Genomic DNA, 108,469 nt, shown 5'->3' on the forward strand with positions numbered 1-108,469 from the left:
CACCGCGTTCTGCTTCTTCAGCTCGGCGGCGATTTCACGGCGATAGAAGGCCTCTTCCTCGGCGGTCAGCGGCTTGGGCTGTTTGGCATCGAGGTGGGCCTGAACCAGAAGGCGTTCGGAAATCTGCGTCATATCATCGAACCTGCGGCGCTCTTGAGCGAGCTGCGAGTATACCCCCCTGGTTGCCCATCGCCACAGGCGGTACGGCATCGGCCAGAGGGCTTTTCCGAGAGCAAAAAAAAGCCAGTCTCACGACTGGCTTTTGCGATCTGGTGGGTCGTGTAGGATTCGAACCTACGACCAATTGGTTAAAAGCCAACTGCTCTACCAACTGAGCTAACGACCCAACGCGAGGCGCATGATACTGATTTAATTCAGGAAATCAACACTTCGCGAAAACTTTTTCAGAAGTAGCGCGTTACATCCGGCACACCGGCGGCGGCGAAACCAGCTGCACGCAGGCGGCAGCTGTCACACTTGCCACAGGCGCGGCCATCATCATCGGCCTGGTAGCAGGAGACCGTGAGCGCATAATCCACCCCCAGGCGCATACCAGCCTGGATGATCTCACCCTTGCTCAGCTGCTGCAGCGGCGCGCGAATGACAAAGCCCTGCCCCTCCACACCCGCCTTGGTCGCCAGGTTGGCCATACGCTCGAAGGCGTCGACGAACTCGGGGCGGCAATCCGGGTAGCCCGAGTAATCCACTGCGTTGACGCCAATGAAGATCTCGCGCGCCCCGAGCACCTCGGCCCAGCCCAACGCGAGCGCCAGAAACACAGTATTGCGCGCCGGCACATAGGTCGCAGGAATGCCCTCGGTCGGGGACTCCGGCACGGCGATGCTGCTGTCGGTCAACGCCGAGCCACCGATGCCATTGAGGTTCAGGCCGATCACCTTGTGCTCGACTACACCCAACTGCCGCGCCACACGCTCGGCTGCCTGCAACTCGGCGCGATGACGCTGCCCGTAATCGAAACTCATGCTGTAGCAGCTGTAGCCCTCGGCCTTGGCCATGACCACCACGGTGGCCGAGTCCAGGCCGCCGGAAAGGAGGATGACTGCTTTCTTGTCGTTCATGTTCAGTGTCCCGGCTCATCGTTCCAGAGAATCTTGTGCAGCTGCAACTGCAGGCGTACTGGCAGGTTATCGGTCACGATCCAGTCGGCCAGCGCACGCGCATCGACCTGTTTGTGACTGGGCGAGAACAGTACTTCGCCGGCTCGGCTGGACAGGTCGTACTCGATCAGCTTGGATACCGCCCAGTCGTAGTCCTCGCGTGAGCAGATGACGAACTTGACCTGATCGTTGCATGTCAGCCACTGGATGTTCTCGTAGCGGTTGCGCTGCACTTCGGCAGAGCCAGGCGTCTTCAGATCCAGCACCTTGCTGACCCGGGGATCGACCGCAGAGACATCGAGCGCGCCACTGGTTTCCAGCGATACCTCGTAGCCGGCGTCGCACAGGCGCGTGAGCAAGGCAATGCAGTTGGGCTGAGCCAGCGGCTCACCACCGGTGACGCAGACGTAACGCGGGCAATAAGCAGCCACTTGATCGAGGATACTGTCCAACGTGACGATCTCGCCGCCACTGAAGGCATAGGCGGTGTCACAGTACTGACAGCGCAGGGGACAGCCGGTAAGGCGCACGAATACCGTTGGCAAGCCAGCGGTACGCGTCTCCCCCTGCAACGAGTAGAAAATCTCGGTGATGCGCAGGGTTTCTTGCATGGTAGCCACGAGCGTGATGACGAAACAGGCCATCCGCCTCCGTTGCGTGGAAAGACAGGAACGCCGGCAGCGGCCGACATTCGACAAGGCACGGCGACAAGGACATCAGCCGAGCTGAAACCCTGCCACCTGGGCCGCCGCGCATTCTAATGGATCACGCGAGGCCAGATAAGAAAAACCCGCGACGGGCGCGGGTTTTTCGTCAACTTTCGACTTACAGCCGCTGCAGATCACGCTGGGCCAGTTGAGCGGCCGAGCTACCCGGGTACTGCGCGATGACTTGCTGAAGGATGCCACGGGCCTTGTCGTTGTGACCCAGGCGACGTTCGACGTCGGCCAGTTTGAACAGTGAATCCGGCACCTTGGCGTGGCTCGGATAGGCCTGGCTGACCTTGGCGAAGGCCTGGCCGGCTGCTTGCAGGTCGCCCTTGGCCAGATTCACTTCGCCCAACCAATACTGCGCGTTGCCTGCGTACTGGCTGTTGGGATAGCGATTGAGAAAGGCAGCAAATGCCTGCGAGGCCTTGTCGAAATCCTTGGCCTTGATCAGGTCGAAGGCGGCGTCGTAATAGAGTTTTTCCTTGGCCGGATCACCCGGCTCCGCGCTGGCCTGCTGCTGCGCTGCAGGGGGCGTCGGGGTGCCATTGGCGTTTACCGCGCCATCGGCTGAATTCTGTGCAGGAGCTCCACCGGCAGCAACACCGGAAGAAATGCGTTGATCCAGATCCTGGTAACGCTCCAGGCCTTCCTGCTTGAGGCGCTGGATTTCATTTTGCTGCTCCTCGACCATGCCACGCAGTTGCGCAATTTCCTGCTGCATCTGCTCGAGCTGGTTGAACAGCATACCCTGCGCAGAAGCGGGTGCTTGCGCACCCGCTCCGGCAGAGGCACCGGCCGTACCATAACCCGCCGGTGGATAGCTGCTGCCCTGTTGCATGGAGCTGCTTTCCAGTACGGGAACCTCCGCCATTGCCGCGAGCGGCAAGGCGAGTGTCAGAAGGGTCAGGATACGGCGGCAATCTCGCATGGCAGCTTACTTACGCAGCTCTACACGACGGTTCTGAGCCCAGGACTGCTCGTCGTTGCCAGTGGCAACCGGACGCTCTTCGCCGTAGGAAACCAGCTCCAGCTGAGCCGGGGAAACGCCTTGCAGAACCAGGTAACGCTGAACGGCCTTGGCACGACGCTCGCCCAGAGCCATGTTGTACTCGCGGGTACCGCGCTCGTCAGCGTGGCCTTCCAGAACGACGCGAGCGCCGTTGCCTTTCAGGTCCTTGGCGTGTACGTCCAGAGCGCGCATGGCTTCGGCCTTCAGGTCGGAGCTGTCGTACTCGAAGTAGAAGGTGGTGATAGCGCGCAGAGCAGCTTCTTCGCTCAGGCTGCTATCAACAGCGCCAGTGTTGGCACCGTAACCAGCATTCGGGTCAACAGCACCTTCACCAGCAGCGTCGCCGCCTTTGGAGGAGCAACCTACGGCAACGGCGAGAGCCAGGGACAGTGCAGCGAACTTACCGAATTTCAGCATTTCCATCATGTAACTCCTAATGAACCCCAGTTGTGTTAAGCAATAAAGGTGTAACGCCGCATCAGTTCAGGTAAGGGGACCAAGAAGGCTCTCGAACTTCGCCTTGAGCGGTAGGAAGAGGGAGCCTCACACGTCCATTGGTGGACGCTAACATCAAGACTCCCCGGCCCTGCTGGCGGGTGGCGTAGATTAGCATGGCGCCATTGGGCGCAACAGTGGGCGACTCATCCAAACTTGTGTCTGAAAGAATACGCAAACGGTTGGTTTCCAGGTCCTGCGCAGCCACCTTGAACACGGTAAAACCATCCTGACGATGGATCATCACCAGGGTCTTTTCATCCGCCGACAATTTCGGGTTGGCGTTGTAGTTACCGACGAAGGTCACTCGCTCCACTGCCCCGCTATTGATGTTGGTCTTGTAGATCTGCGGCTTACCCGCACGATCCGAGGTGAAGTAAAGGGTCTGACCATCCTTGCCCCAGAAGGGTTCGGTATCGATCGCGTAATGGTTGGTGACGCGGCGCATCTGCCGGCTGCCCATATCCATCACATAGATTTCCGGATTGCCGTCCTTGGACAGCACGAAGGCCAGGCGGTTGCCATCCGGCGACCAGGCCGGAGCGCCGTTGAGGCCTTCGAAGTTGGTGATCTGCTCGCGGCGACCGGTATCGATGTGCTGCACGAAGATGCGTGGGCGACGTTGCTCGAACGACACGTAGGTGATGCGACGGCCATCCGGCGCGAACGACGGCGACAAGATCGGCTCGCGCGATTGCAGCAGGGTCACCGCACGGGCACCGTCGTAGTCGGAACGCTGCAGGGTGTAACGGGTATTGTTGGTCCCCATGCGCTCGGCAGTGACATAGAGCAGGCGCGTGGAGAATGCCCCCTTGACGCCGGTGAGCTTCTCGAACGACTGGTCGGCGATATGGTGAGCCATGTCACGCAGCTGATCGGTGCCACCGCCGACATTGCCGGTCATGACCTGCTGCTCGGTGTTGACGTTGAACAGTGCGTACTGCACCTGCAGACGACCGCCGTTGGGCACGATGTTGCCCACCAGCACGTACTGGGCACCGAGCGCTTTCCAGTCACGGTAGATGACTTCGCTGGCCTGGGTCGGCAGGCTGATCATGTTTTGCCGCGGGATCGGCTCGAAGTAGCCGGAGTTGCGCAGATCGTTGCCAATGATCTGCGACATGTCTTCAGGCAGTACCGAACCGCCTTGCCAGCCAAAGGGCACGACGGCGATGGGCGTGGCACGGTCAGCGCCTTGGGAAATCACCAGCGGGTCGGCCGCCTGGACGCTACCGACCAGCATGACCAGCCCCAGCAGGGCGATACGAATCAGGGTATTCACAGAGCTCAATCCTCCGGTTTGAAAATGACGCGACGCTGCCTGTACATACGGTCGAAGGTAGCGCGATCCAATTGTTGCATCTCGGGAATACGCCCGACGTTACGTACAGCTGCAACGGCCGAGTTGTCGAACGGCGCATCGCCACTGGAGCGCGACACGCTGGCGTTGGTCACGGTGCCGTCGGGCAGCATCTGAATCAGCAGCTCGACGCTCATGCCACGGCGCGCCGACATCGGTCGCTGCCAGTTTTCGGTAATCAGCTTGATGATCAGGTCATCAAGGTTGCCGGCCACCTGGTCGCCATGCGTCTCGGCCAGGGCCTGCTGGTTCTGCACGTTGTCAGACAGCAGCTCAGCCAGCGCTGCTGCCTTCTGATCCTCGGCGGCCTTGCGCCGTGCATCTTCGGCCTTGCGCTTGGCGTCCTCGGCGGCTTTCTTCTTCGCAGCCTCGGCGGCTGCCGCTTTTTTCTTCGCCTCTTCTGCAGCGGCCTTTTTCTTGGCCTCTTCAGCGGCTTTCTTCTTCGCTTCGTCCTCGGCACGCTTCTTGGCGATATCCGCCTGACGTTTCTGTTCGGCGGCCTTCTCGGCCTCGGCTTTCTTCGCCGCTTCGGCCTTTCGAGCCTCTTCAGCCTGCTTTTGTTCCTCGGCTTTCTTGGCTGCAGCTACCTTCTGCTCTTCAGCCTTCTTCTGCTCCAGGCGTTCGGTCTCGAATTGCGGTGCCGAGGTTTTCTGCGCCTCGCCCGCAACCTTTTGCGTGGTCTGCGTGGTGGCCTGGCTCTGCGATTGCAACTGATACAGCGTAGCCTGCACCACCGGGCGCGCCGGCGGCAGTTCGGGTGTGAAGGCGAAGCTGACGAACAGCATGGCGAACATCAGGACATGCAGACCCACCGCCCAAACCACGGGCCAGAAGTAGCTTTCCGATTGCGGACGCTCGGTTTGCTGCATCAGGGAGCCTCGGTAATCAGTCCGACGTTGCCCACGTCGGCCTGCTGCAGACCGCCCATGGCCGACATCACGGTGCCGTAATCGACCGTGCGATCACCACGCACGAACACCTGCACCTGCTTACCCTGACGACGGTTCTCGGCAATGATCGCCGACACGGCCTGCGTCATCTGCTCAAGGGTCGAGGCGCGCTCCTGCTCGGTGTCGACGTCGACCTCGCTGCCCATGTTCCAGTAGTAGGTCTTGTCGGCCTTGATGGAGATGGTCAACACCTGGGCATCGTTGTCCTGCGGCAGCGCTTCACTGCTGACCTTGGGCAGATCGACCTTGACACCCTGATTGAGCATCGGCGCGGTGACCATGAAGATGACCAGCAGCACCAACATCACGTCGATGTAGGGCACCACGTTCATCTCGGCAACCGGTTTGCGTCTGTTGCGAATTCTCGCCATGGTTAAAACCTGTCCTCTTCGCTCGCCTTAGTCTTCCGAGGTGTGCACTTTGCGGTGCAGGATGGCCTGGAACTCGTCGGCGAAGGTGTAGTAACGACCGATCAGCATCTCGCTGCGGGCAGAGAAGCGGTTGTAGGCGATAACCGCCGGAATCGCCGCGAACAGGCCGATGGCGGTAGCGATCAGCGCTTCGGCGATACCCGGCGCCACGGTTGCAAGCGTGGCTTGCTGCACCTGAGCCAGACCGCGGAAGGAGTTCATGATGCCCCATACGGTACCGAACAGGCCGATGTACGGACTGGTCGAACCAACGGTGGCGAGAAATGGCAGCGCGGTTTCCAGTTTCTCTTCCTCACGGGAGATGGCCACGCGCATGGCACGCGCCACACCGTCCATCACCGCGTCCGGGTCAACGCCCTGCTGTTGACGCAGGCGGGAGAACTCCTTGAAGCCGGCACGAAAGATCTGTTCCAGACCGGAATCCGGATCGGGGTTGCTACCCGCCTGGCGATACAGTTTGGACAGATCGATACCGGACCAGAAGCGATCCTCGAAGTTGTCCAGGGCACGCTTGGCGGCGCGAATCGAATTACTGCGCTGGAAGATCATCACCCAGGAAATGACCGAAGCGGCCACCAGGGTCAGCATCACCAGCTGAACCACGAAGCTGGCGTTACTGATCAGACTCCACATCGACATATGGTCAACGGCGTTAGCTTCCACGCTTACTCTCCTGCTGCAATTAAGCCCGGCGCCTGCGTCCCGGCGAACGCATGTCGCAGGGTCTCGGGAATGGCCCGGGGTTTCAAGTTGTCGGCGCGCACACAGGCCACCAGAAACTGCCCTTCGCAGAGCAGCACATCATCCGCAGCCCGCCTGACCTGTTGACGAAAACGCAGGCTGGCACGGTTCAATTCGATCACATCGGCGCTGATCACCAGTTCGTCATCCAGGCGCGCCGGCGCGTGATAACGCGCCTCGGCAGAATGCACGACGAACAACAGGCCCTCACCAGCAAGCGTCGACTGGGCATAACCCAGCTCACGCAGACGCTCGGTGCGAGCCCGCTCCATGAATTTGAGGTAGTTGACGTAGTAGACGATGCCGCCCGCGTCGGTGTCCTCGTAGTAGACCCGGCAACGGTGGCTGAACGGCTGCACTTCGTTTGGCGCGCGCATACTCTAGTCTCCGGCTTGCTGCTTGCCAATCCGGCCCGGTAACAATTTTTTCGTCATTCGTCACCTGCCGAGAAAAGATCGCCACCGGCCTGCTCGCCAGCGCGTTTGGGAATGTTCAACCCGAAGTGCAGGTAGGCGTGACGAGTGACCACACGCCCGCGCGGGGTGCGCATCATATACCCCTGCTGAATCAGATAAGGTTCGAGCACGTCCTCGATGGTATGACGCTCCTCGCCGATGGCCGCTGCCAGGCTATCGAGCCCGACCGGACCGCCATCGAACTTCTCGATCATGGCCAGCAGCAGGCGACGATCGGAATGGTCGAAACCACGCTCGTCGACATCCAGTAGATTCAGGGCCTGATCGGCAGTGGCCTGGGAGATCTGCCCGTTACCGCGCACTTCGGCAAAATCGCGCACACGGCGCAACAGTCGGTTGGCGATACGCGGGGTGCCACGGGCACGACGGGCAATCTCGAAGGCGCCCTTGGCCTCGATGGGCAGGCCGAGAATGCCAGCCGAGCGCGAGACGATGGTGGCCAGGTCGTCGATGCCGTAGAACTCCAAGCGCTGGACGATGCCGAAACGGTCACGCAGCGGGTTGGTCAGCATGCCGGCACGGGTGGTGGCGCCGACCAGGGTGAAAGGCGGCAGATCCAGCTTGATCGAACGCGCGGCTGGACCTTCGCCGATCATGATGTCGAGCTGGAAGTCTTCCATCGCGGGATACAGCACCTCTTCGACCACCGGCGAAAGACGGTGAATCTCGTCGATGAACAGCACATCGCCGCTTTCCAGATTGGTCAGCAACGCGGCCAGATCACCCGGCCGCTCGAGCACCGGACCGGAGGTGCTCTTGATTGAGCTGCCCATTTCCTGGGCGATGATATTGGCCAGGGTAGTCTTGCCCAGGCCTGGCGGACCGAAGATCAGCGTATGGTCGAGCGCCTCCGCCCTGCCCCGTGCAGCCTGGATGAACAGCGCCATCTGCTCACGCACCACTGGCTGACCAATGTAGTCAGCCAGGCGCAGCGGACGAATGGCTCGGTCCTGCTGCTCTTCGCGCTCACGCGGGCTGGAGGTTATCAGGCGATCGGCTTCGATCATCGAGGGGTTCCACTAAGAGTCCATTGAATTGCAATACAGGATGGAAAACCGCGCAGCATTTCCCCCCCAGAAAGCTGGTGGATGAAAAAGGCGTCATCCACCCTACGCCATGCCGCGCAGCGCGCGTCGGATCAAATCTTCACTGCTCAGACCATCCTCCTTGACCACGGCAACTGCTCGACTGGCCTCCTGCGGCTTGTAGCCAAGGGATATCAGGGCACTGACGGCGTCATTCTCCGCGCTTGAGACTGCCTGAGCCAGTTGAGGTTCAACCATCAATGGCGCAATGGACGGTATCGACTCCCAGGCCTTGAAGCGATCCTTGAGCTCGACCAGCAGACGCTCGGCGGTTTTCTTGCCGACACCCGGGACCTTGACCAGGGCCGCCGTGTCCTGAGACTGCACGCAGCGCACCAACTCGTCGACCTCAAGACCCGACATCAGCGCCAGCGCCAGCTTGGGGCCAACGCCATTGAGGCGAATCAACTCGCGAAACAGCTCACGCTCACGCTTTTCGAAGAAGCCATACAGCAGGTGTGCATCTTCACGCACCACCAGGTGAGCGTGCAGGGTGACCGGCTCGCCCACCGCAGGCAGACGATAAAGGGTCGTCATCGGCACTTCCAGCTCATAACCGACGCCATTCACATCCAGAAGCAAATGCGGCGGCTGCTTCTCCGCCAGGGTGCCGCGCAAACGTCCGATCACCACTGCTTTCCTTTAATACGATTACAAACGAAGACGGCCGCCACGCCGCTTGGCGCCGGCGAGCCCATGGGGAATGAGACTCTGTCGGTGATGGGCATGGCACAGGGCGATGCCCAATGCGTCGGAAGCGTCGATCTGCGGTTTCTGCACCAGCTTGAGCAGATGCATGACCATCATCTGCACCTGCTGCTTGTCCGCCGCCCCGGTACCGACCACAGCCTGCTTGACCTGGGTCGCGGTGTACTCGCTGACCTCCAGCCCTGCCTCCACCGCCGCGACGATAGCGGCGCCACGCGCCTGCCCAAGTTTGAGCGCCGAGTCGGCATTGCGCGCCATGAACACCTGCTCGATGCCCATGGTCACCGGCCCATGGGTACGAATAACCTCGCTGACGCCGCGAAAGACGATCTGCAGCCGCTCGGCCAATGGCCCGTTGCCGGTACGAATGCAGCCCGAGGCCACGTACTCGCAACCACGCCCGGTATCGCGCACCACGCCATAGCCGGTAATACGCGAACCCGGGTCGATGCCTAGAATCAGGGTCATATCAGCAACTGTCTATTTATCCAGTTAGCGAGTATACGGGGGTCCTAATGCGCCGTCACTCGTGACGCACCGGTGGAACCCGAGAAAACCGTAGGGCGGCCGTAGGGTGGACTTAGGGTGGACTTAGGGTGGGCTTAGGGTGGGCTTCAGCCCACCAGGGTTGTTTGCCATGGTGGGCTAAAGCCGATCGCCGCCCGTCCCACCCTACGTCCGGGCGACAAGCTGCTTCAGCCGAGCTGCTCCATGATCTCGTCGGAGACTTCGGCGTTGTGGTAGACGTTCTGCACGTCATCCAGGTCTTCGAGCATGTCGATCAGCTTGAACACCTTCTGCGCAGTTTCCAGGTCGGCAATCGGCGCACTGATCGAGGGGATCATGGCGATTTCCGCTTCCTCGGCTTTGAAACCAGCGGCGCTAAGTGCTTCGTTGACGGCATGGAACTCGGTGAAGCTGGTCGACACCAGGCCCGAACCGTCCTCGCCCATTTCCACATCGTCGGCACCGGCCTCCAGAGCCGCTTCCATCAGGGCATCTTCATCGACACCCGGCGCAAAGCTGATCTGCCCCTTGCGGTCGAACATGTAGGCGACCGAGCCGTCGGTGCCGAGGTTGCCACCGCATTTGGTGAAGGCATGGCGTACTTCGGCGGCGGTGCGATTGCGGTTATCGGTCATCACCTCGACGATGATCGCCACGCCGCTCGGTGCATAACCTTCGTAGCTGAACTCGACAACATTGTCGGCTTCGTTGTTGCCGGCACCACGGGCAATGGCGCGGTCGATCACGTCACGCGACATGTTGTTGGTCAGCGCCTTGTCCACCGCCAGACGCAGACGCGGGTTGTCCGCCGGGATCGGACCGCCGTGCTTGGCGGCGACCGTCAGTTCACGAATCAGCTTGGTGAAGATCTTGCCGCGCTTGGCGTCCTGACGCCCCTTGCGGTGCTTGATGTTGGCCCATTTGGAATGACCAGCCATAACTCACTCCATCTATAAGGTTTCACAATTGCCGGGGCGTAAGCACTTGAGTCTCTCCACCCCATAACGAAGAAGCCTGGGATCACCAGGCTTCTTTTGCAGGCTTATTCGGCCTTGGCTTGCTCGCGCAGGCGGATGTGCAGCTCGCGCAGCGACTTGTTGTCGACGACGCCCGGCGCCTGAGTCATGACGCAGGCTGCGCTCTGGGTTTTCGGGAAGGCGATCACTTCGCGGATCGAGCTGGCACCGGTCATCAACATCACCAGGCGATCCAGGCCGAAGGCCAGGCCGCCATGGGGCGGTGCACCGTACTTGAGCGCATCGAGCAGGAAGCCGAACTTCTCCTGCTGCTCTTCTTCGCTGATGCCGAGCACACGGAACACGGTCTGCTGCATGGCCTTGTCATGAATACGGATGGAGCCGCCACCCAGTTCGGTACCGTTGAGCACCATGTCGTAGGCGCGCGACAGCGCGGCAGACGGGTTGGCCTCCAGTTCCTCGGGGCTGCAGCTCGGCGAGGTGAACGGGTGGTGCATGGCGGTCAGGCTGCCGTCGTCGTTTTCCTCGAACATCGGGAAATCAACGACCCACAGCGGCGCCCACTCGCAGGTCAGCAGGTTGAGGTCATGACCCAGCTTGATGCGCAGCGCGCCCAGGGCCTCGCTGACGATCTTGGCCTTGTCGGCACCGAAGAACACGATATCGCCATCGACAGCGCCCACGCGGTCGAGGATGACATTGATGTTGTCCAGCGGGATGTTCTTGACGATCGGCGACTGCAAACCGTCAACGCCGGCAGCGCGCTCGTTGACCTTGATATAGGCCAGACCCTTGGCACCATAGATGCCGACGAACTTGGTGTAGTCGTCGATCTGCTTGCGCGGCATGCTCGCCCCGCCCGGTACGCGCAGCGCGGTGACGCGGCATTTCGGGTCGTTGGCTGGACCGGCGAACACCTTGAACTCGACGTCCTTGAGCTGATCTTCAACATCAACCAGTTCCAGCGGGATACGCAGGTCCGGCTTGTCCGAACCGAAGCGACGCATGGCTTCAGCCAGAGTCATGTGCGGCAACTCGCCGAACTCGACATCCAGCACTTCCTTGAACAGGTTGCGCACCATGGTCTCGGTGATGTCCATGATGTCTTTTTCATCGAGGAAGCTGGTCTCGATGTCGATCTGGGTAAATTCCGGCTGACGATCAGCGCGCAGGTCTTCATCGCGGAAGCACTTGGCGATCTGGTAGTAGCGGTCGAAGCCGGCGACCATCAGCAGTTGCTTGAACAGCTGCGGCGACTGCGGCAGGGCGAAGAAGCTGCCGGCGTGGGTACGACTCGGCACCAGATAGTCGCGCGCACCTTCCGGGGTGGCGCGAGTCAGAATCGGTGTTTCCACGTCGAGGAAGCCGTTGTCGTCGAGGTAGCGACGGATGCTCGAGGTGATGCGCGAGCGCAGCTTGAGCTTCTCGGCCATTTCCGGGCGACGCAGGTCGATGAAGCGATAACGCAGGCGGGTTTCTTCGCCAACGTCGGTGTATTCATTGAGCGGGAACGGCGGGGTTTCCGCTTCGTTGAGCACTTCCAGCTCATAGCCCAGCACCTCGATGGCGCCGGACGCCATGTTCGGGTTGACCGCGCCCGCTGGACGCAGACGCACCTTGCCGGTGATCTTGACCACGTATTCGCTGCGCACGCGGTCAGCCTTGGCGAAGGTATCGGCACGATCAGGATCGAACACCACCTGGGCCAGACCTTCACGATCACGGATATCGAGGAAGATCACCCCGCCATGGTCACGGCGACGATGTACCCAGCCGCAAAGGGTGATTTCCTGGCCATCCAGGCTCTCGTTCAACTGGCCGCAATAGTGGCTGCGCATCATGATCGTGCTTCGCTTCTCTAAGGTCTTGGATAGGTCGGGCAGCCCCCAGCGCCCTGGGCAGGAGCTACACCACAGCGAACGTCCAACCGTACGCCGCGCTTCGATAAAGAGCGGGATTATATAGCGTAAATCGTCATGACGCAGCCGCTCGGCAGATGGCTTCTATAATGAAGGGCGCCTCCTGTCTGGAGAACGACCATGGCCCGACCCCATCGCAGCGACCTGCCCAGCGATCTGCTGGAAGACTTTCGCCTTGACGCCGCCGAGCAGTTTCCCCGCTGCGAGCAACTGCTGATCGAACTGGAGCGAGCGCCAAAGAGCACGGAACGGCTGCGCGAGCTGTTTCGCCTGATCCATACGCTCAAGGGCAACCTTGGTTACGTCGAGCTCAACGAGCTGATGCCACTGCCACAAGCCATGGAAGACGTACTCGATGCCCTGCGCTCGGGCCGCCTGATCTTCGACAGCCTGCTCGGTGACATATTGCTGCTCAGCCTCGACCATCTGCGGACATTGGTTGCTCAGGCCCTGGGCGGCGCCGAAGCCACCCCGGACAGCACGCAGGTCAGCCGACTCTGCGGCGCGCTTCAGGCGCTGGCCATGACGCCGAATGAGCGACAGAGCGAGGTACGCCTCGAACTGCTGCAGCAGATGGACCCCAGCACTCGCCTGCAATTCACCGAAGAAGTGGAACCCAGCAAAAGCGCAGCACTGCTTGCACGCCACGCAATCGTGATCCAGCCCGACCTGCAGTTCTTTTGCGCACTGACCGAGGCCGCCGAACAGCGCTCCCCCTACTGGCGAGGCCGCAACCTGCGCCTGCTGGAACTGGCACTGAGCATCAACGCAGCGGGCGGATACGCTGAGCAGCCAGAGCAACTGGCGGCCGCAGTCTGCTTGCATGATCTGGGCATGGCCTTCCTGCCACTGGAGCTCCTGCACAAGCAAAGCCATTTCAGCCGCGAAGAACGACGCATGATGCAAGGCCACCCACGCCTGGCCAGCGACCTGCTCAAACGCATGCCTGACTGGTCAGCGGCCATGGAGATCATCCTCCAGCATCAGGAACACGCTGACGGCTCTGGCTACCCCAAAGGCCTGCGCGAAAAGGAGATTGCCCCAGGCGCACTGATCTTGCATATCGTCGACACCTTTGACGCACGGACCCATGAACGTGCTCACCAGACTTTGAGCAAGCGTCCATTGCTACGCGCCATACTGGAAATCAACAACCTTGCTGGCCAGCAATTCAGCGCCCATTGGGTGGAGGTGTTCAATCGCACTCTGCAGCAGAAGCCTAGACTGGCGCACGGCTGAACGAGCATTGCGCCACGCACAGGATTGACGCCGCCAGAGCAGGATTTATTGAACCGTCAGCTATCAATAGCCTCTAAACATCGCTCTCATTGATATAAGCCAAGATCATCTCGACGCCCTGCGTGTTAGGCTCTCACCAACACTGCGGGATAGACACCCTGGGCTCACCTGAAAGGAGAAAAACCATGGAAATCAATATCGGAATCGCCGAACAGGATCGCGCCGCCATCGCCGAAGGCCTCTCGCGCCTTCTGGCCGACACCTACACCCTGTACCTGAAGACCCATAATTTCCATTGGAACGTCACCGGTCCGATGTTCAACACCCTGCACCTGATGTTCGAAGGTCAGTACACCGAACTGGCCCTGGCGGTTGACGCAATCGCCGAACGGATCCGTGCACTGGGCTTCCCGGCGCCAGGCACCTACGCCGCCTACGCCCGCCTGTCCTCGATCAAGGAAGAGGAAGGCGTACCCAGCGCCGACGATATGATCAAGCAACTGGTGCAAGGCCAAGAGGCCGTCGTACGCACTGCGCGCGGCATTTTCCCGCTGCTGGACAAGGTCAGCGACGAGCCGACTGCCGACCTGCTTACCCAACGCATGCAGGTACACGAGAAAACCGCCTGGATGCTGCGCAGCCTGCTCGCTGCTTGAGATACTCAGAGGCCCGGTGATCCGGGCCTTTTCATTAGGCAGGCAGCCTTGCCCTGATCTATGCTCTGGCCATTCGCCATTGAGTTTCCGACACCCATGAGTCAACCAGCCAAACCGCCCAGCATCATCGATCTGTATCCGGAAGAAACCCGCGAGGCGGCCGAACTCCTGAAGCAGGCCGTACCGCTGATGATGCGCCACGACATACCGCCAAATCCGGTGCACTACGCGCTGTGGTACACCTACAGCAGAGGCGGCGAACCCGAGCTCAACCGCCGCCTGGACAAGGTGGTCGAAGACTTCGACGTGTTCCCGCCGGAAACCGCCAGCCGGCTGTTTCGCGACTACATCATCCGCGGCGAGCTGGAGGAAGCGCGCGCTGGCCAGCAGCAGGTAATCGAGCTGGTCGATGATATCGAAGGCGACGTCTCACGCAGCGTGATCGGTGGCCTGCACTACCAGCAGAGCCTGAGCCAAGGCCTCAGCGCACTGCGGGAACCCATCACCGACGATCTACCCAGCGTGCTCAGCGAGCTGCAGGAAAGCACCCAGCTGATGCAGGATCAGCAGGAAAAATTCCTCTATCGCCTACGCGCCGCTCAGCAAGAGATCACTCACCTGCGCAGCCAACTGGAACGCGCACATCTGGCAGCAACACTCGACAGCCTGACCCGCGTATTCAATCGCCATGCCTTTACCCGCCTGCTGGAGCGCGCCCTGAACGAGTCACAGCAGGGCCTGGCGCTGGTGATTCTGGATATCGACCATTTCAAGCAGTTCAACGATCAATACGGCCACCCACTGGGTGACCGCGTACTGCAACACGTCGGACAACTATTACGCGACCTGCTGCCACCAGAGGCCTTTGCTGCGCGCTACGGCGGCGAAGAGTTCTGCGTGGTACTGCGCAACTGCGCCAACCTCAACGAAGTTCTCGATTTCGCCGAACAACTGCGCCACAAGATCCAGTCACTGAGGATCAAGGTAAGGCGAACGGACCAGATTCTGGACAGCATCACCGCGTCCTTCGGCTGCGCCATGGCCGAAGAAGGCGACACATTCGAATCCTTGCTCACTCGGGCCGATGACGCGCTTTATCAGGCCAAACGCGCCGGCCGCAATCAGGTCCACCCGATTACCAGCGAAACGATGCTAAGCGCTTGATTTGAGAAGCCCCCGCCTTTGCTGTTAAATAGCCTTGCACGCCGCATTACCGTTCTGCGGCGTCGCTACCCTTGTATACCGGCGCGCGTCGTTGCCGTTCGACTGGCAGCCCTTGAAGCGCGCTCTCTCCGCAACACCTTGAGTCATCATTCAATCAGTGAGTTCATCGAAGATGTTGAAGATTGCCCATCTCGTGACAGGGTTTGCCGCCCTGCTGCTGTCTGCCGTACCCGGTTTTTCCACTTCGTTCCTGACCACCCCGGATGCCATTTATCTGGCCCTCATCGGCCTGCTCAACCTGCTTGCAGCAGCGCAACAACAGAACGCCCACACCGCGCGTCAGCAACTGCAGGGGCTGTCATCGGCTCTATTGATACTGGCTGCCGTGGTACAGAGCTTGATCCTGCTTGCCCCGCTGCCAAGCATCGGTAGCCAACCCGCCATCTGGCTGCCGCTTCTGGCCTTGGTAATCGCCGTGGCACTGAGCCTTACAGCGCAACTGAACACGCAGCCGCGCAACACAGACCAACGTGTGTCCGCACCAAAAGCCAGTATCAGCACCAGCGTGACGCCAGATGATCGCGAGACCGGCACCGTCAAATGGTTCAACACATCCAAGGGATTCGGCTTCATTTCCCGCGACTCGGGTGACGATATCTTCGTGCACTTCCGTGCCATTCGCGGCGAAGGTCACCGCGTACTGATCGAAGGCCAACGCGTGGAGTTCTCGGTCATGCAGCGTGACAAAGGCCTGCAGGCGGAAGACGTGATCGCAGCAGCCCCTTCGCGGCGCTGAGCAGCACGCAAAGAAAAGCCCGGGAAACCGGGCTTTTTCATATCAGTAATGAGGTGGCGGCGCTTCATCTTCGGCAATACCCGCCTGACCACTCAACTCCTCCTGGCGTCGCGCCAGAACCGTCAATTGCAGCTGCATCCGCTCGATGCGCCTGCTCTGCTCGACCAGCTCATCGCTGAGCGCCTGAATGGTGTCATCCTGAAAAGCCAGGCGGCTCTCCAGTTCCATGATCCGCGACTCGAGACTCATGCTGGCTCTCCGGCAAACTGAAAATCCTCGGTCAGCACCAAGCGCAGCTTATCGATGATCTGTCCCACCTTCTGCCCGGCATAAGGCTGCGCAGGATGGCGCCCCCACACCGGCGCGGGCCAAGCGACATCGTCACGTCGACGCACGATCACATGCATATGCAACTGACCGACCACATTGCCGAGCGTAGCCACGTTCATCTTGTCGGCGGCAAAAGTGTCCTTGAGGATCTCCGCCAGCAGCGTGGTTTCCTGCCACAGCCGACGCTGATCGTCAGCGTCGAGCTGGAACAGCTCACTGACCTCCTCACGTCGCGGCACGAGGATGAACCAGGGGTAATTGGAGTCATTCATCAGCAGCAAACGACACAGGGGAAAATCCCCGACCAACAGGCAATCCTGCTGCAGACGCGAATCCAGAGCGAACATGACGGTCGTCCTCCTTTTAAACGGATCGATCAAGCGTAGCCCCAGCGAGGGCCAACCTATGGCGCGCAGCATACGCTGGCTCAGTCGAGACTTCATCCGGCGACCACGCACCAACGCAAGGCAGCCCGAATGCACGCGCACCGCAGGTGTGCACCATTTTGTTTCTTCCCGTAATAAACACTGCCAAGCGTTACCGGGGCAGCAATATGAACGCAGGCGATAACGCCTGCCGCTGTCCGGACGCGAAGAACTGGCATCGCTCAGGCAAACCCGCGCCAGACGCGGGATCAGCGTCGCTGATCGACACACTGCATGCCAGAAAATCAAGGTTTTAGCGGGACATCCAGGTTTTGAGCACGACTTTTGCTATCTGTGAAAGCAATGCTCGGCTAGCCGTGCAGTCGATCAATAACAGCGGCCCCAGACACCTCAGAGCCGCGAAAGCGTTGGCATAACGAAACGCAAGGGCAGAGCTACAGATTTGCGACATTCCTCCTAATGCGATGCGACACCAGCATGAACGAAGTCGTAATGAATAGACTGCAACTATCGCCAATATTGGCTGCGTGCTATAAGTTACCGCCGACACAAAAAGAAAGAGCCGCCCATATAACAAAACAGTGGGCAGCGCAACTCTTCTAAACCAAAGGAGCAATCACGATGCAAGTGATGAAGTGGAGCGTAATCGCCCTGGCAGTAGCCGCGGGCACCAGCCAAATGGCAGTGGCTTCCAGCCAGTCCGAGTCCAACGGCTTTATCGAAGACAGCAGCTTCAACATCTTCAATCGCGTTCTGTACATGAACCGCGATTTCCGTAACGGCCCGAACGGCGCGAGCACCTCTGCCAATCCGGCTGGCTACCGTGAAGAAACCGGCCTGGGCATCCGCCTGCTGTACGAATCCGGCTTCACCCAAGGCACCGTAGGCGTAGGCGTCGACGCTCACTCCCTGAGCAGCATCAAACTGGACAGCGGTCGCGGCCGCTATGGCAACGGCCTGTTCTCCCAGACCGATGACGGTCGTGGTGACGACACTCAGACCGAAGTTGGCGGTGCCATCAAGTTCCGTATCTCCGACACAGTTCTGAAGTACGGCAGCCAGTTCACGGCCAGCCCAGTGTTCTCCACCGACGATAGCCGCATCCTGCCAGAAGTCACCACCGGTACTTACCTGGTAAGTAACGAAATCGAAGGTCTGGAACTGAGCGCTGGTCGCTTCACTGCCATGAGCAGCCAGACTGGCACCAGCCGCGATGACATCAACGGCAAGGGTGAAGCTGGCCTGAAGTATGCCAACATTGTGGGCGCTTCCTACTCCTTCACCGACGACCTGAGCGCAGCTTTCCATGCCTCCGATGTAGAGGACTATTGGAAGAAGTACTACGGCAACGTCAACTACAACCTGCCGCTGGCCGAAGAACAGGCTCTGAACTTCGACGTCAACATTTACAAAACCGACTACGACAAGAGCTACACCAACACCACCAGCGACCAAGACAACACCATCTGGAGCCTGGCAGCTGCCTACTCCATGGGCGCTCATACCTTCACCCTGGCACACCAGCGCTCTTCTGGTGACCGTGGCTATGATTACGGCGTTGACGGCGGTGGTACCGTTTGGCTGGCGAACTCGGTTCAATTCTCCGACTTCAACCAGAAAGACGAAAAATCCTGGCAAGCCCGTTACGACATCAACATGGCTGAGTTCGGCGTTCCTGGCCTGAGCTTCATGACCCGCTACATCCGCGGTACCGATATGGATGTGGGTACTGGCAGCAGCGAGCAAGAGCGTGAGATCGACGTCGAAGCCAAGTACGTGATCCAGGACGGCGCTGCCAAGGATCTGTCCTTCCGCATTCGCCAAGCCTTCTACCGCAACTCGTTTGAAGGCGACCTCAACGACTTCCGCCTGATCGTCGAATACCCGCTGAGCGTTCTGTAACTTCAGCGCTACTCGATAGCGGAATAAAAGAAACCCGGCCTTGGCCGGGTTTCTTTATTTCGGGTTCAGTGTTTCAAAGGGGCAGCGCATAAGTCCCTGTTACATGTGCGACCAACTCATTCTCATTCCCAGCCGAATACAACGAAACTTCACAAACTGCCTGGCGCCGGCTCAAGCGAAGTATTCGTGCATCGGCCAACAAGTCCACCGGTTTGGGTTTGACCAGGAAGTTGATGTTGAGATTGGACGTCACTGCCATTTCCACCCGGCCGAGACGCCCCAGTACCACCGCGTACATCGCCGCATCCCCCAGCGCCATGATGGTCGGGCCAGATAGCGTGCCACCCGGACGCACCAATTTGGCGTGAAAAGGCACGCGCGCCAGCACACCCTTTTCATCGAGGCGGTCGATCCGCAGATCGATATCGTCCGCCATCGGCAGCCCTGCTCGAATCAGGGTCTGAACCTCAAGTGCAGTCAATCCCACTCTTCACTCCTCCCGGCAAGCGCAGTAGCGCTTTCGCACCTGCGCCCGTCCTGTACGCCACTGTATAGGCACCGTACAATGCCGGCCTATTCCAAGCCCTAGCAACCGACAGAACGGCCAAACATGCGTACCAGTCAGTTCCTGCTCTCGACCCTGAAAGAAACCCCTTCCGATGCCGTGGTGATCAGCCACCAGCTGATGCTGCGTGCCGGCATGATCCGCAAGCTGGCCTCCGGCCTGTATACCTGGCTGCCGATGGGCCTGCGTGTGCTGCGCAAGGTCGAGACCGTGGTGCGCGAGGAAATGAACGCAGCCGGCGCGCTGGAAGTGCTGATGCCGGCCATTCAGCCTGCCGAGCTGTGGCAGGAGTCAGGTCGCTGGGTGCAGTACGGCCCCGAACTGCTGCGCGTGAAGGATCGTCATGATCGCGAGTTCTGCGTCGGCCCGACCCACGAAGAAGTGATCACTGACCTGGCCCGCAACGAGCTGAACAGCTACAAGCAGCTGCCGATCAACATGTACCAGATCCAGACCAAGTTCCGTGACGAGATCCGTCCGCGCTTCGGTCTGATGCGTGGCCGCGAGTTCATCATGAAGGACGCTTACTCCTTCCATGCGGATCAGGCTTCCCTGCAGGAAACCTATGACCGCATGCACCAGGCGTACTGCAACGTATTCAGCCGCCTGGGCTTGAACTTCCGCCCGGTACAGGCCGATACCGGCTCCATCGGCGGCACCGGCTCGCATGAGTTCCACGTACTGGCCGACTCCGGTGAAGACGATATCGCCTTCAGCAATGTCTCCGACTACGCCGCCAATATCGAGAAGGCCGAAGCCATCCCGCGCGAGAAAGAGCGCCTTGCAGCGACCGAAGCGATGCGCCTGGTCGACACCCCCGACACCAAGACCATCGACGCCCTGGTTCAGGGTTTTGGCCTGGCCATCGAGAAGACCATCAAGACCCTGGTGGTGCACGCCGCCGAGGAAGGCAAGCTGATCGCCCTGATCGTGCGCGGCGACCACGAACTGAATGAAATCAAGGCCGCCAACCTGGAGCTGGTTGCCAGCCCGCTGCAGATGGCCAATGAAACCGAGATTCGCGCCGCCATCGGCGCCGGCCCTGGCTCGCTGGGCCCGGTCAATCTGCCGATACCCTGCATCATCGACCGCAGCGTTGCCCTGATGAGCGATTTCGCTGCCGGTGCCAACATCGAAGACAAGCACTACTTCGGCGTCAACTGGGAGCGCGACTTGCCGCTGCCAGAGGTTGCCGACCTGCGCAATGTCGTCGCCGGCGACCCCAGCCCGGATGGCCAGGGCACCCTGGAAATCAAGCGCGGCATCGAAGTCGGTCACATCTTCCAGCTCGGCACCAAGTACAGCGAGTCGATGAACTGCCAGGTACTCGGCGAGAACGGCAAGCCGGTCACCCTGACCATGGGCTGCTACGGCATTGGCGTTTCCCGCGTGGTGGCTGCTGCCATCGAACAGAACTTCGACGAACGCGGCATCCGCTGGAACGACGCCCTGGCACCGTTCCAGATCGCCCTGGTACCGCTGCGCTACGAAACCGAGCAGGTGCGCGAGGCCACCGACAAGCTGTATGCCGAGCTGACCGCCGCTGGCTACGAAGTGCTGCTGGATGACCGCGACAAGAAAACCAGCCCCGGCATCAAGTTCGCCGACATGGAGCTGATCGGCATTCCGCACCGCGTGGTCGTCAGTGACCGTGGCCTGGCCGAGGGTAACCTCGAGTACAAGAGCCGCGCCGAAACCGATGCGCAAGCCGTGCCGCTGGCCGATATCCTGCCCTTCCTGCAAGCCCGTATCAGCCGCTGATCGCGCCCTACCGAGACATCATGCACACGAGCAACAACCTTCGCCTGACCGGCGCCGCCTTGTGCGGCGCCCTCTTGATCAGCGGCTGCGCCAATCAGCTGCCGCAACGCAGCGAGCATGAGGAGCGTATCGAACGCAAATTGCTGGATCACCAGCTGCAGATCGATGCCGGCGAACCCAAGGTGCTGGAGCTACCGCAGCGCCGCGTGCGCGTGCATGACCAGAAGAGTTACGAAGTCACAGCCTTCGAGGTGACCCGTCGCTACGACCGCTACACACCCTATCAGCCCTGGCGCGAGCTTTATGAAGTACCGATGGGCGCGGTAGCGGTGGTTGCGGGCGTGGGCGCCAACATACTCAACGTCGTGCTGCTCGGCAGCCTGCCGGAAACCGCTACCCGTGGCTGGATCAGCTACGGTATGGCCGGCCTGAACCCCTTCATGAACGTCGAGTCGAACGGCCGCGCCGAGCAGAACCTGGCGAACATCGAGGAGCTGCAGCGGGACCGTCGTATGGAGTACACCAACCTGCCCTGGTCCGAGCGCCCGGTACAGGTCAAGGCGGGCGATCAGCAATTCGAACTGCTCACGGACAGCAGCGGGGTGCTGCGCCTCAACCTGCTCGACAGCCCGTTCAGCGAACAGGACATCGCGCGCCTGAACATGCTGCAACTGAGCGTCGAAGATCGCCTGGGCGACGATGTCGCGCGTGCGGAAACGACCCTTATGGTCAGCCACACCCTGCGCGGCAAGCTGCGTGAAGCGCATGACCTGATCTTCGATGACCTCGAAGGCGGCGATGTTGACCAGTGGGTACATCGGGTCAAACGCCTCTCCGATCTTGGCCTGGAAGAAGAGGCCAGCGAGCTGGAGCAAAGCCTGATCGAGCTGACCCGCAACGACCCTGAGTTGCAGGATGCCTTCCTCAAGGCACTGCTCAAGGATGCCGGGCGCCTGGCTGCCGACCCTGCCAACTGAGCGCCCTACTCCGGTTCTTAAAGATGTCGCAGGGCAGTCCAGCCCCTGCACACCCACCCCTTCAGCCGGGGCATCTGCTTGTCGTGGCTTGAGGGCGGAGGACTCCAGCCTTCCGGTGGCTCGGTGCGCGCGGCGCACCCTACCGGGTGGCGTTGCTCTCTAAACCATCTGCAACCTCTGCTTGCGGCGCGGCGGCGGGAAAGCCGTGTCGAGCAAGGCCAGGTCATCCGCACTCAAGGTAATGGAAGCCGCCGCAGCGTTATCGCGCAAATGTGCGCTGCCCACGGCCTTGGGAATGGCGATCACGCCCTCCTGCCTGAGCACCCAGGCCAGTGCGACCTGAGCCGGCGTAACGCCGTTCCGCTGGGCCACCTCAAGCACTGCGGGTTGGTGAAGCAGCGTGCCGGCCTGGCCTAGCGGACAGTAGGCCATCAGCGGCATACCGGCGCGCTGCTGCCAGGGCAGCAAGTCATACTCGATACCGCGCGCCTCCAGGTTGTACAACACCTGATTGGTTCGACAAGCAGGCTGATCCAACTCCAGCAGATCGTCCAGATCGAAGTTGGAGACGCCCCAGGCACCGATCTTGCCCTGCTCGCGCAGCCGCTCGAAGCCTTCGACGGTCTCCTCCAGCGGGTAGCGCCCGCGCCAGTGCAGCAGGTAGAGATCGATTCGCTCGCATCCCAGTCGCGCCAGGCTGCGCTCACAGGCCACCTGAACGCCATCCCGACTGGCGTTGTGCGGATACACCTTGCTGATCAGAAACACCTCTTCTCGGCGCCCGGCGATAGCCTCGCCCACCACCAGTTCCGCACCACCCTCGCCGTACATCTCGGCGGTATCGATCAGACTCAGGCCCAGATCCAGCCCCTCACGCAGCGCCGCAACCTCACGCGAGCGCTGGCGCTCATCTTCGCCCATGCGCCAGGTTCCCTGGCCCATCACCGGTACCTGCACGCCAGCCAGTTCAATTCTGCGCATCGATTTCTCCCAAGTGGGTTCTGACCAGGTCGTACCCTTCGCCACGCCATTGCAGCAAGCACAGCCCGTGGCCGAAAGGGTCACTCAGCGTGACCAGCCGCCCCCAGTCATATTCGTTGGTTTCGCCTTCAGCTCGGGCACCTGCGGCAAGTGCCCGAGCAAGCGCTGCGTCTAGGTCGTCGACCACGACATCCAGGTGCAGTGGCATCCAGTGACGGCGGTAATCACGTTGCACGCCTGCCTCGGGGCAGGGTCGAGTGGCCGCGGCCTTGTGCAGCAGATAGAGCGGTACAGCCGCGCCAAGCAGCTCGACGACCGTACCGTCGAACAGCACACGCCCGACACTGAACCCGAGCGCTTGCTGGTAGAAAGCAACCGCCGCCGGCAGATCGGGAACGTCGAGATTGAGCAGCAGCCGCATGATCAGAGCGCCTTGAGCAACAGCAGCAGGGACACCGGCTGAACGCTCTCGGGATGCAACGGCTCCTGCAGCCACTCCAGGCGCCAGCCGGTTTCACCGATCAGCGTCAGCCAGGATTGCAGGGTACGGAAGAACCAGGGCATCGGCGCCTGGAAACCCTCACCGAAACCGACGAAATCCTCGACCCGCCAACCGTCCTGATAAGGCTCGCCATGGCTGGCCCGCCAGGGATGCAACGTCTGGATCAGCAAACTACCCCCCGGCGCCAGCAAATCGTGCAGGCTGCGCAGGATAGGCTGCAGCGGCTCCTCGAGCAGTGCGAAGTTACAAACCAGCACCTCGAAACGCCCGAGCTGCTCGGCATGCTCTTGCAGCTCGGCATAACCACAGACGCGATACTGGCTACGCCCGTCGCATGCCGCGCGAGCCGCCTCGATCAGCGGCGCCGAGGCATCCACCCCCACCGGCTCGATACCATGCTCGGCCAGGCCACGGCACAGCCAGCCCTCGCCACAGCCAACATCCAGCACCCGCCTGGGTTGCAGCGCCAGGACAGCCTGAATGATCGCGGCATCGGTAACCAGGCGCCGGCTTTCGATGCGTTGCTCACGCACCGCAGCGGCCCAGGCATCGGCATTGGCCTGCCAGCTTTGCTGAAGCTGTTCTCGGTGGTCGCGCTGCATGCTGATTCCCTGCATTTGTGCGTTGCCGCGAGTCTAGCGCCAACGGGCCGCCCCGACACGCTTTGCGTCAAAGCCGCCGGTCAGCCCCGTTCACAGCGGCTAAGCTGATAACTAAGTAGACGAGGCGCCAGGGGTAAAGCCCGGCGAGTGACAGTCTCGTGTTTCCGTGGAGCAGATAGGCCAAGCCGGTGGATTATGGGCGCGTTATGGCAATCGGATCCTCAACACCGCGAACTTGCGTCGAACGTCTTGCCGGCGGTCGATGACAAGCCGGTCCCGCGACCACGCCGCTGGCGTCTGGTGCTTTACCTGCTACTGGCATCGGTGTTGGCCACTGCAGCCGCTGTGCTGTTTTTCGAGCTGCGCAGCGCGCACTTCCAGGCCCGTGAATTGAGCCGCTATGCCGCTACTCTCACCTACCGCGTTGAGCCTGGGCCCAGCCCGGATATTCTCTACCCTGCTGATGGCCCCTTCGACAAACGTCAGGGTTATGCCTACCTGCCACTGATGCTGGAGCGCCTGCAGCAACGCGACTTCCTGATCAGCGAACAGGCGCGCTTCTCTCCGGCACTGATGGCCTACAGCCGTCGCGGCCTGTTTCCGCCCTTCGCCGAGAAAAGCCAAACCGGCCTCAGCATCAGCGATTGCCGTGGTACGCCCTTCTACGAGTTCCGATATCCACAACAGGGTTATGCCGATTTCGCCAGCATTGCGCCGCTGGTAGTGAGCAGCCTGCTGTTCATCGAGAACCGTCATCTGCTCGATAGCGATCAGCCACTCGCCAACCCGGCGGTGGACTGGCCACGGTTCGCCATGGCCGCGCTGTCGCAGATCGGCAAGGTGCTCGATGTGCAGGACCAGTCCGCCGGCGGCAGCACCCTGGCGACCCAGCTGGAGAAGTACCGGCACTCTCCCGACGGCCTGACGCTGTCGGCGAAAGAAAAACTGCGGCAGATGATCTCCGCCAGCGTGCGTGCCTACCAACAGGGACCAGAGACCCTCGAAGCACGTCAGACCATCGTGCGCGATTACCTCAACAGCGTACCGCTGTCCGCAGCGCCGGGGCATGGCGAGGTTCATGGCCTGGCCGATGGCCTGCGTATCTGGTATGGCGCGGATTTCGAGCGCAGCAATGCGCTGCTCGACCCTGGCCGCACGCCCGACGCCAGCATGGCTGAACGTGGCCTGGCCCTGCGCCAGGTGCTGTCGCTGATGATTGCCCAGCGTCGTCCTTCCTACTACCTGGCGCAAGGACGCAAGGAGATGGAAACGCTGACGGAGAGTCATATCCGCCTGCTGGCAGCCGGCGGCCTGATCGACCCCGTACTGCGTGACGCGGCGCTGACGCAGAAGCTGCAATACCGCGACTGGCAACTGGAGCCCAATCTACGGCCGGTGGAAAGCGACAAGGGCATCAGCGTAGCCCGCTCACGCCTGTCCAACCTGCTGGGCATGCCCCTGTACGACCTGGACCGCCTCGATCTGGCCGCACGCAGCACCCTGCAACGCGACCTTCAGCAGGAGGCCAGCCTATACCTGCAGCGCCTGGCCGACCCCGAGTTCGCTGGCAAGATCGGCCTGTTCGGCGAGCGCCTGCTGTCCCCGGAAAAGACCGCCGAGGTGCGCTACAGCTTCACCCTGTTCGAGCGCACGGCAACTGGCAGTCGGGTGCGCGTGCAGACCGACAGCACCGATCAACCGTTCGACATCAACGAAGGCAGCAAGCTGGAGCTGGGCTCCACCGCCAAGCTAAGGGTGCTGGCGACCTATCTCGAAATCATCGCCGAGCTGCATCAGCGCCATGCCGACAAGAGCCCGGCCGAGCTGCGCAACGTCGAGATCGCCGCGCAGGACTACCTGAGCCACTGGGCCGTCGCCTATCTGCAGGCCAACCCCGGCGGCGATCTGGCCAGCATGCTGGAGGCCGCACTGGAACGACGCTATTCGGCCAGCCCGCATGAACGCTTCTTCACCGGTGGCGGCCTGCACACCTTCGGCAACTTCCGCCGCGAGGACAACGGCCGCAACCCGACCCTGCGTGAATCCCTGCGCGAGTCGATCAATCTGCCGTTCGTCCGCCTGATGCGCGATCTGGTGCGTTACAGCACCTACCAGAACAGCGCCGAACTGCTCAAGGACGACAAGGACCCACGCCGCCAGGAATACCTGCAACGTTTCGCCGATCAGGAGGGGCGTACGTTCCTGCTGCGTTTCTGGCGCAAATACCAGGGCCAGCCGCAGCAGCAGCGCCTGGAGACCTTCATCAGCGGCCTGCGCCAGACTTCAGTGCGCCTGGGTGCCGTACACCGTTACCTGCTGCCGCAGGCCGATGAAGCCAGCTTCGCCGCTTTCCTGCGGGCGCAGCTGCCACAGGAAAAACTCACCGATCAACGCATCGCGCGTCTGTACAAGGACTACGGCCCTGGCGCCTACAGCCTACCGGATCAGGGCTATATCGCTCGCGTGCATCCACTGGAACTGTGGCTGCTGGGCTATCTGATCGATAACCCACAGGCCACCTTCAGCGACGCCGTGGCAGCCAGCGTCGATGAGCGCCAGGAAGTCTATGGCTGGCTACTGCGAACCCGGCACAAGAGTGCCCGCGACAGCCGCATCCGCATCATGCTGGAGGTGGAGGCCTTCTCCGACATTCACCGACGCTGGAAGATCCTCGGCTATCCCTTCCAGCACCTGGTGCCCTCCCTGGCTACCGCCCTGGGCAGTTCCGGCGATCGGCCGGCGGCACTGGCAGAACTGATGGGCATCATCCAGAACGACGGCATTCGCCAACCGGTACTGCGCATCGACGAACTGCACTTCGCCGCCGATACGCCTTACGAGACGCGGGTCGAGCGCAACACCCACGGCGCCAGGCGGGTGATGCCCTCGGCAGTTGCCGCCGCGTTGCGCAATGCACTTTCCCAGGTGGTCGAAGGCGGCACCGCAAGGCGTTTGCAGGGCACCTTCCAGTTGCAGGACGGGCGTGATCTGACCCTGGGCGGCAAGACCGGCACCGGCGACAACCGCATCGAAAGCGTCGGTGCCGGCGGGCGGGTGATCAGCTCGCGGGCGATGAACCGCACGGCCACCTTTGTGTTCTTCCTCGGCCCGCGTCACTACGGCACCCTGACCGCCTTCGTACCGGGACGCGAGGCGGAGCGTTTCACCTTCACCTCGGCACTACCGGTACAAGTGCTCAAGGGCATGGCGCCGATCCTCGCACCCTATCTCGAACCAGGTAGCGCCACGCTCTGCAACACCCCGCTGAGTGCAACGCAGATCAGCCGGCGGTAATACCTCGTAACCACAGCGACCAGCGGCTGGCGAAACCCGGCACCGGATATGCAGTCCATGGCAGCATCATCCGTTGCCGTTCATGAGTATCGCCGATGTCCTCATCCTGGTTCGCCCTGCTGCGCCGCCGTCGCCTGAGCCTGATTGTGATGGCCTGCCTGCTGGTATTGCTGCCGATTGGCTGCGCCAAACTGGAGCAGACCGAGCGCGAGCTGGTGTTTCGCATCGAACCCGGCACCGCCCGCTGGTTCAGTGGTCTGCCCGCTGGCCTCGAGGAGGTGCAACTGCAGTCCGCGAACCTGACGGCCGATGAAAGCCTGCACGCCTGGTGGTGGCCAGCGGCGCGCAAGGATGCCCCGGCACTGCTTTACCTGCACGGCTCACGCTGGAACCTGACCGGCCAGCTGTTTCGCATCGAACAGCTGCATGCCATGGGCTTCTCGGTACTGGCAGTGGACTACCGCGGCTTCGGCCAAAGCCGTGGCGCCCTGCCTTCCGAGCGTAGCGTCTACCAGGACGCCCTGATCGCCTGGCAGCACCTGGCACGCCTGCAGCCAGAGGCGGACAAGCGCTTCATCTACGGTCATTCACTGGGTGGCGCCGTGGCGGTCAACCTGGCGCACGAACTGGCTGGCGAAGATGAGGCTGCTCAGGCCGCCGGCCTGATCGTCGAGTCCAGCTTCACCAACCTGGGTGATGTGGCGGCAGCGGTAACCAATACCTCGCTGCCGGTACGCTGGCTGCTGTCGCAGGAGTTCGATTCACTGGGCAAGATCGGTGATGTCGGTATCCCGGTACTGATCGCCCACGGGCGCGACGACCGCTACGTGCCGTCGCGCTTCAGCGAGGCGCTGTTCGCCGCCGCCAACGAACCCAAGCAGCTGCTACTGATCGACGGCGCCAACCACAACAACGGCCTGCGCATGGCCGGCAACAGCTATCGTCAGGCTTTGCGGGCGCTGGGACTCGAATTCAACTGATGGCCTGAGCGACCTCAGGACTTGAATTGCTGCAGATACAGTTCCTCGACCTTGGTCCGCGCCCAGGGCGTCTTGCGTAGAAAGGTCAGGCTCGATTTGATGCTTGGCTCGTGCTTGAAACAGCGGACATCGACCTGACGGGCCAACCCCTCCCAGCCAATGCGCTCCACCAGAGCGGTGAGAATCGCCTGCAGGGTCAGGCCGTGGAGCGGGTCGTTGCTGGTCATGAAAGCATCCGTCGGAAAAGAGTGGGCATATCTTAGGTTCTTCGCATAGTTTGGGGAACGTCCGGGTTGACACCGGACTGGCAATTACGTGTCAGCTGTCGATGACCTGGCACTCTCCGTTAGCGTGTCGTCTGATCTGATGGGTTTCGCCCCTTACGGGCGACTCACTTTCTTTGCTTGTGCAAAGAAAGTAAGCAAAGAAACACACCCCTACATACGGCCCCGGCTACGCCGGGGTTCCCTCGCTCCATCACCACTCCAGGGGCTCGCTGCGAAGGGCCATCCCTGGCCCATCGCAGCTCTCGCGACATCCATGTCGCTCAACCCCTTACGTGGCGATTCCACTCGGCCTCCTGAAGGGGACTTGGGCGTCGTCTGTGAGATCGCGCTTCAAGAGCAAAAGCCAAACGCTACCGACTTTGATCTTCCAGAGATTTCGCAAGCTCGCGGCCCGGTCCCCTTCAGGAGGCCGAGTGGAGGTGTTGCGTAGGGGAGCGCGCCGCATGGATGCGGCGAGATACCGATGGCGGCCCCACTTAAAGGGCCAGGGATGGCCCTTGCAAGCCGGCCCCCGGAGCGGCGCCGGAGCGAGGAAACGCAGCGAAGCGAAGTAACAGCCGCAGGCTGGCCCGCAGGGTGAGCGCAGCGAATCAAGGTGTGGCGCCCGTAAGGGGCGAAACCCATCAGATCAGACGACACGCTAACGGAGAGTGCCAGGTCATCGACAGCTGACACGTAATTGCCAGTCCGGTGTCAAGCGTACCCGCCCCGCGAAAATGCGAAGAACCATATCTTAGGGCTCCAGGAACGAAAAAGGCGATGACTGCCGAGCAGTCATCGCCTTTGGTCAAGCCAGCACGGTTACGCCGACTTGTATTCGCTCTCGGCCTTGTCGAAGCGGCTCAGCATCGACTGGCTCGGAGCCTGACCGATACGGCTGAAGATGACGATGGCCAGGGTCGCGAGGATGAAGCCCGGGATGATCTCGTACAGACCCAGACCGATCCAGTTTTTCCACACGATCACGGTGGCGGCACCGACCAGCATGCCAGCCAGGGCGCCATTGCGGGTCATGCCCTTCCACAGCAGAGACAGAATGACCACCGGACCGAACGCAGCGCCGAAACCGGCCCAGGCGTAAGACACCAGGCCCAGGACGCGGTTGTCCGGGTTGGCCGCCAGGGCGATGGCGATCAACGCGACCAGCAGCACCATGGCGCGGCCGACCCAGACCAACTCGGTCTGCGAAGCGTCTTTACGCAGGAAGGCCTTGTAGAAGTCTTCGGTCAGCGCACTGGAGCACACCAGCAGTTGGCAGCTCAGGGTGCTCATCACCGCAGCCAGGATGGCGGACAGCAGGATACCGGCGATCCAGGGGTTGAACAGCAGCTTGGCCAACTCGATGAACACGCGCTCCGGGTTCTCGGCGACCGGGCCAGCCACTTCCGGGTGCGCCGCGAAGTAGGCGATACCGAAGAAACCTACGGCAACGGCACCCGCCAGGGTCAGGATCATCCAGGTCATGGAGATACGGCGGGCAGCCGGGATCGACTTGACCGAATCGGCCGCCATGAAGCGCGCCAGAATGTGCGGCTGGCCGAAATAGCCCAGGCCCCAGGCCATCAGCGAGATCACACCAACGAAGGTAGCGCCCTTGAGCATATCGAAGTTGGTGGCGTCGACCGCCTCGATGGCCACCATGGCCGGATCAAAACCACCGGTGGCGATCATCACCACGATAGGGGTGAGGATGAGGGCGAAGATCATCAGCGTGGCTTGCACGGTGTCGGTCCAGCTGACCGCCAGGAAGCCACCGATGAAGGTGTAGGCGATGGTCGCCGCGGCGCCGGCCCACAGCGCAGTCTCGTAGGACATGCCGAAGGTGCTTTCGAACAGGCGAGCACCGGCCACTACACCGGACGCGCAGTAGATGGTGAAGAACACCAGGATCACCAGCGCCGAGAAGATGCGCAGGATGCGGCTGTTGTCTTCGAAGCGATTGGTGAAGTAGTCAGGCAGGGTCAGGGCGTTGCCGTTGTGCTCGGTCTGCACGCGCAGACGACCGGCGACGAACAGCCAGTTCAGGTAGGCGCCGATGACCAGGCCAATGGCGATCCAGCTTTCGGAAATGCCGGCGACGAAGATCGCGCCCGGCAAGCCCATGAGCAGCCAGCCGCTCATGTCGGAGGCGCCGGCGGACAACGCGGTAACGAAGCTACCGAGGCTGCGGCCACCCAGGATGTAGTCGGAAAGGTTCTTGGTACGCAGATAGGCGATCAGGCCGATCAGCACCATGGCTGCGATGTACACCACGAAGGTGACGAGCATTGGAGTACTAGCTGTCATTTTGGGGGGCTCCCCTCTCGTTTGTTGTTCTCGGGCACCGTGCCCTGATTGGCAAAGTGCACCCGCTTTTGCGGATGCGGGGCTCCGGTCTCTCTTCCTCGTCACACCGATATCGAGTGGGCACGATCGAGGCAGATACCGGTGCAGTGAAACCTCCACCACCTCGTCACTGCATCGGCAAGTGCCTGGGCACTTTCCCTGACCTCCCTGGCTTGCGCCTGCGGCCACCGAATCGCGTTACCACCACAGTTCGACTGCAAGAACCTCTCTTATCGGTCTAGCCCAGCAATGCTGGTCTGACCAATAGACGCAGACAAAAACGGTCGTAACGAAAGTGAAGGGCGGAATTTAGTGGCAGAAGCGAGCGGGCTTCTTGCTGAAAGCTCTGGAGTTTTTACAGAAATCTCCGACTCGGGGAACTTCCGGCAAACAGCTGTTTCGGCCCTCCGCCGATAACCTGATCGCTCGATCAGCCGTTGTCGGGCTGGCGAAAAGGCAGATAGCTTCGCGCCTCTTGCGCGTAAACCCGCACGCCAGAGCGCTCCTGCTCGAGAAAATCGACAACGGCAGCATGCAGTCCCGGGTGACGAAGATAGTGCCAAGAGCGGGTGAGAACCGGCTCGAAGCCCCGGATCAGTTTGTGCTCGCCCTGCGCCCCGGCATCGAAGCGCTGCAGACCTTCGGCGATGGCCAGCTCCATGCCCTGATAGAAGCAGGTTTCGAAATGCAGCCGGTCGAATTCGGCCAGACAACCCCAATAGCGGCCATAGAAGGTCTCGCCATCGACCAGACTGAAGGCCATGGCCAGCGCGCGGCCATGCTGCGTGGCGAACACCACCCGAATCATCTCGGGCATACGTTCGGCCAGCAGGCTGAAAAAGTCCCGCGTCAGATAGGGCGCCTGGCCACGCACGTGGTAGGTATTGGCGTAGCAGTGGTAGACGAAGTCCCAGTCAGCCTCGCTCAACTCGCGGCCCAGACGCCTGTCGAACTCGATGCCCTGCCCCGCCACCTGCTCACGTTCCTTGCGCATCTGCTTGCGTTTGCGCGAGCTGAGCGCATCGAGAAAGTCCTGGAAATCCCGGTAACCCCGATTGTGCCAATGGAACTGGCAACCCAAGCGCTCCAGCCAACCCGGTCGTTGCGCCATCACGGCATCACAGGCCGGGCTGGTGAAATTGATGTGCAGGCTCGACAACGCTTCCTGGCTCAATCCGGCTGTCAGCGCGTCAAGCAACTCCCCGGCCGCATGGGTATCACCCAGCAAGCGCGCCCCGCTCACCGGAGAGAACGGCACGGCGCCCAGCAGTTTGGGGTAGTAGCCGATACCGGCGCGCCGGCAAGCATCGGCCCAGGCATGGTCGAACACGTATTCGCCGTAGGAGTGCTGCTTCAGATAAGCCGGCAATGCTGCCTGCACCTTGCCGTGCTCATCGCACCAAAGCCGGTGCGAGGGCTGCCAGCCACTGCGGCCACCGACGCTGCCGCTGTCCTCCAGCGCACTGAGAAAGGCATGACGCAGAAAGGGTTGTGGCTGCGCCAGCAGGGCGTCCCAGACGTCCGCAGGCAAAGCATGAAGCGAGTCGATGATGGTGACGGGCATGAACTGAATCCCAGAAGCCAGACTGCAATATATCTCTAACAAGGCGCCAGCAAGATGACTGCCGGTTTATCAACCCCAACCTTACCGGAAGTCATCATGCGTAAATCACTGCTTGCCCTCGGCGTTGCCCTCAGCGTCGTTGCTCCCAGCGCCCTCGCAGCGCCTGGTATCGTTCATCCCTTCCATGCCGCGCAGGCAAAAGACGCACCGAATGAAGTGCACATGGCAGTCGAGATTCCCGCCGGCAGCATCACAAAATACGAGATCAACGAGGAGGGCCTGGTTTTCGTCGACCGTTTCCAGTCGATGCCGGTTGCCTATCCAGCCAACTATGGCTCGCTGCCACGCACCCTGGGTGGCGACGGTGATCCGCTCGATGCGCTGGTACTCACCCGCGAAGCGCTGCATCCAGGCGTGCTGATCAAGTTCCGCCCGGTCGCGGTGCTGAGAATGATCGATGGTGGGGAGGCGGACGAGAAGATCATCGGTGTCCCCAGCAGTGATGTCGATCCGACTTACGACAAGATCCTCGATGTCGATGACCTGCCGCTGATTGAACGCCAGCGCATCGAAGCTTTCTTTCGCGTCTACAAGCAGTTGCCGGAAGGTCGCAAGAAAGTCGAACTCAATGGCTACGGCAATGCAGCCGAGGCACGACAGCTTATCGAAGAAGCACTGGAGCGTTTCCAGAAGCAAAACTGATCGCAGTGGTCAGAGAGCCCCGGCAGGTCTGGGGCTTTTTTGTTCAGTTGAAATGTATGGCGAATGAAATGGCGATGTTTTCGGTTACATGGCGCCAAGCTGGAAACAATAAAAAACCCCGCACAAGGCGGGGTTCAAAGGAGCAATCAGGTATTACTTAGAACGCATACTGAGCACGGAAGACCATGCCGTCACCGTCGTCGTCGCCATTGGCGTTGGTGGAGTTGTCGACCTTGGCCTTGACGTAGACACCGCTGATCTTGACGGCGTCGTTGACGTACCAGTTGACACCCAGATTGTGGACCTTGGCTTCGATGTCACTGATAGCTGCACGAGCACCGTTATCATCGTCTACCGACAGGTGGTCATAGCGGTAGAAAAGTTCCCAGGCGCCAATCTGCTTGTTGCTGGGCTTGATGCTGTCGAACTTGCCGAGCTTGTAGCCACGGGCTTCACCGGTAAGGGTGTACGCCACCTGAGCGTAGTAGCCATCACCTTCGATATCGTCGAAGGCAGCGCTGTCAGCTTCCATTTCACGCTTGATGTATTCGCCTTGAATCGAGAACGGGCCCATGGCGAATGCGGCTTCAACACCGAGGGCGCTATCGTTGTCGTAGGAGCCTGCCGGCGAAACGTTGGTACCACCCAGAACCAGACGGTTGCCGTTGGTACCCGCATCGTTACCACCGCTGGTGCTCACGCCACGCATGCCCATACGGCTGCGAATACGGGCGTCGAACGCGGTGTCGGAGAGGTCACGCTGGGCGTAGTTGACACCGAAGTGCAGAACGTTGCCGGCTTCGTGCATCGGAGCGAAAACACCGCGCAGGTTGAATTGCTTGGTGCTTTCACCATCGACGTCGTTCTGGTCTTTGGCACTCAGACCAAAGGAACCGTACAGCGAATCACCTGCACTGCCAGAAACCTGGATACCCAGACCATTCTGATGGGCGTTGGCCCAGTCAACCAGATCGTAAGCAGCGGTACGTTCCTGAGCGGTGACCCACTTGGAGCTCGTGGCTTTTTCAAGACCGAATTCAGGGTCGAAACGACCTACCTTGATGGAGACCGGAGCGAAACCGTTGTAGGCGATGGAAGCTTCGTCGAAGTAACCATCTTCAGAGCTGCCGGCGTTGTGAGAGAAATCGTAGCTGAAGGTGTAAGCCCAGTCCTTGTAGACATAGCCCGACAGCTCGAGGAAAGCGCGGCGGAAGTAGGCAGCATCGGCGTTGTCACCGTTCACGGTATAGATGCCGTCGAAGGTGCTGTAGTCTGCTTGCAGACGGCCGCCAATCTTGAAACCGAACTGCTTGTCGGTGGTACCGACTTCCAGACCGCCTTTGGTCTTGATCACGATATCGGCGCCGTCAGTGGTGACAGTACCGGCGAAAGCCTGGGCGGAAACGGCCAGAGCCAGGGCGCTGGCTACGAAACCGGCGAAGTGCTTACGGATCATCGAGAAATTCCCCTGTTGGACTTTTAGTGTTGAAAACACCCGAGCTATTGGCTCGTTCGTGCTGGGGGAATCTTGGCGAGGGGTTATTTCAGCTCAGTTGCTGATATATAAAGATTTGATGACAGCGGAACTTTTTACTTCCGATGTTTATAAGCAGATCAGGAGGCATGCAGCCGCGGTCCCAGCAGGATGATGGTGGCGCCTGCCAGGCACAGCGCAGCGCCCAACCAGTCGCTGAGCATCGGCCGGGTCTTTTCGATCAGCGCCAGCCACACCAGCGAAGCGACGATATACACACCGCCATAGGCGGCATAGGCGCGACCGGCGAACGAGGCTTCGACGCGGGTCAGAATCAGGCTGAACAGCGCCAGGCTGAGCAACCCAGGCAGCACCCACCAGGCACTGCGATCGAGCCGCAGCCACATCCAGAAGGCGTAGCAACCGGCGATCTCGAACAAGGCCGCCAGCAGGAACCACAGATAGTTGATCATTCTCGTCCCCTAACCGCGCAAGGCACCCTCGCGCTCCCAGGCGCAGCGCACGCGTAAACCACCCTCCTGCGGGCTGTGAAAGCCGCTATCGGACTCCCAGCGGAAGGTGTGCATGCCATTGAGCTCGGTTTCCAGGTGCACAACCGCGCTGGCCCAATACAGGCGCTTGAGCAGCCCCTCGAAGGCTTCGATCCACAGGTTCCACTCGTACTCGATCGCGCCATAGCTGGCACCGAAGTGGATCACCTGGGTCTGGTAGAGCCCGGCACCGGGCAGGTCGCAGAAAGAGAACATCTCGCGGCCGAGAAACGGCCAGAGCTCACCGGCCGGTAACTCGGCCAGCACGCCATGGTTGGTTTCACGGCGCAGGCGACGCAACTCGGGATCATCCGAGGGCCAGTCGCGGATGCAGCCATAGACGATGGATTCGGACTCCACACCGGCACTCCTGAAAAAGCAGAACGCCTTCTAACACAGCACGTCTGGGCAAGAAAGGAACTGCTGCCAATTCTTCAGCGAGCCTGGCGTCGGCTACGGCCCAACAGCCAGGCCACCAGCGTCATCACCAGTGCCAGCGCGGTGAGCACCGCGAATGGCAGACGGTAGCTGCCGGACAGATCACGTGCCAGCCCGGTGAGAATGGGCGTCAGGCAGCCCAGGCTGTAACCGGTGAACAGCATCATCGCCGTCCAGCGGCTGACCGCCAGTGGCGAGCCGGCTTCGTACAGCGGCAGCACCAGCGACAGGGCGAAGGAGCCGCCCAGCGAAAAGCCCAGAATCACCGCCCACAATTCGGGAACGAAGCGCGGCGTGAAGGTGACCATCGCCAGGCAACCGCAGGTGACCGCCCCGCACGCCAGCAGCAGTGGATAGCGCGCATTGTAGCGCTGCGCCAGCCAGGGCAGCAGAAACGAGCTGGGCAGCCCCATGAGCATGGCCAGACTGAGCAGCGAGTTACTGCGCAGCATGCTCAGCCCAGCTTCGTGATAGCGCGCTACCGCCCAGGTCGCGATGGCATAGAACAAGCCCGCCTGAATGGCGAAGAAGCAGCTGATCAGCCAGGCGCGTGGCTGCCGCCAGGGCAAACCACCGCCCTCCTGCTCGTCAACGGCGCTGGCCTGATTGGGTAACCACAGCCAAAGCATCACCCCGAACAACGCAGGCGCGGCCCACACCGCCAGCCCCAGGTGCCAGGCATCGCCAAACAGCGCCGTAGCCGGAGCCGTGAGCACCGCACCGCCAGCACCGCCGATGGCCATGCCCAGTGAGTACCAGCCCACCACACGGCCCATCTGGCTGGCGAAGTGACGCTTGATGAAGCCCGACAACAAAGGCCCGGCAACCGCGATGGCGGCTCCCAAAGCGATGGCACTGCCGATCAGCACCACGCTCTGGTGCGCAGCCAGACGCGCCAGCAGCGCCAGGCCAATAAGCCCAAGGCAAAGCACGATGGTGCGTTCAAGGCCCCAGCGTATCGCCAGGCGCGGCGCCAAGGGCGCGAGCAGGCCCATGCACAGCACCGGCAAGGCCGTGGTCAGGCTGATGAAACTGCGGCTCAGCGACAGCTCCGCAGCGATGCGCTCGATCAGCGGCGCGAGGGAAGTGATGCCGGGGCGCAAATTGATCGCCGCCAGCACCAGGGCCACCAGCAACAGGGCCCGAGGGACAGGTTTCACGAGTTATCCGAGGTCATTACGGCAGGCAGGCCGGGGCGGCCACCCTACCCCTGCAGGCCATGCCAGGCAAGCCTGCAGGTGCAAATAGCTGACCTTGTGGTCAGCTGGCGGGTTTGGCCTTGCCACGCATTTTCTCGGCCATGCTGGCCATCTCGTCGTACAGCGCCTGCGGGTTCTTCTGCTTCAGCGCCCAGGCCATACGACCCATTTCGTGCGGCAGAATCATGAAACTGCCCTTGGCCATCTCATCGTGGATGTAATTGGCGATATCAGACGCGCTGATCGGTGAGCTTTCCAGCAACTTGCCAACCTGCGCCTTCATCGCCGGGGTCGGGCCACGGAAGGAATCCAGCAGATTGGTCTGGAAGAACGACGGGCAGACCACATGCACGCCAACCTCCAGTTGACGCAGCTCTACCAGCAGACTTTCCGACAGCGCCACCACGCCGGCCTTGGCAACGTTGTAGTTGCTCATGCCCGGCCCCTGCATCAGCGCGGCCATGGAGGCGATGTTGACGATCTTGCCCTTGCTCTTTTCCAGCAGCGGCAAAAATGCCTTGCAGCCTTTGACCACGCCCATCAGGTTGATCGAGATCTGCCAGTCCCAGTCCTCCAGCGACAACTCGCTGAAGAAGCCACCGGAAGCGACACCGGCGTTGTTGACGATGATGTCGATGCCATCGAACTGCTCTTCGCAGGCTTGCGCCAGAGCGGTCAGCTGGCTGTAGTCACGCACGTCGCAGCGACGAGTGAAGCCGTCGCCACCGGCCTCGCGTACCAACTTCAAGGTTTCGGTCAGGCCGGCCTCGTTGACGTCGGCCAGCGCCAGTCGCCAACCCTCGCGCGCCCAACGCAGGGCAATTTCGCGTCCCAGGCCGGAGCCCGCGCCAGTGATCATCATGCGGTTTTGCATAGCAGCCCTGCCTTCAATGTCTGGTTGCAATGGCTGCCAGTGTAGCGAAGGCAATAAAGCTCCCGCGCCTTCATCAGACTTATGAATAGGCAGGGCAAATCGGGATCAAGCCTTATTGCGCCAGCGCCAGATCAGCCAGACGTAAACGATCAGGTTGACCAGCACCACGATCGCGCCCAGCCAGAGCTGAATCTGTGGCGTGAGCCCAGCCGGATAGATCAGCGGTATCAGGTAGTGCTCGATGAAGCCGCCCTCATAGCCCGCCTGCCCGGCCATTCGGCGCATCTGGTTTTCCCAGGGCGTCAGCGGGCAACCCAGATGCAAGCACTCCACCACGATGCCCCAGACCACTGCAGGCAGGTGCAGCCAGAACAACCGCGGCCAACGCAGCAGTAGCAAGCCACCCAGCAGCACGAACAGGATGAAGCCCAGGTGCACCAGAACCAGGGCGTCAGCAGCCATGCGCCACAGCATCGCAGCTCAGTCCACCACGAACAGGCGTGCGCCGGATGCTGTCGAGGAACGATGGGCCTCGGCCCCATCCGCCACCTGATAACTCATACCGGGCTTGAGCACGAATACCCGGCCATCCTCGAGCTCGGTGGTCAGCTCCCCTTCCAGGCACAACAACACATGCCCTTTCTGACACCAGTGGTCGGCCAGATAGCCCGGCGAATACTCGACCATACGCACACGCAGCGCACCGAACTGACACGTGCGCCAACGTGCCACACCACGTTCACCCGGATGTTCGGTCGCCGGTATCGCAGCCCAGTCCGTCACGCCAAAGGGAATATCACTGATCTGCATCGCCCGACTCCATCGAAATAGAGCGCCACCTTAACGCAGTCACCCTGGGGCGAAAAAAATAGAAAGAAACTCTCAGTTAAAAATGATCAATTGAGAAAAGCTATCAAAACCATGCAAAGGCCACATTTCCCGGCACTGACGAACAGGACTAGCCTCTCCCTCATGACGAAATGATTCTCAACGAGGTGCATCATGCTCAAGACACTGACCTTCACCATCATGCACTTCTGCATCGCCTTCGCCGTCACCTACGCACTGACCGGCAGCGTGGCGGCCAGTAGCCTGGTGGCAGCTATCGAGCCGCTGTGCAACTCGGTGGGCTTCTACTTCCACGAGAAGGTCTGGCAACGTTTCGAGCGCCGTCGCCAGACGTCGGCAGAGCGTCCCAAACATGCCTGGCTGCACCATCACGCCTGACTGAAAAAGTCTGCAATCGGCCAGGCGTGAGCAACGCCTACTCAAATTACTCAAGTTTCCCTGCGATAAGGCAGGATGGTCTGGCACTTTGCCCAGTTTGTTGCTGTCATAAGCCAGCTGTTCAATCCAGACGTTCTCTTATTCACAGGGACTTAGCACATGCCCAGCATTGCCCGACTCGCCGCCTTGCTCGGTGGCCTGGCCTTCTGTGTCTCAGCGATGGCCGCCGATGTGGATGCGCAAAGCTACGGCTATCCACTGGCCAACCCGTTCGAGGCGACCATCGCCACCACGCCGCCCGAGCTACGCCCGGAGCTCCCTGCCGACGGCGACATCAGGCAACGCGACTACTCGGTACGCCTGCGCCCGGACCGCGAATTCGAGCTGCTGGACAACTTCTGGCCGGTGACCAAGCTGCACTACCGCCTGGCCCAGCAGAAAGGCCGTGCACCGCTGATCTTCATCATCGCCGGCACCGGCGCGCACTACGCCAGCGGCACCACCGAGTACCTGAAGAAGCTGTTCTACGGCGCCGGCTTCCACGTCGTGCAGCTGTCATCGCCGACCAGCTATGACTTCATGGCCGCCGCCTCGCGTTCGGCCACGCCGGGCTACAGTCCGGACGATGCCGACGACCTGTACCGCGTGATGCAGGCCGTACGCGCCCAGCACCCGAAGCTGGAGGTCAGCGAATTCCTGCTGACCGGTTACAGCCTCGGCGCGCTGCATGCCGCCTTCGTCAGCCAGCTCGACGAAACCCGCCGCGCCTTCGATTTCAAACGCGTGCTGCTGCTCAACCCGCCGGTCAACCTCTACACCTCCATCACCAACCTGGACAAGCTGGTGCAGACCAAGGTCCAGGGCATCGACAACAGCACCAACTTCTATGACCTGGTACTGGGCAAGCTGACCCGCTACTTCAATGACAAGGGCTATCTGGATATCAACGACGCCATGCTCTATGACTTCCAGCAGTCAAAAGAGCGGCTCTCGGACGAACAGATGGCCATGCTGATCGGCACCTCGTTCCGCTTCTCGTCTGCCGACATCGTGTTCACCTCGGACCTGCTCAACCGTCGTGGCCTGATTACCCCGCGCGACTACCGCATCACCGAGAGCACTAGCCTCACGCCGTTCTTCCAGATGGCTCTGCGCTGCGACTTCGATTGCTATATCGCCGAGCAACTGATGCCCATGTGGCGTGCTCGATACGATGGCGGCAGCCTCAACCAGTTGATCGACAAGAGCAGCCTGTATGCGCTGGAGGACTACCTCAGAGGCAGCGACAAGGTCTCGGTGATGCACAATGCCGACGACCTGATCCTCGGCCAAGGCGACATCGGCTTCCTGCGCCGCACCTTTGGCGACCGACTGACCCTTTACCCGCGCGGCGGGCACTGCGGCAACCTCAACTATCGCGTCAACGCCGACGCCATGCTGGAGTTCTTCCGTGGTTAAACACAGCACGCTTATCATCGCCCTGCTGCTGGCCAGCGGGCAGACACTGGCCGAGGGCCAGGTCGACGCCGACGGTTTCACCAACCCGCTGCAGAATCTGCAGTTCAATCCGGGGCTGGATCAACAGGAATTCGAGCGCGCCTCCAGCGACGCCCTGCAGGTCTATGACCCGCTGGAGTCGTGGAACCGCCGCGTCTACCACTTCAACTACCGCTTCGATCAGTGGGTGTTCCTGCCCGTGGTTGACGGCTATCGCTACGTCACGCCGGACCTGGTGCAAACCGGCGTACACAACTTCTTCAACAACCTCGGCGAAATTCCCACCTTGGCCAACAGCGTGCTGCAGCTCAAGGGCCAACGCGCGATGAACAGCACCGCGCGGTTGCTGTTCAATACCATCCTGGGTGTCGGCGGTATCTGGGACCCGGCGACGAAAATGGGCCTGCCACGATCGAGCGAAGACTTCGGCCAGACCCTCGGCTACTACGGTGTACCCGCTGGACCTTACCTGATGCTGCCGCTGCTCGGGCCGTCGAACCTGCGCGACACCGGTGGGCTGGTGGCAGACTACGGCCTGGAGAATGCGGTCAATTACCTTGATGTGGCCGACGCCAGTCGCAGCAATCCCGGCATCACCGCACTGCGCATCGTCGACACCCGCGCCAATACCGGCTTCCGCTATGGCCAACTCAACTCGCCGTTCGAGTACGAGAAGATCCGCTACTTCTATCACGAGTCGCGCAAGCTGAAGATTGCCGACTGACCCTCGCCAATGCATCGAACTTATCGATGCATTGGCGGTGAATTTTCCACCCAAAGATCGATTCAATGCGACTAGCATGGCGTCATTCCTACCCTTCAAGGAGCCCGCCATGACCTCGCAACGCCGCGTCATCAGTATCCAGCCTGGCCAACCCGCCTCAGACGGCGCCGGTGTGCGCCTCAACCGCGTGATCGGTGGGCCTGGCCTGGAGCGTTTCGACCCGTTCCTGATGCTTGACGAGTTTTCCACCGACAATCCCGACGACTACATCGCCGGCTTCCCGCCGCATCCGCATCGCGGCTTCGAAACCATCACCTACATGCTCGAAGGGCGCATGCGCCACGAAGATCACCTGGGCAACGTCGGCCTGCTCGGCAGCGGCGGCGTGCAATGGATGACGGCTGCGCGCGGCATCATCCATAGCGAGATGCCCGAGCAGGAGTCCGGCGCCATGCGTGGCTTCCAGCTGTGGCTCAACCTGCCGGCCAAGGACAAGCTGGGTGAAGCGGGCTATCGCGACATTCCGGCCACCGACATCCCGCGCATCAACACGGCGTCCGGCACCGAGGTGGTGGTGATCGCGGGTGAATTCGATGACGGCGAGATTCGTCAGGCCGGCGCCGTGCAGCGTCCACACACCCAGCCTCAGCTGTTCGACCTGCACCTGCCGGCCGGCAGCCAGGTTTCACCGCGCCTGGCCGATGGTCAGCGGGTCATGCTGTACGTTTACCAAGGCCTGCTCGAGCTGCCCAAGGCCAGTGCACAACCGGTCAGCGCCGGGCGCCTGGTGCGGCTATCCGACGAAGGCGAGCTGCACCTGGCCAGCACCCATGGTGCGCGGGTATTGCTGATCGCCGGCACACCACTGAACGAACCCATCGTGCAGTACGGACCGTTCGTGATGAACAGCCGCGAGGAAATAGAGCAGGCCATGCGTGATTTTCGTGACGGTGTGCTGGCCTGAAACACAAGAGCCGACAAGCCGTAGGATGCGCCGCGCGCACCGCCCTGCCAGCAGGGAAGCCACCCGATGCGCGCAGCGCACCCTGGCAACTATCGAACGATGCGGCTCAGGCAGGCTGCGCCAATTCGACCAACCCGAGAAAACGGCAGAGTTCGGCCTTGCGCGTCATCGCATCCTGATAGCCCAACTCGATCAGTTCACTGCAGTAACCGGGCTCGAACAGCAGATAGCTGAGCACGCCTGCGCCGCCGGCCTTGGTCGCCCCTGGGCCACGCAGAAACAGGCGCAGCGCCTTGGGCAGCTCACGCTGATGACGGGCGGCGATCTGATCCAGCGGCTGGCTCGGGGCAATCACCAGCACGTCCACCGGGTTCAAACCCAAGCCACGCGGACGCCGCTCCGGCGGCACCAGTGCGCTCATCTGGTTGAGCCGTTCGAGCAGCTCGATATCGGTTTCCAGGTTGTCGATGAAGGTGCTGTTGAGCATGTGTCCGCCGATCTGCGCCAGGCTCGGCGGTCGGGTACTCATCACGCGCGGCAGCTCGGCATTGGGTTCGAGCTGGGCATTGCCGCTGACACCGATCACCAGCACGCGGCTGGCGCCCAGATGCAGCGCCGGGCTGATCGGCGCCGCCTGACGCACCGCACCGTCACCGAAATATTCGCGATTGATCTTCACTGGCGGAAAAATCAGCGGGATCGATGCGCTGGCCAGCAAATGGTCCAGCTGCAGGCGTGTCGGCACACCGACGCGACGATGGCGGAACCAGGGATCGATAGCGGAGCGGCCCTGATAGAAGGTCACCGCCTGACCACTTTCGTAGCCGAAGGCCGTCACTGCTACCGCTCGCAGCTGGCGATGGCGCACGGCTGCGGCGATGCCGGAGAAGTCGAGTTCGCGCTCCAGCAACTCGCGCAACGGCGAACTGTCGAGCAAGGCCACCGGTACATCGCGGCCCAGGCCGAGCACGCTATGGCCAATGAAGCGCGCGGCCTGACGCAGCACGCCAGGCCAGTCGCTGCGGTACACCATATGGGTGTGAAAGCCCTGCCAGACCGAGGTCAGGCGCCGCACCGCCTCGCCGAACTGCAGCGCGCCACAGGCCAGGCTGACGGCATTGATCGCCCCAGCCGAGGTGCCGACTATCACTGGAAAGGGATTGTGCGAGGCGTCCGGCAATAGATCGGCGATGGCTGCCAACACCCCGACCTGATAGGCCGCCCGCGCTCCACCGCCGGAGAGAATCAGCCCGGTGACGGGCTCATGGGGGTGGGCAGCTGCTGTCATCGGCCAATCCTGATTTTCTGTTGAGTATAGGTGCGCTACTTTTGCGTACCGTACAGCTTCGCTTCGCCCTCGGGGCGCGTCTTGAAACGCCGGTGCGCCCACAGGTATTGCTCGGGGCAGGCACTGACTACCTGCTCGATCCACTGGTTGATGCGCAGGCAATCGGCCTCTTCGCTTTCACCGGGGAAGCCTTCGAGCGGAGGATGGATTACCAGACGATAACCACTACCGTCAGCCAGGCGCTGCTGGGTGAAAGGCACCACGCGTGCCTTGCCCAGGCGTGCGAACTTGCTGGTGGCAGTCACCGTCGCCGCCTGAATGCCGAACAGCGGTACGAAGATGCTCTGCTTGCGGCCGTAGTCCTGATCCGGCGCGTACCAGATGGCGCGGCCGGCACGCAGCACCTTGAGCATGGCGCGAATGTCCTCGCGCTCGATGGCGCTGGCATCGAGGTTGTGGCGCTCACGGCCACGACGCTGGATGAAGTCGAACAATGGGTTATCGTGCTCGCGGTACATGCCGTCGATAGTGTGCAGTTGACCGAGCAACGCCGCGCCGATCTCCAGGGTGGTGAAGTGCACCGCCATCAGGATCACGCCCTGCCCCTCGGCTTGCGCCTGCTGCAGATGTTCGAGACCTTCCACGTGCGCCAGCCGCGCCAGGCGCGCCTTGGGCCACCACCAGCTCATGGCCATCTCGAAGAAGGCGATACCCGTGGAGGCGAAGTTGTCCTTGAGCAGGCGCTCGCGCTCGGCAGCGCTTTTGCCAGGGAAGCAAAGTTCCAGATTGCGCGCGGCGATCTGCCGGCGCGAGCTTGCCGTGTGGTACATCAGCCAGCCCAGCGCCCGCCCCAGTTTCAGCTGTGCGCCATACGGCAGCTGCACCACCAGCCACAGCAACCCAAAGCCCAGCCACAGCGGCCAGAAGCGCGGATGAAGAAAACAGGCGCGAAAGCGGGGGCGATCCATGAGACGTTTCCGATCACTTGCAAAGCCGCACATTCTAACGCAGTTTTCCCAGCCAGCTCGCTGACAGCACTGCCAGCAGAGCAGATCGCGACGGCGAATCGACAGCCAGGCGTTCATCCCGCCCCTGCCTAGCTGACGTGCGCAGCTTGCGGCATGCGGCCTATGTCGCTATAAGTCCGGGCATCTTTCGACTCGCCAGAAGGCCCATCGCACCACCATGAGCCAAGCCGACCTCCTCGCCCAAGACCCCGTATTCCAGCTCAAGGGCAGCATGCTCGCCATCACCGTGATGGAACTGGCGCACAACGACCTCGAACGCCTCGACGCGCAACTCACGGAAAAAGTCGCCCAAGCCCCGGCCTTCTTCAGCAACACGCCGCTGGTGCTGGCCCTGGACAAACTGCCGGAAGGCGAAGGTGAGCTGGATCTGGCCGAGCTGATGGCCGTTTGCCGCCGCCATGGCCTGCGCACCCTGGCCATCCGTGCCTCACGCGAAAGCGACGTCGCCGCTGCCGAAGCCATGGATCTGCCGGTGCTGCCGCCTTCCGGTGCACGTGAACGCCTCCTCGATCCAGCGCCAAGGAAAATCGAAGAGAAACCGGCCGAACCCGAGCACAAACCCAGTCGCATCATCACCAGCCCGGTGCGCGGCGGCCAGCAGATCTATGCCCAGGGTGGCGATCTGATCGTGCTGGCACCGGTCAGCGCCGGGGCGGAACTTCTCGCCGATGGCAACATCCATGTTTACGCGCCCATGCGTGGCCGCGCCCTGGCGGGCATCAAGGGCAACACCAAGGCACGGATTTTCTGTCAGCAAATGGGCGCCGAAATGTTGTCGATCGCCGGCCATTACAAGGTTGCCGAAGACCTGCGCCGCGACCCGCTGTGGGGCGATGCAGTGCACGTCAGCCTGTCGGGTGACGTGTTGAACATCACCCGCCTTTAACGGATACTGCGGCCACTTTTTACGGACACAAAAAAGGCATCTGGAAGCCTCGAATGGCTGACGGATTCCCGCGTTTTATTCATTTTTTGGGGTGAATCACCTTGGCCAAGATCCTCGTAGTCACTTCCGGCAAAGGTGGCGTCGGTAAAACCACCACCAGCGCTGCCATCGGTACCGGCCTCGCCCTGCGCGGGCACAAGACCGTCATCGTCGACTTCGACGTCGGCCTGCGTAACCTCGACCTGATCATGGGCTGCGAACGCCGCGTGGTGTACGACTTCGTCAACGTCGTCAACGGCGAAGCCACCCTGACCCAGGCCCTGATCAAGGACAAGCGTCTCGAGAACCTCTATGTGCTGGCCGCCAGCCAGACCCGTGACAAGGACGCGCTGACCCAGGAAGGCGTCGAGAAGGTCATCAGCGAGCTGTCGCAGAATTTCGAATACGTGGTCTGCGACTCGCCAGCCGGTATCGAGAAAGGCGCACACCTGGCGATGTATTTCGCCGACGAAGCCATCGTCGTGACCAACCCGGAAGTGTCCTCGGTACGTGACTCCGACCGCATGCTCGGCCTGCTGGCCAGCAAGTCGCGCCGCGCCGAGAAAGGCGAAGAGCCGATCAAGGAACACCTGCTGCTCACCCGTTACAACCCCGAGCGCGTCACCAAGGGCGAGATGCTCGGCGTCGAAGACGTCGAGGAAATCCTCGCCATCCGCCTGCTCGGCGTGATCCCCGAATCCCAGGCCGTGCTCAAGGCATCCAACCAGGGTATCCCGGTCATCCTCGATGACCAGAGCGATGCCGGCCAGGCCTACAGCGACGCAGTCGATCGCCTGCTTGGCAAGGAAGTCGCGCACCGCTTCCTGGATGTGAAGAAGCAGGGCTTCCTGCAGCGCCTGTTTGGAGGTCGAGAATGAATATTTTTGACTTCTTGCGTTCGCGCAAGAAGGAAACCACCGCATCCATCGCCAAAGAGCGCCTGCAGATCATCGTTGCCCACGAACGTGGTCAGCGCAGCCAGCCGGACTACCTGCCTGCCCTGCAGCAGGAGCTGGTGGAAGTGATCCGCAAGTACGTCAACATCGAATCGGATCAGGTCCAGGTCGCACTGGAAAACCAGGGCAGTTGCTCGATCCTGGAGTTGAACATTACCCTGCCGGACCGTTAATCGAGACCGGTTGTGCTCACGGCGGCTTCGGCCGCCGTGTTCGTTTGTAGCAACGCACACCTGTAGGAGCGGATTCATCCGCGAAGCTTCTACAGGCCAACAGCATCGCGGATAAATCCGCTCCTACACCAGCCCACACACCATGCCGCTAAGCCAGATCGAAATTCTCCACCAGGACGCCGCCCTGCTGGTGATCAACAAGCCCACCCTGCTGCTGTCGGTGCCCGGCCGCGCCGATGACAACAAGGATTGCCTGGTCACCCGCCTGCAGGAAAACGGCTACCCGGAAGCGCGCATCGTGCATCGGCTGGACTGGGAAACCTCCGGCATCATCGTCCTGGCCCGTGACGCCGACAGCCACCGCGAGCTGTCGCGCCAGTTTCACGACCGTGAAACCGAGAAGGCCTACACCGCCCTGTGCTGGGGCCAGCCGCAGGCCGACAGTGGCAGCATCGATCTGCCGTTGCGCTACGACCCGCCAACCAAGCCACGCCATGTCGTCGATCATGAACTGGGCAAGCATGCACTGACCCACTGGCGCATCGTCGAGCGTTGCGGCGACTGGTGCCGGGTCGAACTCACGCCCATCACCGGCCGCTCGCACCAGTTGCGTGTGCACATGCTATCCATCGGTCACCCGCTACTGGGCGACCGCCTCTACGCCCATGAGCAGGCCCTGGCCGCCCATGAGCGCCTGTGTCTGCACGCCAGCATGCTCGCCCTTACCCACCCGCAAACGGGCGAACGCATGCGCTTCGAGTGCCCCGCGCCGTTCTGATCCGTCACCTGCGCCGAGGGCGGCCCGATGCTCTCATTGAACCCCTGTTTCGGCGTGCTCACCCGCTCTGCACAGACAGTGTGAGCATCGGTAACACTGCCTGAGCGAACCAGAAAAAAGTTGGCTTTACAGACAAGCCAGCGCTGCCAATCCTGCTATCGGGCATGGCCCTGTTGTGGCCGCTTTCAGAGGGACGACTGCCCTTTGATTTCCCGGAGGCTTCGGCTCCGGGAAATGCCTGACAAGGCGATGCTCAGTGGTTCATCGACATGGACGCAGGCAGTGGCATCGGGATGCTCGAAAACAATAACGAAGAACAGCTCATCCAGTTGCAGCACATTGGCAAGCACTACCGGCTTGCCGACAAGACGCTGCATATCCTCGGCGACGTCTGCCTGCGGATCGCGCGCGGGGAAAGCTGCGCCATCCTCGGCAGTTCCGGCTCGGGCAAGAGCACCCTGCTCAACGTACTCGGCCTGCTCGACCTGCCCGATACCGGCAACTATCGCCTGAACGGCATCGACGTTGCCCAGGCCAGCCCTGACCAGTTGGCCGCCTTGCGTAACCAGTTGATCGGTTTCGTCTTCCAGAGTTTCAACCTGCTTCCCCGCCTCAGCGCGCTGGACAACGTCGCCTTGCCCCTGACCTATCGCGGCATCGCGCCCCGCCAGGCGCGCGAGCAAGCGCACGCCATGCTGGTCAGGGTCGGCCTGGGCGAACGCAGTGAGCATCGTCCCGCCAGCCTGTCCGGTGGACAGCGCCAGCGCGTAGCCATCGCCCGCGCGCTGGTCGGCAAGCCTGCACTGATTCTCGCCGACGAACCGACCGGCAACCTCGATGCCAGCACGGCCCAGGAGATCATGGCACTGCTGATCGAGCTCAACCGCGAGCAAGGCGTCACGCTGATCGTGGTCACCCATGACCCGCTGATCGCCAACCGCCTGGCGCGCCGGCTCGAGGTGCACCAGGGGCTGCTGCGCGAGGCCGGCGCAGCATGAGCCTGAGCATGCCGTTCAGCAGCGGACCGAGCGCCGCACAGATACTGCTCGAGGCGCTGAACAGCCTGCGCATGCTCGGTCGGCGCTCCTTGCTGGCCCTGCTGGGCATCGTCATGGGCAGTTGCTCGGTGGTGGCCCTGCTCAACATCGGCGGCAATGCCGCAGCGCAATCGATTGCCATCTTCCGCAACCTGGGCAGCGATACCCTGGTGCTGCAGCTGCCACCACAACCCACCGGGCGCGACGGCCTGCCCCTGCGTCTGAGCGTGGAGACGTTGGGTCGGCAAACCCCGGCCGTCGCCAGCCTGTCTCCGGTGATGACCTATGGCGCAGCGGCGATCTTCAACGGGCGGGTCGGCAACGCCAACATCATCGGCGCCGACCCGGCACTGTTCGAGGCCGCACGCCTGAACATCGCCAGCGGTCGCTCGCTGTCGGAGTTCGACCGCAAGGAAGCCTATGCGGTCATCGGCGCCTCGCTGGCACAGGCCCTGAGCCTGCCGGAAGATCCGCTGCAACCGGGTGACCAGCTACGCCTGCAGTCCTATCAATTCAGGGTCGTCGGCATTCTCCAGGAAGGGGCACCCGGCATGCTCCTGCCGTTCAATGCCAACGAAACGCTGTTTATCCCCATGGAGGGCATGACGCGCATCAATCCCGTACCACAGATCAGCCACGTCGTGGCCCGCGCCAACAGCGCCGAAGAAGTCATCCAGGCCGGCGAGCAACTGCGCCAGACTCTCGCCCAGCGCATCGCTGGGGATGCTCCGGTTACCCTGATCTTCGCGCAGCAGATCCTCGAGGGCATGCAGCAGCAGACCCGAACCTTCACCTACCTGCTGGCAGCGCTCGGCGGCGTCTCGCTGATCGGTGGCGGTGTGGGGGTGATGAACGTGATGCTGATGAACGTCAGCGAGCGCCGCCGGGAAATCGGCGTGCGCCTGGCCCTGGGCGCACGGCGCAGAGATATCCGCAACCTGTTCCTGGTCGAGGCCGTGGCCTTGACCAGCGTTGGCGCGCTGCTGGGCGCGGTCCTCGGTATGGCGGGCGGCTGGGGCTATGCGCAGCTGTCTGGTTGGGCATTCTTTCTGGCCCCCGGCGCGCTGCCCCTGGGCATCGGCAGTACGGTACTGGTCGGCCTGTTCTTCGGTCTGCATCCGGCCATCGCCGCGTCGCGCCTGCAACCGGTAGAGGCGCTGCGCGATGAATAGGCGACTGGCGCTCGGCGCGCTCCTCATCGTCACCCTCAGCGCACCCGCACAGGCATGGCGGGAAGAACCCTTGCGCCCTTCGGCACCCAGCATGCCCAACCCCGCGCCCGCTGAACTGCTCAGTGAACAGATGGCCGACCTGTCGCTGGTCGACGCGGTGTTTCTTGGGCTGCGCAACAACCGCTCGATCAAGAGCGCCTATCTCTGGCGCATTGCCGACAAGTTCGACCTGCGGGTATCGGAAGATGCGTTCAATCCCAAACTGTACCTCTCCAACAGCTACCGAGCCTCGCGGGGGCATGCCGATCGTCAGCGTGCGGGTCAGTTCGGCGCCACAGCGACCGTGCTGGGAGAATATGGCACCGTAGTCAGCCTAGGCTGGAGCAAGTTCCACTCGCAAGCCGACCAGGCGGGTTGGCGCCGCAACGACGGCGTCGACTTCAGCATCATCCAGCCGCTGCTGCGTGGCGCTGGACGCGACGTCACCACCGCGCCACTGCGACTCGCGCAACTGACCGAAGAGGCCAACAGGCTCGGCCTCAAGGCCGGCATCTCGCAGACCGTCGCGGCGATCATCTTCGCTTACCGCGAGCTGCTGCGAGCCCAGGAGCAACTGGGTATCGCCAGGGCTGCCCTGCAGCGCTCGCAGGAGCTGCTGAGCGTCAACCAGGCGATGATCGAAGCCGGGCGGATGGCGGAGTTCGAGGTGGTGCAGACCGAAGCCAGCCTGGCCAGCCAGGAGCTGGGCGTCGAGGAAGCGGCCAATCTGGTCGACAGCAGCCGCCTGGAGCTGCTGCGCCTGCTCGCGCTGGATCTTTCTTCGCCAGTGCGGGCGACCGACGCCCTGCACGCTGAAGCGATCGAGATCGACCCCAGCCAGGCCATCAGTCTGGCCGAGCGACAGCAACCCGACTTTCTGCGCCAGTTGATCATGCGCCAGCAAGCGGACATCAACCTGCTGGTCGCCAAGAACCAGAGCCTCTGGGATCTGTCGCTCGAAGTCGGCGCCAATCAGGCCAGAGATCGCTACGGCTCGACCTATGGCAATGGCGCAGATCGCAGCTGGGACAGCTATGCCGGCATACGGCTCGACATCCCCATCGGCGATCTGAGCAGACGCCAGGGAGAAGTACATGCCCGAGTCAACGTCGAAGATCAGCAACTGCAGTTGGCCGATGCCAGGCAGGCACTGATTCGCAACGTCAAGGATGTCATACGGGATGTGAGCACCCGCTGGCGCCAGTACGAAATCGCCCAGCGTGGCGTGGAACTGTCCAGGCGCAAGCTGGCGATCGAACGGGACAAGCTGGCGGCCGGACGCTCCAGCAACTTCCAGGTGCTGAGCTTCGAAAGCGATCTGCAGAACGCCGAGAACGCTCGTCTCAGCAGCGTGATCGCCTACCTCAACGCGCAGACGCAGCTGGACCTGACCCTGGGCATGACACTGGAAAGCTGGGACATCATTCTCAATGACCACTGAGCGCAAACACTGGCGCCTACCGCGCCTGATGATCACCGGACTCGCACTGCTGGCGGGCATCGCAGCGCTGTCGTTCCAGATGCAGCCACGCGCCACTGTCGAACCACCCTCCGGGCAGTGGCTGGCCGTGCAGCCGAGCAATCTGGAGCACCGTATCGGTCTGGTCGGCCGCATCGAGCCAGAGCGCACCGTCAGCATCAATGCTCCGTTTGGCGGCAACATCGCCGACAACCGCGTCGCCCCCGGGCAACGGGTCGTCAAGGGCGAGCGTTTGCTCAGCATGGATGCCAGCGAGCTGGAGGTGCAGGTGCGTGATGCCCTTTCCACGCTGCTCAAGGCCCGTCGCACGGTGCGCGAACTGCAGGACTGGGAGGCGGGACAGGATGTAAGCCGGGCGCGGCGCGCCTTGCGCAGCGTACAGATGGGCCTGGACGGCAACGAACAGAAACTCAAGGACACGCGCTCGCTGCATGAACGAGGCATCGTTGCCCGCAACGAACTGGAAGAGCTGGAGCGACAGACACAGTTGCAGCGCATGGACCTGCAGGCCGCAGAAGCGGAGCTGCAAGCCGTGCTCGAACGCGGCCGCGGCGAGTACCGGCAGATCGCCGAGATGGAGCTGGCCAATGCCGAGGTCAAGCACGCGGCCCTGAGCCGACAGATAGCCTCAGGAGAGATCCTTGCGCCGTTCTCCGGCATCGTCGTGCAGGCCCCCGGCATAAGCGCCGAGGAGGCAGCCAAAGGCCCGCTGCAGACAGGTAGCCGAGTCAGCCAGGGCCAGCCCCTGTTCGGCCTCGCCAGCATCGAGGGACTGCGCGTCATTGCCCGAGTCGCCGAACTGGACGTCAACCAGCTGAAAGAAGGCCAGCCGGTCGACGTTACCGGCGACGGTTTCGATGACCAGCACCTGCAAGGCAAGGTCATGGCGGTGGGCGGCCAGGCCCTTGGCGGTAGCGTCCCCGGCGGTAGCTCCCAGTTCGAAGTCGTGGTGAGCATCCCGGAACTGGATGAAGTGCAGATGCGCCAGGTCAGGCTGGGCATGAGCGCCAAGCTGAGCATCCTCACCTATCAAAACCCCGAAGCGCTGGTTGTGCCCGCCGCTGCAATGCGTCGAGCCGGGGACAAGTGGCTGCTGGACTACCGCAGCGCACCCCAGCATCCCATCGGCGTGGTCGAAGTCGAGGCCGGACGCTCTATGCCTGATGGGCTGGAAGTCTTCGGGCTCGAGCCCGGTTACGTACGAGTCGCAAACTGATCACACCGCCCCCATCCATTGGTATGGATCGGCGACAGGCGGTGTGTAGCTTCTTCCCGGTTACTCACAGTTGATCGATCGGTCAGCAGCCCAACCCATCCTTGGCTGGGGTTTTCTTTCGCCCCGGAAGATTACCTTAGAGGCAGACAACGAGCCCGCCGACTGCACCGCACGGTCTGCATATCGCTCAACTCGAACGGTCCTGCCACCAACATGACGGGGAGCTTGAACCAGATGGAACTGCTCGCTAGGCAACTCTTCATCCGCTCCTGTTTCCTGCCTGGGCGAAATCACGTCACGCCTCGGCATGCTGCAGTCTTCCACTCTATTTCTTCAGCCATTGCACCCGGCAAGAAATAAGGACGTTTCACCGCGATTCGGCGAACGTTTGCTTCGCCTGCAAAACAGCCAACTGCATGTACATGGCGACACCTGCATTCAGTTAGCTGTATCCCGAGCGCCTGCCTGAAAAAGCATTCGGGACTGTTCGGGAAGTTCGGGCTGGAAGAGAGAGGTCAGTGTTTTGTTGTGCGTCTCGTAACAGCCATACATACAACAACAATCTGTTAGTGAGGAAACAATGAAAAACAACAAACTGGTTAGTGTCATCGGTGCTCTGGCAATCGGCCTGGGTATTTCCGGCATGGCCTCGGCGGCCACCATCACTGGCGGCTCCCCGTTCACCGCAACCGGCACCATCGGTGTTTCGGGACCCTCGTCCTTTGGCGCAACGGTGAACTGCAACGTGGTCTTCAACGGCACCATCAATGCCGGCGGGGCAAGCGCCAATATCAATACCGTGACCGTCAGTGGCAGTGGCCTGTGCGCCCTGCCGAGCATCACCGGCCTACCGTGGACATTGACTCCGAGCACCACCACCGACGGTGGCGAGACCTGGCTCGGTACCGTATCCGGCGTTGGCTTCACCATCGCCGGTGCTCCGCCCCTGATCCCGGCCTCCAACTGCGCAGGCCCGACCACCATCAACGTGCAATGGACCAACTCCAACCACACCTTGCGCGTCACCTCCGCACAGGCATTGGCGGGCAACTGCAATATCCGTTCTCTGAACGTTCAGGCGCCGGCCATTTCGGTCAACTGACAGGTGCAGGCCGGCACGTAGTAATAACCCGCGTCCGCATTGAATCGATCAATAACGGCGCGGGTTATTGGAAGTAATGAAGTTCTCAGACAAAAGAGATCAGCCATGCGCAATAAAAATAATATTCTCTCTGCCAACACACACCGAACTCTCTGGATTGCCGCCCTGGCAGGTTCCATGTTGGCCGCCTCCCAGGTTCAGGCGGGCGCATTCGGTGTTCCAACCTACGGCACGCCAGGCTGGGGCCGAGCATTCGCTGGCGGGTCGATGTGGAAGAACGACCCCAGCGCCGCCTTCAACAACCCTGCCGCCATGGCGTTCATCGACCATAACGTCGCTCAGGTGTCCGTGCACCATGCACGGATCAGCTTGAAGTACAAAGGCAACGTCTATGACAATCAGGGCAACCCGCGCTCGGATCGCGACCTGGAATTTGACCCGGCCGGTAACCCCACCGGCAACATCATCGATAACGGTCCCATCACCAACGATGGCGGTCAGGGTGGTTTCGGCAAGGCGCTGCCCACCAGCTTTCTGGTCATGCCGATCAACGATCGACTGAGCTTCGGCCTGAGCCAGGTGGTGCCCATGGGCGCGCAAACCACCTGGGATGGAGACTGGAAAGGTCAGGACTTCGCGGTCGATACCAAGATCGAGACCGTCGGCCTGACTGGCTCCCTGTCCTTCAAGGTCAACGATGCCTTCGCCGTAGGCGGTGGCGTCATCGTCCAGCACACCAAGGGCTTTATCAGCCAGAATCTCGACCTGCTGGCCGCTGCCGGCACCCCATCTTCCCAACTGCCGCTGGGCCTGCCGCCAGGTATCAGCGACGCACTGATCCGGGTGAAGGTGGACAACACCTCCTTCGGCTGGTTTGCCGGTGTCGCGTGGAAACCTACCGAGCGCGACACCCTGGGCATCAACTATCACGCCCGCATTCGCAACAAGCTCGAAGGGGACTACAACATCCATGCGGATCAATATTCCTATGATCTGCTGACCAACCCGCTGTTTCCTCCGGTATTCGGCGATGCCACCGCCATCGAACTGGCCTTCCCCGGCCTGAATCTGAACCCGGACGGTGCCGACGCCAAGTCCCGCCTGGATGTACCTGCCAGCGCCACGCTGGATTGGGTCCATGAGTTCAACGACCGCTTCTCGTTGGGAGCCAGCGTTACCTGGACACAATGGTCATCGTTCAAGGAGCTCAAGCTCGAATCCAACGGTAATACCCTGGTGGTCATTCCCTACGACTACAAGGACACCTGGATGTACTCGATCGGCGGCGATTATCGCGTTACCAACGAGCTCACCCTGCGTGCCGGTGTGGCGCTGGATCAGACGCCCACGCGCAACTCCACCCGTGACGCGCGGATTCCCGATGGCGACCGCACCTTCGTCTCTTTCGGCGGCAGCTACCGCTTCGCGTCCGAGCCGAACCTGAGCATCGACGCCGCCTACTCCCACCAGTTCGTCGACAAGGCGCGCCTGCGCACCGTCAACCAGGACCGCCTGGGCGGCGCCAGCATGGATGGTGAGGTGAAAGCCAAGGGTGACGTGTTCAGCCTCTCGGCCACCTACAAATTCTGATTTGCAGCGCACGGATACCGGCAGGTCGAGGCTCTGTCGGTATCCGTTTTTTTGTTCCGGGCAGTCATCACCCGTTGCTGCCGTGCCGCACGCAATATTGCCGTTCTCTATCCGGGCCATGCACGCGCCGTTCTGCCAAGAACAGGCAAAACGGTTACACTGCGCCATCGCTGTCCGGAGTGATACATGCGCGAAGAACTGATCCAAGGCCTGCTCGATTTTCTCAACGCCTCGCCGACCCCTTTCCATGCCACCACCAGCCTGGCGATGCGCCTGGAAGCTGCCGGTTATCGGCACCTCGACGAACGCGCGCCCTGGCACACCGAAGCCGGTGGCCGCTATTACGTGACCCGCAACGACTCCTCGATCATCGCCTTCAAGCTGGGCAAGCGTCCGGCCGTAGATGGCGGCATTCGCCTGGTCGGTGCGCATACCGACAGCCCGTGCCTGCGTGTCAAGCCAAACCCCGAGCTGCAGCGTCAGGGCTTCTTCCAGCTCGGCGTGGAAGTCTACGGCGGCGCCCTGCTCGCCCCCTGGTTCGACCGTGACCTGTCGCTGGCCGGCCGCGTGACCTACCGCCGCGACGGCAAGGTCGAGAGCCAGCTGATCGACTTCTACCAGCCCATCGCCGTGATCCCCAGCCTGGCCATCCATCTCAACCGTGAGGCCAACCAGGGCTGGGCGATCAACCCGCAGAACGAGTTACCGCCGATCCTCGCCCAGCTCGCCAGCAGCGAAACCGCCGACTTCCGCGCCCTGCTCGCCGAACAGCTGGCCATGGAGCACGACTTCAACCCGGACGCGGTACTCGATTACGAACTGAGCTTCTACGACACTCAGAGCGCCGCCATCGTCGGCCTCAATCAGGACTTCATCGCCAGCGCGCGCCTGGACAACCTGCTGTCCTGCTACGCCGGCCTGCAGGCGCTGATCGACGCGGACGACGAGGAAACCTGTGTACTGGTCTGCACCGACCACGAAGAAGTCGGCTCCTGCTCGGCTTGTGGCGCCGACGGCCCCTTCCTCGAGCAGGTGCTGCGCCGCGTGCTGCCAGACGGCGACGCCTTCGTCCGCACCATCCAACGCTCGCTGCTGGTATCGGCCGACAACGCTCACGGCGTACACCCGAACTACGCCGACAAGCACGACGGCAACCACGGGCCCAAACTCAACGCTGGCCCGGTGATCAAGATCAACAGCAACCAGCGCTACGCCACCAACAGCGAAACCGCCGGCTTCTTCCGCCACCTGTGCCTGGAAAACGAAGTGCCGGTGCAAAGCTTCGTGGTGCGCAGCGACATGGCCTGCGGCTCCACCATCGGTCCGATCACTGCCAGCCAGCTCGGCGTGCGCACGGTCGACATCGGCCTGCCCACCTTCGCCATGCACTCGATTCGCGAACTGGCCGGCAGCCACGACCTGGAGCACCTGGTGAAAGTGCTGACGGCCTTCTATTCCAGCCCTGAACTCCCTTGAGGTTCTGAGACGCGATGATCGAACATATCCGCAACAGTCTGCAGGAAGCCCAGCGCGCGCTGGAGGCCTTCCTCGCCAACGAACAGACCCTGAGCAACATCCAGAAGGCCGCCGAGCTGCTGGTCGAGAGTTTCGAGCACAAGGGCAAGGCCTTTTCCTGCGGCAATGGCGGCTCGATGTGCGACGCCATGCACTTCGCCGAGGAGCTGACCGGGCGCTACCGCAAGAACCGTCCGGGCATCGCTGCCGTGTCGATCAGCGACCCAAGCCACATCAGCTGCGTGGCCAACGACTTCGGCTACGACTTCATCTTCTCGCGCTACATCGAATCCCATGGCCGCGAAGGTGACGTGCTGATCGCCATCAGCACCAGCGGCAAGAGCCCCAACGTGGTCAAGGCAGCCGAAGCCGCCAAGACGCTGGGTGTGAAGGTGATCGCCCTGACCGGCAAACCCGGCTCGCTGCTGGAAAGCCTGGCCGACGTGTGCATCTGCGCCCCGGGCGGCGACTTCGCCGACCGCGTGCAGGAACTGCACATCAAGACCCTGCACATCCTCATCGAACTGATCGAGCGCCAGCTCAGTCCGCAGAACTACGCCTGAGCCCAGGCACTAGCGGTCGATCACCTGCCCGCGCATCGGCGCCAGGCGCGCCAGCAGGCGGTTCTGCGCCGGTGTCGACACACCCTCAGCGTCCATCGCGTCCTGCAGGTGCTCGACCAGGGCGTTGAAATCGCTGGGGGTCAGGCGCAGGCCCTTGTGACTCTCCTCCATGCTGTCGCCGGTGTAGACGCAGGGGCCGCCGCTCTCGAAGCACAGCTGTTCGATCAGCTTCTCACGCAGACGCTCGATGTCGATGTCGAGAAAGTGCCGGGCGATGCGCGGATCGCGCGCGCTGCCCAGCAGCATGCCTTCGACGATCCGCACGATACCGGGCTCCTCGCCCAGGGCGCGGTACAGGCCGTCGTCGCGCGGCGCCTGCTGGGCGCAGGCCGCCAGCAGCAGCGGCAAGCAAAGCATGGCCAGGCGCATGCTCAGAAACTCCCCTGCACGGACAGGTAGACGCCGCCCTGGTTGTCCAGCGTGGCGATCTCGCCGAGCCGCGCGTAAGCCAGCACCAGGGCCAGGTTCTTGTTCGGGAAATAGCCGACGAACAGATCGGCCCAGTCGCTCTCGCCGGCAAAACTCAGGTTGTCGGGCTTTTCCCGGTACTCGATGCCCACCGCCCAGTGACGATCCAACAGCACAGCAACTGAGCCTTCCTTGAGCCAGGAATGGCGGTCGCGGCGGTCGCCGCCGAAGCCCAGCAGGCCCAGTTCGTTGGCACGGCTGTAGCGCAGATTGGCGTTGAGCAGCAGGTTGTAGCCGAACGCGCCGCCGAGGATCAGCCGGCTGGCCGCCAGATAGCCTTCGCTGTCCTCGCGGCGTTGCGCGCCGACCAGGCTGGGCACTCGGAAGTCGCGCTGACGCTTGTACTGCAGGCCGAGGGAAATCTGCGGCAGGCGATCGTAGATCAGGTCGCCGGCCAGGCGCAGCTTGAGGCCGAGCACGTCCTGACTGAGGCTGTTGTCCGGCAGGCGCAGGTCGCGCGCCAACGTGCCAAGGTCGAAGCGCTGGCGCGCGTAGGATAGCTCGATGCGGTTACCGTAGGCCGCCGCCACGCCCGCCACGTCGAGGCGGTAGTCGCCGGTCTCGACACGGGTGGCGAACACGTCCGCGCCCCACTCGCCGCGCTCGCCGTAGCCGGCCAGCACCGCCCAGGGCATGATCCCGCCGCCAGCGGCACCCTCCAGGCTAGTGGCGCCGCCAGTGGCCAGCAAACGGCCTTCGCCGGCAACTGCCAACTCGCCGCACAGGCACAGGCCCAACAGATAAGTGAGTCGCATGCTTCAGTGCACCTTGGCCAGAGGTGAGCGATAAGGTTGCGCCAGCCAGGCCTCGAAGGCCGCGGCAGCCAGCGGCCGGCTGATCAGATAACCCTGCGCGGTGTCGCAGTGCCAGCGCTGCAACAGACTCAGGCTGGGCGCCAGTTCGACGCCCTCGGCCACCACCTTGAGGCCCAGGCTATGGCTCATTTCGATGGTCGAGCGGACGATCACCGAGTCCTCACTATGATCGTCCAGCTCGCGCACGAAACTCTGGTCGATCTTGAGCTCCTGCACCGGCATGCGCTTGAGCTGTGCCAGGGAGGAATAGCCAGTGCCGAAATCGTCCACCGACAGGCCGATGCCGCAGCCGCGCAGGCCGTGCAGCACCTGCAGCGCACGCTCGGGGTCGAGCATCACGCCGCTCTCGGTGATCTCGAAGATCAGTTGCTCCGGCGCCACCCGGTACTGCGCCAGCAACGCGCCGACTCGCGCCGGCAGGCCGACGTCGAGCAGGTCCTCGGTGGAGATGTTCAGCGACAGCTGCACCCAGACGCCGCGCCCGTCCCATTCCTGCAACTGACGCAGGGCCTCCTCGATGACCCAGGCGGTGAGCACCTGGATGCTGCCGGTGCGCTCGGCCAGCGGGATGAATTCGCCAGGCGAGACCATGCCCAGCTGCGGGTGCTGCCAGCGCAGCAGGGCCTCGGCCTGGCGCACGCGGCCCTCGCGGATATCCAGCTTGGGCTGGTAGTGCAGCAGCAGTTGGCCCTGCGCGGCGGCGTGGCGCAGGTCACGGATCAGGCGGATCTGCCGCTGCTGGGCGGCGTCGCGGCCCTGCTGGTAGAGCTGCAGGCGACCGGGTTGCTGGGCGGCGTCCTGCATGGCGATGCGCGCACGGCGCAGCAGGTCGTCCGGCGTGTCGCCATCGGCCGGGTAAGCGGCGATGCCGATGCGGCAGTCCAACGCGACGTCCAGCGTGCCGATGCGCAGCGGCTTGAGCAGCAACTGATGCAGACGATCGGCGCTGGCCACTGCGCTATCGCCGTCGCACTGCTCCAGCAGCAGAAGGAACTCGTCACCCAGCAGGCGCGCCAGGCTGTCGCCGGGGCGCAGGGTCGCTTGCAGGCGCCGGGCCAACTGCTGCAGAGCCAGGTCGCCGCCGCCCTGGCCGCAGCTCTCGTTGATCGCGGCGAAGTTGCCCACGCCGAGGTACAGCAGCGCGGTGGATCGCCCGGCGGTGATCGCGCTGCCAAGCCGTTCCAGCGCCAGGGTACGGTTGGGCAGACCGGTAAGGGCGTCGTGCAGGGCGTTGTGCGCCAACTGCCGCTCGCGTTCAGCGATGCCGCGCTGCATGTCGTTGACCGCCAGCGCCAACAGACCCAGCTCATCACTACGGGCCAGGGCCACCGGCTGCTGGTAGTCACCGCGGCCGATGCGCTGAGCGGCAGCGGCCAGCTCGCGCACCGGCCGCGACACGCTAAGCGCCAGTAACAGCGCACCGATTAGCGAGGCAAGCATGGCCACCAGGGTGATCAGCAGGATGCGCCGATCCAGCGGCGCGAACGCCGCCTCAGCCTCGGTCAGGGATTTGTGCAGCAGCACATCGACCCGGTAGCCGGGGCCGCTGGTCAGCTGCAGGTGCTGGCCGAAGTAGTGCTCGATGCCATCGTCGAGGCGCTCCGGCATCGCGCTGGCCGCCTCCATCTGCGACTCCAGCAGAGCCTGGGCGCTGTCCGGCAGCGTGCTGATCCAGATCGGCGCAGTGCCGTCGCCACTGGCCACCAGGCTCAGTTCCAGGTGGGTCAGCTCGCGCAGTTGCAGAGCGAATTCGCGGTCCACGGCAAAGCCCATCAGCAGTCGGGCGATCGGCAGTGGCGCACTCACCGTGGCATCCACCAGCAGATAGATCTGCCTGCCGATGGGCAACAGGAAAAGGCGCGGGCCGTCGCGCCGGGGCTGCTGTAATTGGCTGGCAAGCCCGGCCACAGCCTCGGCGTCGATACCCGGGTCTGTGCTCACCTGCAGGCTACCATCGAGCCCCAGCAGGAACACCGCGCCGGCGTTGATCCGCGCGCCCTGATTGGCCAGCGCCGAGCGGATGGTCGGCGCATCGCCGCTGGCCACTGCGTCCTTGAAGCCGAAATCGGCTGCCAGAACCTGGGCGGCCTGCTGCAGCTGGTCACTGCGCAGCGCCAGCAGTTGCTCGAAGACGAGGCTGCCGACGTTCAGCTGTTCCTGGGCCTGGGCGCGCACGGCGGCATCGGTGGCCGCCTTCACCGCGACATAGAGGGCACCGATCACCACCAGCAGGAGCAGGATGAGGACCCCGGCTATGCGCGCCTGGAAGCTACTGCGCAGCATCTTCGGCAGCTTTCCTGAAGGCCTCGCCGAATGCGCTCGGTGCCGGCGACGCAGGTGGCTCAACGGGAGCGCTACCGGCCAGGACGAACCGCTGGCTCGGCGCTTGCGCCTCCAACTGCAGTTCGCCAGCGGCCTGCGGCAGGAGCTGCGGGCTGCCCGGATGCCACAGGGTCACGGCGTAGCGCCCGGCCGGCAAGTCGGCGATGGCGGCGCGGCCGTGCTCGTCGCTGACGGCGAACCAGGGATCGTCAGTGACGTAGATATAGCCGAGCATCCAGTCGTGGATATTGCAGCCGAGCACCACCAGCCCGGGTTTGTCGAACAGCACCGGCTCGCTCGGCGTGCCCTGGTACAGGCGCAGCTCGAAGCGCTTGGCCGGTGAGAAGGAATAGACCTGGTGGCGGATATCGTCGCTGTTGGGGAAGGACACCGAAGTGCCAGTGCGCACCGCCAGCACATGGGGCTGGAACTGCTTGTTGCGCTGATCCATGAACGCCTCAGGCGCTGCTGACGAAGCAGATGGCGTGCCCATCGGTAGCGGACCGCGCAAGCTGATCACTGCATCGGCGAGCGGCTCGCCCGCAGCCCCCACAAGCTCAGCGTGCAGCGCCGCGGCATGGGATGCGGGACTCGCCATGGCAATGGCCACGAGGATAACGAGGGTCAACAGGGAAGACGTGCAACCAGTCATGCGCGCACCTTGGCCCGAGCCGAAGGCCGGACGTTCACAGGATTACATGCCGTCCTGGCAACCGAGTTTGGCGTACTGAGGTGACAGCCTAGCTGGCCGGCGCCGAACCGGCCAGCGGCAATTAGCCAGCAGCGATGCTATTCGCTGCGCAGACGCTTGGGCGTCAGGCCCATGTAGCGGCGCATGGCGGTGGTCAGCGCACTCTGACTGGAGAAACCGCACTCCTCGGCGATGCGTACCAACGGCAGGTTGCTTTCGCGCAGCATGCGCGCAGCGCGGTCGAGGCGAGTCTGGAGCAGGTACTGGTGCGGCGTGAGGCCGACGCTGTCCTTGAACTGGGCGTGGAAGTGGCTGGGGCTGAGGCACATTTCCTGCGCCAACTCGGCGACGCTGATGCGCCGCGCCAGGTGCTCGCCGATGTAATCATCCAGGCGCTGCAGATCCAGTGACCCTTGCGGCTGCCGGCGCTGTTCGCCGAACAGGCGCAGATGCAGGGCACGTAACAGAACACCGCCAAGAGAGCGCGCCAGGATCGAGTCACTGCCATAGCGCTCCAGCTCTGCGCCGGCATAGCTCAGCAGGTGCTGGAAATCGACATCGAGGGCGGGATAACGCGGTGTTTCGAACAGACGGTGGAGCAGCTCCAGGTCTTCGCTGGGGGTGTCCTGTTCGTCCAGGTCGAGAATCAGCATGCGGTTGTCGCCCATACCGGCAAACTGGTGGGCGGCATCGCCCGGCACCAGGCAGGCGCGCATGCGGCACACCTCGCCACCACGACCGCCGACTTCGAATTCGGCGCGGCCGACCAGAGACATCACCAACTGGTGATGGTCATGGGCATGTTCATGGGCCTGTTCATCCAGGCGGATCACACGGGCTTGCAGCATCGCAAAAGACTGGCGGCACGAAACAAGGGTTGCACTTTACTCCTTTCCAAGCAAAAACGCCGCAACCACCTATCAGCGAAATGGTTGCACCTATAGCAACCAATGCGCCTGACAACCAACGCACCAAGTCGCAGCTCCGAACACCTTCAGGCTCTATTACTGTGCATCCGGGCACCTTCGCTGAGCCGAATTACGCAGTCCCCGGCAAATGGCAGGAGAGTTGCTTCGCCCCCTCGACCGACCACAACAAGCGAACCCCAATGAGCGATGCCGCCCTCATTTTTCTGACCCTGCTGGTCGTGCTGCTCATACTGAGCTACTGGCTCACCCACCGCGCGGAAAATCGCCAGTTGAAAGCCAGCAAACAGGCGGACACCGAGATCGTGCAGCGCTGCCTCGACCTGCTGCAGGCCCTGCAGAAACATCGCGGGCTGGGCGCACAGCAGGATGCCGCGAGCGTCGCGCTGCGCAATGCGCAGGCGCAGCAGCTGGATCAGCTCTGGCTGAATTGGCCCGGTGCCAGCATGCAACTACCCCCTCTGCAACAACACTGGCCACAGTTGCGCCGCAAACCCGCCGACTTCGATGCGCACTGCCGACTGATCGAGACACTGCTGGCGGTGATCGAACAGCTCGAGGATCGTCTTTACCGTCAACATCACCCCAGAATTCGCGGGATCGGCGAGGCCTGCCGCTCGCTCGAAGACCTCGCCAGGCTGCGTGGCCTGGCGGTGCGCGCGGCCAATTACGAACGCTGCCCGCCCGGCCTGCAGATGCAACTGCGCTTTCTCTGCAACCGCATGCTCGATCAGGAGCAGGACGCGCATCTGCTCGCGCTGATCGAGCGCCTGCAGAGTGATCTGATCGAGCCGGCGCAGATTCGCCTGGCGCCCGGCGAGTGCTTCGCCCTGCTCACCCCACTGATCGAACAGCGCCTGCAGGGCATTCGCCTGAGCCTCGACTGAAACGTTGAAATAATCCCGAGGTCGCCCCATGTAGCAACCAACGTGCAAGCAAAGGTGCTCCATGAACGATCAGGACATCCACTCCGAAGCTGTCGACGACAACGTGCAATCCACCACCGGCCTGGTGCTGCCCGCACAAAGGCTACCGGACAAGCTTTACATCATACCCATCAACAACCGCCCGTTCTTCCCCGCGCAAGTGTTGCCGGTGATCGTCAACGAGCACCCCTGGGGGCGCACGCTCAAGCGCGTGGACAACACCGAGCACAAGTGCCTGGCGGTGTTCTTCGTCGACAACCCACCGGATGAGAACGGCGAGTTCGACTTGGACAGCCTGCCCGAGCACGGCACCCTGGTACGTGTACACCACGTCAGCGAGGAAGGCGGCAAACTGCAGTTCGTCGCCCAGGGCCTGACCCGCGTGCGCATTCGCGGCTGGCTGAGCCGTCGCGGTCCGTACCTGGCCGAAGTCGAATATCCCCAGCCGCCGGCCGACCCGCGTGACGAGGTCAAGGCCTACGGCATGGCGCTGATCAACGCGATCAAGGAGCTGCTGCCGCTCAACCCGCTGTATAGCGAGGAGCTGAAGAACTACCTCAATCGCTTCAGCCCCAACGAGCCCTCGCCGCTCACTGATTTCGCCGCTGCCCTGACCACCGCCTCCGGCCATGAACTGCAGGAAGTGCTGGACACCGTGCCCATGCTCAAGCGCATGGAGAAGGTGCTGCCGCTGCTGCGCAAGGAGGTCGAGGTCGGCCGCCTGCAGAAAGAGCTGTCGGCAGAGGTGAACAAGCAGATCGGCGAACGCCAGCGCGAATTCTTCCTCAAGGAACAGCTCAAGCTGATCCAGCAGGAGCTGGGCATCAGCAAGGACGACAAGAGTGCGGATCGCGAGGAATTTCTTGCCCGCCTCGAAGGCAGGACTCTGCCCGCACCGGCGCAGAAACGCATCGACGAGGAGCTGAACAAGCTGTCGATCCTCGAGACCGGCTCGCCCGAGTACGCCGTCACGCGCAACTACCTGGATTGGGCCACCGCCCTGCCCTGGGGTGTACAGGGCCAGGACAAGCTCGATCTGGGCCGCGCGCGCAAGGTGCTGGACAAGCACCATGCCGGCATGGACGACATCAAGCAGCGCATCACCGAGTTCCTCGCCGTCGGTGCCTTCAAAGGCGAGATCGCCGGTTCCATCGTGCTGCTGGTCGGTCCGCCCGGTGTGGGCAAGACCAGCATCGGCAAGTCCATCGCCGAATCGCTCGGCCGGCCGTTCTACCGTTTCTCGGTAGGCGGCATGCGCGACGAGGCGGAGATCAAGGGCCATCGCCGCACCTACATCGGCGCCATGCCCGGCAAGCTGGTGCAGGCGCTGAAGGAAGCCGAGGTGATGAACCCGGTGATCATGCTCGACGAGATCGACAAGATGGGCACCAGCTACCAGGGCGACCCCGCCTCGGCGCTGCTGGAAACGCTGGACCCGGAGCAGAACGTCGAATTCCTAGACCACTACCTGGACCTGCGCCTGGACCTGTCCAAGGTGCTGTTCGTCTGCACCGCCAACACCCTCGACTCCATCCCCGGGCCGTTGCTCGACCGCATGGAAGTGATCCGCCTGTCCGGCTACATCACCGAGGAAAAAATCGCCATCGCCAAGCGCCATCTGTGGCCCAAGCAGTTGGAAAAAGCGGGTGTACCGAAAGCGCGCCTATCCATCAGCGACGCGGCGCTGCGTGCAGTGATCGAGGGCTACGCCCGCGAAGCCGGCGTGCGTCAGCTGGAGAAACAGCTGGGCAAGCTGGTGCGCAAGTCGGTGGTGAAGTTGCTGGACGATCCCGAGGCGAAGATTCGCATCGGCGCCAAGGACCTGGAGCAAGCGCTGGGCATGCCGGTGTTCCGCAACGAGCGGGTATTGGCCGGCACCGGGGTGATCACCGGGCTGGCCTGGACCAGCATGGGCGGCGCCACCCTGCCGATCGAGGCGACGCGCATTCATACGCTCAATCGCGGCTTCAAGCTTACCGGCCAGCTCGGCGAGGTCATGAAGGAATCGGCGGAGATCGCCTACAGCTACGTCAGCTCGCACCTCAAGCAGTTCGGTGGCGACCCGACCTTCTTCGACCAGGCCTTCGTCCACCTGCACGTGCCGGAAGGTGCCACACCCAAGGACGGCCCCAGCGCCGGCATCACCATGGCCAGCGCCCTGCTCTCCCTGGCGCGCAACCAGGCGCCGAAGAAAGGCGTGGCCATGACTGGCGAACTGACCCTCACCGGCCAGGTGTTGCCCATCGGCGGTGTGCGCGAGAAGGTGATCGCGGCGCGCCGGCAGAAGATCTTTGAACTGATCCTGCCGGAGGCCAACCGCGGCAGCTACGAGGAACTACCGGACTACCTCAAGGAAGGCCTGACCGTGCACTTCGCCAAACGCTATGGCGACGTAGCCAAGGTGTTGTTCGACTGACCGAGGTGCGCACGGCGCACCCTACGGCTCGCGTGCCGCACCCCGGTGCGGCTATGCTGGGCCAGTTTTTGTTCGACTGGAGTTCGTCATGCACGCCACCTTGCGCCTGCTTACCCTGCCCGCCCTGGCCCTGCTTACGGCCTGCGCCCATCAATCCGGTACGCTGGAATTGAAGAAGGACCGGCAGTGCCCGCTGACGCTGAACAAGGGCCAGCAACTGATTCTCAGCCTGCCCAGCAACCCCACCACCGGCTTTCGCTGGGAGGTGCGCGACGCGGCGCCGAACGTGCTGCAAAGTCTTGGCCCGGAGGTGTACAGCAACCCGGAAGACGCCGGGCTGGTGGGTGCTGGCGGCATTTCCACCTGGCGCTTCAGCGCTCGCGAACCGGGCGAAGGCCGGCTGCTACTGACCTACCAGCAACCCTGGGAACCGAACGTGCCGCCGGCCGAAACCTTCGAGTGCGAACTGCGGGTGAAGTGAACGAGGCAAGGCATCTGTGGGAGGGGCTTCAGCCGCGACGAATCGAAGCGAATCGCCGCTAAAGCGCCTCCCACGGAACCGTAGGGCGGCTGCAACCCGCCACCCCTTCATGGCGGGTTGCACCCGCCCTACATGCTTATCGATCCACCTCGTTGGTGGATGAAAAAAATGATCATGCTGAAATGAACGAGGGGCACATGATGTGCCCCTTCGTTTCTACCGTCTCGCGGCTCGCGCCCGGCATCAACTCTTGAGCCGGTAACCGGTCTTGAAGATCCAGCCCACCAGCAAAATGCACAGCGCCAGAAAGCCCAGCACCATCGCCAGGCTGACGCCGACATTGACGTCGGAAACGCCGTAGAAGCTCCAGCGGAACGCGCTGATCAGGTACACCACCGGGTTGAACAGGGTCACCGTCTGCCAGGCCGGCGGCAGCATGCTGATCGAATAGAAGGCGCCGCCCAGGAAGGTCAGCGGCGTGACGATCAGCGCCGGGACGATCTGCAGCTTCTCCCAGCCATCGGCCCACACGCCGATGATGAAGCCGAACAGGCTGAAGGTCAGCGCCGTCAGCACCAGAAACGCCGCCATCCAGATGGGATGCTGAATCTCGAAATCGACGAAAAGTCGCGCCGTGAGCAGGATGATGAGACCAAGGATCACCGACTTGGTCGCCGCCGCGCCAACATAGCCGATCAATATCTCCAGGTAGGACACCGGCGCCGACAGCAGCTCGTAGATGCTCCCGGAATACTTGGGCATGTAGATGCCGAACGAAGCGTTGGAAATGCTCTCGGTCAGCAGCGCCAACATGATCAGCCCCGGAATGATGAAGGCGCCGTAACTCACGCCCTGCACCTGGGTCATGCTCGAACCGATGGCCGAACCGAATACCACAAAATACAGCGAGGTGCTGATCACCGGCGTGGCAATGCTCTGCAGCAGGGTGCGCCAGGTGCGCGCCAGCTCGAACAGGTAGATGGCCTTGATGGCATACAGGTTCATGCGCGCGACTCCTCCAGCAATGAAACGAAAATCTCCTCCAGCGAACTCTGGCTCGACTGCAGATCCTTGAAGTCGATGCCGTGCTGAGCGAGCTCACGCAGCAGTTCGGCGATACCGGTGTTCTCGTGCTGGGCATCGAAGGTGAAAACCAGCGCATGACCCTGATCCACCAGCTCCAGACCATAACGCGCCAGCTCGGCCGGTACGCAGGACAACGGCTGCTGCAGGTGCAGGGTCAGTTGCTTCTTGCCCAGCTTGTGCATCAGCACCTGCTTGTCTTCCACCAGGATGATCCGGCCCTTGCTGATCACCCCGATGCGGTCGGCCATTTCCTCGGCCTCTTCGATGTAGTGGGTGGTCAGGATGATGGTCACACCTCGCTCGCGCAGGCGCCTGACCATGTTCCACATGTCACGGCGCAGCTCGACGTCGACACCGGCGGTAGGCTCGTCAAGGAAGAGAATCTGCGGCTCGTGCGAGAGGGCCTTGGCGATCATCACCCGGCGCTTCATGCCGCCGGACAGCTCCATGATCTTGGCGTCCCGCTTGTCCCACAGCGACAGGTCCTTGAGCAGTTGCTCCAGATAGGCCGGATCGGGCTTCTTGCCGAACAGCCCACGGCTGAACTTGACCGTCGCCCAGACGGTTTCGAACACGTCGCTGACCAGCTCCTGCGGCACCAGGCCAATCTGCGAGCGGGCCGCGCGGTAGTCACGGACGATGTCGTGGCCAGCCACCAGCACCCGGCCCTCGCCCGGATTGACGATGCCGCAGATGATGCTGATCAGGGTGGTCTTGCCCGCGCCGTTGGGACCGAGCAAGGCGAAGATCTCGCCCTGGCGAATGTCCAGGTCGATGCCCTGCAGGGCCGGGTGCCCGGACGCATAGATCTTGTTCAGTTGCGAAATGGAGATGACCGACTGCACGGTGAGAGTCCTTGCCTGCGGAAAACGTCACAGTTTACAGGGCATGAGGCAGCTACATCAGCGCACAGGAGAAAAAACGGCGCACTTGTGGTGCGCCGGGGATGCGGCAGTGAGTTAGAAAACGATTACAGCGCTTGTGGCGATGTAACGATAGGCCAGGCTGCAAATGCCGCCCGGCGTATTCAGCGGCCTTTCATGAATACACGCGAAGCCGTAGGGCGGGTTGCACCCGCCCTACAACGGAGTCAATAACCTGCCGGTGGCGATGAAGGCGCGCAGGTTGTCCAGCACCAGATCGGCCATCTGCTGGCGGGTCTCGACACTGGCGCTGCCGACGTGCGGCAACAGCACCACGTTGTCCAGCTCACGCAATGCAGCCGGCACCTGAGGTTCGCGCTCGAAGACGTCGAGGCCCGCACCGCCAATCACACCCTTTTGCAGTGCTGTGATCAGTGCGCTCTCTTCAACAACCGAGCCGCGCGCCACGTTGATCAGGAAGCCATCAGGCCCCAGCGCTTCGAGCACCTCGGCGTTGATCAGGTGATGGGTAGCCTTGCCGCCCGGGCAGGTCAGCACCAGGAAGTCCGCCCAGCGCGCCAGTGCCAGCAGATCGGGTTCGTGCTGATAAGCGCTGCCCTCGACCGCACGGCGGTTGTGGTAACGCACCGGCATGGAGAACCCCGAGGCGCGCAACGCTACTGCTTCACCGATGCGGCCGAGGCCGACGATGCCCAAGCGCTTGCCGCTGACCCGACGCGCCAGCGGGAAGCCCGTGGTGCTGCTCCAGGCGCCGCTGCGCACGAAGCGATCCGCTTCGGACAGACGCCGCGCGCTGTCGATCATCAGGCCCATGGCCAGATCAGCCACGCAGTCGTTGAGCACGTCCGGCGTGGTGCTGAGGGCGATGCCACGGTCACGCAGCAGATCCAGCGGATAAGGATCGTAGCCGACACCGAAGCTGCAGATGGCGCGCAGATTCGGCAGCAGCGCCAGCTGATCAGCCGTGCAGCCAAAACGCGCCGAAGACACCATGTAGATGAACTGCTCGCCCTGCTCGCGCAGAAAGGCCAGTGACTCGGCCTGTTGCCAGAGCGCACTGACCTCGTATTCGTCGGCCAGCTCGCGATTGAAGCGTTCGCTCAGCGGGCCGATCTGCAGCACCTTGAGTTTGCTCATGGATCCTCCTGTTTCGATCATGCGTTCTACAGCAGTTTGCCCGGATTCATCAGCCCGGATGGATCCAGCGCCTGCTTGATGCGGGCCATCAATTCCAGCTCCAACGGCGCCTTGTAGTGCTGCGCGGCCAGCCGCTTGGACTGGCCCAGGCCATGTTCGGCGCTGATGCTGCCGGCATCTTCCAGGACCTGAACGTAGATCACCCGCATGATCGCCTCGGCCTGCGCCTTGAACGGGCCATCCTCGGCGCCGACTGGCTTGCTGATGTTGTAATGCAGGTTGCCGTCGCCGACGTGCCCGTAGGCCACGATACGGACGCCAGGAAAAGCCAGTTGCAGCGCCTGGTCGGTACGCGCAATGAAGTCGGGAATACGGCTGACCGGCACACTGATGTCGTGCTTGAGGCTCGGCCCCTCGTGGTTCTGCGCCTCCGAGATGCCCTCGCGCAGTGCCCACAAGGCGCGCACCTGCGCATCGCTACCAGCCAGCACAGCATCCAACGCCATGCCCTTTTCGAACGCCTCGCCGATGCCCTGCTCGAGCATTTCGTTCAACGGCGCATTGGGCTGGGTATCGCTCAGTTCGATCAGTACGTACCAGGGATGCGCTTCGGCGAAGGGATCGCTGACGCCGGTGACATGGCGCAGGACGAACTCGACGCTCTGCCGCGACATCAGCTCGAAGCCGGTCAGGCGGTCGCCGCACAGACCGCGCATCTGCCCGATCAGCTCGACGGCTGCCTGTGGGCTGGGCAGCGCCACCCAGGCGGTAGTCAGGCTGCGCACCGCCGGGAACAGCTTGAGCACGGCGGCGGTGATGATGCCCAGCGTACCCTCGCTGCCGATGAACAGGTGCTTGAGGTCATAGCCGGTATTGTCCTTGCGCAGGCCGCGCAGGCCGTCCCAGATGCGCCCGTCGGGCAGCACCACTTCCAGCCCCAGCGCCAGGTCGCGCATGTTGCCGTAACGCAGCACGGCGGTGCCACCAGCATTGGTCGCCAGGTTGCCACCGACCGTGCAGCTGCCCTCGGCACCCAACGACAGCGGGAACAGCCGGCCGACTTCGGCGGCGGCCTCCTGCAGCTGCTGCAGGATCACCCCGGCTTCGACGGTAATGGTTTCGTTGCCAACGTCCACTTCACGGATGCGCTTCATGCGCGTCAGCGACAGCACGATCTGCGCCCCGGAGTCGTCCGGAATAGAGCCGCCGCACAGGCCGGTATTGCCGCCCTGCGGCACCAGCGCGACGCCGGCCTGCGCGCACAGACGCACAACGGCAGCGACCTCCTCGGTCGAGGCAGGCCGCAGCACTGCAGCCGCCTGGCCGCGATAGGCGCCACGCCAGTCGCTCAGGTAACTCTGCATGCGCTCGGCATCGAGGATCAGGCCGGCCTCGCCGACCACGTCGCGCAGCGCCTGGATCATATGTTCGGACAGGCCACTCATCTCAGGTCACCGGCGCCGGGTTGAACAGCACCAGGTCGTTGTGCAGGCGCAGGTGTTCGGCGCAGGTCTGCTTGCGACCGCTGGCCACGTCCAGATAGAGCTGGAAGATATGCCAGCCCATTTCCTCCAGGGTCATATGCCCGGAGACGATCTGCCCGGCGTCGACGTCGATCAGGTCCGGCCAGCGCTCGGCCAGCTGGGTGCGCGTGGCCACCTTGATCACCGGCACCATGGACAGGCCATAAGGCGTGCCACGCCCAGTGGTGAAGATGTGCAGGTTCATACCCGCCGCCAGTTGCAGGGTGCCGCAGATGAAGTCGCTGGCCGGCGTGGCGCAGAACCACAGGCCCTTGCCACGAATGCGCTCACCGGGCGCCACGACGCCGGCAATCGGGCTGTTGCCGGACTTGGCGATGGAGCCCATGGCCTTCTCGACGATGTTGTTCAGCCCGCCCTTCTTGTTGCCCGGCGTGGTGTTGGCGCTGCGGTCGGCCATGCCGCGCGACAGATAGCGGTCGTACCAGTCCATCTCGCGGATCAGCGCATCGGCTACCTCGACGCTGGCGGCGCGCGGCGTGAGCAAGTGGATGCCGTCACGCACCTCGGTGTTCTCGGAGAACATCACCGTGGCGCCGGCGCGCACCAGCAGGTCGGCGGCCACACCGAGGGCCGGGTTGGCGGTGATACCGGAGAAGGCATCGCTGCCGCCGCACTGCATGCCGACCACCAGCTCGGAAGCCGGTACGGTCTCGCGGCGACGCTGATCGAGCACCTTCAGGCGCTCCTCGATCATGCCCATGATCTGCTCGACCATGCCGGTAAAGCCGGTGCCGGAATCCTGCAGGCGGAACAGCCAGTCCTCCTCGTCCATGCCGTTGGTGAGCTGATCACCATCCATCAACTGGCTGGCCTGCAGCTTCTCGCAGCCGAGGCTGATCACCAGTGCCTGACCGCCGAAGTTGGGGTTGCGGCTGATGTTGTACAGGGTGCGGATCGGCACCACGGCGTCCGGCGCGTTGATTGCCACGCCGCAGCCGTAGCTGTGCGACAGCGCCACCACATCGTCGACGCTGGGGTATTTGGGCAGGAGTTCCTTGCGCACGCGCTCGACCACATGATCGAGCACGCCGACCACGCACTGCACGGTGGTGGTCACACCGAGGATATTGCGCGTGCCGACCGTGCCATCCGGGTTGCGGAAGCCCTCGAAGCTGTAGCCCTGCAGCGGCTCGCCGGGCGAGGTCTTGATCGTCGCCTTGGGCAGGTTGTCCAGCACAGGTGGCTCGGGCATGCGCAGCACCTGCTCGGTGACCCAGCTACCAGCGGCGATGGGTTTCAGCGCATAGCCGATGACCTCGCCATAACGCACCACCTCGCCGCCCTCGGCGATGTCCACCAGCGCCACCTTGTGGCTTTGCGGGATGCCTTCGGCGGCCTTGAGGCCATCGTCGAACTGGCCGCCAGCGGCGACGCCCTGGTCATTGACCACCACGCCGACGTTGTCGCTCGGGTGCAGGCGGATGTAACGGGGCGAATCCTGATGGGGAATCAACTGCATGCTGCGTGCTCCTGTTGTGCATTCAGGATGTCGAGCCAGACGTGGCGTCCAGCTCGACCCTGTGAATTTGGCCGACGATCAGGCCGAAGCTGACGACCGCCAGCAGGGCATTGAGGCCGACATAGGCCAATGCCCCATCGAAAGAACCGGTATGGCTGACCAGGTAGCCAATGACGATGGGTGTGGTGATCGCTGCCAGGTTGCCGAAGGTGTTGAACAACCCACCGGACAGGCCGAGGATCTGCCGTGGCGAGGTGTCGGCCACCAACGTCCAACCCAGCGAGCCGAGGCCCTTGCCGAAGAACGCCAGGGCCATCAGCGCCACCACCGCAGTGTCGCTGTCTGCGAAGATGCACAGCATCAGGCTGCTCGACAGCAGCAGGCCGAGCACCATCGGCAGCTTGCGCGCCAGGGTCAGCGAATGACCGCGACGCAGCATGCCGTCGGACAACAGCCCGCCAAGCACGCCGCCGACACAGCCACTGATAGCCGGCAATGCAGCGGCAAAACCGGCACCGAGAATACTCATGCCGCGCGCCTGCACCAGATAGACCGGAAACCAGGTCAGAAAGAAGTAGGTAATCGCGTTGTTGCAGTATTGGCCGAGATAGATGCCAATCATCGTGCGCTGCCGAAGTAGCAGGCCCAGGTATCGCCACTGCGAGCTGCCGGCACTGCCGCGCGGCCCTTCCAGATCGATCAGCGCCCCGCCTCGTTCCAGGTAGGCCAACTCGGCCGCCTCGATACGCGGATGCTGGCGTGGACCGTACAGTTGCTTCAACCACAGGAGCGACAACGCCAGACCGAGACAACCGAGCACGATGAATACCGATTGCCAACCCATGGTTTGCACCACCCAGCCCATCAACGGTGCGAACAGGGCGGTGGCGGCATACTGCGCCGAACTGGAGATGGCCGTGGCGGTGGCTCGCTCGGCAGTGGGAAACCAGGAGGCGATGATGCGCGCATTGCCGGGAAAGCACGGCGCACTGGCAAAGCCCACCAGCAGCCGCAGCAGGAACATCGAGGTCACCGCCCAGGTGGTCGGCAGCCAGCCGACGAAGCCCTGCAGCAGAGTCAGCGCTGACCAGATGAACAGCGCCAGGGTATAGACGGGCTTGGTGCCGAAGCGGTCGAACAACCAGCCGCCGGGAATCTGCCCGATGACGTAGGCCCAGCCGAACGCCGAGAATATGTAGCCGAGCGTCACCGCATCGATGCCCAGGCCGGCCTGCATCGCCGAACCGGCGACGGAGAGGCTGGAACGATCAGCGAAGGTGATGGTGGTGACCAGAAACAGCATCAGCAAGATGCTGTAGCGCACACGACCCGGTTTGGCATCTGGCATCGGCAAGGCTCGTGAGACAGAAGGAAAGGCTGAGCCGGTAAGGTGGGCCACGTCAGACCCTAGAGTGGGCCGGGCGGCGCTCCGCGTCAGCCACGGTCATCAACCCGTAGGGTGGGCTTTAGCCCACCGATTGTAGTCACGGTGGGCTGAAGCCCACCCTACAAAGCCACGGAGCGGCACCAGACTCGGCTCAACGCACCAGGCAGGGCTTCTTGTTATTGAAGGTCCAGCCCGGAATCAGGTACTGCATGGCCACCGCGTCGTCACGTGCGCCAAGGCCCTTGGCCTGATACAGCTCATGCGCCTTGGCCAGTGCGTCCCAGTCCAGCTCGACGCCGAGGCCCGGCGTTTTCGGCACCTGCACCAGACCACCTTCGATACGCAGCGGGTTGCGCGTCAGGTACTGGCCATCCTGCCAGATCCAGTGGGTATCGATGGCGGTCACGCGGCCCGGTGCAGCAGCGGCGACGTGGGTGAACATGGCCAGCGAGATGTCGAAGTGGTTGTTCGAGTGTGAGCCCCAGGTCAGGCCCCAGTCGTTGCACATCTGCGCCACACGCACGGAACCGGCCATGGTCCAGAAGTGCGGGTCGGCCAGCGGGATGTCCACCGACTGCAGAGAAATGGTGTGGCCCATCTGCCGCCAGTCAGTCGCGATCATGTTGGTCGCGGTGGGCAGGCCAGTGGCGCGGCGGAATTCGGCCATCACCTCGCGGCCGGAATAACCGTTCTCGGCACCGCAAGGGTCTTCGGCATAGGCCAGCACGCCATGCAAGTCACGGCACAGGGCGATGGCCTGATCCAGCGACCAGCCGCCATTGGGGTCCAGCGTCACACGAGCCTCGGGGAAGCGCGCGGCCAGGGCACGAATCGCCTCGACTTCGGCTTCGCCATGCAGCACGCCGCCCTTTAGCTTGAAGTCGTTGAAGCCATAGCGCGCATGCGCGGCCTCGGCCTGTTGGACGATGCTTTCCGGGGTCAGCGCGGTCTGGTTGCGCACACGCTCCCAGGTGTCATCGGCATCGCGCTCATCGCGGTAACCGAGGTCGGTCTTGTCCTTGTCTCCGACGAAGAACAGATAACCGAGCATCTCCACCGCATCACGCTGCTGGCCTTCGCCAAGCAGAGCGGCGACTGGCACGCCGAGGTGCTGGCCGAGCAGGTCGAGCAGCGCCGACTCCAGCGCGGTGACGGCGTGGATGGTGATGCGCAGGTCGAAGGTCTGCAGGCCGCGACCGCCGGAATCGCGATCAGCGAAGGCGCGGCGCACCTGATTGAGCAATGCGTTGTAGTTGCCGACCGGCTGGCCGACGAGCATGGAGCGTGCGTCTTCGAGGGTCTTGCGAATGCCCTCGCCGCCGGGGACTTCGCCGACACCGACATGGCCGGCGCTGTCCTTGAGAATGAGGATGTTGCGAGTGAAATACGGGCCGTGGGCTCCGCTCAGGTTGAGCAGCATGCTGTCTTGACCGGCTACCGGTACGACTTGCAGCTCGGTGATCAGCGGAGTGCCGACAGCGGCAGGAATCTGTGAAGTCATGAGCGTTACCCTGTTGTTCTTATGCGGGTTCGACAATGGTTCAGCGCGGTCGCACCCGGCCTGCCGGAGCGCGACTGGGCCGCTCGCAGGCGCGAGCGGCCACCTGCGGTATTACTGTGCGCCTTGCGCTTCGATCAGCTTGGCCAGGGCTTCGTACTCGTCCGGCAGCAGATCGGTCAGCGGCGCACGGACCGGACCGGCGTCGTAACCGACGATCTTGGCACCGGCCTTGACGATGCTCACGGCATAGCCGGCCTTGCGATTGCGGATATCCAGGTACGGCAGGAAGAAATCGTCGATCAGCTTGCCAACGGTGGCGTGATCTTCTGCGGCAATGGCGCGGTAGAAGTCCATGGCGGTTTTCGGGATGAAGTTGAACACGGCCGAGGAGTAGACCGGAACACCCAGCGCTCGGTAAGCCGCGGCATAGACTTCAGCGGTCGGCAGGCCGCCGAGGTAGGTCAGGCGCTCACCCAGGCGGCGACGGATCGACACCATCAGCTCGATGTCGCCCAGGCCGTCCTTGTAGCCGATCAGGTTCGGGCAGCGCTCGGCCAGTTGCTCCAGCAGATTGGCATTGAGGCGGCAGACGTTACGGTTGTAGATCACCACACCGATCTTCACCGACTTGCAGACCTGCTCGACGTGAGCGGCGACGCCGTCCTGAGAGGCTTCGGTCAGGTAGTGCGGCAGCAGCAGCAAGCCCTTGGCGCCCAGACGCTCGGCTTCCTGCGCCATCTGGATGGCAACGCGAGTCGGGCCGCCAACGCCAGCCAGGATAGGCACGGACTTTTCGCAGGTATCAACGGCTGTCTTGATCACGGCGCTGTATTCGTCCGGCGCCAGGGAGAAGAACTCGCCAGTACCACCGGCAGCGAACAGGGCGGAAGCACCGTAAGGCGCCAGCCACTCGAGGCGGCGCACGTAGCCGGCCTGGTTGAAATCACCGGCGGCATCGAAGTCGGTCACCGGGAAAGACAGCAGACCAGAAGAGAGGATGGACTTAAGTTCTTGTGGATTCATTATGCGAACACCCTAGTAAAGCGAGTTGTGAGGAATAGCGTCAGCCGCAGCTGTAGAGATACGTTATCGTACAACAACAAAAAAAACACCAGTTTTTATATCGTCCGTTCGTCGAAGATTTCCCTGCCCTTCCCGCCTCGCCAGAAAACCGCTACACAAGCGCCAAGCTCAGACTAGAGCAGGCTCCATGATCACGCCAACGGAAATGGCAGCGCAATCATCATTGCTCATGAGCAGCGTTGACAGGTCAGGAACAGACTGGTACTAATTTCACCAAGTCATACGACAACCTATGACATTCCAATAAAAACAAACGAGGCCAGGTCATGTCACAGACCTTCACCGCCGCTACCTGCTGCCAACGTGCGCATCGTTACATCGCTGCCAGCCCCCGTCAGTACGACGCAGCCTGCACTGGCTTCGTTGCCATCCTTGCCCATGCTCAAGCTTGCTGCAGCGCGGATCGCCTGCTGATCCCGGTGCACGACTGAACCGTACCTTCGCCATTGCGGCCGAGGGCCGCACCAAGTCCGGAGCCCCTGCCAAGATGTACGAAGCCCCCCGCAACAGCACACCTCAGATCGTCGAGATGCAAGTCATCCCGGTTGCCGGCCATGACAGCATGTTGCTCAACCTGTGTGGCGCCCACGCCCCCTACTTCACCCGCAATCTGGTGCTGCTCAAGGACAATGCCGGGCACATCGGCTGTGGCGAGGTCCCAGGTGGCGAAGGCATCCGTCAGGCACTGGAACGCTGCCGCGAGCTGGTGATCGGCCAACCGGTCGGTTGCTACAACCGCATCCTCAATAGCCTGCGCCAGGCCATCGCCGGGCCGGCCAAAGGGCCACAGACCACCCAGCATCAGGTCACATCCGAATCCGAGGCACGTGTGCTCAAGCAGCCGCACGAGATCAACCTGCGCCTGGACAACGTGATCACCGCGGTCGAAGCCGCCCTGCTCGATCTTCTTGGCCAGCATCTCGACGTGCCAGTGGCCGAACTGCTCGGTAGCGGCCAGCAACGCGATCATGTGCCGATGCTCGCCTACCTCTTCTATATAGGTGAGCGTCAGCGCACCGACCTGCCCTACCTCGCCGGCCAAGGTTCGCATGACGACTGGTATCACCTGCGCCATCAGGCCGCGATGACACCGCAGGCCATCGCCCGCCTGGCCGAAGCCGCCCATGCGCGCTATGGCTTCAACGATTTCAAGCTCAAGGGCGGCGTGATGCGTGGCGCCGAGGAGATGGATGCCATCCGCGCGATCAAGGCGCGCTTCCCTGATGCCCGCGTCACCCTCGACCCCAACGGCGCCTGGTCGCTGGATGAAGCCATCGCCCTGTGCCAGGGCCAGAACCATGTGCTGGCCTACGCCGAAGACCCTTGCGGCCCGGAGAACGGCTATTCCGGCCGCGAGGTGATGGCCGAGTTCAAGCGTGCCACCGGCATTCCTACCGCCACCAACATGGTCGCCACCGACTGGCGGCAAATGGGCCACTCACTGCGCCTCGAGGCGGTGGACATTCCACTGGCCGACCCGCACTTCTGGACCATGCAGGGCGCCGTCCGCCTCGGTCAGGTATGTGAGGAATTCGGCCTGACCTGGGGCTCGCACTCCAACAACCATTTCGACATTTCCCTGGCCATGTTCACTCATGCCGCCGCAGCCGTGCCGGGCCGCGTCACCGCCATCGACACGCACTGGATCTGGCAGGAAGGCGAAGAGCGCCTGACCCGCGAACCGCTGCAGATCATCGGTGGTCAGGTAGAGGTTCCCAACAAGCCCGGCCTCGGCATCGAGCCGGACATGGAGCGAATCATGGCCGCTCACGAGCTCTATAAAAAGGTGGCCAACGGCGCGCGTGACGACGCCATGGCCATGCAATACCTGGTTCCGGGTTGGCAGTACGACCCGAAACGTCCCAGCCTCGGCCGCGACTGACTCGCGCGGCTTTCATCCCAAACCGGAGTATTCCAATGAAAAAAACATTCCGCGCTTCTCTCCTTTCTGCCCTGGTCGGTGTCGGCGCCCTGGTCACCCACGCCGCCACCTTCGCCGATGAGGTCAAGTGGCCGACTCGCCCAATCCAGGTGGTGGTGATCGCCAACCCAGGTGGTGACACCGACTTCAACGCCCGCATGATGGCCAAGTACTTCAACGAGATCACCGGCAAGACCATGGTCGTGACCAACGTCGCCGGTGGCGGTGGCACCCTGGCGGCCGAACAGGTCAAAGGCGCTGCGGCGGATGGCAATACCATCCTCTTCACCCACCCGGGCCAGTTGATCGTCAACGAAGTCGCCGGCCTGACCGAAGACAGCTACGAAGTCTTCGACGTGGCCTGCATCGCCGGCGTCGACAAGAGCACCGTGTTCGTCGCCTCCAAGCAGGCCGGCGTGAACAGCATGAAAGAGCTGATCGAAAAATCCAAAGCCAATCCGGGCAGCATCACCTATGGCACCGAGATGGGCAGCTTCTCCCACCTGCAGGGCCTGATGCTGGAGAAACTCACCGGCGCCAAACTGAAGATGGTCGACGGCGGCACCGTGTCCGACCGTGTGGTCGGCATGCTCGGCGGTCGCCTGGACATGGGCGCCATCACCTATGGCTCCGTACAGGACTATGTACAGGGCGGGCAGATGGTCGCACTGGGCCAGCCCAACGAGGAACGCAACGCCATGCTCGGCGAGGTTCCGACCCTCAAGGAGCAAGGCCTCGACATCACCATGGACAAGCCCTACGTCGTAGCCTTCCCGAAAGGCACCGACCCGGCGATCGTGAAGAAGATGTCTGACATCATGAAGCAGATCACCGAGCAACCTGGTTACGCCGAAGACCTGAAGAAGTTCAAGCAGCCGGTCGCTTTCTTCGCCACCGAAGACGCCAAGCAGATTCTGGCCAAGACCCGCGAAGACTTCATGCAGTTCAAGGATGAACTGCGCAAGGCCAAGTAAGCCATAACGCAGCGCCGGCCTGATCGACTCGAGCCGGCGCTTCGCCTCAGAACATCGAGGTACACGATGAACACCCTGAACAAGAAAGAACTGATCATTGGCATCGCCATGCTCGGCGCCAGCCTTGCCTACCTGGTCATGGCGCAACAGTTGCCTGGACATGACGGTGTCGATGCGGCCACTGTGCCGAAACTGCTGGCCGGATTCCTGTCTCTGCTGGGCCTGATGCAACTGGTCAGCGCCTTTGCCAAACCCAAGGTTGCCGCCGAACCCGCAAGCCCGGTGCCGGCAGAAGCTGAAGAGCAACCGACTGAAGTCATAGAACCCAGGACCGTCCTCAAGACCCTCGGCCTGATCCTCGGCTACATGGCCCTGCTCGGCCCTGTGGGCTTCCCGATCATGACCGTGGTTTACCTCTATCTGCAGTTCCTCGTGCTGACGCCGGTAAAGCAGAAAGCCAGACACCTGACCTATCTGCTGATTGCCGTTGCCTGCTCTGCGATCATCTTCCTGCTGTTCCGCGAGGCCTTCGATCTGTTGCTGCCCGCTGGCCTGCTGAACAACTTCATCTGAGGATCGACCATGCTCGAATTACTGCAGCAAGGCTTCGGTGCCGTTTTTTCACTCAACATCATGATGCTGATGGCCGTCGGCGTAGCCATGGGCATCGTCTTCGGCGCGGTACCCGGCCTGTCCGCGACCATGGCTGTAGCACTGTGCCTGCCGCTGACCTTCACCATGGGCCCACAGGCTGGTCTTTCCCTGCTGGTCGCGCTGTTCATCGGTGCCACCTCGGGCGGGCTGATTTCGGCGATTCTGCTGAAGATTCCAGGAACGCCGTCATCGATCGCGACCGTGTTCGATGGCGGCCCGCTGATGGAACAGGGCCACGGCGTCAAGGCGCTGGGCGTCGGCATCGTGTTTTCCTTCCTCGGCACCATCTTCAGCATCGTCGCGCTGATGTTCATCGCCCCGCAGTTGGCCAAGGTGGCCCTGAGCTTCGGCCCGCATGAATACTTCGCCATTGCGGTGTTCTCCCTGACCCTGATCGCCACTCTCTCGGCCGGCTCCATGGTCAAGGGCCTGTTCGCCGGTGCGCTGGGTATTGCCGTGTCCACCGTCGGCATTGCGCCGGTAGAGGCCGTACGCCGCTTCACCTTCGGTGTCAGCGAGCTCAACGGCGGCTTCTCGATGCTGACAGTGATGATCGGCATGTTCGCCGTGGCCGAGATCATCAAGCTCGCCGAGAGCGGCCGTCATGCCGTGCAAGGCAAGGCTAGATCGGTGAGCATGAAGAACATCAAGGGCTTCGGCTTCTCGCTCAAGGAATTCCGCGAACAACTGCCGAACGCCGGCCGCTCCGGCCTGATCGGACTGGGCATCGGCATTCTGCCGGGCATCGGCGCCGGCACCTCGAACCTGGTGTCCTACATCATCGCCAAGAAACGCGCGAAAGACGGTCACACCTACGGCAAGGGCAATATCGGCGGCGTGGTCGCCAGTGAAACGGCCAACAACGCCGGTATCGGTGGTGCAATGATGCCGCTGATGACCCTGGGCATTCCAGGCGACACCGTCACCGCGATCATGCTCGGCGGCTTCCTGATCCACGGCATCCAACCGGGCCCGCTGCTGTTCATCAGCCAGGGGCCGCTGGTGTACACCATCTTCGCCGCGCTGATCGTCGCCACCTGCATGATGCTGTTCATGGAGTTCTACGGCTTGCGCCTGTTCATCAAGCTGCTCGACGTGCCCAAGCACATTCTGCTGCCGATCATTCTGGTGCTCTGCGTGGTTGGTGCCTTCGGCCTGTCCAGCCGCCTGTTCGACGTCTGGTCGATCCTGCTGTTCGGTCTGCTCGGCTATGCCTTCGTCAAGGCCGGGATGCCAGCGGCGCCGTTCATCATCGGCTTTATCCTCGGGCCGATGGCGGAAACCAACCTGCGCCGTGGTCTGATGCTGTCGGATGGCAGCTTCGCCGAGTTCTTCACCAATCCGATTGCCGGCACCTTCCTCGGCCTGGCCCTGGCGTTCGTACTCTGGCAGGTGTTCAGCGCCCTGCGTCCCAAACCCAGCGCGATCAACGAAATCCTGCGCACCTGACACCCACCACCTTGCCGCCCCCTCTGCTCAGGGGGCGGTGCATTTCTGACTCCCGCCTCTTTCGCCTTCAGCCCTCTAAAACGCCAACTGCAGCGGCTTGAGCAAGATAATGGACGCGCTCATTGATCCAGGTCTAATCTAATCAACCACTAGATTGATACCCGGAATGAATCAATGTTCGACCTGGCTCAACTGCGCTGTTTCACCACCCTGGCCGCCGAGCTGAATTTCCGTCGCGCCGCCGAACGACTGAACATGACCCAGCCGCCGCTGAGCCGGCAGATCCAGTTGCTCGAACATCAGTTGGGCGTGAGCCTGTTCACCCGCAGCACCCGCTCGGTTGCCTTGACGGCGGCTGGCCGTGCCTTCTTCGTCGAAGCCCAAGCGCTGCTCGATCAGGCCCACCGCGCCGCGCAGAGCGCCCGGCTGGCCGCCATCGGCGAAAGTGGCGCACTCAATATCAGCTTCGTCGCCAGCGCGGTGTATGACGTGTTGCCACGCGCGATAACTGAGGCCAAACGTGAACGCCCGGGCGTGGATATCGCCTTGCTGGAAATGAGCACCTTCGAACAGGTGCAGGCACTGCGCGCCAGGCGCGTGGACCTGGCCATCGTGCGCGCGCCCTTGCAGCAACCCGGGCTGATCAGCGAATGCCTGCTGCGCGAACCCTTCGTGCTGGCCGCGCCCGCCGCGCATCCGCTGGCGCAACACGCAAGGCCGACTCTGGATATGCTCCATGGTCAGCCCTTCATTCTTTACGCGCATACCGCCTGGCAGCCCTTCAACGAACTGCACACCGGCCTGTTTCGCGCCAGCGGCATCCAGCCTGAATTCGTTCAGGCGCTGGGCTCGACCCTGACCATCCTGTCGCTGGTCAATGCCGGCATGGGACTGGCACTGGTGCCACGCAGCGCCAGTGCCATCCGCTTCGAGCAGGTGCGTTTCCGCGACCTGCCGCTACCGGCAGGCGTATGCGGGGAGTTGCATCTGGTATGGCGCGACGACAACGACAACCCTGCCTTGCCGTCGATGATCGCCGCCGTGCGCCAGGCCGCTCGCGACATCTATCCGCAGAACTGACCTTCAAGCGCGTTTGCCGACTTCCGCCTGCTGCACCGTCCAGCCAGCCACCTGCTCGCTCAGGCTCAGGCCAAGGCCTGGACGAGTTGGTACCAACATGCGCCCGTCGCGAATGTCCAGACGCTCGTTGAACAGCGGCTCCAACCACTCGAAATGCTCGACCCAGGGCTCGCGGGTATGGCTCGCGGCCAGGTGCACGTGCAGTTCCATGGCGAAGTGCGGTGCCAGGGTCATGCCGGCCTGCTCGGCGAGCGTCTGCACGCGCAGGTAGGGCGTGATACCGCCGACACGCGGCGCATCGGGCATGAGGAAGTCGGCGCCGCGCTGGCGAATGAACTCCCAGTGCTCGGCCGGACTGGTGAGCATCTCACCGGTGGCGATCGGCGTATCGAACAGGCGCACCAGCTCGGCATGGCCTTCCGCGTCGTAGCAGTCCAGCGGCTCCTCGATCCAGATCAGGTCGAAGGGTTCCAGGCGTCGGCACATGCGCCGCGCGGTCGGGCGGTCCCATTGCTGGTTGGCGTCGACCATCAGCGGAAAGCTCTCGCCCAGGTGCTCACGCACGGTACTGACGCGGTGGATATCCAGCGCCCAGTCGGGCTGGCCGACCTTGAGCTTGATACCGCCAATGCCCTTTTCTCGGGAAATGTCAGTGTTCTTCAGCAACTGATCGAGCGGTGTGTGCAGAAAGCCGCCGGAGGTGTTGTAGCAACGTACCGAATCGCGATGGCTGCCGAGCAAACGTGCCAGCGACAGGCCACTGCGGCGCGCCTTGAGATCCCACAAGGCGACGTCGAAGGCGCCGATGGCCTGACTCGCCAGGCCGCTGCGCCCCACCGACGCGCCAGCCCAGCACAGCTTGTCCCAGAGTTTGGCGATATCACTGGGGTTCTCGCCAATCAGGTTAGGCGCCACCTCCAGTGCGTGGGCGAACTGGCCGGGACCACCGGCGCGCTTGGAATAGCTGAAGCCCAGGCCACGGTGACCGTCGCGGGTTTCGATCTCGGCGATCAGAATGGCGATCTCGGTCATCGGCTTCTGCCGTCCGGTCAGCACCTTGGCATCGCTGATCGGGTTGGCCAGCGGCAGCGCTACCGAGCGCAGGCTGAGCCAGGTAATACGGTCGTCGTCGGCGCGTGGGGCGGCGTTATCGGTCATGACATCTTCCTCGTGATGAAACTCGACGCCCCGATGGGCCGCCGAAAATGGACAACCCGAGCCAGATTAAGATGATTGCGCAATCATTCAAGCATCAGGATCACCCGCCAAGGCCTGGCCTGCTCATGGCCATTTGCCGGACACGTCTAGACGTTTCACAAATCTGCAACATTCACCGTCTACGCTGAATATGTCCCGCTCCGCCTGACCTCCGAGGCATCCCATCATGTTCCTGCAAAAATCCCTGCGCGCGCAGATTCTCGCCCTGCTCGGCGGCAGCCTGGCGCTGATCCTGATCACCGCACTGGCCTGCTTCAGCTTCCTCTCCAGCGGCATACAGTCCTACCGTGGCCTGCTCGACGGACCGCTGGAATCTTCGCGCCTGATCGACGCGGCCAATGTCGAATTCAAGATCCAGGTGCAGGAATGGAAGAACGTCCTGTTGCGCGGCCAGGACAGCGCCAACCTGCAACGCTACTGGGACCAGTTCGAAGCGCAGGAACGCAAGGTGCAGGACATTCTCGGTCAGTTGACCCAAGTCGCCGCTGCCGACCCGGCGTTGAAGACGCAGGTCGAGCGCCTGCGCAGCGAACATCAGGCGCTCGGCGGCAATTATCGCAAGGGCCGCGACGCCTTCGTCGCCGCCGGTGCCGATGCCCAGGCTGGCGATGCGGCGGTAAAAGGCATCGACCGCGCCGCCAGCGAGCAGATGACCGCGCTGGTCGAGCAGTTGCGCCAGAACAGCCTGAGCCAGGCCGAGCAGATCAATGCCAGCGCCGCGCGCACCATTCTCAGCGGCACCCTCGTGATGCTGGCCGCGGCCATGGTCATCGCCGTATTCAGTCTGTGGCTGGTCAATCGCAATCTGATCATCCCCATCCGCCATCTGATCGGCCATGTCGATCAGCTCAGCCAAGGCCGCTTCGGCCAACGCGTGGAAAGCACCCGCAAGGATGAGCTTGGCCTGCTGGCCCGCGCAGCGAATACCCTGCGTGACTTTCTCGCCAGCACCAGCGAGCGCCTGCACCACAGTACGCAAAACCTCGACAGCGCCAGCAGCGAGTTGAACGCCATCGCCTCACGCATGACCGAGGGCGTCAGCGAGCAGTTCGAGCGTACCGATCAGGTCGCCACCGCCATGCACGAGATGTCCGCCACCGCCCAGGAAGTCGCACGCCATGCCGCTGACGCCGCGCACGCGGCCAACGATGCCGACGATTCGGCGCGCCAGGGCAGCACGGTGATGCAATCGACCATCGCCACCATCACCGACATCCGCGGCGAGATCGCCAATACCGCCGAGGTGATCCGTCGCCTGGAAAGCGACAGCGGGCGCATCGGCAAGGTGCTGGAGGTGATCCGCGGCATCGCCGAACAAACCAATTTGCTGGCCCTCAACGCCGCCATCGAAGCCGCGCGCGCCGGCGAACAGGGCCGTGGTTTCGCCGTGGTCGCCGACGAGGTACGCACCCTGGCCCAGCGCACCGCCGAGTCCACCGCCGAGATCAACCAGATCATCGATACCGTGCAGAACGGCGCACTGAACGCTGTACGCGCCATCGAAAGCGGCCAGCAGCGCAGCGAACAGGGCGTGACCCAGGTCACCGAGGCTGGCGCCATGCTGCAGCGCATCACCGAGGCGGTGGAAGCCATCCGCGACATGAACCAGCAGATTGCCACGGCAGCCGAAGAGCAGACCTCGGTAGCCGAGGACATCTCGCGCAACCTCACCGAGCTGACCGCTATCGCCAGTGCCAATCAGGACAACGTCGAGCGCACGCAGAAGGCCAGCCGTAACCTGCACGACATGTCCGGGCAACTGGGCGAAGTGACCCGCCGCCTGGGCTCCTGAGCCCACCTGCGGACCGGCGTGAACACGCAGCGCATGGCTCACCCTGCATCTTCTACAGCCTGCGTGGCAGAGTGCCGTGGCGCAGGCTGCGGCCCTGCCACTCGCTTGCGGGGACGGTACGCAGGGCGGACAAGCCTTCGGCATGTCCACCCCACCTGCTGAAAGAGGGGAAACGACAAAAGGTCGCAATTAACCCTTGCTATTTATGTAATAGGAATTATTCTCAGTTGCGTAATGACGGCCAAGGAGACCTGCCATGACCTACCTGATCGATGCCTGGCTGGACCGCCCGCATCCCTATCTGCGCATCCTCAACCGCGAAACCGGGGAAGTCTGCGCCATGCTGGAAGAAGAAGCCCTCGACGAACTGCGCGACCAGGGCGACCTGGACCTGCACGAGCTCAGCTCCAGCGAACCCATCGTGCTCAAGGAGCTGGTGCGCAGCCTGTTTCTGTACTGCTACGCACGGGCCTTGCGTCCGTGAACAGAGTCGCGGCGGCCAAGTCATCACCCTATTTCCGGTGCGCGCGGCGCACCCTACCCTGTCTCGCAGCAGCGTAGGGTGGACGACGCTTCACCCGTCCACCGTCGTCGCGAATGGTGGACAAAAACAGCGTTGTCCTCCCTACGATACTTAAACAATTGGCGCGCGCGGCGCACCCTACCCAGAGAAACGCAAACGGGGCGCCCTGTCAGCCAGAGCGCCCCGTTTCGTAGGGTGTAGCGGGGCCGCCCAGGACGTGCGCACCGCTACTGCGATCGCTTACAGGATGTCGAGCAGCTCTACATCAAACACCAGCACACTGTGCGGCGGGATGCTGCCGACGCCCTGGGCGCCGTAGGCCAGCTCGCTCGGCACGTGCAGGCGCCATTTACTGCCGGTGCCCATCAGTTGCAGCGCCTCGACCCAACCCGGAATCACGCCACCAACCGGGAATTCAGCCGGCTGGCCACGCTCGTAGGAGCTGTCGAACACGGTGCCGTCGATCAGCGTGCCGTGGTAGTGGGTACGCACCTGATCCTCAGCCGACGGCTTGGCACCCTCGCCTGCGACCAGCACTTCGTACTGCAGGCCGGAGGCCAATACGGTCACGCCTTCGCGCTTGGCATTCTCGACCAGGTAGGCACGGCCTTCGCCAGCAGCGGCTTCGGCCTTGGCGGCAGCTTCGGCCTGCATGATTTCGCGGATGACCTTGAAACTGGCGCCCAGCTCGGCTTCGGAAACACGACTGGCCTGGCCGCTGAAAGCGTCGGTCAGGCCGGCGAGGATGGCCGTCAGGTCAACGCCGGGCGGCGGGTTGTCACGCAACTGACCACCGAGTTGACGACCGATGCCGTAGCTGACACGACCTTCATCGGAGGACAGATCGGGGCTGAAGTTGAATTCGGACATGAAAGGCTCCGCTAGGGGCTGCAAAAAGGCCGGCCAGACTAGCACAGAAGCCTGGCGCGACGTCACGACCCCATGCCTTGCCCATCGCAGCCAGGACTGCATGGATGCAGGAGGTAGAGCGAAGTCGGATGCCAGAGCCGACACGAACATATCGTGGGAGGCGCTTCAACGGCGACAAACAGAGCTGCGCCCACGCCGGCAGCGCTCGGAGCAATAGCGCACCTCGTCCCAGCAGCGCGCCCACTTCTTGCGCCAGTTGAACGGCAAGCCGCAGACCGCACAGGTCTTCACCGGCAGCTCACTCTTCTTCACAGCATTTCTCCGGCATCGAGTTTCGCCAACAGGCGCTCGCCCCAGTCCCACAGCGCCTGCTGCTTGGCCTCGGTCATGCGCGCCAGGTTGCGGTAGACCATGCCGATACGCGGGTTGCGTTCCAGCGGCTCGCGGTGGCGCATCAGAAAATGCCAATACAGCGCGTTGAACGGGCAGGCCGACTCACCGGTGCTCTCGCTCACCTTGTAGCTGCAACCCTGGCAATGATTGGACATGCGCTTGATGTACTGGCCGCTGGCGCAATACGGCTTGGAACCTAAGTAGCCACCGTCGGCATGCATCACCATGCCCAGGGTGTTGGGTAGCTCGACCCAATCAAAGGCATCCATGTACACAGCGAGGTACCAGTCGCAGATATCCTTGGGTGCGATGCCCGCGAGCAAGGCGAAATTACCGGTGACCATCAGCCGCTGGATATGGTGCGCATAGGCATGCTCCAGAGTCTGGCCGATGGCCTGACGCATGCAGTTCATCCGCGTCTTGCCGGTCCAGTAGAACTCTGGAAGTACGCGTGAATTGCCGAAGCGATTGCCTTCGGCGTACTCCGGCATGCGTAGCCAGTAGATGCCGCGCACGTACTCGCGCCAGCCGATCAGTTGGCGGATGAAACCTTCGGCGGCGTTCAGCGGTACGTCGCCAGCGCGATAGGCCGCCTCGACCTCGGCGCAGAGCCGCCGCAAATCGAGCAGGCCGATATTCAATGCGGCGCTGATGCGCGAGTGAAAGAGAAAGGGTTCGCCATCGGCCATGGCGTCCTGATAGTCGCCGAAGTCGGCCAGGCCGTTGTCGAGAAAATGCTGCCAGAGGCGCTCGGCCTGCTCGGCCGTAACCGGGTAATCGAAACCTTCAAGCCTTCCGTAATGACTAGTGAAACGCTGCCCGACCAACGCCAGTACGTCACGCGTGATGGCGTCCGGCTCGACGCACAACGGCAAAGGCGGATGCACACCTTTTGGCAACGACTTGCGGTTGTCGGCGTCGAAGTTCCAGGCACCGCCCTCCGGTGTGCCGTCGGGGTTGAGCAACAGCCCACTGTCGCGGCGCATCTCACGGTAGAAGAACTCCATGCGCAGTTGCTTGCGCCCCTTTGCCCAGGCAGCGAAGGCTTCGCGAGTACAAAGAAAACGATTGTCCTGATGCCAGTGAATCGGCAGGCCGCAATGACGTAGCGCCTGCTCCAGGCGCCAGTCGCCGCACTCGGTCAAATGCACCTCGGCCGGGTCGAGCCGTTGCGTCCAGCGCAGCAGCTCGCCGGGCAGCGAACCACTGTTGTCCGGATCATCCAATGCCACGTAGTGCACCTGGATGCCCCGCTCGCGCAGCGCCTCGGCAAAATGGCGCATGGCGCTGAAGATCAGGGCGATCTTCTTCGGGTGATGCGGCACATGGCTGGCCTCTTCCATCACCTCGGCCAACAGCACGTGATCACGGTCTGGGTCGATGTCGCCCAACGCACCAAGGCCGTGGGTGAGCTGGTCGCCCAGAATGAGAATCAGACGACGAACAGTCACAGCAGCACGATCTCCATGTTCGGGTGGCGGCGCAGGTGGCCGAGCAGGATGTGATAGGTGTCGAGGTTGAAGCCGCCCAGGCGCTTGGTCAGTAATGGCCGGGCATGCTCGAGGCCATCGACCGTACCGAGATGGCGCCATTGATCGAGCACGTGCCACTGGGTAAGACCGTGCTGGTCATCGCGCTCGACCAGGGCGACCGGCCCGGCCCATGGCCAGGCCTGGGTTCGCAGGCGCTCGGCGCTGGCGAGCAGCCGCGCATCGTGCACCTGGCGCGACTCCCCGCCACAGCAGGCGCCAGCACAGCGCCCAAGCTGATAGGCGAAGCAGGCACCGTCGCCCTCCTCCAGACCGAGTACACGCAGGCACAAGCGTCGCTGCCGCGCCTGCTCAAGCAGCCACTGACGCGCGTGATGTCGCGAGCGGAACAACCCGGCCTGCCTGAGCCCTGGCGTCAAAGCCTGGTGCTGGAGCAGTTCGATGCGCAGATCGCCAGGCTCGCCCGCCAGCGCCCAGGTCAACAGCTCGCGCTGCTTGCGCAGACGACGGTTGTACAGGGGTTGCAGACGCTTGATCTCGGCAGACTCGAACAGCAGAGCCCCCAGCTCACCAGCCGTGACAGACACCTGCACATCGCGGATCTGCTGCACCATCTGCAGACTGCGACGGTCGCGGTGATCGTTCTGAAAGTGCGACATCACCCGGCGGCGCAGGTTGCGACTCTTGCCCACATACAGTTGCGCACCGCCGTCGCCCAGGAAGTAATAAACCCCTGGACGTTCCGGTAACTGGGCGAAACGCTCTGCGGCCAGCAACGGAGGCCGCGCTGCGCTTCGCAGCTGATGCCCCAGCGCCGCCGGCGCGACCTGCTGCAGCAAATGCCGAGCCAGCGCCAGAACGGCCTCCGCATCCGGCACGGCGCGATCGCGGAAGAAACGCGTAATACAAAAATGCGCGCAAAGTGCATCGAACCCGGCACCCGCCAGCTCCGGCAGGGCCGATCTGGACAGGCGCAGGGTGCAGAGCTGCTGCGGACGCTGCGCGTTCCAGTCAGGCAGCACGCGGCGCAAGAACGCCAGACTGAATCGAAGGTTGTGGCCCACCAGCACGCGGCCGCGAATGGCAGCGGCTATCGCACGCGCCTCGCTCTCGATACGCGGCTGGCCGCGTAATTCCAGTGGATGCAGACCACTCAGGTTGAGCAACTGCGCAGGCAACGCGACACCGGGCTCGAACAGCCAGTGCAGGCGCTCCACGACACAGCCCTCAGCATCGACCTGGATGATCGCCAGCTCCCAGATGGCATCACGTGCCGGGTGAGCCCCAGTGGTCTTCACCTCCACGACCGCCAGGGCTTTACCCTGCAACGTCGCGGCCGGTGCAAAGGCTGCCGTCACCAGCCGGAACGAAAGGCGATGGGCACGCGCAGGCTATTGTCGGCCGATGGCATGCCGCACATCTCGTCATGTACCGAGCTGTGCACCAGAAAGAAAGGTAGCGCCGGCATTTCCTGCAGAACGTCACGCGCATGCTCAACCGAACGCAGGTTCAGCGTGCTGCCCCTGTCGGTAAGAATCGGGTGAGCGCGGCCCTCCATCCTCGCTTCGAGGAGATAAATGCCACCTTCCAGTGAGATCAGATTGAGTTCTTCGACGCGCCCGGCTTGAGCGTGAGCGGACAGATCATGCAGATTCATCGGCCTTGCCTCCTACCTTCAATTGTACAAGAACTTATACAAAATTGATTCTTGTACAACAAAGAAAAAGCTCAAGCCCAAAAAGCAAAACGCCCGTCGCGTTCGGACGGGCGGTTGTGAAGCGGCTTCAGATCAGTCCAGGTCAGTCGTGCTTGGTGACCTTGTCCAGGTAGCCCATGGCAAAGGCCGAGCCGACGAAGGTCAGGTGAATGATCACGTACCATTGCAGGTACTTAAGATCGTAGTTCTTCGCATCCATGAACACCTTGAGCAAGTGGATGGACGAAATGGCCACGATGGACGCTGCCACTTTCATCTTCAGCGAGCTGGAGTCCATCTTGCCGAGCCAGCTGAGCTTCTCGGTACCTTCGTGAATGTCCAGGCGTGAAACGAAGTTCTCGTAGCCGGACAGCATCACCATGACCAGCAGCCCACCGACCAGCGCCATGTCGATCAGCGACAGGAGCTTCAGGATCACGTCGGCTTCGGTGAGCGAAAAGATCTGCGGCAGGATGTGATAAAGCTCCTGAAAGAACTTGACCGACAATGCCAGCACTGCGAGAGAAAGACCGAAGTAGATCGGCGCCAGCAACCAGCGCGATGCGTACATGGCGTTTTCGATGAAGCGTTCCATGGAGAGCTCACTGAAGGATGGAAAATCGCGGCGAGTATACCCATCGCACTGCACCAACAGAAGGTGCCCCTGGTACTGTGGATAACCCCAGCCCGGCAGTAATGTCAGGATTGCCCGAAAGCGCCTTGCTTCAGGCGTTTCAGCTTTGTCCATCGGTTTCGGGGTGACGCTGGAATGGCCCGGAGGGGTTGTGGCGTTCGCCGTTGACACGACGTAGTTCGGCCTGCAGATGCAGACACCAGATCGGCGGTTCGCAGCATTCTATGTAGCCTTGCAGGGCCAGGCTCTCGGCAATCGCCGTAAGCGCGTCCTCAGCGACAGAAGGTCCATAGAACGGGCCCTGCGCCTTGATAGCCGAGGGCTGTGCGCCTGACATACCGGCAGCGCAAAGCAGTGTCCAACGTCCGTTGTCTCCTGCCAGTGGCTTGATCGCGCACTCGATGCGGGTGACCAGGCCCAGGCATTGGCGGGTGAGGCAGAGGCTACGCGGCATGGCGGCGACCCTCGCGGAATCCAGGCTCCAGCCTACACCCCGAGTGGCCGAACTGTGAAGGCCAAAGTTATCCACGCAATCTGTGGATAACTCTGTGCATGAGGCGTGAGCAAGAACGCCTGCGCGCCTGTCCCGGGCAATCCGGGACAATCGTGCAAGATATGATCAGCTCGACGCGCTTTCGCCGTCGCTTTTCTTGCGCCGTGGTGCCTTGGCCGGTTTCGCCGCGGCCGCCTCAGCTTCCGCTTTCGCCTTGTCCGCGTCAGCTGGTTTGATCTCTTCCTCCAGCCCGATCTCGGCGATATCGCGCAAACGTTCGACCACACGGGCGTTGACGCTGCCTTTGGGGAAGCGACCCTTTTCGTCCGGGTGGCCAGCCGCCTCGCCGACCAGCAGGCTCAGCGCCTCATCGACATGGCGCACGGCATAGACGTTGAACTGCCCCGCACGCACCGCCTGCAGCACACGGTCATCGAGCATCAGGTTGGCGACGTTGGAGTGCGGAATGATCACCCCCTGCTCGCCGGTCAGGCCCCGTGCCTCACAGAGACGGAAGAAGCCTTCGATCTTCTCGTTGACACCGCCGACGGCCTGTACCTCGCCGAACTGGTTGATCGAACCGGTGATGGCGAAGCACTGCTTGAGCGGGGTGCGCGACAATGCCGAGATCAGCGTGCAGACCTCGCCAAGCGAGGCGCTATCGCCGTCGACGTAACCGTAGGACTGCTCCAGGGCGATACTGGCGGAAATCTCCAGCGGGAATTCCTGCGCGTATCGGCTGCCGAGAAAGCCGGTGAGGATCATCACGCCCTTGGAGTGGATCGGCTGGCCAAGGCTGACTTCACGTTCGATGTCGACGATGCCGCTGCCGCCCGGATAGACGGTGGCGGAAATCCGCGCCGGCACACCGAACGCCGAGTCGCCCACTTCCAGCACGGTCAGGCCGTTGCACTTGCCGACGGCGGCGCCGCACGTGTCGATGAGGATGATGCCGGCCAGCATGTCGTCGATGATCCGCGCCGACACACGTCCGGTGCGGGTGGCCTTGGCCTTGAGCGCGCGCTCGATATGGCCGACGTCGGTGATGCTTTCCCCGGCGAGCTGGCGAATGAAGTCGGCCTCGCTGACCAGCTGGAACAGGTCACCGATGCGCGCTGACAGACGCCCCTGGTGCTCGGCCAGACGCGCGCTGTGGGTAGCCAGGCGCGCCACCGCTGCGCCGGTCAAGGGCGCCATGCCCTCTTCCGAGGTGCGCGTTTTCATCAGTTGCGCGAATTGCTCCAGGCTTTCTTCGGCGAGCGGAATGTCCTCGTCGAAGTCGACCAGTACGCGGAACATCTCCTGAAAGTCCGGATCGGCATCCTGCAGCGCGTAATAGAGCTGACGCGAGCCGATGATGATGACTTTCAGCTGCAGCGCAATGACCTGCGGGTTGAGTGTGACGGTCGCAATACGGCCGAGATCCCCCAGCGGTGATTCCATCTTCAATTGGCGCGAATGCAGAGCGCGCTTGAGCGCTTCCCAGACGAAGGGCTCACTGAGCAGTTTTTCCGCCTCGACCACCAGATAGCCACCGTTGGCACGGTGCAACGCGCCGGGGCGCAGCTGGCGGTAACTGGTATACAGCGCGCCCTGATCGGAGCTGTATTCGATGCGGCCGAACAGGTTGTCGTAGGTCGGGTGCGACTCGAACACCACTGGTGCACCGCCGTTGGCGTGATGACCGACCACCAGGCTCGGGCAGTACATTTCCTCCAGCAGTTTGCGCAGTTGCGGATCGGCCTTGTCGACATCCACCAGTTGCTCGACGGCGGTTTTCAGCAGGTTGACCTGCATGGCCTGCAGATAGGCGCAGACACCTGCGTTTTCCGCGTATTTCTCCGACAATGGGGCCAACAGGGGTTGCAGGGCAACGGTGATGGTCTCTTCATTGAGTTGACGCAGCAGGTTGCTCGACTCGCGCTTCCACTGCGGCAGGCTGGCCAGCTCTTCGTTCAGGCGCTCCTCCAGCGCGGCGATATCAGCGTGGAAGCGCTCGCGCTCGGCCTCCGGCAACTGAGCGAACTCGGCTTCGTCCAGCGCCTTGCCCTCGGCCATTGGGGTAAAGGCGATATTGGTGCTGTCGCGGTACAGGGCCACACCCTTCTCCAGCGACAGCTTCTCGATAATGTCCAGCGCCTGGTCGTAGCGCTTGTTGAAACTGCGATCGATGGCGCTCTTCTTCTGCTGGTAGGTCGGTGTTTCGAATACCGCCGGGAAGGTGGCCAGCAGGTTGTCGATCAACTGATTGATATCGGCGATGAACGCACTCGCGGTGCCGGATGGCAGCTCCAGTGCACGTGGTTCGCGCGGCTCATCGAAATGGTTGACGTAGACCCGGTCGGCCGGCGTTTCCATGCGCTTGGCTTCAGCCTTGAGGTAGCGCTGCACGAAGGAGAAGCGTCCAGTACCGGGCTCACCCATGACGAACACGTTGTAGCCTGGACGCGGCATGGCCACGCCGAACTGCAGGGCTTCGACCGCGCGGGCCTGACCCAGTACGCCGCGGAAAGGTTCGAGATCATCGGTACTGCTGAAGTTGAACTGCTCGGGGGCGAAGGGGCGGGTCAGTGAGTCGGGGGCAAGGCGCAAAGCATCGAGGCTACGCTTGGACATTGGCGATCCTTATAGCGGGCGGAAGTTTCCGCAAAACATGGGGTGATTCTGGGCCTGTGGCGCGAAATGGATCAAGGCTTGATTCATGGCAATACGCTAAATCGAGTCTGCAATAAGCTTTCACGGGTTCCTCTGCAAAGCCTGTGGCCACGACGGGTAGCAGCACAATCGAGAGCCTTGCCTATGAGTGCCTTTCAGGAAATCGCCGCCCTGCTCAGCCTGTCTGCCCTGCTGGGCATGCTCGCCGTACGGCTGCGCCAGCCACTGATCATCGCCTACATCCTGGTCGGTATCATCGCCGGCCCAGCCGCGATGAATCTGGCTGGTGATCACAGCTCGATCAGCCTGCTGTCGGAAATCGGCATCACGGTGCTGTTGTTCGTCGTCGGCCTCAAGCTGGACATGCATCTGGTACGCACCCTGGGCGCCGTCGCCCTGGCCACCGGCCTGGGGCAACTGAGCTTCACCATCATCGCCGGCCTGGTCCTGTGCCGCCTGCTGGGGCTGGACTGGGCGAGTGCTGGCTACGTGGCCGTGGCGCTGACATTTTCCAGCACCATCATCATCGTCAAGCTGCTGTCGGACAAAGGCGAGATCGACTCGCTGCACGGGCGCATCGCCATGGGCTTTCTCATCGTGCAGGACATCGCCGTGGTGCTGGCCATGCTGGTCATCAGCCTGTATCAACCAGCCGGCAGCGAAAAGATTGGCTTGCCGCCACTGGCCTTGGTCGGCGCGCTGCTGGCCAGCCTTGTGCTGCTCTACCTGCTGGTGCGCTTCGTCCTGCCGCGCCTGCTGGCGCCCATGGCCCGCTCGCCGGAATTGCTGATGCTGGTGGCAATCGCCTGGGGCACGCTGCTGGCTGGCGGCGCCGAGGCGCTGGGTCTGTCCAAGGAGCTGGGCGCGTTCATCGCGGGCTTCTGCCTGGCGTCGACGCCACTGCGTGAAGCCATCGCCAGTCGGCTGACCAGCCTGCGCGATTTCCTTCTGCTGTTCTTCTTCCTGCACCTGGGCATTCAGCTGGACTTCTCCTACCTGCACCAACAGATCGGCAGCGCCGTGTTGCTGTCGCTGTTCGTGCTGATCGGCAACCCGCTGATCGTCATGGCCATCATGGGCGCGATGGGCTATCGCAAACGCACCGGCTTCATGGCCGGGCTTACCGTGGCGCAGATCAGCGAATTCTCGATCATCTTCGTCGCCATGGGCATCAGCCTCGGCCATGTGGGCAGCGCAGCGCTGGGGCTGACCACCCTGGTGGGGATCATCACCATCACCCTGTCCACCTATATGATCTTGTACGCGCAGCCGCTGTTCGAGCGCCTTTCACCCTGGCTCGGGATATTCGAGCGGCGCGTCGCCCACCGCGAAAACGCCGAGGACAACGCTCCGGATCACACCCGACCGGAAGTCATCGTGTATGGCCTGGGGCGCTACGGTCGCCAACTGGCCCATCGCCTGCAGGATGCAGGGCTGCGCGTGCTGGGCGTGGACTTCGACCCGCAGGCCCTGGCAAGCGCCCGCCGGGCAGGCCTGGCGGTGTGCTATGGCGATGCCGAAGATGCCGACTTCATCGCCCATCTGCCCTTGCAACAGGCGCGTGCACTGGTCAGCACCATTCCGCAGCGCGAGGTCAATGCACTGCTCCTGCGCGCCGCACGCAGCGCCGGTTTTCGCGGCAACGTCACCCTCAGCGCCTTCCGCGAAGGTGATCTGGAGGCCTTCACTCGCGCCGGTGCGGCCAGCGTCCTGCAGCCTTACATAGATGCCGCCGACTCAGCCGCCCGGCGCCTGCTGCAAGAGGTGGAACAGCCGCTCAGTTGAACTGCGCACACCCCAGGCAGTATTCGGCAACTGGCAGGGCTGCCAGACGCGCCGCTTCGATCGGCTCGCCACAACACAGGCACTCGCCATAGCGCCCCTCGGCCAGGCGCTGCTGCGCCTGGCGCACCAGTAGCACTCCCTGTTCGGCCTCAGCCAGCAGCGCTTCGAGCACTTCGTCATTCTGCCGCTGCTGCGCCTGCTCGGCGAAATCCGCCGAATGGATGCGCCCCAGATCGCGGCGAATCGCCTCGGCACGGGTCGTGTAGTCAAGCAGCAGAGCGTCCAGCACATCACGGTGAGCCATGAGCAATCTCCTTGCGTTGAAGAGCGCTCAGTGTGATACCCCGCGCGAACCCCGTGACTGACGCCGGTCAGCACTTGCGCGAAATGTCCTGTTCGTCTGCCTTGACACCAATCGACAGCCTGGCCAAAGCTCGGCCATCGCCATGACCAGAAGAACAGCGACCTTGAAACGGATATTCGCCGTCCTTGCCCTGAGCCTCAGCCTTCCCCTGCATGCCGCCACGCTCGAGCAATTAGCCGACGATCCCTACTGGATCGCCCTCGGCCATTACGAAACCGGCAAGCTCGGCGGCTGGCGCAGCTATGTCGACGACGACGATTTCTTTCTCGCAGAAGATGGCGACAGCGACCCGGCCGCCGAACTGCAGGCGACCCTGAAGGCGCTGTACCAGCCCGCCGAACTGGGCGACCGCCACCCGCAATGCGTCTACCCGGCGCGTACCCGTTGGCTCAAGGCGCAATTGCAACTCGATGACCTACCCAGCCCGGACTGTGCCGAATACCGAAACTGGCTCGCCGACGTCAATCCGCACAGCACGGTGCTGGTGTTCCCGGCGGCCTACCTGAACAGCCCCTCGTCGATGTTCGGCCACACCCTGCTGCGCATCGACCAGCCCGATATCGACAGCCACAACACCGCGCTGCTGAGCTACGCGCTGAACTTCGGCGCCTTCATCGAAGGCGACGACAACAGCATTCTCTACGCTTGGCGCGGGCTGATGGGCGGCTACCCCGGCCTGTTCGCCCTGGTGCCGTATCGCGAGAAACTCAGCGAGTACAACCGCCTGGAAAACCGTGACCTGTGGGAATACCGGCTGAACCTGACGCCGGAAGAAACTGCGCGCATGGTCGAGCACGTCTGGGAGCTCAAGCAGATTCGCTTCGACTACTTCTTCTTCGACGAGAACTGCTCCTACCGCCTGCTGGAGCTGCTGGAAATAGCCCGCCCCGGCATCGAGCTGACCGAGCACTTCCCGCTCACCGCCATCCCCACCGACACCGTGCGCGCGGTCAAGGACGCCGGGCTGATCGAGCGCATCGACTATCGCCCCTCGCGTGAGCGCGAGCTGCTGGCGCGCGCCGAACCGCTCGATAGCGACGAACAGGCCTGGGTACTGCGCCTGCGCCAAGACCCGGCACTGCTTGATGACAGCGACTTCCTCGCCCTGCCGGCAGAACGTCGCGCGCTGATCCAGGACGCCGCCTTTCGTCTGGTGCGCTACCACGCCAACGATGAAGAGCGCAGCAGCAACGCCCAGCGCAGTTTCCAGTTGCTCGGTGCGATCAATCGCAACCCTCCACAGCCCCTGGAAGTCGAACGCCCGCCGCTGCCCGAGGAAGGCCACCAGTCGCGCACCTGGCAACTGGCCGGCGGCAGCCGCGACGACCGTGCCTTCGCCGAATACGGCCTGCGCATGGCCTACCACGACCTGAACGACAACCTCGATGGCTTCCCCCTCGGCGCACAGATCGAGATTCTCCAGCTCAAGCTGCGGCAGTACGAGAACAACCACTGGCAACTGCAACGCCTGGTCCTGGCCAACATCCGTTCGCTGACACCGCGCAACGCCCTGCTGCAACCGCTTTCCTGGCAGATCGGCGGCGGCCTGGAGCGGGTTCTCGGCGAAGATGGCGACACCCCGCTGGTCGGCCATATCAGCGGCGGCGCCGGCGCCACCTGGCAGTTGCACGAGGATCTGCTCGGCTTCGCCCTCGGCACCGCGCGCCTGGAATACAACGAGGATTTCGCCGCCGTCATCTCCCCCGCCGCAGGCTTCAACAGCGGCCTGCTGTGGCGCAACCCTGTGGGCAACCTGACCCTGGAAGCCGCTGGCGACTATTTCCATAACGGCGAAGTACGCAGGCGCCTGTCGCTCAACCAGCAGTGGGAAGTGTCACGCCACCTCGGCCTGCGCCTGAGCGCCCAGCGCGAGTTCAGCCAGCTCGCCAGCCCGGTCAACGAGGTGAAGCTGGAGCTGCGCTGGTATCACTACTGACGCACCAACGCACTGACGACAGGCTTCTATACTGAGATTCCCGCCACCCGTTTCAGGAGAGTCATCATGCGCCGCACACTCATGTTTCTCGCCGCTGCCCTGATCAGCCTGCCACTGTGGGCCATGCACTGCCCGCAGGACATGGCCAAGATCGATGCATTGCTGCAAAGCGATCCGCCTGCCGACCCCGAGGTACTGGCCAAGGTGCAGGAGCTGCGCGCCGAAGGCGAAGCTCTGCACAAGGCCGGGGATCATGCCGAGTCGGTCAAGGTGCTGGGCGAGGCCCTCGACCTGCTGGCCGCCAGCGAATGAATCACGCTGGGCTCGCTCAATAACCGCTATACAGCAAGCCCAGCGCGACCTGACGCACTTCCTGCAGATCCACCGGCTTGCTCAGGCAGGCCGAAGCGCCGCGCGCCTTGGCATCCTCGAACAAACGTGCGTCGGCCACCGCGCTGATCACCATCACCGGCACATCACGCAAACGCGGCTCAGCGCGCATGGCGTCGAGAACATCCAGCCCATTGCCGTCAGGCAGGTCGATATCCAGCAGCACCAGTGCCGGCTCGCTACCCTGCAACTCGGCCAGCGCCCGCTGACAGGAACTCACACCCCTGACTTCGGCAAACTCACGCAACGATGCCTGGAGAATCTTCATGCAGGCTGGGTGGTCCTCCACGCACAGCACGTGCACCAGATTTTGCACAGCCTGCGCCGGCACCTCGGCAGCCTCGTCACCCAACACATCGGGGCTGGCTGCACTGGGTATGTCGAGCCAGAAACGACTACCGACACCGGGCTCGCTACGCACACCAATTTCGCCTTCCATCAGCGTGGCCAGCTCGCGGCAAAGTACCAACCCGATGCCGGTGCCGGGAATATTCGAGCTCTCCCGGCCCAGACGCTGAAACGGCTTGAACAACTGCGCCTGCTGCTCGCTGGAAAGACCCGGCCCAGTGTCGTCCACCCACAAGCGCACACAGTCGGCACGCACCTCGTAGCCCATGCGGATCATGCCGCGCGGGCTGTTGTACTTGATCGCATTGGACAGCAGGTTGAGCAGAATCTGCCTTACCCGGCGCGGGTCGCCCTGCACGAACAAGGGCGGGTTGGCCGCCTCCATCACCTGCAGTTGCAGTTGTTTCTGCTGCGCTTCGGGCTGTACCAGCTCCGCACAACCGCTGAGCAGCGTGCCGATTTCGATAGCCTGGAATTGCAACTGCTGGCGCCGACTCTCGATACTCGACAAGTCGAGAATGTCGTCGACCAATGACGTGAGATGGCGACTGGCGGTGACGATTTCGCGCGCGTAATCGGTCTCCAGCCTGGCGTCCTGCTTGTCCTGCGCTTCCATCTCGATCAACTGGGCGAAACCATGGATGGCGTTGAGCGGTGTGCGTAGTTCGTGGCTCATGCTCGACAGAAAGCGACTCTTGGCCTGGCTGGCCGCGTGCGCCTCAAGGCTGGCGTGGCGCAGTTCTTCCTGCACCTGCTTGAGCCGAGTGATGTCGACATGCGTGCCGGCAATGCGCAGCGGCCAGCCGCTCGCGTCACGTGCCAGGACCTTGCCACGGCTGAGCAGCCAGAGGTAATCGCCGCGACAATCGAGATAGCGGTACTCGGCGTCGAAGTACTCCTCGCCACTGTCAGCGAATAGCTTGCGCAGGTGACGCAGACGTTCCAGATCGTCAGGGTGTACGCGCTGATTGAACTCGCTCAGCGTCAAGTGATTCGCACCCAGGCCAAATCGCCGAACGAAGCGCTCGCTGAGATCGATGGTCAGATCAGTAGTGTCGATCTGCCAGAGGCTTTCAGTTGTACTCTCCAGCACCAGTTGCAGAATGCTTTGCGCCTCCTGCCGCTCATGCTCGCTGGCCTTGAGCTGCTTGCCGGCCTGCTGCACGGCATCGGCCAGGCGACTGACCTCGGCGATATGACTGTCCGGCACTGCTGGCAAATATTTGCCCTGCCCCAGGCTGGTCGCCATGTCGACGATGCCATCGATGGGCTCGGCCAGCTGCTTGCTCAGCTTGCGCGAACGTAGCCACATCAGGGCGAAAAACAGCAGATAGAACGCTGCCAGACCGGCGATCAGCAGGTAGCCGATCTGCATGTAACGCTCGGCCAACTGGTTGGTTTCCTGGAAAATCTGCTCCTCGTCCACCACCAGCAGCAAGCGCCAGCCGGTTTGCGGTATTTCGCTCCAGGCCACCAGTTGCTTGCGGCCGCCGAGCAGCACCTCCTGCACGTTGCCATTGCCCGCGTTCATCGCCTGCAGCAATGGCTCCATGCCCTCACGCTTGGCCAGGTTGAAGTCCTCGGGCTTGAGTACCTCACGGCGCACAGCCTCCTCGTAGGAGTATTGGGTCAACTCCCGCAGGCCGAAATCCAACTCCCCGGCCTTCGGCAGCGCCATGATGTTGTGGTCATGGCTGACCAGCATCGCGTAGCCCCGCCAGGGCACGCTGAGTTCGGCAATCTCGCCCAGTACCTGGCTGACGGTCACGTCCAGACCGACCACACCCTCGAGGAAATCATCGCGATACACCGGGGCGATGGCCGACATCATCCAGCCCAGGCCCGCCGGATCGAGGTAAACCTCGGTCCACATCACCTTGCGCTCGGGGTTGTGCTTGGCGTCGGCGAGGTAATAGAAGTTGTAATCGGGTATCACCATGTCGTGGGGATACTGCGCCGGCGTATCGAACCAGGGATAGATGCGGTTGTAGCTGTCCCAGGTATTGAAATACAGCGCCGCTACCAGTGGACTGGCATGCTTAATCGAACGCATCAGCGGATCGAGTTGCGACAGACGCATGACCTTGGCGTGATCCTGCTGGGCAAGTGGCGTGCTGTTGGCATAGAAGGATGCTGCGCGCCCGTCATCGCTGCGGGTATAGAACACGCCACTGTCAGTGACCGCGTGGCGTTGGCGCTCAAGCTCATCGGCCTGGAAACGGGTATCGAGCAACGCTTTGTGAGCGCCGTCGCGGTACACCTGCACCAGCGACTCGATAGAGCGCAGCCGTCCGTCGATGATCTGCGCTTCGCGCAACGCGGCACTGGCCAGATCTTTCACGGCCGTTTCCTGCAGATGCTCGATCTGCGCGTCACGAATCGCCTGATTGCTCAGCAGATACACCGCGATCAGCACCGACTCCACCAGAATCAGCGGGATCAGCGCGCTTTGCACGAACGCTCGCCAGATCCACTGACGTAGAGGGTAGCGGCTAGAACTCGGCATTACAGCTCCTTTGCAGAGGACGCGGGCAGATGCGAGGCGCCATCATAGCTTCCCGCGACGGAATCCGCAGTCGACGCTGAGGAACCTTTGCCGTACACTCGACGTCTCATCTGTAACCGAAAAGTTTTGGGGCCGATTAGGATTCGACGCCGGTAGCGAAGCTCGAGGTGCATGCCGACTTGGTAACAGAAGTCGTAAATCAACTGTTGCAACTTTCTATAGTTGCCAATGACGAAAACTACGAGGGCTACGCTCTCGCTGCGTAAGCGGCGCGACTAGTCCTTCTGGTAGCTTCGGCTCCAGCGATCACTAGGGGATGCCTGTAAACCTGAAGTGATTGTCATGCAGAACAGGATCGCCGCGTAGTACGTTGTGGACGAAGTGGCTAAAACTTACACAACTCGCCCAATGCACCCTGCCCGTCGGGCGGCTGAGGGTTAACTCAATAGACACGGCTAAGCATGTAGTACCGACAGTGGAGAACTGGCGGACGGGGGTTCAAATCCCCCCGGCTCCACCAATTGAAGCAAGCATAAACCCCTGATTTTCCTAGAGAATTTCAGGGGTTTTTCTTTGGGGTGTCGAAAAGGTGTCGAAGCGTTAGGCCTGCTGGAGAAGATCGCTTTCGATGTCTGAAAAATTGCTGATCTTCACCGAACCATCGGGAACCGGGCAATGACATCCAACTGCAGTGGTCAACTAATCCCGGACACTGCGTTAAGTTTTTCTTCCGCCACGGCAGGCGGGAGCCCGCCATTGAACTGATGTGGCCGTTGCCAGTTGTACCGTTGCATTAGAAACCGTCCGATATCTTGCTGTGCGAGCGCAGCGCTCATGTAACCCACACTCGGTAGCCATTCCGTTTTCAAGCTGCGAAACAACCGTTCCATTGGCGCATTGGCGTGGCAGTTTCCGCAGCGGCTCATGCTCTGCTTGAACCGATAGCGCCACAGTCGCTGGCGGAAGCTTCTGCTACCGTACTGGCTACTCTGATCACTGTGGAACAACACATTCTGGGGGCGGCCGCGCTGCTCGTAGGCCACGTCCAACGCCTTGATCACCTGCTCGGCATCAGGCTTTGATGAAAATGCCCAACCCACTACGCGGCGAGCAAACATATCGATCACCGCCACCACATAGTGCCAACGACCTTGAACCCAGACATACGTGATGCCGCCGCACCAGACCTCATTCGGCGCCGACACGGTGAACGCCCGATCCAGCGCGTTCGGGATATCTGGTCTCTCCCCCGCTGCCTTTTTGTAGGCATGCGAGCCGGGCTGCTTACTGATCAATTTCATCTCGCTCATCAGCTTGCGTATCTTGAATCGTCCAATTTCGATCCCGTCTTCGCGCATCATGAACATGATGCTTCGGCTACCCGCAGCGCTGCGGCTTTGGGTAAATAGCTCGTTCACTCGACTGCGCAGAAGCAGCCGCTTAACGTCCGGAGATCGGCGCTTACGGCAGTGCGCGTAGTAGCAGGAACGGGGGACTTCAAATACCGAGCACAACAGATCAACCGGCTCTTCAGCGCGAAATTGATCAATCAACGCGAACGCTCGTGCTCCTCGCCCATCAAGAGCGCGGAGGCTTTTTTAGGATCGATTTTTCCCGTTCCAGCCGATTGATCCTGGCTTCCAGCTCCTGGATCTTTTGCTGCTCGGGCGTCAGCGCTTTGCTCGCCGGGGTAATACCGTTTCGCTCCTCCTGGAGCTGGCTAACCCACCGGCGCAGGGCTGATTCAACCCAACCGAGCGAACGGGCTGCTTCGATATGGCTAAAGCCCTGGTCGAGCACCAGACTGGCTGCCTCCCGTTTGAACTCGGGCGTGAACGTACGACGGTTTTTGTCCATCATACACCTCTCTCTATGGCGAGTATTCTCGCCCTAAATGGGTGTCCGGGTTCAGTAGAACACTATACAAACGACTTTAGTGGCCCAAGCGAAGAGTAATTTCAGAAACACTTACAAGATGGAGAACTTTTACAGAAGTATAAATCCAGGCAGTCTGCTCATATTTTTAAATCCTTAAAAACAAAGCTAACCGTTAGAAACCAGCGCTTTGGCGAGTTGATGAGCAGCATTATTAGCCTGCACTTGAGTCAATGCCGCATATCCCAAAATGAACGCTGGTGGCAAAACAATATTCCGACAGGATCTTTCAAGAGGCTGAAGAAGCAGTCCTAGCTCGGAGGCTGATTTCATCAAGCCCTCCAGATTAATACCAGGTGATGGCCAGAGCACAAAGTGAAATCCAGCGTGCTCACCGGATATTCGGTAAAATCCAGCCGCCTCTATCGACAATGTTTTGATAACCACATCACGTAGAGCTTGATATTCTTTGCGAGCACGACGAATGTGCCTCAGAAAAGCAGGCCCACGCATAAACTCAGCAAGACCAAGCTGCTCCGAAACGCCCACGCTACGCCCTATCGTGCGCCATAGACTTAGTATATTTTTATGTAGATCTGGCGGAGCGATCACATAGCCTATTCGCAAGTTTGAGAACAATGCCTGATTAAAGCTTCCGCAATAGATTACGCGCCCTATAGTATCAATAGATTTCAGCGCAGGTAGCGGAGCACTTTGATAGTTAAACTCACTATCATAGTCATCCTCAATAATCCATGCATCCTGACGCCGCGCCCAATCAAGCAACTCCAAACGACGCGTAGCTGACATTATTACACCAAGGGGAGACTGATGAGCGGGCGTTACATACGCAAGCCGACAGTTGACTGGAATGGTTACGCCCCGCAGATTAATACCTTCAGCATCAATAGGAGCATATACGATATTAGCACCAGCCTTCTCAAAAATTCGATGTACTGCGGGGTAGCCCGGATCTTCCACACACACAGAATCATTTACATTGATCACACAGCGAGAAACCAAATCAATACTATGACGAATACCATTGGTTATAAGTATATGTTCAGCGCAACAATCAATTCCACGATGTTTTCGAAGGTATATAGCGATCTGATTACGCAGATCAAATGCACCTTGCGACTCTATGTTACACATTTGCTCTGGCCGTATTGCAGACATCGCACGATGTAGTTGCGTAGCCCACTCAGCAGGTCTAATGAGCATCGGATTCGCCAACCGAGCAACAAAAGGAATACCTATCCTTGCCCGATAATCTTGTTCCTGTACCGGAGATACCTTCAAGTCTTCAACCGAGCTACTTTCGTCCACATCACCGTCACTGAGATTCAAGTAGCTGTTCGGCATAAGTGCGCTAACGCGGCTCCCGGAGCCGATCCTGCGAACCAGGTAGCCCTCAAGTTGCAACCTATCAAAAACGCTTTCCACAGTACCGCGCGCGATTTTCCATCGTTCGGCTAGAACACGCGAAGAAGGTAGGCGATCACCTGATTGCAGGAGCCCATTCAGAATTGCATCTCGTATCGAGCGGTATGCGCGCTCCTGCTTCGTTAAGCCTAGAGCCTCCAATGGCATCGGAAGATCCAGACCAGATGACTTCTTGCCTTTTCCCATAAAAACCCACACCAAAACGCTTTAAATGGTCCTACCTAACGGACCACCCAGCAGAAAGGGAAATACTCAATCAACAAGCAATATTCACTTTCTCATACCACACACAACGCACACCGTTAATCACAACAAACTCACTAACGGCTACATAGATAAATCATCGACAGCACCAATCACCTGCGCTACCTATTCATTCATAATATGCCGCCGGCGCCACCTGTATTATGCCTGGCATCTCAGGTTGAATATTATCAATCGCCTTTTGTAGCTGTCGCAGCTGCTGAGCGTCGCACGAGTCGCGACGGCAGTACAACCAAACCTCTTGATTGAATTGCACCAAAGGCTGTGGATTGAGCATATGATTCATTTGATACTGGCCAAATAAAAACATTAAAGTCTCATCCGGCCCCAGCACGGCATCCAACCGTCCCAAAGCCAACATCTCTACGCCCTGCCGATAATCAGACACTTCAACATGACGCGCCCCCGCTAAGTGCCCGATGATGTTATCACCTTGGCCACGCAATACACCAACCCTGAGCTGATCATGGGTTAAATGATCACTATTTTCCCGAGTATAAACCGATAACACTATCTCATACACTTTGGCGACAGGCACCACGCTGCTTGGCATATTATCATTCTCCAACATCAGCCCGATGTCAGCTTGACCACCCTCCAAAACCCGCACCGCCCTAGCATAGGGAACCAGATGCACCTTTATATTGATCCCAGAAAGGTACTGAAGCATTTCAGCAACCTTATTATTTACGCAACGAGCACCTTCCACCGTGTCTTCACAGTTAATAGGAGGCAAATAACCGAGCACTAGCCGCATAGGGAGATCCGAAACCTTAGCCGCAATAGAGGCATGAGAGCAAATCGACAACCCGATCAGCAACACATAACGGCGCAAGTACATTATTTACTCCTAAATTAAAGCAGCGTAGATGATTGCCATCAGAATAGGCTGCAGGCCTGAAATCAACACCCATGCTCCCGGTGACTTGTTCGATCTATCAGAGCCCCTCCCTGCAGAACTAGGTAGTCACCTAGCTATCACGATTCAAGATCCCTTGGCGAAGTACCGCGCATGATCCTTCATCGCTCTGCTGAAGCATTCGCAGAGGACTGGCAGCGCCGTAGCTCATTCAGAATTGCAATCACGCATCGAGTGGCCTGCACGCGCTTGTTTGTTGAATCCAGAGCATCCAATGGCATCGGAAGAATCAGACCCAATGAGCACCCCCTAATGGCCCACAGCTAAACGCCTTAAATGGCCCTACCCACCAGACCACTTAGCACGTAGTGTACGTGTGCGTACAGATATGAAACCTTCAATATTTTGCCATGCCACTAACAGATTACTTGCTCTTAATAATCATTGCCGCAACCCAAATCAGACCAATCAAATCGCCCACAGTATTCTTAACAAAAAGATCAATCACATGCAGCCCAAGCTTGGAAATATTGATACACACAGGAAGCTTAGCCGCAATCACCACACTTGCAAGCACCGCCATTTTAATAATTCATTCCATTATATCGACATATCCTAACACCCTCACAATATTAAAAATAACCGGCGCCTCATACCTGACATGGTTCAGCATAAGGGAAATCACAGCAAAAACCAGCACCCATAAAAATAACAAACAGACTATCGCCTATGGTCAGTTCACAACCCTCTGGACAAGATCCTTTACCTCAGAGATACGCAACACAAGAACGCTTCTATTTTTTTCATCATTACTAACACAATTTATCGACTCACCTGACAACTATCAAATCTCAAACTTGGCGCAGCTAACCTTGACCTTCATCATTGTTCAAACCCTGGCGTTAACACCTCTCACCCCACCCAGAAGAACCTCAAAGCACCGAACAATAAAAAACACATTAAACTCGCTCAAAAAAATTGCCAGCGCAGCTTTAATTATTTTTTTCTGGAGTAACATTAGTTTTAGCACACACAATTCAACAGCCGACATTAGCAGCGCAAGCATCCAAACCAGACTCTAGCTCAAAAAAAATAGCCACTCATAACAACCTCATAACCTTATGACTGAAAACCTCAACGATGAAGTATTGGCGTACGGCCCACTACTTCGATCAGAGAGGTGATACTGACGAAACCGGAGCACACTTAGCAAGCTAAGTTGCCTCAATCTGCCAGCCTCAAAAAAGCCACAGCCTAGTACCAAATTCGCAAAATCATCCAAGCCAGACGGCCTTAGATCCGCAAAACTCTTCGTATGAGCTTGCAAGCACAGCTGAAGGCACGAAATCGAACGCACCCACATGTCAAGGCGCCTCCCATGTCGTGGTGTCATCTAACCCAGAGAAGGTTGCCATGAGAACAGTGAAATCAGCTCAATCGAGCTTTGACCAATGATATGCAGCGCTACCTACAACAAACCTACATCACCTTACTGCCATCCAAGAATCACAATGCGCACAACCTTTTTTATTCAGACAACTGAGCAATGACAGTCCTTGGTCACAACACCGCTAACACCTTAGCACCCATCTAAAGCGACACCTGACATTAATATATAAAGGGAGTCCATCTATGCTTATTGAAACCATCGCCTATCGTGCCTATGCAGAAGCTACCGGCGGACGCGACGGCCGTGCAATATCCTCCGACGGAGTGCTTGACGTCGCCCTGACCACCCCAAAGGAACTCGGAGGTGCTGGCGGCCACGGCACTAACCCGGAACAATTATTCGCAGCAGGATATTCAGCCTGCTTCATTGGCGCCATGAAGTTTGTTGCCAACCGGGACAAGCTGAACATGCCAGCGGACACGTCAATTGAAGGTGTAGTGGGTATCGGCGCAATACCCAATGGCTTTGGTATCGAAGTCGAGTTACGCATCAGCTTGCCGGGTATGAATCGCGAGAGTGCCCAGAACCTGATAGAGCGCGCGCACATCGTTTGCCCCTATTCCAATGCTACCCGGGGCAATATTGATGTAACTCTAACTTTACTTGTTTAGCCGTCCGCCTCCACCTTCATTGACACATCGCACAACTACGGAGCGCATAAGATGAACATCTGGCATACCTTTCCTATGGCCATATTCACCCTGTCCCTTAACGCTGCCGTTGCTGCCGGCAGCCCCGGCGTGGAACGCAATACCCAGGTTTTCCTCGATGCCCTGGCAGCCGGTGGCGGTCAGCCGCTGGAAACCCTCTCGCCGAAAGACGCCCGCGCCGTACTGGTGGGTGCTCAGGCCAGTGTCAAGGTGGACCTGTCCGGCATCGTCGTGGACACCAAGGTGATCCAGGTGAATG

At 61.8% G+C, this 108,469-nt stretch carries 103 protein-coding genes, 1 tRNA gene, 1 other RNA gene and 2 pseudogenes (1 of these 107 only partly in view); 45 read left to right on the plus strand and 62 right to left on the minus strand.

From position 1 onward, the window contains the following. The 16 genes from nadA to aspS form a co-directional block, all read right to left on the minus strand. Positions 1-132, minus strand: the start of a protein-coding gene (gene nadA / locus INS93_RS15635) for a quinolinate synthase NadA (RefSeq protein WP_192983667.1). The gene continues 927 nt to the left of window position 1, outside the view; the window shows 132 of its 1,059 coding nt (coding positions 1-132); it begins with the start codon at positions 130-132; the stop codon falls past the left edge of the window. 138 nt (positions 133-270) lie between these two features. Further along, positions 271-346 (minus strand) — tRNA-Lys (locus INS93_RS15640). A 58-nt stretch (positions 347-404) separates the two neighbouring features. Further along, the gene (queC, locus tag INS93_RS15645) at positions 405-1,079 is read right to left on the minus strand and encodes a 7-cyano-7-deazaguanine synthase QueC (protein WP_192983669.1); all 675 of its coding nucleotides are present in this window, start codon (positions 1,077-1,079) and stop codon (positions 405-407) included. 2 nt (positions 1,080-1,081) lie between these two features. Further along, the gene (gene queE, locus INS93_RS15650) at positions 1,082-1,729 is read right to left on the minus strand and encodes a 7-carboxy-7-deazaguanine synthase QueE (protein WP_192983672.1); all 648 of its coding nucleotides are present in this window, start codon (positions 1,727-1,729) and stop codon (positions 1,082-1,084) included. A 214-nt stretch (positions 1,730-1,943) separates the two neighbouring features. Continuing rightward, the gene (gene ybgF, locus INS93_RS15655) at positions 1,944-2,756 is read right to left on the minus strand and encodes a tol-pal system protein YbgF (RefSeq protein ID WP_192983674.1); all 813 of its coding nucleotides are present in this window, start codon (positions 2,754-2,756) and stop codon (positions 1,944-1,946) included. A 6-nt stretch (positions 2,757-2,762) separates the two neighbouring features. Beyond that, the gene (gene pal, locus INS93_RS15660) at positions 2,763-3,260 is read right to left on the minus strand and encodes a peptidoglycan-associated lipoprotein Pal (protein WP_160020676.1); all 498 of its coding nucleotides are present in this window, start codon (positions 3,258-3,260) and stop codon (positions 2,763-2,765) included. A 55-nt stretch (positions 3,261-3,315) separates the two neighbouring features. Then, positions 3,316-4,614, minus strand: a complete 1,299-nt coding sequence (tolB, locus tag INS93_RS15665; RefSeq protein WP_160020677.1) for a Tol-Pal system beta propeller repeat protein TolB — start codon at positions 4,612-4,614, stop codon at positions 3,316-3,318. A 5-nt stretch (positions 4,615-4,619) separates the two neighbouring features. Further along, entirely contained in the window at positions 4,620-5,564 is a 945-nt protein-coding gene (gene tolA, locus INS93_RS15670) for a cell envelope integrity protein TolA (RefSeq protein WP_192983820.1), read from the minus strand. Next, the gene (gene tolR / locus INS93_RS15675) at positions 5,561-6,013 is read right to left on the minus strand and encodes a protein TolR (protein ID WP_021488348.1); all 453 of its coding nucleotides are present in this window, start codon (positions 6,011-6,013) and stop codon (positions 5,561-5,563) included. Before tolR ends, tolA begins: the two co-directional genes overlap by 4 nt. A gap of 27 nt (positions 6,014-6,040) precedes the next feature. Continuing rightward, a complete protein-coding gene (gene tolQ, locus INS93_RS15680; protein ID WP_037003717.1) occupies positions 6,041-6,736 on the minus strand; it encodes a protein TolQ in 696 nt (231 codons plus the stop codon). 2 nt (positions 6,737-6,738) lie between these two features. Further along, on the minus strand, positions 6,739-7,191 hold the full coding sequence (ybgC, locus tag INS93_RS15685) for a tol-pal system-associated acyl-CoA thioesterase (RefSeq protein ID WP_160020678.1): 453 nt from the start codon (positions 7,189-7,191) through the stop codon (positions 6,739-6,741). Positions 7,192-7,244: 53 nt separating this feature from the next. After that, entirely contained in the window at positions 7,245-8,297 is a 1,053-nt protein-coding gene (gene ruvB, locus INS93_RS15690) for a Holliday junction branch migration DNA helicase RuvB (RefSeq protein WP_160020679.1), read from the minus strand. Positions 8,298-8,399: 102 nt separating this feature from the next. Then, positions 8,400-9,005, minus strand: coding sequence for a Holliday junction branch migration protein RuvA (ruvA, locus tag INS93_RS15695; protein WP_192983677.1), 606 nt, complete (start codon positions 9,003-9,005; stop codon positions 8,400-8,402). 21 nt (positions 9,006-9,026) lie between these two features. Beyond that, the gene (gene ruvC / locus INS93_RS15700; protein WP_017361755.1) at positions 9,027-9,551 is read right to left on the minus strand and encodes a crossover junction endodeoxyribonuclease RuvC; all 525 of its coding nucleotides are present in this window, start codon (positions 9,549-9,551) and stop codon (positions 9,027-9,029) included. 227 nt (positions 9,552-9,778) lie between these two features. Beyond that, positions 9,779-10,528 (minus strand): YebC/PmpR family DNA-binding transcriptional regulator, encoded by a 750-nt coding sequence (locus INS93_RS15705; RefSeq protein ID WP_160020681.1) that lies wholly within the window; start codon positions 10,526-10,528, stop codon positions 9,779-9,781. A gap of 104 nt (positions 10,529-10,632) precedes the next feature. After that, entirely contained in the window at positions 10,633-12,408 is a 1,776-nt protein-coding gene (aspS, locus tag INS93_RS15710; protein ID WP_160020682.1) for an aspartate--tRNA ligase, read from the minus strand. A 198-nt stretch (positions 12,409-12,606) separates the two neighbouring features. Between aspS and INS93_RS15715 the strand changes: the two genes are divergently transcribed. From INS93_RS15715 to INS93_RS15730, 5 genes and pseudogenes are all read left to right on the plus strand, one after another. After that, positions 12,607-13,725: an HD domain-containing phosphohydrolase gene (locus INS93_RS15715; RefSeq protein ID WP_192983678.1), complete on the plus strand. Its 1,119-nt coding sequence runs from the start codon at positions 12,607-12,609 to the stop codon at positions 13,723-13,725. 185 nt (positions 13,726-13,910) lie between these two features. Continuing rightward, positions 13,911-14,381 (plus strand): Dps family protein, encoded by a 471-nt coding sequence (locus INS93_RS15720; RefSeq protein ID WP_013714439.1) that lies wholly within the window; start codon positions 13,911-13,913, stop codon positions 14,379-14,381. A gap of 96 nt (positions 14,382-14,477) precedes the next feature. Then, positions 14,478-15,545, plus strand: a complete 1,068-nt coding sequence (locus INS93_RS15725; protein WP_192983680.1) for a GGDEF domain-containing protein — start codon at positions 14,478-14,480, stop codon at positions 15,543-15,545. A 172-nt stretch (positions 15,546-15,717) separates the two neighbouring features. Then, positions 15,718-15,978, plus strand: a pseudogene (locus tag INS93_RS24895) (cold shock domain-containing protein membrane protein); the annotation flags it as partial. 132 nt (positions 15,979-16,110) lie between these two features. Next, positions 16,111-16,341 (plus strand): cold shock domain-containing protein, encoded by a 231-nt coding sequence (locus INS93_RS15730; RefSeq protein ID WP_162237607.1) that lies wholly within the window; start codon positions 16,111-16,113, stop codon positions 16,339-16,341. A gap of 42 nt (positions 16,342-16,383) precedes the next feature. On the opposite strand, the gene INS93_RS15735 is transcribed toward INS93_RS15730, so the two are convergent. Next, positions 16,384-16,590 (minus strand): SlyX family protein, encoded by a 207-nt coding sequence (locus tag INS93_RS15735; RefSeq protein ID WP_075745997.1) that lies wholly within the window; start codon positions 16,588-16,590, stop codon positions 16,384-16,386. Then, on the minus strand, positions 16,587-17,018 hold the full coding sequence (locus tag INS93_RS15740; protein WP_160020686.1) for an HIT family protein: 432 nt from the start codon (positions 17,016-17,018) through the stop codon (positions 16,587-16,589). The genes INS93_RS15735 and INS93_RS15740 overlap by 4 nt, the downstream gene beginning before the upstream one ends. Positions 17,019-17,678: 660 nt before the next feature. Here INS93_RS15740 and INS93_RS15745 point away from each other — a divergent pair. Continuing rightward, on the plus strand, positions 17,679-18,959 hold the full coding sequence (locus INS93_RS15745) for an OprD family porin (RefSeq protein ID WP_192983682.1): 1,281 nt from the start codon (positions 17,679-17,681) through the stop codon (positions 18,957-18,959). A gap of 73 nt (positions 18,960-19,032) precedes the next feature. On the opposite strand, the gene INS93_RS15750 is transcribed toward INS93_RS15745, so the two are convergent. Further along, positions 19,033-19,440, minus strand: coding sequence for a PaaI family thioesterase (locus INS93_RS15750; RefSeq protein ID WP_192983823.1), 408 nt, complete (start codon positions 19,438-19,440; stop codon positions 19,033-19,035). Between the two features lie 129 nt (positions 19,441-19,569). On the opposite strand from INS93_RS15750, the gene INS93_RS15755 reads away from it, so the two are divergent. Together INS93_RS15755 and INS93_RS15760 are read left to right on the plus strand one after the other, a co-directional pair. Continuing rightward, positions 19,570-21,285: a proline--tRNA ligase gene (locus tag INS93_RS15755; protein ID WP_160020688.1), complete on the plus strand. Its 1,716-nt coding sequence runs from the start codon at positions 19,570-19,572 to the stop codon at positions 21,283-21,285. Positions 21,286-21,305: 20 nt separating this feature from the next. Beyond that, entirely contained in the window at positions 21,306-22,262 is a 957-nt protein-coding gene (locus tag INS93_RS15760; RefSeq protein ID WP_192983684.1) for a hypothetical protein, read from the plus strand. A 159-nt stretch (positions 22,263-22,421) separates the two neighbouring features. Here the strand turns inward: INS93_RS15760 and INS93_RS15765 are convergent, their stop codons facing one another. Genes INS93_RS15765 through INS93_RS15775 form a run of 3 tightly spaced genes read right to left on the minus strand, consistent with a single transcriptional unit; the run spans position 22,422 to position 24,347 of the window. After that, positions 22,422-23,243, minus strand: coding sequence for an aldo/keto reductase (locus INS93_RS15765; RefSeq protein ID WP_192983686.1), 822 nt, complete (start codon positions 23,241-23,243; stop codon positions 22,422-22,424). Beyond that, positions 23,230-23,664: a VOC family protein gene (locus tag INS93_RS15770; protein ID WP_192983688.1), complete on the minus strand. Its 435-nt coding sequence runs from the start codon at positions 23,662-23,664 to the stop codon at positions 23,230-23,232. Before INS93_RS15770 ends, INS93_RS15765 begins: the two co-directional genes overlap by 14 nt. 2 nt (positions 23,665-23,666) lie before the next feature. Beyond that, positions 23,667-24,347 carry a class I SAM-dependent methyltransferase gene (locus INS93_RS15775; RefSeq protein ID WP_192983690.1) on the minus strand — a complete coding sequence of 227 codons (681 nt, stop codon included), beginning with the start codon at positions 24,345-24,347 and terminating at the stop codon, positions 23,667-23,669. A gap of 195 nt (positions 24,348-24,542) precedes the next feature. Here INS93_RS15775 and INS93_RS15780 point away from each other — a divergent pair, with 195 nt between their 5' ends. Next, positions 24,543-27,641 carry a transglycosylase domain-containing protein gene (locus INS93_RS15780; RefSeq protein WP_192983692.1) on the plus strand — a complete coding sequence of 1,033 codons (3,099 nt, stop codon included), beginning with the start codon at positions 24,543-24,545 and terminating at the stop codon, positions 27,639-27,641. A gap of 95 nt (positions 27,642-27,736) precedes the next feature. Then, the gene (locus tag INS93_RS15785; protein WP_192983695.1) at positions 27,737-28,621 is read left to right on the plus strand and encodes an alpha/beta hydrolase; all 885 of its coding nucleotides are present in this window, start codon (positions 27,737-27,739) and stop codon (positions 28,619-28,621) included. A 14-nt stretch (positions 28,622-28,635) separates the two neighbouring features. Here the strand turns inward: INS93_RS15785 and INS93_RS15790 are convergent, their stop codons facing one another. From INS93_RS15790 to INS93_RS15800, 3 genes are all read right to left on the minus strand, one after another. Next, complete coding sequence (locus INS93_RS15790) at positions 28,636-28,848, minus strand: VF530 family DNA-binding protein (RefSeq protein WP_160020695.1); 213 nt, start codon at positions 28,846-28,848, stop codon at positions 28,636-28,638. An 861-nt stretch (positions 28,849-29,709) separates the two neighbouring features. Beyond that, positions 29,710-31,194, minus strand: coding sequence for a sodium/proline symporter PutP (gene putP / locus INS93_RS15795; RefSeq protein WP_192983697.1), 1,485 nt, complete (start codon positions 31,192-31,194; stop codon positions 29,710-29,712). A 469-nt stretch (positions 31,195-31,663) separates the two neighbouring features. Continuing rightward, entirely contained in the window at positions 31,664-32,797 is a 1,134-nt protein-coding gene (locus tag INS93_RS15800) for a GNAT family N-acetyltransferase (RefSeq protein ID WP_192983700.1), read from the minus strand. Positions 32,798-32,893: 96 nt separating this feature from the next. On the opposite strand from INS93_RS15800, the gene INS93_RS15805 reads away from it, so the two are divergent. After that, positions 32,894-33,499: an inorganic diphosphatase gene (locus tag INS93_RS15805; protein ID WP_075745977.1), complete on the plus strand. Its 606-nt coding sequence runs from the start codon at positions 32,894-32,896 to the stop codon at positions 33,497-33,499. A gap of 157 nt (positions 33,500-33,656) precedes the next feature. Here the strand turns inward: INS93_RS15805 and INS93_RS15810 are convergent, their stop codons facing one another. The 7 genes from INS93_RS15810 to INS93_RS15840 form a co-directional block, all read right to left on the minus strand. Next, a complete protein-coding gene (locus tag INS93_RS15810; protein ID WP_075745975.1) occupies positions 33,657-34,955 on the minus strand; it encodes an OprO/OprP family phosphate-selective porin in 1,299 nt (432 codons plus the stop codon). Between the two features lie 158 nt (positions 34,956-35,113). Further along, a complete protein-coding gene (locus INS93_RS15815) occupies positions 35,114-35,446 on the minus strand; it encodes a YnfA family protein (RefSeq protein ID WP_021488324.1) in 333 nt (110 codons plus the stop codon). A gap of 9 nt (positions 35,447-35,455) precedes the next feature. Further along, positions 35,456-35,884 carry a hypothetical protein gene (locus INS93_RS15820; RefSeq protein ID WP_075745973.1) on the minus strand — a complete coding sequence of 143 codons (429 nt, stop codon included), beginning with the start codon at positions 35,882-35,884 and terminating at the stop codon, positions 35,456-35,458. A gap of 74 nt (positions 35,885-35,958) precedes the next feature. After that, positions 35,959-37,122 carry a CynX/NimT family MFS transporter gene (locus INS93_RS15825; protein WP_075745971.1) on the minus strand — a complete coding sequence of 388 codons (1,164 nt, stop codon included), beginning with the start codon at positions 37,120-37,122 and terminating at the stop codon, positions 35,959-35,961. A 100-nt stretch (positions 37,123-37,222) separates the two neighbouring features. After that, positions 37,223-38,035: an SDR family oxidoreductase gene (locus INS93_RS15830; RefSeq protein ID WP_192983703.1), complete on the minus strand. Its 813-nt coding sequence runs from the start codon at positions 38,033-38,035 to the stop codon at positions 37,223-37,225. 105 nt (positions 38,036-38,140) lie between these two features. Next, positions 38,141-38,509, minus strand: coding sequence for a DUF2784 domain-containing protein (locus INS93_RS15835; protein WP_021488320.1), 369 nt, complete (start codon positions 38,507-38,509; stop codon positions 38,141-38,143). 6 nt (positions 38,510-38,515) lie between these two features. After that, entirely contained in the window at positions 38,516-38,845 is a 330-nt protein-coding gene (locus INS93_RS15840; protein ID WP_192983706.1) for a DHCW motif cupin fold protein, read from the minus strand. 192 nt (positions 38,846-39,037) lie between these two features. Between INS93_RS15840 and INS93_RS15845 the strand changes: the two genes are divergently transcribed. The 4 genes from INS93_RS15845 to INS93_RS15860 all read left to right on the plus strand — a co-directional run bounded on the left by INS93_RS15845 (position 39,038) and on the right by INS93_RS15860 (position 42,447). Then, a complete protein-coding gene (locus INS93_RS15845) occupies positions 39,038-39,262 on the plus strand; it encodes a DUF2061 domain-containing protein (protein ID WP_192983709.1) in 225 nt (74 codons plus the stop codon). Positions 39,263-39,421: 159 nt separating this feature from the next. Continuing rightward, positions 39,422-40,720 (plus strand): serine/threonine protein kinase, encoded by a 1,299-nt coding sequence (locus tag INS93_RS15850; protein ID WP_192983712.1) that lies wholly within the window; start codon positions 39,422-39,424, stop codon positions 40,718-40,720. A gap of 13 nt (positions 40,721-40,733) precedes the next feature. Next, the gene (locus tag INS93_RS15855; protein ID WP_224490568.1) at positions 40,734-41,483 is read left to right on the plus strand and encodes a VacJ family lipoprotein; all 750 of its coding nucleotides are present in this window, start codon (positions 40,734-40,736) and stop codon (positions 41,481-41,483) included. A gap of 109 nt (positions 41,484-41,592) precedes the next feature. Beyond that, entirely contained in the window at positions 41,593-42,447 is an 855-nt protein-coding gene (locus INS93_RS15860) for a pirin family protein (protein ID WP_192983718.1), read from the plus strand. A 106-nt stretch (positions 42,448-42,553) separates the two neighbouring features. On the opposite strand, the gene INS93_RS15865 is transcribed toward INS93_RS15860, so the two are convergent. Beyond that, a complete protein-coding gene (locus tag INS93_RS15865; protein ID WP_192983721.1) occupies positions 42,554-43,735 on the minus strand; it encodes a patatin-like phospholipase family protein in 1,182 nt (393 codons plus the stop codon). A gap of 35 nt (positions 43,736-43,770) precedes the next feature. Continuing rightward, on the minus strand, positions 43,771-44,703 hold the full coding sequence (locus tag INS93_RS15870) for a lipid A biosynthesis lauroyl acyltransferase (protein WP_192983724.1): 933 nt from the start codon (positions 44,701-44,703) through the stop codon (positions 43,771-43,773). 217 nt (positions 44,704-44,920) lie between these two features. Here INS93_RS15870 and minC point away from each other — a divergent pair, with 217 nt between their 5' ends. The 12 genes from minC (at position 44,921) to lpcA (ending at position 57,309) form a co-directional block, all read left to right on the plus strand. Beyond that, positions 44,921-45,649 carry a septum site-determining protein MinC gene (minC, locus tag INS93_RS15875; protein ID WP_192983728.1) on the plus strand — a complete coding sequence of 243 codons (729 nt, stop codon included), beginning with the start codon at positions 44,921-44,923 and terminating at the stop codon, positions 45,647-45,649. A 101-nt stretch (positions 45,650-45,750) separates the two neighbouring features. Continuing rightward, positions 45,751-46,566 carry a septum site-determining protein MinD gene (gene minD / locus INS93_RS15880; RefSeq protein WP_192983731.1) on the plus strand — a complete coding sequence of 272 codons (816 nt, stop codon included), beginning with the start codon at positions 45,751-45,753 and terminating at the stop codon, positions 46,564-46,566. Continuing rightward, complete coding sequence (gene minE / locus INS93_RS15885) at positions 46,563-46,817, plus strand: cell division topological specificity factor MinE (protein WP_003241592.1); 255 nt, start codon at positions 46,563-46,565, stop codon at positions 46,815-46,817. Before minD ends, minE begins: the two co-directional genes overlap by 4 nt. A 142-nt stretch (positions 46,818-46,959) precedes the next feature. Further along, entirely contained in the window at positions 46,960-47,595 is a 636-nt protein-coding gene (locus INS93_RS15890; RefSeq protein WP_061241862.1) for an RluA family pseudouridine synthase, read from the plus strand. A 293-nt stretch (positions 47,596-47,888) separates the two neighbouring features. Continuing rightward, positions 47,889-48,593, plus strand: coding sequence for an ABC transporter ATP-binding protein (locus INS93_RS15895; protein WP_226945552.1), 705 nt, complete (start codon positions 47,889-47,891; stop codon positions 48,591-48,593). Beyond that, positions 48,590-49,804, plus strand: a complete 1,215-nt coding sequence (locus tag INS93_RS15900; protein WP_226945553.1) for an ABC transporter permease — start codon at positions 48,590-48,592, stop codon at positions 49,802-49,804. The genes INS93_RS15895 and INS93_RS15900 overlap by 4 nt, the downstream gene beginning before the upstream one ends. Continuing rightward, entirely contained in the window at positions 49,797-51,284 is a 1,488-nt protein-coding gene (locus INS93_RS15905; RefSeq protein WP_192983737.1) for a TolC family protein, read from the plus strand. The genes INS93_RS15900 and INS93_RS15905 overlap by 8 nt, the downstream gene beginning before the upstream one ends. Beyond that, positions 51,274-52,539, plus strand: coding sequence for an efflux RND transporter periplasmic adaptor subunit (locus INS93_RS15910; protein ID WP_192983740.1), 1,266 nt, complete (start codon positions 51,274-51,276; stop codon positions 52,537-52,539). The genes INS93_RS15905 and INS93_RS15910 overlap by 11 nt, the downstream gene beginning before the upstream one ends. A gap of 580 nt (positions 52,540-53,119) precedes the next feature. Then, positions 53,120-53,641, plus strand: a complete 522-nt coding sequence (gene praB / locus INS93_RS15915) for an alkane oxidation protein activator PraB (protein WP_160020714.1) — start codon at positions 53,120-53,122, stop codon at positions 53,639-53,641. 177 nt (positions 53,642-53,818) lie between these two features. Further along, positions 53,819-55,231, plus strand: a complete 1,413-nt coding sequence (locus tag INS93_RS15920; RefSeq protein ID WP_192983743.1) for an outer membrane protein transport protein — start codon at positions 53,819-53,821, stop codon at positions 55,229-55,231. Between the two features lie 186 nt (positions 55,232-55,417). Further along, positions 55,418-56,707 (plus strand): M18 family aminopeptidase, encoded by a 1,290-nt coding sequence (locus INS93_RS15925; protein WP_160020716.1) that lies wholly within the window; start codon positions 55,418-55,420, stop codon positions 56,705-56,707. 14 nt (positions 56,708-56,721) lie between these two features. Beyond that, a complete protein-coding gene (gene lpcA, locus INS93_RS15930) occupies positions 56,722-57,309 on the plus strand; it encodes a D-sedoheptulose 7-phosphate isomerase (RefSeq protein WP_160020717.1) in 588 nt (195 codons plus the stop codon). A 9-nt stretch (positions 57,310-57,318) separates the two neighbouring features. Here the strand turns inward: lpcA and INS93_RS15935 are convergent, their stop codons facing one another. The 5 genes from INS93_RS15935 to INS93_RS15955 form a co-directional block, all read right to left on the minus strand. Further along, positions 57,319-57,738: a group I truncated hemoglobin gene (locus tag INS93_RS15935; protein WP_074913283.1), complete on the minus strand. Its 420-nt coding sequence runs from the start codon at positions 57,736-57,738 to the stop codon at positions 57,319-57,321. A 2-nt stretch (positions 57,739-57,740) separates the two neighbouring features. Next, on the minus strand, positions 57,741-58,592 hold the full coding sequence (locus INS93_RS15940) for a DUF3034 family protein (RefSeq protein WP_192983746.1): 852 nt from the start codon (positions 58,590-58,592) through the stop codon (positions 57,741-57,743). Positions 58,593-58,595: 3 nt separating this feature from the next. Next, positions 58,596-60,935, minus strand: coding sequence for a putative bifunctional diguanylate cyclase/phosphodiesterase (locus tag INS93_RS15945; RefSeq protein WP_192983748.1), 2,340 nt, complete (start codon positions 60,933-60,935; stop codon positions 58,596-58,598). Next, entirely contained in the window at positions 60,922-61,626 is a 705-nt protein-coding gene (locus tag INS93_RS15950; protein WP_192983750.1) for a methylamine utilization protein, read from the minus strand. The genes INS93_RS15945 and INS93_RS15950 overlap by 14 nt, the downstream gene beginning before the upstream one ends. A 137-nt stretch (positions 61,627-61,763) precedes the next feature. After that, positions 61,764-62,513: a helix-turn-helix transcriptional regulator gene (locus INS93_RS15955; protein ID WP_160020722.1), complete on the minus strand. Its 750-nt coding sequence runs from the start codon at positions 62,511-62,513 to the stop codon at positions 61,764-61,766. Positions 62,514-62,773: 260 nt separating this feature from the next. Here INS93_RS15955 and INS93_RS15960 point away from each other — a divergent pair, with 260 nt between their 5' ends. From INS93_RS15960 to INS93_RS15970, 3 genes are all read left to right on the plus strand, one after another. Beyond that, complete coding sequence (locus INS93_RS15960; protein WP_160020723.1) at positions 62,774-63,478, plus strand: hypothetical protein; 705 nt, start codon at positions 62,774-62,776, stop codon at positions 63,476-63,478. A gap of 61 nt (positions 63,479-63,539) precedes the next feature. After that, a complete protein-coding gene (gene lon / locus INS93_RS15965) occupies positions 63,540-65,933 on the plus strand; it encodes an endopeptidase La (protein WP_192983752.1) in 2,394 nt (797 codons plus the stop codon). Between the two features lie 88 nt (positions 65,934-66,021). Beyond that, positions 66,022-66,414 carry a protease inhibitor I42 family protein gene (locus INS93_RS15970; RefSeq protein WP_192983754.1) on the plus strand — a complete coding sequence of 131 codons (393 nt, stop codon included), beginning with the start codon at positions 66,022-66,024 and terminating at the stop codon, positions 66,412-66,414. A 243-nt stretch (positions 66,415-66,657) separates the two neighbouring features. Here INS93_RS15970 and INS93_RS15975 read toward each other — a convergent pair whose 3' ends face one another. From INS93_RS15975 to kdgD, 8 genes are all read right to left on the minus strand, one after another. Then, complete coding sequence (locus INS93_RS15975) at positions 66,658-67,419, minus strand: ABC transporter permease (protein WP_017678012.1); 762 nt, start codon at positions 67,417-67,419, stop codon at positions 66,658-66,660. After that, entirely contained in the window at positions 67,416-68,345 is a 930-nt protein-coding gene (locus INS93_RS15980; RefSeq protein ID WP_160020726.1) for an ABC transporter ATP-binding protein, read from the minus strand. The genes INS93_RS15975 and INS93_RS15980 overlap by 4 nt, the downstream gene beginning before the upstream one ends. Positions 68,346-68,579: 234 nt before the next feature. Further along, positions 68,580-69,521, minus strand: a complete 942-nt coding sequence (locus INS93_RS15985; RefSeq protein WP_192983756.1) for a 2-hydroxyacid dehydrogenase — start codon at positions 69,519-69,521, stop codon at positions 68,580-68,582. A gap of 26 nt (positions 69,522-69,547) precedes the next feature. Next, positions 69,548-70,966, minus strand: a complete 1,419-nt coding sequence (locus tag INS93_RS15990) for an FAD-binding oxidoreductase (RefSeq protein ID WP_192983758.1) — start codon at positions 70,964-70,966, stop codon at positions 69,548-69,550. Position 70,967: 1 nt separating this feature from the next. Next, a complete protein-coding gene (gene garD, locus INS93_RS15995; RefSeq protein WP_192983760.1) occupies positions 70,968-72,524 on the minus strand; it encodes a galactarate dehydratase in 1,557 nt (518 codons plus the stop codon). 22 nt (positions 72,525-72,546) lie between these two features. Beyond that, positions 72,547-73,872, minus strand: coding sequence for an MFS transporter (locus INS93_RS16000; RefSeq protein WP_192983763.1), 1,326 nt, complete (start codon positions 73,870-73,872; stop codon positions 72,547-72,549). Between the two features lie 190 nt (positions 73,873-74,062). Further along, positions 74,063-75,412, minus strand: coding sequence for a glucarate dehydratase (gene gudD / locus INS93_RS16005; RefSeq protein ID WP_192983765.1), 1,350 nt, complete (start codon positions 75,410-75,412; stop codon positions 74,063-74,065). A gap of 111 nt (positions 75,413-75,523) precedes the next feature. Continuing rightward, the gene (gene kdgD, locus INS93_RS16010; RefSeq protein WP_192983767.1) at positions 75,524-76,435 is read right to left on the minus strand and encodes a 5-dehydro-4-deoxyglucarate dehydratase; all 912 of its coding nucleotides are present in this window, start codon (positions 76,433-76,435) and stop codon (positions 75,524-75,526) included. A 326-nt stretch (positions 76,436-76,761) separates the two neighbouring features. Here kdgD and INS93_RS16015 point away from each other — a divergent pair, with 326 nt between their 5' ends. The 6 genes from INS93_RS16015 to INS93_RS16040 all read left to right on the plus strand — a co-directional run bounded on the left by INS93_RS16015 (position 76,762) and on the right by INS93_RS16040 (position 82,573). Continuing rightward, on the plus strand, positions 76,762-76,926 hold the full coding sequence (locus INS93_RS16015) for a hypothetical protein (RefSeq protein WP_192983769.1): 165 nt from the start codon (positions 76,762-76,764) through the stop codon (positions 76,924-76,926). 56 nt (positions 76,927-76,982) lie between these two features. Then, positions 76,983-78,377, plus strand: a complete 1,395-nt coding sequence (locus INS93_RS16020; RefSeq protein WP_192983771.1) for an enolase C-terminal domain-like protein — start codon at positions 76,983-76,985, stop codon at positions 78,375-78,377. A 35-nt stretch (positions 78,378-78,412) separates the two neighbouring features. Continuing rightward, positions 78,413-79,390 (plus strand): tripartite tricarboxylate transporter substrate binding protein, encoded by a 978-nt coding sequence (locus tag INS93_RS16025; RefSeq protein WP_192983773.1) that lies wholly within the window; start codon positions 78,413-78,415, stop codon positions 79,388-79,390. Between the two features lie 66 nt (positions 79,391-79,456). After that, positions 79,457-79,963 (plus strand): tripartite tricarboxylate transporter TctB family protein, encoded by a 507-nt coding sequence (locus INS93_RS16030; protein ID WP_192983775.1) that lies wholly within the window; start codon positions 79,457-79,459, stop codon positions 79,961-79,963. Positions 79,964-79,972: 9 nt separating this feature from the next. Next, positions 79,973-81,493, plus strand: a complete 1,521-nt coding sequence (locus tag INS93_RS16035; RefSeq protein WP_192983777.1) for a tripartite tricarboxylate transporter permease — start codon at positions 79,973-79,975, stop codon at positions 81,491-81,493. A gap of 174 nt (positions 81,494-81,667) precedes the next feature. Further along, a complete protein-coding gene (locus INS93_RS16040) occupies positions 81,668-82,573 on the plus strand; it encodes a LysR family transcriptional regulator (protein ID WP_192983779.1) in 906 nt (301 codons plus the stop codon). Between the two features lie 3 nt (positions 82,574-82,576). On the opposite strand, the gene INS93_RS16045 is transcribed toward INS93_RS16040, so the two are convergent. Beyond that, positions 82,577-83,731 (minus strand): L-talarate/galactarate dehydratase, encoded by a 1,155-nt coding sequence (locus tag INS93_RS16045; RefSeq protein ID WP_192983782.1) that lies wholly within the window; start codon positions 83,729-83,731, stop codon positions 82,577-82,579. Between the two features lie 226 nt (positions 83,732-83,957). On the opposite strand from INS93_RS16045, the gene INS93_RS16050 reads away from it, so the two are divergent. Continuing rightward, complete coding sequence (locus INS93_RS16050; RefSeq protein ID WP_192983784.1) at positions 83,958-85,583, plus strand: methyl-accepting chemotaxis protein; 1,626 nt, start codon at positions 83,958-83,960, stop codon at positions 85,581-85,583. Positions 85,584-85,839: 256 nt separating this feature from the next. After that, positions 85,840-86,067 (plus strand): hypothetical protein, encoded by a 228-nt coding sequence (locus tag INS93_RS16055; RefSeq protein ID WP_074675630.1) that lies wholly within the window; start codon positions 85,840-85,842, stop codon positions 86,065-86,067. Between the two features lie 279 nt (positions 86,068-86,346). On the opposite strand, the gene INS93_RS16060 is transcribed toward INS93_RS16055, so the two are convergent. The 8 genes from INS93_RS16060 to INS93_RS16095 all read right to left on the minus strand — a co-directional run bounded on the left by INS93_RS16060 (position 86,347) and on the right by INS93_RS16095 (position 94,298). Continuing rightward, entirely contained in the window at positions 86,347-86,976 is a 630-nt protein-coding gene (locus INS93_RS16060) for an FKBP-type peptidyl-prolyl cis-trans isomerase (RefSeq protein WP_064494199.1), read from the minus strand. 165 nt (positions 86,977-87,141) lie between these two features. Further along, the gene (locus INS93_RS16065; protein WP_192983786.1) at positions 87,142-87,288 is read right to left on the minus strand and encodes a DUF2256 domain-containing protein; all 147 of its coding nucleotides are present in this window, start codon (positions 87,286-87,288) and stop codon (positions 87,142-87,144) included. Then, positions 87,285-88,820 carry a cryptochrome/photolyase family protein gene (locus tag INS93_RS16070; protein WP_192983788.1) on the minus strand — a complete coding sequence of 512 codons (1,536 nt, stop codon included), beginning with the start codon at positions 88,818-88,820 and terminating at the stop codon, positions 87,285-87,287. The genes INS93_RS16065 and INS93_RS16070 overlap by 4 nt, the downstream gene beginning before the upstream one ends. Next, positions 88,817-90,217, minus strand: coding sequence for a 3'-5' exonuclease family protein (locus INS93_RS16075; RefSeq protein WP_192983790.1), 1,401 nt, complete (start codon positions 90,215-90,217; stop codon positions 88,817-88,819). Before INS93_RS16075 ends, INS93_RS16070 begins: the two co-directional genes overlap by 4 nt. Continuing rightward, positions 90,214-90,516, minus strand: a complete 303-nt coding sequence (locus INS93_RS16080) for a DUF6482 family protein (protein ID WP_160020744.1) — start codon at positions 90,514-90,516, stop codon at positions 90,214-90,216. The genes INS93_RS16075 and INS93_RS16080 overlap by 4 nt, the downstream gene beginning before the upstream one ends. A 142-nt stretch (positions 90,517-90,658) precedes the next feature. Next, a complete protein-coding gene (locus INS93_RS16085) occupies positions 90,659-91,150 on the minus strand; it encodes a TIGR00645 family protein (protein WP_160020745.1) in 492 nt (163 codons plus the stop codon). Positions 91,151-91,289: 139 nt separating this feature from the next. Further along, positions 91,290-91,643 carry a hypothetical protein gene (locus INS93_RS16090; RefSeq protein WP_160020746.1) on the minus strand — a complete coding sequence of 118 codons (354 nt, stop codon included), beginning with the start codon at positions 91,641-91,643 and terminating at the stop codon, positions 91,290-91,292. Positions 91,644-91,808: 165 nt separating this feature from the next. Then, the gene (locus INS93_RS16095) at positions 91,809-94,298 is read right to left on the minus strand and encodes a Lon protease family protein (protein ID WP_192983792.1); all 2,490 of its coding nucleotides are present in this window, start codon (positions 94,296-94,298) and stop codon (positions 91,809-91,811) included. 183 nt (positions 94,299-94,481) lie between these two features. Between INS93_RS16095 and INS93_RS16100 the strand changes: the two genes are divergently transcribed. Next, complete coding sequence (locus INS93_RS16100) at positions 94,482-96,122, plus strand: cation:proton antiporter (protein WP_160020748.1); 1,641 nt, start codon at positions 94,482-94,484, stop codon at positions 96,120-96,122. Here INS93_RS16100 and INS93_RS16105 read toward each other — a convergent pair. Continuing rightward, positions 96,115-96,426: a TraR/DksA C4-type zinc finger protein gene (locus tag INS93_RS16105; RefSeq protein WP_192983794.1), complete on the minus strand. Its 312-nt coding sequence runs from the start codon at positions 96,424-96,426 to the stop codon at positions 96,115-96,117. The two genes, INS93_RS16100 and INS93_RS16105, sit on opposite strands and share 8 nt — an antisense overlap. A gap of 142 nt (positions 96,427-96,568) precedes the next feature. Between INS93_RS16105 and INS93_RS16110 the strand changes: the two genes are divergently transcribed. Continuing rightward, positions 96,569-98,422, plus strand: coding sequence for a DUF4105 domain-containing protein (locus INS93_RS16110; RefSeq protein ID WP_192983797.1), 1,854 nt, complete (start codon positions 96,569-96,571; stop codon positions 98,420-98,422). A gap of 66 nt (positions 98,423-98,488) precedes the next feature. Next, positions 98,489-98,734 (plus strand): hypothetical protein, encoded by a 246-nt coding sequence (locus tag INS93_RS16115; RefSeq protein ID WP_160020751.1) that lies wholly within the window; start codon positions 98,489-98,491, stop codon positions 98,732-98,734. Between the two features lie 16 nt (positions 98,735-98,750). Here the strand turns inward: INS93_RS16115 and INS93_RS16120 are convergent, their stop codons facing one another. After that, positions 98,751-101,666: an ATP-binding protein gene (locus tag INS93_RS16120; RefSeq protein ID WP_192983800.1), complete on the minus strand. Its 2,916-nt coding sequence runs from the start codon at positions 101,664-101,666 to the stop codon at positions 98,751-98,753. A 128-nt stretch (positions 101,667-101,794) separates the two neighbouring features. Between INS93_RS16120 and ssrA the strand changes: the two genes are divergently transcribed. Continuing rightward, positions 101,795-102,186, plus strand: a transfer-messenger RNA (tmRNA) gene (gene ssrA / locus INS93_RS16125). Positions 102,187-102,361: 175 nt separating this feature from the next. On the opposite strand, the gene INS93_RS16130 is transcribed toward ssrA, so the two are convergent. The 4 genes from INS93_RS16130 to INS93_RS24695 form a co-directional block, all read right to left on the minus strand. After that, a protein-coding gene (locus INS93_RS16130; RefSeq protein ID WP_192983829.1) for an IS3 family transposase occupies positions 102,362-103,523 on the minus strand; the annotation gives its coding sequence in 2 pieces (ribosomal slippage) (positions 102,362-103,259 and positions 103,258-103,523; 1,164 coding nt in all). Positions 103,524-103,709: 186 nt separating this feature from the next. Next, positions 103,710-105,173: a PLP-dependent aminotransferase family protein gene (locus tag INS93_RS16135; RefSeq protein ID WP_192983803.1), complete on the minus strand. Its 1,464-nt coding sequence runs from the start codon at positions 105,171-105,173 to the stop codon at positions 103,710-103,712. A 187-nt stretch (positions 105,174-105,360) separates the two neighbouring features. Next, positions 105,361-106,092 carry a substrate-binding periplasmic protein gene (locus INS93_RS16140; RefSeq protein WP_192983806.1) on the minus strand — a complete coding sequence of 244 codons (732 nt, stop codon included), beginning with the start codon at positions 106,090-106,092 and terminating at the stop codon, positions 105,361-105,363. A gap of 442 nt (positions 106,093-106,534) precedes the next feature. Beyond that, entirely contained in the window at positions 106,535-106,693 is a 159-nt protein-coding gene (locus tag INS93_RS24695) for a hypothetical protein (protein WP_226945567.1), read from the minus strand. On the opposite strand from INS93_RS24695, the gene INS93_RS25120 reads away from it, so the two are divergent. From INS93_RS25120 to INS93_RS16155, 3 genes and pseudogenes are all read left to right on the plus strand, one after another. After that, positions 106,641-107,192 carry a LysE family transporter gene (locus INS93_RS25120; protein ID WP_420707315.1) on the plus strand — a complete coding sequence of 184 codons (552 nt, stop codon included), beginning with the start codon at positions 106,641-106,643 and terminating at the stop codon, positions 107,190-107,192. The genes INS93_RS24695 and INS93_RS25120 overlap by 53 nt on opposite strands. Before the next feature lie 550 nt (positions 107,193-107,742). Then, positions 107,743-108,171, plus strand: a complete 429-nt coding sequence (locus INS93_RS16150) for an organic hydroperoxide resistance protein (RefSeq protein WP_226945555.1) — start codon at positions 107,743-107,745, stop codon at positions 108,169-108,171. A gap of 51 nt (positions 108,172-108,222) precedes the next feature. After that, positions 108,223-108,469: pseudogene (locus tag INS93_RS16155) on the plus strand (alpha/beta hydrolase); the annotation flags it as partial.

The sequence above is a fragment of the Pseudomonas sp. EggHat1 genome (genome assembly GCF_014892995.1).
GTDB classification, from domain to species: Bacteria; Pseudomonadota; Gammaproteobacteria; order Pseudomonadales; family Pseudomonadaceae; genus Aquipseudomonas; species Aquipseudomonas chaetocerotis.

Excerpts from the sequence above, each read along its gene's own strand:
- INS93_RS15900 (WP_226945553.1), top strand. The coding sequence starts at position 48,590 with ATGAGCCTGAGCATGCCGTTCAGCAGCGGACCGAGCGCCGCACAGATA.
- INS93_RS16150 (WP_226945555.1), top strand. The coding sequence starts at position 107,743 with ATGCTTATTGAAACCATCGCCTATCGTGCCTATGCAGAAGCTACCGGC.
- INS93_RS15960 (WP_160020723.1), top strand. The coding sequence starts at position 62,774 with ATGAGCGATGCCGCCCTCATTTTTCTGACCCTGCTGGTCGTGCTGCTC.
- INS93_RS15770 (WP_192983688.1), bottom strand. The coding sequence starts at position 23,664 with ATGCGGCTGCTGCTCAATCTCGACGTTCCCGATCTGCCGGCGGCGGTT.
- INS93_RS16105 (WP_192983794.1), bottom strand. The coding sequence starts at position 96,426 with ATGGCTCACCGTGATGTGCTGGACGCTCTGCTGCTTGACTACACGACC.
- minC (WP_192983728.1), top strand. The coding sequence starts at position 44,921 with ATGAGCCAAGCCGACCTCCTCGCCCAAGACCCCGTATTCCAGCTCAAG.
- INS93_RS15725 (WP_192983680.1), top strand. The coding sequence starts at position 14,478 with ATGAGTCAACCAGCCAAACCGCCCAGCATCATCGATCTGTATCCGGAA.
- INS93_RS15955 (WP_160020722.1), bottom strand. The coding sequence starts at position 62,513 with ATGCTGCAAGCCCGTGTGATCCGCCTGGATGAACAGGCCCATGAACAT.
- INS93_RS15840 (WP_192983706.1), bottom strand. The coding sequence starts at position 38,845 with ATGCAGATCAGTGATATTCCCTTTGGCGTGACGGACTGGGCTGCGATA.
- INS93_RS15745 (WP_192983682.1), top strand. The coding sequence starts at position 17,679 with ATGCAAGTGATGAAGTGGAGCGTAATCGCCCTGGCAGTAGCCGCGGGC.
- INS93_RS15985 (WP_192983756.1), bottom strand. The coding sequence starts at position 69,521 with ATGAGCAAACTCAAGGTGCTGCAGATCGGCCCGCTGAGCGAACGCTTC.
- INS93_RS16080 (WP_160020744.1), bottom strand. The coding sequence starts at position 90,516 with ATGAATCTGCATGATCTGTCCGCTCACGCTCAAGCCGGGCGCGTCGAA.
- INS93_RS15975 (WP_017678012.1), bottom strand. The coding sequence starts at position 67,419 with ATGAACCTGTATGCCATCAAGGCCATCTACCTGTTCGAGCTGGCGCGC.
- INS93_RS15920 (WP_192983743.1), top strand. The coding sequence starts at position 53,819 with ATGTTGGCCGCCTCCCAGGTTCAGGCGGGCGCATTCGGTGTTCCAACC.
- INS93_RS16000 (WP_192983763.1), bottom strand. The coding sequence starts at position 73,872 with ATGCCAGATGCCAAACCGGGTCGTGTGCGCTACAGCATCTTGCTGATG.
- INS93_RS15805 (WP_075745977.1), top strand. The coding sequence starts at position 32,894 with ATGCGTAAATCACTGCTTGCCCTCGGCGTTGCCCTCAGCGTCGTTGCT.
- INS93_RS15715 (WP_192983678.1), top strand. The coding sequence starts at position 12,607 with ATGGCCCGACCCCATCGCAGCGACCTGCCCAGCGATCTGCTGGAAGAC.
- INS93_RS15800 (WP_192983700.1), bottom strand. The coding sequence starts at position 32,797 with ATGCCCGTCACCATCATCGACTCGCTTCATGCTTTGCCTGCGGACGTC.
- INS93_RS15890 (WP_061241862.1), top strand. The coding sequence starts at position 46,960 with ATGCCGCTAAGCCAGATCGAAATTCTCCACCAGGACGCCGCCCTGCTG.
- putP (WP_192983697.1), bottom strand. The coding sequence starts at position 31,194 with ATGACAGCTAGTACTCCAATGCTCGTCACCTTCGTGGTGTACATCGCA.
- INS93_RS16110 (WP_192983797.1), top strand. The coding sequence starts at position 96,569 with ATGACCAGAAGAACAGCGACCTTGAAACGGATATTCGCCGTCCTTGCC.
- INS93_RS15780 (WP_192983692.1), top strand. The coding sequence starts at position 24,543 with ATGGGCGCGTTATGGCAATCGGATCCTCAACACCGCGAACTTGCGTCG.
- INS93_RS16095 (WP_192983792.1), bottom strand. The coding sequence starts at position 94,298 with ATGTCCAAGCGTAGCCTCGATGCTTTGCGCCTTGCCCCCGACTCACTG.
- INS93_RS15790 (WP_160020695.1), bottom strand. The coding sequence starts at position 28,848 with ATGACCAGCAACGACCCGCTCCACGGCCTGACCCTGCAGGCGATTCTC.
- INS93_RS16115 (WP_160020751.1), top strand. The coding sequence starts at position 98,489 with ATGCGCCGCACACTCATGTTTCTCGCCGCTGCCCTGATCAGCCTGCCA.
- INS93_RS15810 (WP_075745975.1), bottom strand. The coding sequence starts at position 34,955 with ATGATCCGTAAGCACTTCGCCGGTTTCGTAGCCAGCGCCCTGGCTCTG.
- INS93_RS15950 (WP_192983750.1), bottom strand. The coding sequence starts at position 61,626 with ATGACTGGTTGCACGTCTTCCCTGTTGACCCTCGTTATCCTCGTGGCC.
- INS93_RS15705 (WP_160020681.1), bottom strand. The coding sequence starts at position 10,528 with ATGGCTGGTCATTCCAAATGGGCCAACATCAAGCACCGCAAGGGGCGT.
- INS93_RS15740 (WP_160020686.1), bottom strand. The coding sequence starts at position 17,018 with ATGTTCGCTCTGGATTCGCGTCTGCAGCAGGATTGCCTGTTGGTCGGG.
- ybgC (WP_160020678.1), bottom strand. The coding sequence starts at position 7,191 with ATGCGCGCGCCAAACGAAGTGCAGCCGTTCAGCCACCGTTGCCGGGTC.
- queE (WP_192983672.1), bottom strand. The coding sequence starts at position 1,729 with ATGCAAGAAACCCTGCGCATCACCGAGATTTTCTACTCGTTGCAGGGG.
- INS93_RS15860 (WP_192983718.1), top strand. The coding sequence starts at position 41,593 with ATGACCTCGCAACGCCGCGTCATCAGTATCCAGCCTGGCCAACCCGCC.
- INS93_RS15865 (WP_192983721.1), bottom strand. The coding sequence starts at position 43,735 with ATGACAGCAGCTGCCCACCCCCATGAGCCCGTCACCGGGCTGATTCTC.
- INS93_RS15815 (WP_021488324.1), bottom strand. The coding sequence starts at position 35,446 with ATGATCAACTATCTGTGGTTCCTGCTGGCGGCCTTGTTCGAGATCGCC.
- kdgD (WP_192983767.1), bottom strand. The coding sequence starts at position 76,435 with ATGAATCCACAAGAACTTAAGTCCATCCTCTCTTCTGGTCTGCTGTCT.
- INS93_RS15910 (WP_192983740.1), top strand. The coding sequence starts at position 51,274 with ATGACCACTGAGCGCAAACACTGGCGCCTACCGCGCCTGATGATCACC.
- INS93_RS15850 (WP_192983712.1), top strand. The coding sequence starts at position 39,422 with ATGCCCAGCATTGCCCGACTCGCCGCCTTGCTCGGTGGCCTGGCCTTC.
- INS93_RS15905 (WP_192983737.1), top strand. The coding sequence starts at position 49,797 with ATGAATAGGCGACTGGCGCTCGGCGCGCTCCTCATCGTCACCCTCAGC.
- INS93_RS16060 (WP_064494199.1), bottom strand. The coding sequence starts at position 86,976 with ATGTCCGAATTCAACTTCAGCCCCGATCTGTCCTCCGATGAAGGTCGT.
- INS93_RS24695 (WP_226945567.1), bottom strand. The coding sequence starts at position 106,693 with ATGGCGGTGCTTGCAAGTGTGGTGATTGCGGCTAAGCTTCCTGTGTGT.
- INS93_RS16140 (WP_192983806.1), bottom strand. The coding sequence starts at position 106,092 with ATGTACTTGCGCCGTTATGTGTTGCTGATCGGGTTGTCGATTTGCTCT.
- INS93_RS16045 (WP_192983782.1), bottom strand. The coding sequence starts at position 83,731 with ATGACCGATAACGCCGCCCCACGCGCCGACGACGACCGTATTACCTGG.
- INS93_RS15935 (WP_074913283.1), bottom strand. The coding sequence starts at position 57,738 with ATGCGCCTGGCCATGCTTTGCTTGCCGCTGCTGCTGGCGGCCTGCGCC.
- praB (WP_160020714.1), top strand. The coding sequence starts at position 53,120 with ATGAAAAACAACAAACTGGTTAGTGTCATCGGTGCTCTGGCAATCGGC.
- INS93_RS16025 (WP_192983773.1), top strand. The coding sequence starts at position 78,413 with ATGAAAAAAACATTCCGCGCTTCTCTCCTTTCTGCCCTGGTCGGTGTC.
- INS93_RS15945 (WP_192983748.1), bottom strand. The coding sequence starts at position 60,935 with ATGCTGCGCAGTAGCTTCCAGGCGCGCATAGCCGGGGTCCTCATCCTG.
- INS93_RS15970 (WP_192983754.1), top strand. The coding sequence starts at position 66,022 with ATGCACGCCACCTTGCGCCTGCTTACCCTGCCCGCCCTGGCCCTGCTT.
- INS93_RS15785 (WP_192983695.1), top strand. The coding sequence starts at position 27,737 with ATGTCCTCATCCTGGTTCGCCCTGCTGCGCCGCCGTCGCCTGAGCCTG.
- INS93_RS15895 (WP_226945552.1), top strand. The coding sequence starts at position 47,889 with ATGCTCGAAAACAATAACGAAGAACAGCTCATCCAGTTGCAGCACATT.
- INS93_RS16100 (WP_160020748.1), top strand. The coding sequence starts at position 94,482 with ATGAGTGCCTTTCAGGAAATCGCCGCCCTGCTCAGCCTGTCTGCCCTG.
- INS93_RS15925 (WP_160020716.1), top strand. The coding sequence starts at position 55,418 with ATGCGCGAAGAACTGATCCAAGGCCTGCTCGATTTTCTCAACGCCTCG.
- lpcA (WP_160020717.1), top strand. The coding sequence starts at position 56,722 with ATGATCGAACATATCCGCAACAGTCTGCAGGAAGCCCAGCGCGCGCTG.
- ybgF (WP_192983674.1), bottom strand. The coding sequence starts at position 2,756 with ATGCGAGATTGCCGCCGTATCCTGACCCTTCTGACACTCGCCTTGCCG.
- INS93_RS16040 (WP_192983779.1), top strand. The coding sequence starts at position 81,668 with ATGTTCGACCTGGCTCAACTGCGCTGTTTCACCACCCTGGCCGCCGAG.
- INS93_RS15735 (WP_075745997.1), bottom strand. The coding sequence starts at position 16,590 with ATGAGTCTCGAGTCGCGGATCATGGAACTGGAGAGCCGCCTGGCTTTT.
- INS93_RS15835 (WP_021488320.1), bottom strand. The coding sequence starts at position 38,509 with ATGCTGTGGCGCATGGCTGCTGACGCCCTGGTTCTGGTGCACCTGGGC.
- INS93_RS16015 (WP_192983769.1), top strand. The coding sequence starts at position 76,762 with ATGTCACAGACCTTCACCGCCGCTACCTGCTGCCAACGTGCGCATCGT.
- INS93_RS15830 (WP_192983703.1), bottom strand. The coding sequence starts at position 38,035 with ATGCAAAACCGCATGATGATCACTGGCGCGGGCTCCGGCCTGGGACGC.
- INS93_RS16050 (WP_192983784.1), top strand. The coding sequence starts at position 83,958 with ATGTTCCTGCAAAAATCCCTGCGCGCGCAGATTCTCGCCCTGCTCGGC.
- pal (WP_160020676.1), bottom strand. The coding sequence starts at position 3,260 with ATGGAAATGCTGAAATTCGGTAAGTTCGCTGCACTGTCCCTGGCTCTC.
- INS93_RS16085 (WP_160020745.1), bottom strand. The coding sequence starts at position 91,150 with ATGGAACGCTTCATCGAAAACGCCATGTACGCATCGCGCTGGTTGCTG.
- INS93_RS15720 (WP_013714439.1), top strand. The coding sequence starts at position 13,911 with ATGGAAATCAATATCGGAATCGCCGAACAGGATCGCGCCGCCATCGCC.
- INS93_RS16055 (WP_074675630.1), top strand. The coding sequence starts at position 85,840 with ATGACCTACCTGATCGATGCCTGGCTGGACCGCCCGCATCCCTATCTG.
- INS93_RS15775 (WP_192983690.1), bottom strand. The coding sequence starts at position 24,347 with ATGCAGCGCGACCACCGAGAACAGCTTCAGCAAAGCTGGCAGGCCAAT.
- garD (WP_192983760.1), bottom strand. The coding sequence starts at position 72,524 with ATGCAGTTGATTCCCCATCAGGATTCGCCCCGTTACATCCGCCTGCAC.
- tolR (WP_021488348.1), bottom strand. The coding sequence starts at position 6,013 with ATGGCGAGAATTCGCAACAGACGCAAACCGGTTGCCGAGATGAACGTG.
- INS93_RS16120 (WP_192983800.1), bottom strand. The coding sequence starts at position 101,666 with ATGCCGAGTTCTAGCCGCTACCCTCTACGTCAGTGGATCTGGCGAGCG.
- INS93_RS15765 (WP_192983686.1), bottom strand. The coding sequence starts at position 23,243 with ATGCGCAGAATTGAACTGGCTGGCGTGCAGGTACCGGTGATGGGCCAG.
- INS93_RS15845 (WP_192983709.1), top strand. The coding sequence starts at position 39,038 with ATGCTCAAGACACTGACCTTCACCATCATGCACTTCTGCATCGCCTTC.
- INS93_RS15990 (WP_192983758.1), bottom strand. The coding sequence starts at position 70,966 with ATGAGTGGCCTGTCCGAACATATGATCCAGGCGCTGCGCGACGTGGTC.
- lon (WP_192983752.1), top strand. The coding sequence starts at position 63,540 with ATGAACGATCAGGACATCCACTCCGAAGCTGTCGACGACAACGTGCAA.
- ruvB (WP_160020679.1), bottom strand. The coding sequence starts at position 8,297 with ATGATCGAAGCCGATCGCCTGATAACCTCCAGCCCGCGTGAGCGCGAA.
- INS93_RS15760 (WP_192983684.1), top strand. The coding sequence starts at position 21,306 with ATGCACACGAGCAACAACCTTCGCCTGACCGGCGCCGCCTTGTGCGGC.
- INS93_RS16090 (WP_160020746.1), bottom strand. The coding sequence starts at position 91,643 with ATGCCGCGTAGCCTCTGCCTCACCCGCCAATGCCTGGGCCTGGTCACC.
- INS93_RS16035 (WP_192983777.1), top strand. The coding sequence starts at position 79,973 with ATGCTCGAATTACTGCAGCAAGGCTTCGGTGCCGTTTTTTCACTCAAC.
- INS93_RS15755 (WP_160020688.1), top strand. The coding sequence starts at position 19,570 with ATGCGTACCAGTCAGTTCCTGCTCTCGACCCTGAAAGAAACCCCTTCC.
- ruvC (WP_017361755.1), bottom strand. The coding sequence starts at position 9,551 with ATGACCCTGATTCTAGGCATCGACCCGGGTTCGCGTATTACCGGCTAT.
- gudD (WP_192983765.1), bottom strand. The coding sequence starts at position 75,412 with ATGACTTCACAGATTCCTGCCGCTGTCGGCACTCCGCTGATCACCGAG.
- INS93_RS16020 (WP_192983771.1), top strand. The coding sequence starts at position 76,983 with ATGTACGAAGCCCCCCGCAACAGCACACCTCAGATCGTCGAGATGCAA.
- aspS (WP_160020682.1), bottom strand. The coding sequence starts at position 12,408 with ATGATGCGCAGCCACTATTGCGGCCAGTTGAACGAGAGCCTGGATGGC.
- INS93_RS15870 (WP_192983724.1), bottom strand. The coding sequence starts at position 44,703 with ATGGATCGCCCCCGCTTTCGCGCCTGTTTTCTTCATCCGCGCTTCTGG.
- INS93_RS16030 (WP_192983775.1), top strand. The coding sequence starts at position 79,457 with ATGAACACCCTGAACAAGAAAGAACTGATCATTGGCATCGCCATGCTC.
- queC (WP_192983669.1), bottom strand. The coding sequence starts at position 1,079 with ATGAACGACAAGAAAGCAGTCATCCTCCTTTCCGGCGGCCTGGACTCG.
- INS93_RS15940 (WP_192983746.1), bottom strand. The coding sequence starts at position 58,592 with ATGCGACTCACTTATCTGTTGGGCCTGTGCCTGTGCGGCGAGTTGGCA.
- minE (WP_003241592.1), top strand. The coding sequence starts at position 46,563 with ATGAATATTTTTGACTTCTTGCGTTCGCGCAAGAAGGAAACCACCGCA.
- INS93_RS16135 (WP_192983803.1), bottom strand. The coding sequence starts at position 105,173 with ATGGGAAAAGGCAAGAAGTCATCTGGTCTGGATCTTCCGATGCCATTG.